Origin of the sequence: Nocardia albiluteola, assembly GCF_018860155.1 — a bacterium.
Lineage (GTDB): Bacteria > Actinomycetota > Actinomycetes > Mycobacteriales > Mycobacteriaceae > Nocardia > Nocardia albiluteola.
This window is the reverse complement of record NZ_JAHKNI010000023.1, coordinates 1-105,998: the sequence shown is the minus strand read 5'-3', so window position 1 is coordinate 105,998 and position 105,998 is coordinate 1. Positions and strand designations below refer to the sequence as shown.

The 105,998-nt window shown below is 68.3% G+C and carries 105 protein-coding genes, 1 other RNA gene and 2 pseudogenes; 57 read left to right on the top strand and 51 right to left on the bottom strand.

Annotated features, from left to right (window positions below):
* Positions 1-296: 296 nt before the first annotated feature.
* Positions 297-506 carry a KOW domain-containing RNA-binding protein gene (locus KO481_RS39820; protein ID WP_215923728.1) on the bottom strand — a complete coding sequence of 70 codons (210 nt, stop codon included), beginning with the start codon at positions 504-506 and terminating at the stop codon, positions 297-299.
* Between the two features lie 241 nt (positions 507-747).
* Here KO481_RS39820 and KO481_RS39815 point away from each other — a divergent pair, with 241 nt between their 5' ends.
* Complete coding sequence (locus KO481_RS39815; protein ID WP_215923727.1) at positions 748-1,212, top strand: DUF6228 family protein; 465 nt, start codon at positions 748-750, stop codon at positions 1,210-1,212.
* Between the two features lie 237 nt (positions 1,213-1,449).
* Here KO481_RS39815 and KO481_RS39810 read toward each other — a convergent pair whose 3' ends face one another.
* Positions 1,450-2,475: an NADP-dependent oxidoreductase gene (locus KO481_RS39810; protein ID WP_308166961.1), complete on the bottom strand. Its 1,026-nt coding sequence runs from the start codon at positions 2,473-2,475 to the stop codon at positions 1,450-1,452.
* A 517-nt stretch (positions 2,476-2,992) separates the two neighbouring features.
* Here KO481_RS39810 and KO481_RS39805 point away from each other — a divergent pair.
* The 8 genes and pseudogenes from KO481_RS39805 (at position 2,993) to KO481_RS39775 (ending at position 8,340) form a co-directional block, all read left to right on the top strand.
* Positions 2,993-3,373 carry a hypothetical protein gene (locus tag KO481_RS39805; RefSeq protein WP_215923725.1) on the top strand — a complete coding sequence of 127 codons (381 nt, stop codon included), beginning with the start codon at positions 2,993-2,995 and terminating at the stop codon, positions 3,371-3,373.
* Between the two features lie 100 nt (positions 3,374-3,473).
* Positions 3,474-4,109 (top strand): cation diffusion facilitator family transporter, encoded by a 636-nt coding sequence (locus tag KO481_RS39800; RefSeq protein ID WP_215923724.1) that lies wholly within the window; start codon positions 3,474-3,476, stop codon positions 4,107-4,109.
* Positions 4,110-4,243: 134 nt separating this feature from the next.
* Positions 4,244-4,370: pseudogene (locus tag KO481_RS44970) on the top strand (MerR family transcriptional regulator); the annotation flags it as partial.
* On the top strand, positions 4,356-4,508 hold the full coding sequence (locus tag KO481_RS43740) for a MerR family DNA-binding protein (RefSeq protein WP_245402182.1): 153 nt from the start codon (positions 4,356-4,358) through the stop codon (positions 4,506-4,508). The pseudogene KO481_RS44970 and the gene KO481_RS43740, both read left to right, overlap by 15 nt.
* A 311-nt stretch (positions 4,509-4,819) precedes the next feature.
* The gene (locus KO481_RS39790; protein ID WP_215923723.1) at positions 4,820-5,155 is read left to right on the top strand and encodes a YnfA family protein; all 336 of its coding nucleotides are present in this window, start codon (positions 4,820-4,822) and stop codon (positions 5,153-5,155) included.
* Between the two features lie 222 nt (positions 5,156-5,377).
* Positions 5,378-5,992 carry a cob(I)yrinic acid a,c-diamide adenosyltransferase gene (cobO, locus tag KO481_RS39785; RefSeq protein WP_215923722.1) on the top strand — a complete coding sequence of 205 codons (615 nt, stop codon included), beginning with the start codon at positions 5,378-5,380 and terminating at the stop codon, positions 5,990-5,992.
* A gap of 121 nt (positions 5,993-6,113) precedes the next feature.
* Positions 6,114-7,673 (top strand): cobyrinic acid a,c-diamide synthase CobB, encoded by a 1,560-nt coding sequence (locus tag KO481_RS39780; protein ID WP_215923743.1) that lies wholly within the window; start codon positions 6,114-6,116, stop codon positions 7,671-7,673.
* Positions 7,666-8,340 carry a cobalamin biosynthesis protein gene (locus tag KO481_RS39775; RefSeq protein ID WP_215923721.1) on the top strand — a complete coding sequence of 225 codons (675 nt, stop codon included), beginning with the start codon at positions 7,666-7,668 and terminating at the stop codon, positions 8,338-8,340. Before KO481_RS39780 ends, KO481_RS39775 begins: the two co-directional genes overlap by 8 nt.
* A 1-nt stretch (position 8,341) precedes the next feature.
* Here the strand turns inward: KO481_RS39775 and KO481_RS39770 are convergent, their stop codons facing one another.
* The 4 genes from KO481_RS39770 to KO481_RS39755 all read right to left on the bottom strand — a co-directional run bounded on the left by KO481_RS39770 (position 8,342) and on the right by KO481_RS39755 (position 12,293).
* Positions 8,342-9,373 carry a DUF2293 domain-containing protein gene (locus KO481_RS39770; protein WP_215923720.1) on the bottom strand — a complete coding sequence of 344 codons (1,032 nt, stop codon included), beginning with the start codon at positions 9,371-9,373 and terminating at the stop codon, positions 8,342-8,344.
* 82 nt (positions 9,374-9,455) lie between these two features.
* Complete coding sequence (locus KO481_RS39765) at positions 9,456-9,896, bottom strand: hypothetical protein (protein WP_215923719.1); 441 nt, start codon at positions 9,894-9,896, stop codon at positions 9,456-9,458.
* Between the two features lie 129 nt (positions 9,897-10,025).
* Positions 10,026-11,144, bottom strand: a complete 1,119-nt coding sequence (locus KO481_RS39760; RefSeq protein WP_215923718.1) for an Rv3169 family protein — start codon at positions 11,142-11,144, stop codon at positions 10,026-10,028.
* Positions 11,145-11,150: 6 nt separating this feature from the next.
* Positions 11,151-12,293, bottom strand: coding sequence for a phosphotransferase family protein (locus tag KO481_RS39755; protein ID WP_215923717.1), 1,143 nt, complete (start codon positions 12,291-12,293; stop codon positions 11,151-11,153).
* 315 nt (positions 12,294-12,608) lie between these two features.
* Between KO481_RS39755 and KO481_RS39750 the strand changes: the two genes are divergently transcribed.
* Entirely contained in the window at positions 12,609-13,991 is a 1,383-nt protein-coding gene (locus tag KO481_RS39750) for a DoxX family protein (protein ID WP_245402181.1), read from the top strand.
* On the opposite strand, the gene KO481_RS39745 is transcribed toward KO481_RS39750, so the two are convergent.
* Positions 13,992-14,951 (bottom strand): poly(ethylene terephthalate) hydrolase family protein, encoded by a 960-nt coding sequence (locus tag KO481_RS39745; RefSeq protein WP_215923716.1) that lies wholly within the window; start codon positions 14,949-14,951, stop codon positions 13,992-13,994. It abuts the gene before it with no gap.
* Positions 14,952-15,038: 87 nt separating this feature from the next.
* Between KO481_RS39745 and KO481_RS39740 the strand changes: the two genes are divergently transcribed.
* From KO481_RS39740 to KO481_RS39725, 4 genes are all read left to right on the top strand, one after another.
* Positions 15,039-15,446, top strand: a complete 408-nt coding sequence (locus KO481_RS39740) for a PPOX class F420-dependent oxidoreductase (protein WP_215923715.1) — start codon at positions 15,039-15,041, stop codon at positions 15,444-15,446.
* A gap of 49 nt (positions 15,447-15,495) precedes the next feature.
* Positions 15,496-16,761: a uroporphyrinogen-III C-methyltransferase gene (cobA, locus tag KO481_RS39735; RefSeq protein ID WP_215923714.1), complete on the top strand. Its 1,266-nt coding sequence runs from the start codon at positions 15,496-15,498 to the stop codon at positions 16,759-16,761.
* Positions 16,762-16,920: 159 nt separating this feature from the next.
* A complete protein-coding gene (locus tag KO481_RS39730) occupies positions 16,921-18,387 on the top strand; it encodes an MFS transporter (protein WP_215923741.1) in 1,467 nt (488 codons plus the stop codon).
* 133 nt (positions 18,388-18,520) lie between these two features.
* On the top strand, positions 18,521-19,195 hold the full coding sequence (locus KO481_RS39725) for a Uma2 family endonuclease (protein WP_215923713.1): 675 nt from the start codon (positions 18,521-18,523) through the stop codon (positions 19,193-19,195).
* A 44-nt stretch (positions 19,196-19,239) separates the two neighbouring features.
* Here the strand turns inward: KO481_RS39725 and KO481_RS39720 are convergent, their stop codons facing one another.
* A complete protein-coding gene (locus KO481_RS39720) occupies positions 19,240-20,034 on the bottom strand; it encodes an SDR family NAD(P)-dependent oxidoreductase (RefSeq protein ID WP_215923712.1) in 795 nt (264 codons plus the stop codon).
* A gap of 210 nt (positions 20,035-20,244) precedes the next feature.
* Here KO481_RS39720 and KO481_RS39715 point away from each other — a divergent pair, with 210 nt between their 5' ends.
* Positions 20,245-21,636 (top strand): AMP-binding protein, encoded by a 1,392-nt coding sequence (locus KO481_RS39715; protein ID WP_215923711.1) that lies wholly within the window; start codon positions 20,245-20,247, stop codon positions 21,634-21,636.
* 129 nt (positions 21,637-21,765) lie between these two features.
* On the opposite strand, the gene KO481_RS39710 is transcribed toward KO481_RS39715, so the two are convergent.
* Positions 21,766-22,218, bottom strand: coding sequence for an Lrp/AsnC family transcriptional regulator (locus KO481_RS39710; RefSeq protein WP_215923710.1), 453 nt, complete (start codon positions 22,216-22,218; stop codon positions 21,766-21,768).
* A gap of 119 nt (positions 22,219-22,337) precedes the next feature.
* Between KO481_RS39710 and KO481_RS39705 the strand changes: the two genes are divergently transcribed.
* A complete protein-coding gene (locus KO481_RS39705) occupies positions 22,338-23,174 on the top strand; it encodes a hypothetical protein (protein ID WP_215923709.1) in 837 nt (278 codons plus the stop codon).
* 138 nt (positions 23,175-23,312) lie between these two features.
* On the opposite strand, the gene KO481_RS39700 is transcribed toward KO481_RS39705, so the two are convergent.
* Both KO481_RS39700 and KO481_RS39695 read right to left on the bottom strand, forming a co-directional pair.
* Positions 23,313-24,272 (bottom strand): alpha/beta hydrolase family protein, encoded by a 960-nt coding sequence (locus KO481_RS39700; protein WP_215923708.1) that lies wholly within the window; start codon positions 24,270-24,272, stop codon positions 23,313-23,315.
* A complete protein-coding gene (locus KO481_RS39695; RefSeq protein ID WP_215923707.1) occupies positions 24,269-24,760 on the bottom strand; it encodes a Rossmann-fold NAD(P)-binding domain-containing protein in 492 nt (163 codons plus the stop codon). Before KO481_RS39695 ends, KO481_RS39700 begins: the two co-directional genes overlap by 4 nt.
* A gap of 14 nt (positions 24,761-24,774) precedes the next feature.
* Between KO481_RS39695 and KO481_RS39690 the strand changes: the two genes are divergently transcribed.
* Both KO481_RS39690 and KO481_RS39685 read left to right on the top strand, forming a co-directional pair.
* On the top strand, positions 24,775-26,385 hold the full coding sequence (locus KO481_RS39690) for a dolichyl-phosphate-mannose--protein mannosyltransferase (RefSeq protein WP_308166960.1): 1,611 nt from the start codon (positions 24,775-24,777) through the stop codon (positions 26,383-26,385).
* A gap of 57 nt (positions 26,386-26,442) precedes the next feature.
* Positions 26,443-27,102 carry a class I SAM-dependent methyltransferase gene (locus KO481_RS39685; protein ID WP_215923706.1) on the top strand — a complete coding sequence of 220 codons (660 nt, stop codon included), beginning with the start codon at positions 26,443-26,445 and terminating at the stop codon, positions 27,100-27,102.
* A 44-nt stretch (positions 27,103-27,146) separates the two neighbouring features.
* On the opposite strand, the gene KO481_RS39680 is transcribed toward KO481_RS39685, so the two are convergent.
* Complete coding sequence (locus tag KO481_RS39680; RefSeq protein WP_215923705.1) at positions 27,147-27,566, bottom strand: DUF6010 family protein; 420 nt, start codon at positions 27,564-27,566, stop codon at positions 27,147-27,149.
* Positions 27,567-27,707: 141 nt separating this feature from the next.
* On the opposite strand from KO481_RS39680, the gene KO481_RS39675 reads away from it, so the two are divergent.
* Positions 27,708-28,646 carry a GlxA family transcriptional regulator gene (locus KO481_RS39675; protein ID WP_215923704.1) on the top strand — a complete coding sequence of 313 codons (939 nt, stop codon included), beginning with the start codon at positions 27,708-27,710 and terminating at the stop codon, positions 28,644-28,646.
* A 4-nt stretch (positions 28,647-28,650) separates the two neighbouring features.
* On the opposite strand, the gene KO481_RS39670 is transcribed toward KO481_RS39675, so the two are convergent.
* Complete coding sequence (locus KO481_RS39670) at positions 28,651-29,358, bottom strand: SanA/YdcF family protein (RefSeq protein WP_215923703.1); 708 nt, start codon at positions 29,356-29,358, stop codon at positions 28,651-28,653.
* 125 nt (positions 29,359-29,483) lie between these two features.
* Here KO481_RS39670 and KO481_RS39665 point away from each other — a divergent pair, with 125 nt between their 5' ends.
* From KO481_RS39665 to KO481_RS39655, 3 genes are all read left to right on the top strand, one after another.
* Complete coding sequence (locus KO481_RS39665) at positions 29,484-30,287, top strand: nuclear transport factor 2 family protein (protein WP_215923702.1); 804 nt, start codon at positions 29,484-29,486, stop codon at positions 30,285-30,287.
* A gap of 225 nt (positions 30,288-30,512) precedes the next feature.
* Complete coding sequence (locus tag KO481_RS39660) at positions 30,513-31,118, top strand: MspA family porin (RefSeq protein WP_215923701.1); 606 nt, start codon at positions 30,513-30,515, stop codon at positions 31,116-31,118.
* A gap of 74 nt (positions 31,119-31,192) precedes the next feature.
* The gene (locus KO481_RS39655) at positions 31,193-31,996 is read left to right on the top strand and encodes an MspA family porin (RefSeq protein WP_215923700.1); all 804 of its coding nucleotides are present in this window, start codon (positions 31,193-31,195) and stop codon (positions 31,994-31,996) included.
* Here the strand turns inward: KO481_RS39655 and KO481_RS39650 are convergent.
* Positions 31,983-32,825 carry a glycosyltransferase family protein gene (locus tag KO481_RS39650; protein ID WP_215923699.1) on the bottom strand — a complete coding sequence of 281 codons (843 nt, stop codon included), beginning with the start codon at positions 32,823-32,825 and terminating at the stop codon, positions 31,983-31,985. The genes KO481_RS39655 and KO481_RS39650 overlap by 14 nt on opposite strands.
* A gap of 189 nt (positions 32,826-33,014) precedes the next feature.
* Here KO481_RS39650 and KO481_RS39645 point away from each other — a divergent pair, with 189 nt between their 5' ends.
* Positions 33,015-34,757 (top strand): Eco57I restriction-modification methylase domain-containing protein, encoded by a 1,743-nt coding sequence (locus tag KO481_RS39645; RefSeq protein WP_215923698.1) that lies wholly within the window; start codon positions 33,015-33,017, stop codon positions 34,755-34,757.
* Here the strand turns inward: KO481_RS39645 and KO481_RS39640 are convergent.
* From KO481_RS39640 to KO481_RS39630, 3 genes are all read right to left on the bottom strand, one after another.
* The gene (locus tag KO481_RS39640; protein WP_215923697.1) at positions 34,754-35,374 is read right to left on the bottom strand and encodes a TetR/AcrR family transcriptional regulator; all 621 of its coding nucleotides are present in this window, start codon (positions 35,372-35,374) and stop codon (positions 34,754-34,756) included. The two genes, KO481_RS39645 and KO481_RS39640, sit on opposite strands and share 4 nt — an antisense overlap.
* A 107-nt stretch (positions 35,375-35,481) precedes the next feature.
* Positions 35,482-35,613, bottom strand: a complete 132-nt coding sequence (locus KO481_RS44175) for a hypothetical protein (RefSeq protein ID WP_281066288.1) — start codon at positions 35,611-35,613, stop codon at positions 35,482-35,484.
* 200 nt (positions 35,614-35,813) lie between these two features.
* Positions 35,814-36,329: a gamma carbonic anhydrase family protein gene (locus tag KO481_RS39630; RefSeq protein WP_215923695.1), complete on the bottom strand. Its 516-nt coding sequence runs from the start codon at positions 36,327-36,329 to the stop codon at positions 35,814-35,816.
* Positions 36,330-36,491: 162 nt separating this feature from the next.
* Between KO481_RS39630 and ald the strand changes: the two genes are divergently transcribed.
* Positions 36,492-37,604, top strand: a complete 1,113-nt coding sequence (gene ald, locus KO481_RS39625) for an alanine dehydrogenase (RefSeq protein ID WP_215923694.1) — start codon at positions 36,492-36,494, stop codon at positions 37,602-37,604.
* Between the two features lie 24 nt (positions 37,605-37,628).
* Here the strand turns inward: ald and sigJ are convergent, their stop codons facing one another.
* Positions 37,629-38,564, bottom strand: coding sequence for an RNA polymerase sigma factor SigJ (gene sigJ, locus KO481_RS39620; RefSeq protein ID WP_308166959.1), 936 nt, complete (start codon positions 38,562-38,564; stop codon positions 37,629-37,631).
* A 548-nt stretch (positions 38,565-39,112) separates the two neighbouring features.
* Here sigJ and KO481_RS39615 point away from each other — a divergent pair.
* On the top strand, positions 39,113-40,012 hold the full coding sequence (locus KO481_RS39615; RefSeq protein ID WP_245402194.1) for a cobalamin biosynthesis protein: 900 nt from the start codon (positions 39,113-39,115) through the stop codon (positions 40,010-40,012).
* A gap of 384 nt (positions 40,013-40,396) precedes the next feature.
* A complete protein-coding gene (locus KO481_RS39610) occupies positions 40,397-40,624 on the top strand; it encodes a hypothetical protein (RefSeq protein ID WP_215923691.1) in 228 nt (75 codons plus the stop codon).
* Here the strand turns inward: KO481_RS39610 and KO481_RS39605 are convergent.
* The 5 genes from KO481_RS39605 to KO481_RS39585 form a co-directional block, all read right to left on the bottom strand.
* Positions 40,601-42,274, bottom strand: a complete 1,674-nt coding sequence (locus KO481_RS39605; RefSeq protein WP_245402180.1) for a cation:proton antiporter domain-containing protein — start codon at positions 42,272-42,274, stop codon at positions 40,601-40,603. The genes KO481_RS39610 and KO481_RS39605 overlap by 24 nt on opposite strands.
* Positions 42,275-42,728: 454 nt before the next feature.
* Complete coding sequence (locus tag KO481_RS39600; RefSeq protein WP_215923738.1) at positions 42,729-43,673, bottom strand: SURF1 family cytochrome oxidase biogenesis protein; 945 nt, start codon at positions 43,671-43,673, stop codon at positions 42,729-42,731.
* A gap of 5 nt (positions 43,674-43,678) precedes the next feature.
* Positions 43,679-44,224, bottom strand: coding sequence for a low molecular weight protein-tyrosine-phosphatase (locus KO481_RS39595; RefSeq protein WP_308166958.1), 546 nt, complete (start codon positions 44,222-44,224; stop codon positions 43,679-43,681).
* Positions 44,225-44,252: 28 nt separating this feature from the next.
* Positions 44,253-45,014 carry a tyrosine-type recombinase/integrase gene (locus KO481_RS39590; RefSeq protein WP_215923689.1) on the bottom strand — a complete coding sequence of 254 codons (762 nt, stop codon included), beginning with the start codon at positions 45,012-45,014 and terminating at the stop codon, positions 44,253-44,255.
* A 288-nt stretch (positions 45,015-45,302) separates the two neighbouring features.
* Positions 45,303-46,760 (bottom strand): catalase, encoded by a 1,458-nt coding sequence (locus KO481_RS39585; RefSeq protein ID WP_215923737.1) that lies wholly within the window; start codon positions 46,758-46,760, stop codon positions 45,303-45,305.
* Between the two features lie 660 nt (positions 46,761-47,420).
* Between KO481_RS39585 and KO481_RS39580 the strand changes: the two genes are divergently transcribed.
* Positions 47,421-47,633: a TOBE domain-containing protein gene (locus KO481_RS39580; RefSeq protein WP_215923736.1), complete on the top strand. Its 213-nt coding sequence runs from the start codon at positions 47,421-47,423 to the stop codon at positions 47,631-47,633.
* Positions 47,634-48,041: 408 nt separating this feature from the next.
* Here the strand turns inward: KO481_RS39580 and KO481_RS39575 are convergent, their stop codons facing one another.
* Both KO481_RS39575 and KO481_RS39570 read right to left on the bottom strand, forming a co-directional pair.
* A complete protein-coding gene (locus KO481_RS39575) occupies positions 48,042-48,467 on the bottom strand; it encodes a TOBE domain-containing protein (protein ID WP_215923688.1) in 426 nt (141 codons plus the stop codon).
* Positions 48,468-48,520: 53 nt separating this feature from the next.
* The gene (locus KO481_RS39570) at positions 48,521-48,763 is read right to left on the bottom strand and encodes a MoaD/ThiS family protein (protein WP_215923687.1); all 243 of its coding nucleotides are present in this window, start codon (positions 48,761-48,763) and stop codon (positions 48,521-48,523) included.
* 301 nt (positions 48,764-49,064) lie between these two features.
* On the opposite strand from KO481_RS39570, the gene KO481_RS39565 reads away from it, so the two are divergent.
* Positions 49,065-49,274: a hypothetical protein gene (locus tag KO481_RS39565; RefSeq protein WP_245402178.1), complete on the top strand. Its 210-nt coding sequence runs from the start codon at positions 49,065-49,067 to the stop codon at positions 49,272-49,274.
* 162 nt (positions 49,275-49,436) lie between these two features.
* Here KO481_RS39565 and moaA read toward each other — a convergent pair whose 3' ends face one another.
* The 3 genes from moaA to KO481_RS39550 all read right to left on the bottom strand — a co-directional run bounded on the left by moaA (position 49,437) and on the right by KO481_RS39550 (position 52,134).
* A complete protein-coding gene (gene moaA / locus KO481_RS39560) occupies positions 49,437-50,513 on the bottom strand; it encodes a GTP 3',8-cyclase MoaA (protein WP_215923686.1) in 1,077 nt (358 codons plus the stop codon).
* On the bottom strand, positions 50,510-50,755 hold the full coding sequence (locus tag KO481_RS39555) for a hypothetical protein (protein WP_215923685.1): 246 nt from the start codon (positions 50,753-50,755) through the stop codon (positions 50,510-50,512). The genes moaA and KO481_RS39555 overlap by 4 nt, the downstream gene beginning before the upstream one ends.
* A gap of 131 nt (positions 50,756-50,886) precedes the next feature.
* Positions 50,887-52,134 carry a molybdopterin-dependent oxidoreductase gene (locus tag KO481_RS39550; protein ID WP_215923684.1) on the bottom strand — a complete coding sequence of 416 codons (1,248 nt, stop codon included), beginning with the start codon at positions 52,132-52,134 and terminating at the stop codon, positions 50,887-50,889.
* Positions 52,135-52,998: 864 nt separating this feature from the next.
* Here KO481_RS39550 and cobC point away from each other — a divergent pair.
* Together cobC and KO481_RS39540 are read left to right on the top strand one after the other, a co-directional pair.
* The gene (gene cobC / locus KO481_RS39545) at positions 52,999-54,249 is read left to right on the top strand and encodes an Rv2231c family histidinol phosphate aminotransferase CobC (RefSeq protein ID WP_308166957.1); all 1,251 of its coding nucleotides are present in this window, start codon (positions 52,999-53,001) and stop codon (positions 54,247-54,249) included.
* A gap of 165 nt (positions 54,250-54,414) precedes the next feature.
* Positions 54,415-55,545, top strand: coding sequence for a Nif3-like dinuclear metal center hexameric protein (locus KO481_RS39540; RefSeq protein ID WP_215923683.1), 1,131 nt, complete (start codon positions 54,415-54,417; stop codon positions 55,543-55,545).
* A 21-nt stretch (positions 55,546-55,566) separates the two neighbouring features.
* Here KO481_RS39540 and KO481_RS39535 read toward each other — a convergent pair whose 3' ends face one another.
* Complete coding sequence (locus tag KO481_RS39535) at positions 55,567-56,010, bottom strand: OsmC family protein (protein WP_215923682.1); 444 nt, start codon at positions 56,008-56,010, stop codon at positions 55,567-55,569.
* Positions 56,011-56,186: 176 nt separating this feature from the next.
* Between KO481_RS39535 and KO481_RS39530 the strand changes: the two genes are divergently transcribed.
* Entirely contained in the window at positions 56,187-56,924 is a 738-nt protein-coding gene (locus KO481_RS39530; RefSeq protein WP_215923681.1) for a zinc ribbon domain-containing protein, read from the top strand.
* 81 nt (positions 56,925-57,005) lie between these two features.
* A complete protein-coding gene (locus tag KO481_RS39525; protein WP_215923680.1) occupies positions 57,006-58,184 on the top strand; it encodes a bifunctional RNase H/acid phosphatase in 1,179 nt (392 codons plus the stop codon).
* A gap of 30 nt (positions 58,185-58,214) precedes the next feature.
* On the opposite strand, the gene KO481_RS39520 is transcribed toward KO481_RS39525, so the two are convergent.
* Both KO481_RS39520 and KO481_RS39515 read right to left on the bottom strand, forming a co-directional pair.
* Positions 58,215-58,688: a GNAT family N-acetyltransferase gene (locus KO481_RS39520; RefSeq protein WP_215923679.1), complete on the bottom strand. Its 474-nt coding sequence runs from the start codon at positions 58,686-58,688 to the stop codon at positions 58,215-58,217.
* A gap of 48 nt (positions 58,689-58,736) precedes the next feature.
* A complete protein-coding gene (locus tag KO481_RS39515) occupies positions 58,737-59,624 on the bottom strand; it encodes an alpha/beta hydrolase (RefSeq protein WP_215923678.1) in 888 nt (295 codons plus the stop codon).
* Between the two features lie 126 nt (positions 59,625-59,750).
* On the opposite strand from KO481_RS39515, the gene rnpB reads away from it, so the two are divergent.
* From rnpB to KO481_RS39500, 3 genes are all read left to right on the top strand, one after another.
* Positions 59,751-60,159, top strand: an RNA gene (gene rnpB / locus KO481_RS39510) — RNase P RNA component class A.
* A 91-nt stretch (positions 60,160-60,250) separates the two neighbouring features.
* Positions 60,251-61,243: an SPFH domain-containing protein gene (locus tag KO481_RS39505; protein WP_245402177.1), complete on the top strand. Its 993-nt coding sequence runs from the start codon at positions 60,251-60,253 to the stop codon at positions 61,241-61,243.
* Positions 61,244-62,001: 758 nt separating this feature from the next.
* Positions 62,002-62,334: a hypothetical protein gene (locus KO481_RS39500; RefSeq protein ID WP_215923677.1), complete on the top strand. Its 333-nt coding sequence runs from the start codon at positions 62,002-62,004 to the stop codon at positions 62,332-62,334.
* 128 nt (positions 62,335-62,462) lie between these two features.
* Here the strand turns inward: KO481_RS39500 and KO481_RS39495 are convergent, their stop codons facing one another.
* From KO481_RS39495 to panB, 6 genes are all read right to left on the bottom strand, one after another.
* Positions 62,463-63,413: an ADP-ribosylglycohydrolase family protein gene (locus KO481_RS39495; RefSeq protein WP_245402176.1), complete on the bottom strand. Its 951-nt coding sequence runs from the start codon at positions 63,411-63,413 to the stop codon at positions 62,463-62,465.
* A gap of 51 nt (positions 63,414-63,464) precedes the next feature.
* Positions 63,465-64,364, bottom strand: a complete 900-nt coding sequence (locus KO481_RS39490) for a CHAD domain-containing protein (RefSeq protein ID WP_215923676.1) — start codon at positions 64,362-64,364, stop codon at positions 63,465-63,467.
* Positions 64,364-65,323: a prolyl aminopeptidase gene (gene pip / locus KO481_RS39485; RefSeq protein ID WP_215923675.1), complete on the bottom strand. Its 960-nt coding sequence runs from the start codon at positions 65,321-65,323 to the stop codon at positions 64,364-64,366. Before pip ends, KO481_RS39490 begins: the two co-directional genes overlap by 1 nt.
* Complete coding sequence (locus tag KO481_RS39480; protein WP_245402175.1) at positions 65,323-65,739, bottom strand: hypothetical protein; 417 nt, start codon at positions 65,737-65,739, stop codon at positions 65,323-65,325. Before KO481_RS39480 ends, pip begins: the two co-directional genes overlap by 1 nt.
* 151 nt (positions 65,740-65,890) lie before the next feature.
* Positions 65,891-66,973 carry a DUF4185 domain-containing protein gene (locus KO481_RS39475; protein ID WP_215923674.1) on the bottom strand — a complete coding sequence of 361 codons (1,083 nt, stop codon included), beginning with the start codon at positions 66,971-66,973 and terminating at the stop codon, positions 65,891-65,893.
* Between the two features lie 176 nt (positions 66,974-67,149).
* Positions 67,150-67,998, bottom strand: coding sequence for a 3-methyl-2-oxobutanoate hydroxymethyltransferase (gene panB / locus KO481_RS39470; protein ID WP_215923673.1), 849 nt, complete (start codon positions 67,996-67,998; stop codon positions 67,150-67,152).
* Between the two features lie 223 nt (positions 67,999-68,221).
* Here panB and KO481_RS39465 point away from each other — a divergent pair, with 223 nt between their 5' ends.
* From KO481_RS39465 to KO481_RS39455, 3 genes are all read left to right on the top strand, one after another.
* Positions 68,222-69,712 (top strand): alpha/beta hydrolase, encoded by a 1,491-nt coding sequence (locus tag KO481_RS39465; RefSeq protein WP_215923732.1) that lies wholly within the window; start codon positions 68,222-68,224, stop codon positions 69,710-69,712.
* 85 nt (positions 69,713-69,797) lie between these two features.
* Positions 69,798-71,138, top strand: coding sequence for a type I glutamate--ammonia ligase (gene glnA / locus KO481_RS39460; protein WP_215923672.1), 1,341 nt, complete (start codon positions 69,798-69,800; stop codon positions 71,136-71,138).
* A 99-nt stretch (positions 71,139-71,237) separates the two neighbouring features.
* A complete protein-coding gene (locus tag KO481_RS39455; protein ID WP_215923671.1) occupies positions 71,238-74,252 on the top strand; it encodes a bifunctional [glutamine synthetase] adenylyltransferase/[glutamine synthetase]-adenylyl-L-tyrosine phosphorylase in 3,015 nt (1,004 codons plus the stop codon).
* 231 nt (positions 74,253-74,483) lie between these two features.
* Here the strand turns inward: KO481_RS39455 and KO481_RS39450 are convergent, their stop codons facing one another.
* Entirely contained in the window at positions 74,484-74,900 is a 417-nt protein-coding gene (locus tag KO481_RS39450) for a nuclear transport factor 2 family protein (protein WP_215923670.1), read from the bottom strand.
* A 560-nt stretch (positions 74,901-75,460) separates the two neighbouring features.
* Between KO481_RS39450 and KO481_RS39445 the strand changes: the two genes are divergently transcribed.
* The 4 genes from KO481_RS39445 to KO481_RS39430 all read left to right on the top strand — a co-directional run bounded on the left by KO481_RS39445 (position 75,461) and on the right by KO481_RS39430 (position 79,889).
* Positions 75,461-76,834, top strand: a complete 1,374-nt coding sequence (locus tag KO481_RS39445; protein WP_215923669.1) for a bifunctional lysylphosphatidylglycerol flippase/synthetase MprF — start codon at positions 75,461-75,463, stop codon at positions 76,832-76,834.
* Positions 76,835-76,857: 23 nt separating this feature from the next.
* A complete protein-coding gene (locus KO481_RS39440; RefSeq protein WP_215923668.1) occupies positions 76,858-77,253 on the top strand; it encodes a VOC family protein in 396 nt (131 codons plus the stop codon).
* A 46-nt stretch (positions 77,254-77,299) separates the two neighbouring features.
* The gene (locus KO481_RS39435; protein ID WP_215923667.1) at positions 77,300-78,598 is read left to right on the top strand and encodes an MFS transporter; all 1,299 of its coding nucleotides are present in this window, start codon (positions 77,300-77,302) and stop codon (positions 78,596-78,598) included.
* Positions 78,599-78,674: 76 nt separating this feature from the next.
* A complete protein-coding gene (locus KO481_RS39430) occupies positions 78,675-79,889 on the top strand; it encodes a serine hydrolase domain-containing protein (RefSeq protein WP_215923666.1) in 1,215 nt (404 codons plus the stop codon).
* 62 nt (positions 79,890-79,951) lie between these two features.
* Here KO481_RS39430 and KO481_RS39425 read toward each other — a convergent pair whose 3' ends face one another.
* The 3 genes from KO481_RS39425 to KO481_RS39415 form a co-directional block, all read right to left on the bottom strand.
* Positions 79,952-80,413 (bottom strand): 6,7-dimethyl-8-ribityllumazine synthase, encoded by a 462-nt coding sequence (locus KO481_RS39425; RefSeq protein WP_215923665.1) that lies wholly within the window; start codon positions 80,411-80,413, stop codon positions 79,952-79,954.
* 83 nt (positions 80,414-80,496) lie between these two features.
* On the bottom strand, positions 80,497-81,336 hold the full coding sequence (locus KO481_RS39420) for an alpha/beta hydrolase (RefSeq protein WP_215923664.1): 840 nt from the start codon (positions 81,334-81,336) through the stop codon (positions 80,497-80,499).
* Positions 81,337-81,462: 126 nt separating this feature from the next.
* A complete protein-coding gene (locus tag KO481_RS39415; RefSeq protein WP_215923663.1) occupies positions 81,463-82,209 on the bottom strand; it encodes a PucR family transcriptional regulator in 747 nt (248 codons plus the stop codon).
* A gap of 128 nt (positions 82,210-82,337) precedes the next feature.
* Between KO481_RS39415 and KO481_RS39410 the strand changes: the two genes are divergently transcribed.
* Positions 82,338-82,835, top strand: coding sequence for a nucleoside deaminase (locus tag KO481_RS39410; protein WP_215923662.1), 498 nt, complete (start codon positions 82,338-82,340; stop codon positions 82,833-82,835).
* Between the two features lie 46 nt (positions 82,836-82,881).
* Here the strand turns inward: KO481_RS39410 and KO481_RS39405 are convergent, their stop codons facing one another.
* On the bottom strand, positions 82,882-83,793 hold the full coding sequence (locus KO481_RS39405; RefSeq protein ID WP_215923661.1) for an oxygenase MpaB family protein: 912 nt from the start codon (positions 83,791-83,793) through the stop codon (positions 82,882-82,884).
* A gap of 406 nt (positions 83,794-84,199) precedes the next feature.
* On the opposite strand from KO481_RS39405, the gene KO481_RS39400 reads away from it, so the two are divergent.
* From KO481_RS39400 to KO481_RS39390, 4 genes are all read left to right on the top strand, one after another.
* Entirely contained in the window at positions 84,200-85,054 is an 855-nt protein-coding gene (locus KO481_RS39400) for a sigma-70 family RNA polymerase sigma factor (RefSeq protein ID WP_215923660.1), read from the top strand.
* Positions 85,055-85,163: 109 nt separating this feature from the next.
* Complete coding sequence (locus KO481_RS39395; protein WP_215923659.1) at positions 85,164-85,307, top strand: hypothetical protein; 144 nt, start codon at positions 85,164-85,166, stop codon at positions 85,305-85,307.
* Positions 85,308-85,646: 339 nt separating this feature from the next.
* Positions 85,647-85,721: a 50S ribosomal protein bL37 gene (locus KO481_RS44965; RefSeq protein ID WP_372452185.1), complete on the top strand. Its 75-nt coding sequence runs from the start codon at positions 85,647-85,649 to the stop codon at positions 85,719-85,721.
* A 453-nt stretch (positions 85,722-86,174) separates the two neighbouring features.
* The gene (locus tag KO481_RS39390) at positions 86,175-86,354 is read left to right on the top strand and encodes a hypothetical protein (protein ID WP_215923744.1); all 180 of its coding nucleotides are present in this window, start codon (positions 86,175-86,177) and stop codon (positions 86,352-86,354) included.
* Positions 86,355-86,861: 507 nt separating this feature from the next.
* Here KO481_RS39390 and KO481_RS39385 read toward each other — a convergent pair.
* Positions 86,862-87,848, bottom strand: coding sequence for an AraC family transcriptional regulator (locus KO481_RS39385; RefSeq protein WP_215923658.1), 987 nt, complete (start codon positions 87,846-87,848; stop codon positions 86,862-86,864).
* A 169-nt stretch (positions 87,849-88,017) separates the two neighbouring features.
* Here KO481_RS39385 and KO481_RS39380 point away from each other — a divergent pair, with 169 nt between their 5' ends.
* The 9 genes and pseudogenes from KO481_RS39380 to KO481_RS45040 all read left to right on the top strand — a co-directional run.
* Positions 88,018-88,368, top strand: a complete 351-nt coding sequence (locus KO481_RS39380; protein ID WP_215923731.1) for a carboxymuconolactone decarboxylase family protein — start codon at positions 88,018-88,020, stop codon at positions 88,366-88,368.
* A gap of 45 nt (positions 88,369-88,413) precedes the next feature.
* A complete protein-coding gene (locus tag KO481_RS39375) occupies positions 88,414-89,463 on the top strand; it encodes a beta-keto acid cleavage family enzyme (RefSeq protein ID WP_215923657.1) in 1,050 nt (349 codons plus the stop codon).
* A 121-nt stretch (positions 89,464-89,584) separates the two neighbouring features.
* Entirely contained in the window at positions 89,585-90,910 is a 1,326-nt protein-coding gene (locus KO481_RS39370; protein WP_215923656.1) for an MFS transporter, read from the top strand.
* A gap of 66 nt (positions 90,911-90,976) precedes the next feature.
* Positions 90,977-92,536, top strand: coding sequence for a long-chain-fatty-acid--CoA ligase (locus KO481_RS39365; RefSeq protein WP_215923655.1), 1,560 nt, complete (start codon positions 90,977-90,979; stop codon positions 92,534-92,536).
* Between the two features lie 76 nt (positions 92,537-92,612).
* The gene (locus tag KO481_RS39360) at positions 92,613-93,437 is read left to right on the top strand and encodes an SDR family NAD(P)-dependent oxidoreductase (protein ID WP_215923654.1); all 825 of its coding nucleotides are present in this window, start codon (positions 92,613-92,615) and stop codon (positions 93,435-93,437) included.
* 43 nt (positions 93,438-93,480) lie between these two features.
* Positions 93,481-94,059: an RBBP9/YdeN family alpha/beta hydrolase gene (locus KO481_RS39355; RefSeq protein ID WP_215923653.1), complete on the top strand. Its 579-nt coding sequence runs from the start codon at positions 93,481-93,483 to the stop codon at positions 94,057-94,059.
* 69 nt (positions 94,060-94,128) lie between these two features.
* Positions 94,129-94,893: a DUF8020 domain-containing protein gene (locus KO481_RS39350; protein ID WP_215923652.1), complete on the top strand. Its 765-nt coding sequence runs from the start codon at positions 94,129-94,131 to the stop codon at positions 94,891-94,893.
* A 275-nt stretch (positions 94,894-95,168) separates the two neighbouring features.
* Complete coding sequence (locus KO481_RS39345; protein WP_215923651.1) at positions 95,169-95,465, top strand: YciI family protein; 297 nt, start codon at positions 95,169-95,171, stop codon at positions 95,463-95,465.
* 141 nt (positions 95,466-95,606) lie between these two features.
* Positions 95,607-95,744 (top strand): annotated as a pseudogene (locus tag KO481_RS45040) (IS982 family transposase); the annotation flags it as partial.
* A gap of 180 nt (positions 95,745-95,924) precedes the next feature.
* On the opposite strand, the gene glnA (KO481_RS39335) reads toward KO481_RS45040, so the two are convergent.
* On the bottom strand, positions 95,925-97,361 hold the full coding sequence (gene glnA, locus KO481_RS39335; protein ID WP_215923649.1) for a type I glutamate--ammonia ligase: 1,437 nt from the start codon (positions 97,359-97,361) through the stop codon (positions 95,925-95,927).
* A gap of 375 nt (positions 97,362-97,736) precedes the next feature.
* On the opposite strand from glnA (KO481_RS39335), the gene KO481_RS39330 reads away from it, so the two are divergent.
* The gene (locus tag KO481_RS39330) at positions 97,737-98,261 is read left to right on the top strand and encodes an RDD family protein (protein WP_215923648.1); all 525 of its coding nucleotides are present in this window, start codon (positions 97,737-97,739) and stop codon (positions 98,259-98,261) included.
* A 50-nt stretch (positions 98,262-98,311) separates the two neighbouring features.
* On the opposite strand, the gene KO481_RS39325 is transcribed toward KO481_RS39330, so the two are convergent.
* The 7 genes from KO481_RS39325 to sucB form a co-directional block, all read right to left on the bottom strand.
* On the bottom strand, positions 98,312-99,061 hold the full coding sequence (locus tag KO481_RS39325) for a DUF4191 domain-containing protein (RefSeq protein WP_215923647.1): 750 nt from the start codon (positions 99,059-99,061) through the stop codon (positions 98,312-98,314).
* A 43-nt stretch (positions 99,062-99,104) separates the two neighbouring features.
* Entirely contained in the window at positions 99,105-101,321 is a 2,217-nt protein-coding gene (locus tag KO481_RS39320) for an elongation factor G-like protein EF-G2 (RefSeq protein ID WP_215923646.1), read from the bottom strand.
* A 117-nt stretch (positions 101,322-101,438) separates the two neighbouring features.
* Positions 101,439-102,488, bottom strand: a complete 1,050-nt coding sequence (gene lipA, locus KO481_RS39315; protein WP_215923645.1) for a lipoyl synthase — start codon at positions 102,486-102,488, stop codon at positions 101,439-101,441.
* Between the two features lie 24 nt (positions 102,489-102,512).
* Positions 102,513-103,247, bottom strand: coding sequence for a lipoyl(octanoyl) transferase LipB (gene lipB / locus KO481_RS39310; RefSeq protein WP_215923730.1), 735 nt, complete (start codon positions 103,245-103,247; stop codon positions 102,513-102,515).
* Positions 103,248-103,318: 71 nt separating this feature from the next.
* Positions 103,319-103,858, bottom strand: coding sequence for a GNAT family N-acetyltransferase (locus KO481_RS39305; RefSeq protein ID WP_215923729.1), 540 nt, complete (start codon positions 103,856-103,858; stop codon positions 103,319-103,321).
* Between the two features lie 118 nt (positions 103,859-103,976).
* Positions 103,977-104,870: a TIGR01777 family oxidoreductase gene (locus KO481_RS39300; RefSeq protein WP_215923644.1), complete on the bottom strand. Its 894-nt coding sequence runs from the start codon at positions 104,868-104,870 to the stop codon at positions 103,977-103,979.
* A gap of 31 nt (positions 104,871-104,901) precedes the next feature.
* A partial coding sequence (sucB, locus tag KO481_RS39295; RefSeq protein WP_215923643.1) for a 2-oxoglutarate dehydrogenase, E2 component, dihydrolipoamide succinyltransferase occupies positions 104,902-105,998 on the bottom strand: 1,097 nt, incomplete at its 5' end.

Here is a 105,998-nt window from a genome sequence, read left to right as displayed (position 1 = left end):
GGACGCACGCCATGAGAGAGCCACACCAAACCCACTGGTGGGCAGCCGATGTGAGAGCGACCTCGCCGGGTACCTGGACCCGATCCTGGCCGGGAACGAGCCCTACCGCCAGTATTAAGTAGCCGATTTCCGTACGTTCCGGGCATACACCGGCCACTGGGCTGGAGGCGAGAACGACACCGACCACGCGGGACGCTCGTTCACGCCGCTCCCGGTGTGGTGGGTCGAGTACCGGGGGCAATCGTTTCGCGAGCAAGCGGTCTGGTAGGCATCCAGCTGTCGGCAGATGAGGTTTTCTAGGCCAACTCGACCTCGTCGAATTCCACAGTCAGCCTGTGGCGCCGTTCCCGCAGCACGTTACCTTCGCGGTGGACAAGACCCTCGCCGAAGTCGATGCGCAGCTTGGCGTTACGGGTGTCGACTTCCCGTACAACCCCGCAGATACCGCTGAACGGCCCCTCCGGGAAGTAGACGACATCACCTGGCCAAAAGTCGGTAAACCCCACGACGCCACAGTAGTCCAACGATCTTCGGCTGCAGATGAGCATCGAGCGAACCTCACACTCATCTGCCGCATTGGGCGCGGATGGAGTCAACGCTCAGTGCCCGCAGGGGATTCAACGTCCTGAGGCCGTCTCCGCCGCGGCACGCACTGAACAGGGGCCGCGCTGGCCGCGCATCGAGCTGGTGTGGACGCCGTGCCCCGAGCTCTGATATGGCCGACAGCCGGGTAGCTAGTCTCGAACGGTGATCTGCGAATTCGACAGTGAGATGGTCGATCGAGATGAAGCGGTCGAGGTCATGGACCGTTCCGTCGGCACGCGGGTGCGGCTGTGGCATCGCACGGTTCCATACGATGATGACTTCGTGGCGGTGTGTGTGGAGTTGTCTGCCGGTGGAATGGTGGCCTCGACGCGCGGACTCCTCCTCGATTACGTCTCCGGTCGTTCGCTACCGGGATTTCTCGGCACGTTGGAGCGGGATTTCGCCGGCTGGCAGGGGATTCGGGTGTGGGACAGTATGGACCACGAGTTTCGGGTCGAGGCGCGGCACCTGGCCTTGGGACATGTTCGGCTCGACTGGAGCCTGCGCCGTCAGTCGAGTGAATCCCTTTCCTGGGCGGCGACGGCCGTGACCTATCTGGAAGCGGGTGAGCAGTTGCGACAGTTGGCAGCAGCCATCCATCGGTTCCTGCTACCCGACGAGCACTAGGCAGTAGTCACGCATCCGCTAATGCCGCATTACGCGCTGACCGGACCGGCCAGCGCGGATGCGTGGAAGATCAACGGGCAGGAGTCATCTGAGCCCGCCGATCGGACGTCGTCAGTGCACGGTCGTGCCGATTACCGTGCGTACAGAAGGCGTGGAGTGATGAGATCATCGCCGCCCATATGGTTTTCGGCGGTCGTGTCGGCGAGCAGCCGAGACTGTGGGTCAGTTCAAGCAAGGTCAGGGCTTCGACAGTGGGTCGGGTGCGATGCGGAGTAGTTGTTTGCCGAGGTTGCGCCCTTCGAAGAGGCCGCGCAGCATGGCTGGCGCGAGTTCGAGGCCCTCCTGGATATCTTCGGCGTACACGATGTGGCCTTGGGTCATCCATTCGTGTAGCCGACCGAATGCCTCCGGGAATCGGTCGAGGTAGTCCAGAAAGATGAATCCCTCCATCCGTGCCCGCTTGAGTCCGAGCTGCATGTAGTTGCGTGGTCCAGGAGGTGGTTCGCCCGCCTCGTAGCCGGAAGAGATGCTGCCGCAGACCACGATTCGGGCTCGCTCGGCGATATTCGCCAGTCCAGCGTCCAAGATGGCGCCGCCGACGTTGTCGAAGAATACGTGGACACCATCGGGAGCCAATTCGTGCAACCGCGCCTCGACGTCGTCGGCCTTATAGTCGATGCACGCATCGAACCGGGCGATTTCGGTGACCCAGGTGCACTTGGCGGTTCCGCCCGCGATTCCGATCACCCTGCATCCCAGCGCTTTTGCGATCTGGCCTGCGATGGACCCGGTCGCGCCGGCGGCTCCGGACACCAGCACGGTATCCCCGGCCGAGGGTCTGCCGATATCGATCATGCCGAAGTAAGCGGTAAGTCCGGTCGCGCCGAAGATGCCGAGCATCGCCTTGGGCTCGATGCCTGGCGGAACGACATTCAGTCCCAGCAGCCCCTGACCCGAGGCGATCGTGTAGTCCTGCCATCCGACCATCCCGAAAACCCAGTCTCCCACTGCGTAGTCGGCGTTGCGGGATGCCACCACCTGCCCGACGCCACCGGCGCGCATCACCGCACCGAGTGGCACTGGATCCATGTAGTTCGGGCCGTCATTGAGCCAGCCCCGCTGAGTCGGATCGAAAGCCAGCCAGACCACCCTGACAAGTGCCTCATCCGGGCCGGGGGTCGGTACAGAGCCGCTCCTGAGCTCGAAGCTACTGTCGTCAACCATGCCTACCGGTCGTTTGACAAGAAACCATTGGCGATTCACCCGGCGAAGCTAACCCGCCTATCCGATCACTGTCATCCGGATTTCCTGGTCTCGCACCTGCCGCGGGCACCGCAACGGAGCCGCACACATCCTATGCCGCATACCGAGCGAACGACCCGAGCTGACGCTTGGGGGTGTGCGCGGTGGTCTCCGATGTGCCCGCGGAGCGCCGATCGCCGACAACTTGGTGGAATCGGTAGGTCAAGCCATGGTCTTCACCCGCCGAACGCCTACCGGCGCGATCCGAATCGCTGGGCCTTCGACCGTTAAAGTGTTCGGGTTGTGGAGCGTTAGGTGGAGACCTGCTCCCAGCTTCGCCCTACCCGGCCTCCGCCTCCGTCGGATGCACAATCGACAAGATCGTTGATAATGTCGCCACTGTCCGAACTCGCTGGCAAACCAACTATTTCGGCGGCTACCCATTCATCTTCGAGGTCGAGTTGGCCAGGCTCGGGCCGGCCGAACCCTGAGCCTCATCGGTTCCGGATGGCGAAGTCCGGTAGGGCATCCTGTACAGGTGGAGGGCGACGGGCTGATTGCAATCGAACTATCGAGTGATGAGCGGCGGGTGCTGGTCCAGGGCCTGGTCCAGTGGTTCGGCCCATCCAAATGCACTGACGCGCTCGCGCTCGCGATGGACTTCGAGAGTGCCGAAGACATGTCACAGCAGTCGAAGCGCCTGATTGCAGAGCTCAGCTCGAACGAGCCGCTGAGTGCCAAGGACTGGCGGCGGACACTGGTAGCCACCGAAATCGTTTTCAGCAGTGATGTATTCGGGGCCGGCGTGGAGTGGTCGATCTGCACCGGGATCCAGGACGGCGAGACCGCCCAGATCCTCCGCGGCCTGCAGAGGAAAGTGGCACGGGCGTTGCCTCGCGGGACATACCGCTTCCGCTGACACACAAACTGGGTCCCGACTTCCCACCCGAAGCCGTGTAAGCCCCTCCCTGTCGGCTGGCCCTTGCACAGCGTTGGCAGGCGGGCGGGGTTTGAACAGGATGAGCAATGTGGTGCGTTCGTGTGAGACTGCCGTGGTGACTGAGATTGATGGCGCGACTCGTGGGAGCCTGCTTCGGCGAGGGTTCTTCCTCGAGTACATCACTCTGGCCTGGAACGTGGTTGGCATCGTGATTCTCGCCGTCGCTGCGATCTCGGCGAAGTCGGTGGCGCTGGCCGGATTCGGGCTGGACTCTCTGATCGAGATCGGAGCCTCCGCCGTCGTGATCTGGGAGTTGTCGGGCACCGGCGAGGCACGTCAACGGCTTGCGTTGCGGCTGATCGGCGGCGGCTTCGCCGCGTTGGCGGTCTATCTCCTGGTCCAGTCGACCGTGGTCTTGGCTACCGGGTTTCATCCTCGGCATTCCCCGCTGGGGATCACCTGGACAGCGATCACGGCGCTGGTCATGTTCGGCCTGGCCGCAGGCAAAGCGCGCACGGGGATCGCGCTGGGAAATCCGGTCCTGACCACCGAAGGCCGGGTCACCCTGATCGACGGTCTGCTCGCTGCGGCGGTGCTGCTCGGGCTCGTGCTCAACAGCTTGGTCGGCTGGTGGTGGGCCGATCCGCTGGCCGGGTACGTGCTTGTTATCTATGCGCTGCGCGAAGTGAGAGAGACCTTCCTCGGCGATCACTAACCAGAACCGAACGTACGGAACTGTCGCTTCCCCCGTCTGGCCGAACCGGCCGGCGCGACGAGCCGAAGATCAACGGGCAGAGACGATCCGAGGCCGGATGAACGCACGCGACTGCGTTCGGGCGTACCGGTGAGGTCGCCGCGGCGGCGGGGGTGAACATCCAGACCCTGCGCTATTACGAGCGTCGTGGCCTGCTCGCCGAACCGGTCCCTGGGCGGGCACCGGCTCTATCCCGAGCAAGCGGTGATGACGTTGCGGATCATCAAGGCCGCCCAGCGACTCGGGTTCACCCTGGAGGAAGTCGCCGACCTGCTGGAAGCCACGGCCGCCCCGACGCGGGCCTGCACGCGCGGGCGCTCACCGAACTCGCCGAGGTCGACGCCGAGCTTGCGGAGCTGACGGCCGTGCGTGACACCTTACGGGCAGCACTGGCCGCGGGCTGCGATGACCTGCTTGCGTGCAGCGAAAGCCCCTGTTGCCCACTGCCGTTCGCTGCAGACATCACCCCGCGCCCGCGAAGGGCATCGACTGTGGCTGCTGAACCCAGACACGACTCGACGACGGTGGTGGGCGCCGATCGGGCTCGGCGCGGTGCTGGTACGCGCTGCGGCGGGGACGACGCATGGAGGCCGAACACTGGCGATACCGGTGCAGGATGTGGATGCGCCCGCACGGCTGCCCGCTGATCATGATCTTCTAGGGTCACGGTCATGACCGTGCTGCGTTCCATCGTGTTGTTCGCTGTGGCCGCTGTCGCCGAAATCGGCGGGGCATGGCTGATCTGGCAGGGCGTGCGCGAACACCGGGGCTCGGCCTGGATCGGGGCCGGAATCGTCGCGCTGGGCTTGTATGGGTTCGTCGCCACCCTGCAACCCGATGCCAACTTCGGGCGCATACTCGCAGCCTACGGTGGCGTGTTTGTCGCCGGTTCGCTGCTGTGGGGTATGGCCCTCGACGGGTTCCGCCCCGACCGCTGGGACATCACCGGTGCCGCCATCTGCCTGATCGGCGTCGCGATCATCATGTACGCCCCGCGCGGTACATAGTCCGCCTTCCGCCGCGCAACAGCGTCCACTCATGCCGCCGGTATTGATCCGGCCGGTTGTTCCGAGGGCTCGGCATGCCGGATGTCGAGCTGGGCCCTGTCATCGGCCATGACGCGGGCCCTCGTGACCGGTCGACGCCGTGCCCACGCGGGGCGGGGATGGTGGTCCGGCGGTGATGTGGCAACGTGGGTCGGCAGTTCATATGCGGAAGGAGCGGAGTCGATGCCCAAGGGTGTTCCCGAGGCGGTTCCCGAGGACGGGCTGACCACCCGGCAGCGGCGCAATCAGCCGGTGCTCGCGGTGCACACCGGGCCGGGCAAGGGCAAGTCGACCGCGGCGTTCGGGATGGCGCTGCGGGCCTGGAATCAGGGGTTCGACGTCGCGGTGTTCCAATTCGTGAAGAGCGCCAAGTGGAAAGTGGGGGAGGAGGCGGCCTTTCGCGCGCTCGGGCGGCTGCACGCCGAGACCGGCGAGGGCGGCGCGGTCGAATGGCACAAGATGGGGGAGGGCTGGTCCTGGACGCGCAAACAGGGCAGCGAGGAGGATCACGCGGCCGCGGCGCTGTCCGGCTGGCGCGAGATCGCGCGACGCCTGGCCGCGGAGCAGCACCGCTTCTACGTGCTCGACGAATTCACTTATCCGCTGAAGTGGGGCTGGGTCGATCTGGACGAGGTGGTCGAGACACTGCGCACCCGCCCCGGCAATCAGCACGTGGTGATCACCGGCCGCGACGCGCCGCAGGCGCTGATCGACGCCGCCGACCTGGTCACCGAGATGACCAAGACCAAGCATCCGATGGACGCGGGCCGCAAGGGGCAGCGCGGTATCGAATGGTGAACCGCACGAACCACTCCCGCGCGAACGTCCGCACCGGACTCGCCGTGATCGCCAGGACGCGGCGGTCCCCGGCCGGAGTGGCCGAGCGGCGGTCGTGTGAGCCGCGCGAATCGAGCGCGTGGTGAACACCCCCGCGGTGGTGATCGCGGCCCCCGCATCGGGCAGCGGAAAGACCACGCTCGCAACGGGTTTGATCGGAGCGCTGCGTCGGGCAGGGCACGCGGTGGCCCCCTTCAAGGTGGGTCCGGACTACATCGATCCCGGATACCACGGCCTGGCGGCCGGGCGACCGGGCCGGAACCTGGATCCGGTCCTGGTGGGTGCCGAACGGATACTGCCGCTGTACCGGTACGGGACGCAGGGCTGCGATCTGGCGGTGGTCGAGGGGGTGATGGGCCTGTTCGACGGCCGCATCGACGAGCACCAGGCCGCACCCGTGGCGGAGGGCTCGACCGCGCAGATCGCCGCGCTGCTGGGCGCGCCCGTCGTCCTGGTCGTGGACGCCCGCGGGCACAGCCAGAGCCTGGCCGCTCTGCTGCACGGATTCGCCACCTACGACAGCGAGATCCGGCTGGGCGGGGTGATTCTCAATCGGGTCGGCAGCGAACGGCACGAGCAGGTGCTGCGCGCGGCCTGCGACCGGGTGGGCCTGCCGGTGCTGGGTGCGCTGCCGCGCATGAGCGAATTGGCAGTCCCCTCACGGCATCTGGGGCTGATACCGGCTGTCGAGCACGGATCGGCGGCCAGTTCGGCGGTGGAGGCGATGATCGAACTCGTTGCCGCGCACGTGGATCTGGCGGCGATAGCGCGCCTGGCCGATGCCCGGGACAGCGGCCCGATCTGGGATCCGGTCGCGGAGCTGACGGCGGCCCATGAGCTTTCGAACGTCGATCCCTCAGCCGCAGGTGAGCCTGCCCTCGAAGCGGCGGCTACATCCGGTCGCACCGCTGGAGGCCGGTCCGGCGCAGGAACATTCGGTGCCCGGCTCGGCCGGTCGATTGCCGCTGGGAGTGTCGTGCCTGCGACCGCCGGCGAGGTTCGGGTCGCTGATCCCGCGCCCGCGATCGCGATGGCGGGTGGGGCGGCGTTCACGTTCGGTTATGCCGAGCACCGCGAACTGCTGGCGGCGGCGGGCGCTCGGGTGGTGGTCTTCGATCCGCTCCGTGACGAGTTGCCCACCGGCGCCGCCGGTCTGGTGTTGCCGGGCGGCTTCCCGGAGGAGCACGCGGCCGAATTGGCCGCGAACGAGCGACTGCTCGACGCCGTGCGCCGGGCGTGCCTGGCCGGTATGCCGGTGCACGCCGAATGCGCGGGGCTGCTGTACCTGGCCAAGAGCCTCGACGGTCATCGGATGGCCGGAGTCGTGGACGCCACGGCAGAATTCGGTCCCCGCCTGACCCTCGGCTACCGGGATGCGGTGGCGCTGAGCAATTCTCCGCTGTGGACGTCCGGAGAACGCGTGCGCGGCCACGAATTCCACCGCACTCGCCTGACCGCCGCCGGTCCCGAAACCCCCGCATGGGCCTGGCGTGCACCCATCGGTGAGACGATCCGCGAGGGGGCTGTGGTCCACCGGGTGCACGCGTCCTACCTGCATACTCACCCCGCCGGGAATCCCTCGGCGGTCGCACGATTCGTCGCTGCGGCCGCCGAGTTCGCCGCGGACCCGACCGATGTATGAGCCCCCCGGGCCGGAGTCGGCGCTCCTGGGCCCCGTTGCAGACCACGCCCGGACACGGGTTGTGGTGCTCGGGCCCGGCCTCGTGAACCGACGGGTGGCGCCGACCCGGCCCGCGGTGATCGACGAGCGCACTCCGGTGGGTTCCGGCGGCGAACTTCGCTCGGACGACGGTGTCGCTGCCGAGGAATGCGGGCCAGGCAGCGGCGGTGACGTCCGGACCGGCGAGGGGCCAGACGGCGGTACGTGGGCCGAGAGTGTGCGGGCCGGGCTTGCAGGGGATCGGTCCGCCATATCGGGTCCGGTGGTGGGCGTCGGATGCCGCCCGGGCACGGCGGGGGAGACAATCGTGCACGCCGTGCGGGAAATCGTGGGGGACAGCGGCGTTCGATGTCTCGCCACTGTCGATCGGCGCGCGCGCGAGCCGGGGTTCCAACGCGCGGCACACGAATTGCGAGCGTCGACAGTGGCTTTCTCACCGGCGGAGCTTGCCGAGGTCGAGGTGCCGAATCCGGCCCAGCGCACGGCCGCGGCGTTGGCCACCGCCAGCGTCGCCGAGGCAGCCGCACTGCTGGCCTGCGTAAAGTGCTATGGCACAGGGCATCTTGTCGTTACGAAGACCGTGATCGATGCCGTCACGATCGCGGTCGCGCGTCCCGGCTCGGCCTAGCTCACCCGCGCCACGCTTCGAGTACCCGATCCAGGGTCGGCCGGATCTTCGCGCGCGCCTCGCGGCGCGGGACGCCCTGCATGAGCAGGTGGTCGTAGTCCGTGTCGAGATGGCGAATCGAGGCGACCACCGCCAGCGTGACGGCCTCCCGGTCGAGTACCTTCGCCGCGGCGCTGCGGCCTACCCGGCCGCTGCCGCGCAGGGCCGCATGGTCGGCGATCAGGGTCGCGCGTTCGGCGGGGCAGTGCGGGAACAGCGTCCGGATCTCCGCGGTCATCCGCGCCTGGAATTCGACGTCCTGATCGGCCCGCCGCACCGCATCGCGCTCGCGGCGGCGCAGCCGCGCCTCCTCGTCGGCCAGGCACTGCTCCTCGGCTCGGGAAAGGGCCTGCTCCTCGACCAGAATTCCCTTGCGCTCGTGGCGTTTACGGCGGGGATTGAATCTGACCACGACCGCTGCCAGGGTGCTCTCCTTCTTGGCGCGGCGGCTCAGCGCCGCGTCCCCGGCGGGCAGGAATTCGAGATGATCGAGGTCGGCGCAGGTCAGGCACAACGCTCCGGCGTCGGACATGATGAGATACGGTCCGGTGCCCGAACATTCGGCGCAGCTCCACTCCGAGGCGGCCTCCACCACCATGAGATCGGGGGCCTTGTTCTGGCGCTTGACGAGCTGCTCGCGCCGGGCCGGGCTCAGATTCGGTGAGAGCCAATGGATGCGGAACTCCGCGTCGTCCCCGCCGGTGACGAAGGACAGCGGCGCCTGGTCGCGGGTTCCGGCGATATAGGCGGTGTCGCTGGGGGTGAGGCCGCCCGCGCGGGCCCACTCGCCGAGCAGCGCCACCGCCTCGCGCATGCGGCCCGCGTCGACCGCGGCCAGCTGCTGCAGCGATGTCGCCCGGCCCTGCCGCCACTGCTCGACGTGCGCCGACCGCAACCAGCCCAGTCCGACCAGCACGTCCACCGGGGAGACGTACTTGCGCTGGGCCAGTGCCGCTTCCGCGGCCGCGATCACTCTTGTCCGGAGCTTGGGCATGGACCCGACGATAGGGCACGGCGGTAGCCGGCAGGTGTGCCGCGGGCGGGCTACCGCGCGCCCGCCCGCGACCGGGTGCCGGCTACACGCAGACGCCGGGGAACGGGAGCACCCTGATCACCGCGGAGCCGGCGACCGGCTGCACCCCGGCGCCGTCGTTGTAGTAGATGGCGCTGATGACGTGCTCGCCCGCGCGGTCCGGGGCCCACACGACGCTGGCGGTGCCCTTGGAAATCCGTGCCGTGCCGACCAGGTTGCCGCTCAGTCCCGCGAGATGGCTGAAGAAGTCGACGTTGCCCTGGGACACCGGGCTCCCGTCCGGATTCTTCACCGTGGCCACGGCCGTCTGCCGGCACCCGATGGTGCCGGTGTTGACCGGGCTGAGGGCCGATCCCGCCATCGACACCGAGATGGCCGATTCCGGTGCGGCGGATGCCGCCGGTGTCAGCAGTGCCGGTGCGGTCACCGTGGCCGCCGCGAGCACGGCTCCGGCCGCGACACGCGAGATTACCGATGCTCTCATGGTGCTTCGCCTTTCGCTGTGCCGTCCCGGACGCGAGCGGTCCGGGCTTGTAATCGCTGGCAGGCTACCCGAGAGCCGGGTCACATCGGCGCAGGCGCGGCGGGACGCGGTGGCGGCGGGTGCGCGCGCTCAGGGTGCGACCGAGGTCCAGTCGGCGAATCCGGTCGGATCGTGGCGGCCCAGGCTGGCGTGCTCGAACAGGCCCCAGCCCTCGGCGTCGTCGCAGCGGGCCTGCGCGACGTGGTCGATGACGCCCCAGGGAATGCGCCCCGCGACAGCGGGGTCGGTGAGGTCGTAGCGCACCGAAGAAGACCAATCGGTTCCTTTCCAGGTGCCGTGCTGCCAGTCGGGATCGCCGCCGTAGCCGCAGCCGACGTGCAGCGGTACGAAGGTCTGCGGACTCACCTCCACCTCGACCGGTTTGCCGTCCGGCGCGGTCATTTCCAGCCGCGCCGCGACGGGAATCCTGGTGCCCGACCGGTATTCGATGTGCACCCGGGGCCAGCCGAGCTGCTCCACCCGTCCGTCGGCCCAGATGCGGGTGGCGTCGTTGAGTGTCCGAAAGCCGTCCGGATTCTCCTGCACGATCACGATGATCGAGAAGTCGTCGAACCGCAGCGGCACGTACAGCCACCAGAATCCGCCCGCTCCCTGCGCGGCCGCGCGGCCCGCCGGTTCGGTCTCGCCGACCGGCCGGATGCCCCAGGAGCGGTCCCGGCTGCCCATCCAGACCTGCGGGTCCACGGCGAGGTCGACGCCCTCGACACTGAGGGTGCCCTCCCACGAACCCAGCTGGGCGAAGCGGGAGGCGTCGATGATCGGGCGATTGTGCGCCAGGATCAGATGCGGCTGCTCCATCACGGCGGGGGACGAACCGGTCCAGGTCAGATCGAAGCCGAGATCGTCGTGCTCGCAGATGATTCGCAGGCGGCGCAGCGGTTCGATCACCTCGACCCGGTAGCCGCCGACCCGCTGCTCCAGCGCGCGATCGCCCAGTTCGGTCGAAAAGCGCACGGCGCGTTGGATATTGCCGCGGCGAACACAGGCATAGGCGTCGGTGACGCCGAGATTCGGATAGACGCCCATGCCCGTCACCAGGAAGGTGCCTCCTGTCCGGTCGTGGGCGTTGAAATAGCTGCGGTCGTAGAAGTTCCGGTCGCTGCTGGCGACGCGGGCCAGCGACAGCGGGGTCTGGTGGATCGGGTACTCGTCGAGCGGAACGGGTACGGGGCCGGTGGATTCGGGCACGATCTCTCACTCCCAGTCGTAGGTGCCGTCGAGCAACTGCTCGAGACAGGTGCGGTGCATGACGTAGTCGTCGCGGTCCGGGGTGTCGGTGTCCTCGCCGAAGTGGATCATCCGGCGCTTGACCCGGGCCATGATCACCCCGTGCCGCAGTGCGGCGTAGACGAGGTAGAAGTCCAGGTCCCGCAGGCGGTATCCGGTGATCGCCTCGTAGTGTTCGACCACGTCCGCGCGGCGCAGGTAGTCCGGCAGGCCCGGCTGGCCGAATCGGGTGGCGATGTCCTGGAAGAAGCGGTGGATGAAGATGACCCACGCGACGTCGAGCTCGCGCGGTCCCAGCGCCGCCATCTCCCAGTCCAGCACCGCGATCGGATCGAACTCGCGGTAGATGATGTTGCCCGGGCGCGAATCACCCCAGCTGAGCACGTCGGGACCGGGATCCTCGGGCCAGTGCTGCTCGAGCCACTCGAAGGCCCGCTCCAGCAATGGAATCGGATAGCCGTCGTCGGCCAGGGCCCAGTGGTACCAGGCACGGGCGGCGTCCACGTGCGCGCGCAGCGCCGACTCGGCGCCGGGCGTGGTCAGCATCGGGAACTTCGCGACCGGCTCGGCGATGTCGTGGATCTTGGCGATGATCTCGATGGTGTTGTGGGTCAGTTGCATTCGCTCCTGTGGGGTGGCATCGTGCAGCCACCCGACGAAGACGTACGGCGGGTTGTCCTCCGGAATCCTGCCGTCCACCCGGCGCATCACGAAAAATGGTGCGCCCAGGACGGATTCGTCCTCCTCGAGCCAGCAGAGTCCCGGTATGGGCACATCGGCCTGCGCGGCGACCGTCTGCATAATGGTGAATTGCCGTGTCAGGTCGTAGGTTTCGAATGCCGGAAACGACTGCGGCTCCGGCGCCATCCGGGCGACGAACGATCCGCCGCCGGGCTCGCCGCCGGCCTCCCAGCTCGCATCGAACAATATCGTCGTGGACGACATGCCCCCGGCCTGCGGGCGGGTCAGGCCGGTGACCTTCGCCGTCCCCGCGCAGTCCACCTTCGTGCCCAGCCAGCTCGCCAGGCGGGCGGCGGTTTCGTTCAGGTCGCGGGTGCTGACGGTCAGGTGCCAGGCCTGTTCGGGATCATGATCGGATTCGGTCGCCATGTGGGACCTCCTGAGCGTGAGAAGTGCCTGCGTGCCACCGGTCGCCGACGGGTGCGGCGCCGTCGTGACCGGAGGGTGCGATGGAGGGAATGTAACGCGTTCTAGTCATGGCCGGTGGTGAATCCGGTGCCGATTTCGCGCAGTTCCGCTCACCGGGATCCGCGATTGCCCCGGGGATCGAGGCGTCGGCGCGGTTCGTGCGGATATGCGGCGGTGATGTCGGTGGCGTGGTGTATCAAGGATGGCATCGTCCGGATGGCCGGGGCGGTGCGGTCTTGTGAAATCGTCAGCGGCTTCATCGGATAGGGGGTGCACATGACAACAACTACGGCGGAGGAGAATCGGCCCGGGGCGCAGGAGAGTGCCGACGGGGGCGGTGGGGTGGGGGTACGCGTGGACACAGATGGGCCGGAGGCGGGGTGGAATCCGCTCACTCGTATAGCGTTCCGCTTCTGCTTCGTCTATTTCGGGCTGTTCTGCCTGACGATCTCGCAGATCACGCTGATGGGTGCGGGATGGTTCCTCGGCTCACTGTCGCCCCGGTCGGGCATGTGGATGCAGCGGCTGTTCGAACCCGCGCTCGGGTGGGTGGGGCGCGTGGTCTTCGGCGTCGGCGCGCGGGCATATTTCAGCGGCAGCGGCGATCAGGCCATCTTCTGGGTGCAGCTGTGCTGCCTGCTCGTGATCGCGCTGGTTGCCACGGCTGTGTGGACGCTCCTGGATCGCCGCCGCACCTCCTACCGGCGCCTGGCGGGCTGGTTTCTGCTGGTCGTCCGGCTGCTGCTGGCCGGGCAGATGCTGTCCTACGGTTTCGCGAAGCTGATTCCGACCCAGATGCCCAGGCCCGCGCTGACCACCCTGCTCACACCGTACGGAGATCTCACCCCGATCGGGGTGCTGTGGAATCAGGTCGGCTCCTCTCCGCCGTACGAGATGCTGCTCGGCGCCGCCGAGATGGCCGCCGGTGTGCTGCTGTTCATTCCCCGCACCGCCCTGCTCGGGGCGATGCTGGCGCTGGTGGACATGGCGCAGGTCTTCGTGCTGAACATGACCTTCGACGTGCCGGTCAAGATTCTGTCGTTTCACCTGATGCTGCTGAGCCTGCTGCTGCTGGCGCCCGAGGTGCGCCGGCTGGCCTCGGTGTTACTGGGACGCGCGGCGGGGCCCTCGAGGGCTCCATACCCCTTCCGCGGGGTCCGGGCGCGGCGCATCGCCGCGCTGGTGCAGGTGATCATCGGCGTGTGGGTGGGGGCCGGGCTGGTGCACGTCGGCCTGCGGGGTTATCAGGAGATCGGCCCCGATCACATCAAGCCGCCGCTGTACGGCATCTGGACGGTGTCGGAGTTCACCCGTGACGGGCAGGTCGTGCCGCCGCTGGTCACCGACCAGACCCGCTGGCGCCGAATGGTGTTCGAGTATCCGGGTGTCGTGGCCTATCAGCGTATGGACGACACGATCGAGTACGTGCGGGCGACCGTCGCTCCGGGCAGCCGGCGGATCGTCCTGGCGACGATCGCCGAGCGGCCCGAGCCGCTGGGGGCGCTGACCTTCTCCCAGCCCGCGCCGGACCGCGCGGCGCTGACCGGCGAGGTGGGCGGGCATGCGGTGACCATCGCGCTGCAGCGGTTCGATGCCGACGCGTTTCCCGTGCGACACGGTGGATTTCACTGGGTGCAGAACGCTCCGCAGGAACGGTAGTCAGCGCGCGACCGTGCCGATCTGGTTGGTCCAGTTCAGGTTCGGCCGGAAGAACTCGCCCGAGCCCGGGGTGAATGCCGCGCACGCCGCCATGTCGCCCCACAGCTGTCCCATCATCCAGGCGGTGGGGTAGCCGAGATAGCCGTAGACGCCCGTCGTGCATCCGGATGAGGCGCCCGAACAGTCGGTCCGGCCCTGAACATCGTTGTGGTTGGGGCCGATCAGCGTGCCCCAGCTCTTGGTTACCGTGCGGGAGGTCGCGTCGTAGTACTGACGGTTCGATTGCAGCCCGGGCAGCGGCAGCCACGGCGTCGAGGGCGAGATGAATCCGTCGCCCGATCCGTTGACGAAGAAGACAGATCCGGAGCGGAGTTTCGCCGGGTCGGCACACGATCCGGCGAAACACAGTGCCTGCATGGGCAATTCGATCGGAATCGCCGTCTTGATCAGGCCGCCGGACAGAGCCATCGCGTTCAGTACACCGGTTGCGCCCTGGGAATGTCCCATCGCGCCGACCGCGTCGGGGTCCAGCCGGTTGTGGAAGATGCTGGCCGGGTCGGCCGCGCGATCGATGAGATACCGTGCGGCCCTGGCGATGTCGACGCCCGACCCGGTGCTCTGATTCTCGGTCGCGATCACCACGAAGCCCCAGGACGCTAGGTGCGCAAGCAGGTAGTCGTACTGGCGCGGTACCGCGACCGTCCCGTTGCCCCAGGTGATGATGGGATGGCGAGCCGTGCCGAGATCGGCCGGGTACCAGATGTCGTACTTCGCGCCGGTGCTGTCGCAGCAGCCGAAACCGAACCGCGAGCTCACCGCGAACGGCCCGGGCTGGAAGAATTTCGCCTCGATGGCGCCCGCAGGGTGATAGGGAGTGTCGGCGTGGGCTGCGGCGGCGGGTACCAGCGCGTACATCAGGGCGGTGAGCACCGTCACGAGTCGTACCGCGTACGTTCGCATGCCCGCAGCTTAGGTGACGAGCCGGAATATCCCGCGCGGGTTCGAATTTCGGGAATGCCGGGGTGGCGGGCCAGGTTCGCATCCGATATGACAGTGGAATTCTCCGATGGCCTGAAGAAGCACATCGACAACACCCCGGTGTACGCGACACTCGCCACGCTGAGCCGCGACGGGCAGCCGCATCTCACCGTGATCTGGATCGAACGCGACGGGGACGAGCTGGTGTACTCCACCACCGTCGGCCGCCAGCAGTACCGCGACATCGCGCGCGATCCGCGCGTCACGGTGATGATCGTGCCGCCCGAGAGCCCGTTCACCTACGCGGAGATCCGTGGCACCGTGACGATCACGCCGGATCCGGACAAGGAACTGCCGGATCGCCTGTCGCTGAAGTACACCGGCAAGCCGTATCTCGAGTTCAACCCGAACTCGGTGAACGACGCCGACCGGGTGATCGTGCGGATCACCCCCGACAAGGTCCGCGGGCAGCTCTGAGTCCGGGCGGTTGCGGATCGGGCCTGCGCAGCCCGTAGGCTCGAAAATTGTGCCGAACACGCAGGACGATCAGCAAACAGGTGACCCGAACTATCTGGTCGGGCTCGATCTGGCCCATCGCCGAGTCGTGGTCGTCGGCGGGGGCACGGTCGCACAGCGCCGGCTCGGCCTGCTCATCGCCTCGGGTGCCGACGTGCGCGTGATCAGCCGCACCGTGACCCCGGCCGTCGAGGCAATGGCGGCATCCGGGCAGATCGCCGTCGAGCTGCGCGAGTATGTCGGCGGCGACCTCGACGGTGCCTGGTACGCGATCGCGTGCACCGACGAGCCGGACACCAACGCCGCCGTGGTGGCCGAGGCCGAAACTCGCCGCATCTTCTGCGTGCGCGCGGACAACGCCCGGCGCGGCACCGCCGTCACCCCGGCGACCGCGCGCTACGGCGGCATGACCCTCGGGGTGCTCGCCGGGGGACGGCACCGCCGCTCGGCCGCCGTGCGCAACGCTCTGCTCGAGGCGCTGCAGTCGGGGATGGTCACCGGCGATTCCGAACCCGCCGCGCCCGGCGTGGCGCTCGTCGGCGGCGGGCCCGGTGATCCGGATCTGATCACCGTGCGCGGGCGGCGGTTGCTGGCGCGCGCGAATCTCGTTGTCGCCGATCGTCTCGCGCCGCCCGAGCTGCTCGCCGAGCTCTCGCCCGAGGTGGAGGTCGTCGACGCCGCGAAGATTCCGTACGGCCGCGCGATGGCGCAGGAGGCCATCAATACCGCGCTGATCGAGGGCGCGAAGGCGGGCAAGTTCGTGGTCCGGCTCAAGGGCGGTGACCCCTATGTCTTCGGCCGCGGCTACGAGGAACTCGAGGCGTGCGTGGCCGCGGGTGTTCCGGTCACGGTGGTGCCCGGCGTGACCAGCGCCATCTCGGTGCCCGCGCTGGCCGGGATTCCGGTCACGCATCGCGGCGTGACCCATGAATTCGTCGTGGTCAGCGGCCATATCGCACCCGATCATCCGGACTCCCTGGTGGATTGGCCCGCGCTGGCTCGCCTGCGCGGCACGCTGGTGCTGCTCATGGCGGTCGAGCGAATCGACAAGTTCGCCGCCGCCCTGCTCGAGGGCGGCCGTCCCGCCGACACCCCCGTCACCGTCGTACAGGAGGGCAGCCTGCGCACCCAGCGCGTGCTGCGCGCCGACCTCGCGACGGTCGCCGAGCGCGTGCGCGGTGAGGGCATTCGTCCACCGGCGATCATTGTGATCGGGCCCACGGCCGGTTTCGCCACCGGCGCCCCCGCTCCTGTCGAATCCGCGTCCGGGCAGTGATTCGGCCGAGGTCGAGGCCGGAGTGCAACAGGGCGCGATGCGGATCGAACGCGGTGCGCAGCCGAGGAGAATGGACAGCATGGCCGGGAGCGGGCGCATTCTTGGTACGGAAGGTATCGGTTACAGTGGCACACTGTGCCCGATAATCCCGCTGTGACGATGGAATATCCGGTGACCCAGCGGGCCTTCGGGCTGCCGATCCTGGTGCTCAGCGGTTTGAACCTGATGGTGGTGCTGGACGGGACCATCGTGATCCTCGCGTTACCGCGGCTGCAGGATCCGCATCAGATGGGGCTGTCGAGCTCCGGCAGCGCATGGACGGTCACGGCGTACGGCCTGACCTTCGCGGGGCTGATGCTGCTCGGCGGCCGGATCGGGGACATGTTCGGCCGCAAGCGAATGCTGATCATCGGTGTTTCCGTGTTCACGCTGGCCTCGCTGTTCTGCGGACTGGCGCAGGACGAGGCGATGCTCATTGCCGCGCGCGCCGTTCAGGGCGCCGGCGCCGCCATGGCCGCACCGACGGCGATGGCGCTGGTCGTCAGCACCTATGCGCCCGGGAAGGCGCGAACCCAGGCGATCGCCATCTTCGGGTCGATGGTCGCGGTCGGGTCGGTCGGTGGTCTCGTGATCGGCGGGGCGCTGACCCAGTTGAGCTGGCGGTTCATCTTCCTGATCAACGTGCCGATCGGCGTGCTCATCGTGCTCGGTGCCGTCTTCGCGCTCCGCGACACCGACCATCATCGGATTCCGCTCGACGTGCGCGGCTCGGTACTGGGCACGCTCGGATGCACGAGCCTGGTCTTCGGCGCGACCGAGGGGCCCGAGATGGGCTGGACCAGCCCGGCAATCGTGGGCTCCCTGATCGCCGGGTTCGTGCTGCTGGCCGCGTTCGTCGCCGCGGAACGATTTGCCGAGAACCCGGTGCTGCCGCTGGGCCTGTTCCGCGACCCCCAGCGTGCGGTGACCTTTGTCGCCCTGCTGCTCGGCTCGGGTGTGCTCGGCGCGATGACCTACTTCGTGGCCCAGTTCCTGCAGAACGTCGTCGGGTTCAGCCCGCTGGAGGCCGGCCTCGCGTCCATTCCGTTCACCCTCGGCGCCGGGGCGGGAAGCGCCGTCACCTCCATGGCCGCGCAGCGGGTCAAACCGCGGTGGCTGCTGGGCACCGCGGCGGTACTGCTCGCGGCGGCCGGACTGTACGGTTCGACCCTGGACGGCTCGGTGCACTATTTTCCGACGCTGCTGATCCTGTTGCTGGTGGCCGGATTCGGCGTCGGCATCGTTATCGTCGTTGCGCCACAATGCCTTCTCGTCGGTGTGCCGGTGTCCGAGGTCGGGCCGCTGTCGGCAATCGGCCAGATGATCTTCGCGTTCGGTACTCCACTCGCGGTGGGGCTGCTGAGCCCCGTCGCGGCCTCGCGCACCCTGGCCATGGGCGGTCGAACGGGTAAGGCAGCCGATATGACCCCCCACGAAATCACCGCCCTCAGTAGCGGTTACACGCTGGTGCTACTCCTATGTGGCCTCGCTTCGATCGTCGTCGGCATGATCGGTATCTCGCTGCGGTACACGCCCGAACAGCTGGCTCAGGCGCAGCATGCCGAGAAGGAAGCTCAGCAGTCCTGAAGCCTCGCCAGGCGATGGCTATGGATGTCCGGGGTGCGGATGTCGGGATGAGCTGGGGTTTCGGGCCGCGGAGGGCTAGCGTGGGGGCGGATCGGGGGTTGGGGATGCCTCCGCGGTGGGGAAGGTGGGGTCGATGGGTACCAGGCCGGTCGAGCGGGCGCGGGGTGCTCGCGGAGGGTTTACCTATGAGCAGGTCAGTAGGCGGGATTTGCCGTTCGACTGGGAGTTGATCGCCGGGCGGATCGTTGCGCGGGGGCGAATCGGGTACTGGCACAGGGTTACTCGTGAGACGTTGGCAGGCGGGCTGCAGCGGGCGCGCCGCGCGCCGTATGCGGTATTCGCCGATCGGCGCCTGCTGGCCGATGAATTCACTGTCGCCAGGCCGGATATCGTGGTCGTCGACGAGTCACGGGTACCGGCCGGCTGCGCGCCGGAGTATGTGCCCGCCGAGTCGGTGGCCCTCGTGGTGGAGATCGTGTCGACCATCTCCTACAGCGACGAGTGGTTCCGAAAACCACAGCTCTATGCCGCGGCGGGAATCGCCAACTTCTGGCGCGTCGAGCGCGGACAGGACGATCGCCCGATCGTCTACCAGTACTGGCTCGACGACGAGTCCGGTGCGTACGACCCGGCGCCGGCCGGCGTTCACGCCGAAACCCTCACCACCGCGGTCCCGTACCCGGTGCACGTCGACCTGTCCGGGATCCGCGCCTGCGCCCCGGGTTCCGCCCGGGCGGCCTACCGGGTCGGCGATGGCGCCCGCTTCATGCGATCCGGTCCCCGCTGCCCCGAGCGTGGCCGCGGATGAGTGCATACGTTGGCCGCGGCCGCCATCGTGGCCGGACGCGCGGTTTACCGCATGTCGCGGACGCGGTGGCCCTCGGCGAGTTGGCCCATGATCTCCGTGCCCATCCGGCGGGAGAGGCGGACGGAAAGTTTCGGCAGGGCCAGGCCGATGGCGGCGCCCAGCCGCAGGGGTGCCGGCGCGACATCGAGTTCGGCGATGTTGTTTTCCACCGCTTTCACCACCGCATCGGCGACGTCCTTGGGCGTGCGGGTCCCGAGGCCCCGCGGCAGGCTCGCGCCGGACTTCGCGAACATGCCCGCATCCCGGATGAAGCCCGGATAGATGCTGGACACTCCGACGCCCCGGTCGTGCAGGTCCTCGCGCAATGCCAGCGTGAATCCGCGGAGGCCGAACTTCGTCGCGTTGTAGATCGAGGCGCCGCCCGAGGCGGTTTTGCCGGACAGCGAGTTGATGAACACCAGATGCCCCCGGCCGCGGGCGATCATCTGCTCACCTGCCAAGCGCGTCAACAACATCGGCACACGCAGATTCACCGTGATCGCCCGATCGATCTGTTCGGGGGTGTAGTCGAACAGATCGCCCGAGCCCGGTAGGGCCGCATTGGCGATCACGACATCCACCTCGCCCGCCTCGGCGAGCAGGGACTGGACCGCGCCGTCCGCGGCGAGGTCCGCGACGACCGCCTTCCCGCCGACCTGCGCGGCCGCCTTCGCCACGGCCTCGGCCCGCCGCCCCGAGACGATCACGCTCGCGCCCGCCGCGGCACACGCGGCGGCGATCGCCTCGCCGATGCCGCCGGTGGCCCCGGTGACCAGCACCCGTGAACCGTTCAGTTTCATACCCGAAGTCTGCATGGACTACGTCTAGCAGCCAATGTGAGCGTCGTCGACATACCTGGGTAGGAATTCGCGCCTCCAGCCCGGAATTACTAGGCCCACGGCGACTCGGTGCGAGGGTGGTCGGCGCGGTGTGGAACATGGCTTCGTTCGCGGGTGAGCTTCGATGGCCCGGTTCTGTCCGGCAGCGACGCCGTCGGTAGGCTTGAGCGGATGACCGAGCTACTGGCCGCGCGCATCGCCCGGCGGGTCGCCGCGCATCCGGAGGCGGCCGCGGTGGTGTCGCGGCACGGCGAGATCGGATATCGCGAATTCTGGGGGCGCGTCACCCGCGCCGCCGCCGGACTGCTGGGCATGAATCGTGTTGCGGTGCTGCCGACCTCGGATATCGACTCGCTTGTCGCGGTGGTGGCGGCCATGCGCGCCGGGGTGAGCGTGGTGCTGCTGCATCGGCATCTGCCGCCGGATCAGCTGGCCCGGATGCTCAGGATTACCGCGCCCGGCGTGGTGATCGCGCAGGCGCGCCAGCATCCGCGACTGCGGCGCATGGGGCTCGAGGGACCGATACACACCGCCGCGGACCTCGAATCAGAAGGCAGGTTCGGCGTTGCGCAACCCGGTGGCGAGTTACTGGTCGGCATCACCTCCGGTACCACCGGTGAACCGAAATTGTTTGTGCGCAACCAGAAATCGTGGGCCGCGACCCTGGATCGCTCCGACGCTACCTTCGGCATCGGCGTGGGAGACCGGGTCGCGGTGCCCGGCGTGCTCGACCACACGCACTTCCTCTACGGCGCCCTGCATGCCCTGACCCGGGGCGCGACCGTCGACCTGCGGTCGGTCGAGATATCGCTGAACGGCGGTGCGACACACCTGTATTCGGTGCCGACGCTGGCCTGGGACGCCGTGCGATCGGTGCCGGGGCCGATCGGAAGCGTGCGCGAGGTGCTCTCGTCCGCGGCCCGCTGGCCCCGCTCGGGCCGGGAGGCGCTGCGGGCCCTGCTGCCGAACGCCTCGCTCGTGCACTTCTACGGCGCCTCGGAGCTGAGTTTCGTCTCGTTCGACCGCGGGCTCGGCTCCGAACTGGAGAATTCGGCGGGGCAGCTGTTCGCCGGGGTCGAGGCGCAGGTCCGCGACGGGCTGGTCTTCGTCCGCAGCGACATGCTGTTCGACGGGTACCTCACCGCCGCGGGCGTCGTGGGCGGTCCGGTCGACGGCTGGATGTCGGTGGGGGACCGGGGGCTGGTGCGCGGCAACGAACTACAGCTCTTCGGCCGCGCCGGGGACATGCTGATCCGGGCCGGGTTCAATGTGGACCTCACCGCCGTGGAGACCGCCCTGGCCGCGATCCCCGGCGTCGCGGAGGCGGCCTGCGTCGCGGTGCCGGACGCGCGCATGGGCGAGGTGCCCGCCGCCGCGATCGTCGCGAGCGCCGATGCTCCGACCGTCCCGGAAATTCGGCGGCTGCTCCGGGGCACACTGCCCGGGCCGAGCATGCCCGTCCGGATCCTGAGCCTCGACAGCCTGCCGCGCACACCGCGCGGGAAACTCGATCGGCCCGCCCTTACCGCCGCGCTGAGCGGGAACGAGGGCGGACACCGGTAACGCCACGGCCCCCACGTGCCTGCCGCCGGAGCGGTCGCCGACGGGCCGGAAGCGCTCGGCATCCACTCCGGTGATTCGCATGGTCCGGTGGCACCCATCAGTGCGGAAAGTGCATGGGGCGCAGGGTGATCAGTCCAAATCGAGGAGATTGCCCGCATCGATGTCCATGTCGTGCAACACGAGCCGGCTGCGGATCTCCCGGACGCCGTGCTGGCGCTTGAGCTGATCCACCACGGTCTCGTACTCCGCCGGGTCGATGCAGGCCAGGCGCAGCTGGTAGTCGTACTCCCCGGTCATTCGAGCCCCCGAAACCACCTGGCGGACAGAGCGAACCGCGATCTCGAAGCTCAGGCGGTCGATATCGTCGCGCAGGCGGACGTCGGCGACCATGCTCAAACCGCGCCCCAGTGCGGCGGGATCCAACTCGGCCCGGAAGCGGCCGATGACGCCCGAGGCGTGCAGGCGGCGCACCCTGTCGGCGACGGTGTTCGCCGAGAGCCGCACATCCTTGCTGAGTTCGTTGTAGGTGCGTCGGGCGTCCCGCATCAGCAGCCGGACCAGTGAGCGGTCGATATCGTCCATGCATTGATTGTGAATAACTCGGCCTATCGAGGCAAGTGTCGAGTTTTGATCGGTGAGATGCACCTGTATCAACGGATTTACGATCCATATTCGGAAGATGTCATGGAAACGTGAACCGCATGGATGTTCTGATTCTGCGCGTGGCCTTGCCGGTGATGACGATCCTTGTGATAACTGCGCTCCAGCGACGGCTCGGTCACCGACTCGGGGGCCGGGTGGCCGGTCTGCCCCTCTACTCCTTCCCCTTTCTCGCGATCATTCTGATCACCGACGGCAGAACCGCTGCCGCGCAGGCCGCCGCGGGCGTGGCCTCCGGTCTGCTGGTGGTGGTTGTGTTCGGCGTCGGATACGGCCGTCTCGGCCATCGGCTTCGGAGCCCGCTGGCGGCGGTCGTGGTCACGCTCGGAATCATCGGCGCCGCACTGGTACTCGTGGCCGCGATCGGATCCGCACCCGTTATGGCGGTCCTTGTCGTCGTCGCGACGGCGGCCGGTCTGCTGATGTGGCCGCCGGTGGCCGCGCCCGCCTCGACGGCGAAGCCCGCGCGCTGGGAGCTGCCTGTGCGGATGCTGGTCATCGCCTCGATCATGGTGTGCCTCACCGAATTCGAGCCGGTGCTGGGCGCGCATCTGGCGGGCCTGCTGGCCTGCGCACCCGTGGGCCTGTGGATCATCACCCTCACCACCCACCGCAGGGCGGGATTCCCCGCGGCCGAGAACCTGCTGAACGGCGCCCTGCATTCGTGCCCGGGCACTCTGGCCTTCGCCCTGACGCTCGCCTACGGCCTGCGCCCGTGGGGCGCTGCGGCATTCGGTATCGCCCTGATCGGACTGTTTGCTATGGATCACCTGTTTCGCCGACTGGTCGGCTGGGGACGAAATACGTTGCAGGCCGGAGTATCCGGTCATCGGAGTGCGGTTCTCGAGAGTGCCGCAGCCGGTGGTCTCAGGCGGTGAGTCGATGAATGGGCGGCCCGGCAGGTGGAGTCGCGGTGTGGGGGCGCACCTGGTGCACGATGCGCCCGACCCGATCGTCGGGACGGCCCTGCTGTCGCGCCGAGGGTGATGGCCGGTCCCGCCCGCACCGCGCGGGTCCTACTTGGATTCGATGCGCCCCAAGGGTTCTGGCATATCGCGAAGCGCGGCGATCGCATCGGCCCAGGCGGAGTCGCCGGGGTAGAGCGTGCTGCGCAGGTAGGCCCAGGTGAGCGCCCGGAGCGCGGCGACACGCTCGGGGTTCTCGTCGGTTGTCTCCTTCGCGTCGTACCCGGACACCCCGCCCAGGCCATGCTCCGCGCCGAACAGCGTCAGCAGGCTCTTGGGGCCCGGGCTGTGGAAGTACGCGTCGCTGCGCCAGTCCTTCCGCTCGGAGAAGCGCGGGCTCCAATCGTTGTCGCCGACGATCACCAGGGCGGGAGTCGTCATCGTCGCAAAGCTGGTGGCGCGCAGGACCGGATAGTGCTCCGCGGCGAAGGCGGATACGTCCTGACCGCCGCCCGCCGGTGCCATCAGCACACCCGCCTTGACCCGGGCGTCGGCCAGATCCACCGGAGTTCCCTCGACCGTGACCTGCTGGCCGCACAGCAGCCCGACCGTGTGCCCGCCCATGGAATGCCCGACCGCCGCGATCCGGTCGTGGTTCAGGCGCCCGCTCAGTCCGGGAACGGCGGCCTCTATCAGATCGAGGTGGTCGAGGATGTGGTGCATGTCCCGCGCCCGCGAGCGCCAGTACAGCGGCGCATCGGGGTCGTCGGCTTCGCGCAGGCCCAGCATCATCGCATCCAGGTGGGTCGGCTGGATGACGACGAAGCCGTGCGCCGCCCAGAAGTCCGCGACCGGCCCGTAGCCGTGCAGGGACGATACGAAGTTCGACGGTCCGTGGCCGTGTGACAGCAGCATCACCGGCAAATCGCTCCCCGTGGCGGGTGCGGAGACCTTGACCCGCAGGTCCACTGTCCGGCCCGGCACCGGCAGGACCACCGGCGCGAAGGCGATGACGGGGGTGGATGCGGTAGCGATCGGGAATCCGGCGGCTTCGGTGAACGGTGTGCTCATAACGCCTCTTTCATCGAGTTCCGCGCGCACGGTCGGCGTCGCGGGAGTGTCCGCGCCCGGCATGAAAACGGAGCGCTGTTCCGAAACAATATGGAACAGCGCTCCGCTTTGTCAATGGATGCGCGGTAGACCTCGTGGCCGCCGTTCACGTTGTTGGTCACGCTGCCCTGGCCCGAGGACATCACCGCGATGGTGCCCGTGAACTCCTCGGTCGAGGTCTCGGCCACCGTGCCTTCGGGTTCGTTGGTGACCCCGGCGTTGACGAACAGCAGATCGAACCGCCGCCCTGCCAGCCGGTCGCGCAGCGCCGCGATCTGCGCGGGCTCGGTGATGTCGACCGTCTCGATCTCGAGTCGTTCGCCGTGGGTGCCGGTGAGCTCATGCAGCGGGGTCCGCCCGGAGCCGCGCACGGTGGCGGTGACATGCCGGCCGCCGGAAACCGCGCGACTCGGCGCGCAACGCCGAGGATCGGTGGTGAGGGCGACCACATACCATCACTACTGTGGCCCAGGTGATCGATGTGCGACCGAGCTCCTCCAGTCCGGCGCCGCGACGCCCGTCCCCGGATTTCGGGCCCGCGGATCGGTTGCGCGGGTGGGTGGTCACGCTCGTGATCACCGCGTTCGCCGCGATCACCCGGCTGCTGAATCTGCAGTACCCGACCGATGGCGGCACGCCGACCTTCGATGAGAAGTACTACGCCCATCAGGGCTGGGAAATGCTCAACGGCGGTGGGGTGGAGGACAACGCGGCCTACGGCTACATCGTGCACCCGCCCGTCGGGAAGCAGATGATCGCACTGGGGGAGGCGATCTTCGGCTACACCCCGTGGGGCTGGCGGTTTTCCGCGGCGATCGTCGGAATCGTGCTGGTGCTGCTCGTCGTTCGGATCGCGCGCCGGATGACCCGCTCGACGATGCTCGGCGCGATCGCGGGAATTCTGCTTATCTGCGACGGCGTCACGTTCGTCACCTCGCGCATCGGCATGCTCGACATCTTCCAGGCGCTGTTCGTGGTGGCGGCGTTCGGCTGCCTGATCGTGGACCGCGACGTGGTGCGCGAACGGCTGGCCCGCGCGGATGCGCAGGGGCGTATCGCGGTGAGCGCGTGGGGCCCCCGGCTGGGCGTGCGGTGGTGGCGGTTCGGTGCCGGTGTGCTGCTGGGACTTTCGACCGGCGTGAAGTGGTCCGGGCTGTACTACATCGTGGCGTTCGGGCTGCTGTCGGTGCTGTTCGATGTGGCCGCCCGGCGGGCGTACGGGGTGCCGCGGCCGTGGCTGGGCACGATCGTGCGCGACGTCGTGCCCGCGCTCGCCACGCTGGTCCTCGTGCCGATCCTGGTCTATCTGGGCAGCTGGAGCCTGTGGTTCGCCAGCGAGGACGGCTACGACCGGTACTCGGTGGGCAATGCGATCGGCGCCGGGGGCACCTGGTCCTGGATCCCGGACGCGCTGCGCTCGCTGTGGCACAACCAGGGCGAATCACTGAAATTCCATGAGAGCCTGACCAATTCGGCCGGTTACCACCACCCGTGGGAGTCCAAGCCGTGGTCGTGGCCGATGGGGTTGCGGCCGATGCTGTACCACTACGCCGACACCGGGGTCACCGGCTGCGGGCAGGCGTCGTGCGTGTCGGCGGTGATGCTGATCGGCACGCCCGCGATGTGGTGGGTGTCGCTGCCGATGCTGGGGTGGGGGATCTGGCGGACGGTGACCCGTTTCGACTGGCGGTACGCCGCGATGCTGGTGGGGTACCTGGCCGGTCTGCTGCCGTGGTTCATGGATCTGGACCGGCAGATGTACTTCTTCTACGCGGTGCCGATGGCTCCGTTCCTGGTGATCGGCATCGCGCTGGTGCTCGGCGACATCCTCGGCCCCGCCCCGTTCGCGCGCGCCGCGGCGTATCCGGGCGGCTCCGGGCCCGGCCTGTATCCGGCTGCGGTCGCGTCCCGGTTCCTGGCCGGCGGCGAACGGCAAACACTGAGCCTGATGCTGGTGTGCCTGTACGTGGGGCTGGTCGTGGCGAACTTCGCCTGGCTATGGCCGATCATGACGGGCTGGCCGGTCACGGTCGGCAACTGGCAGGCCCACCTCTGGCTGCCCAGCTGGCGCTGACTGCGGCGCGGGCACCCGGTGTCCGGGCCGCGGGTGCCCGTCGGTCAGGATGAGGGCATGCGGGACGCCGAGCGGGACCCGGCCGACACCCAGCGAGAACACTGGCAGCAGACCTATCGGGCACATCCGGAGATGTACGGCGACCAGCCCTCGCAGGCCGCGATCGAGGCGGGCGCGGTATTCCGGGACGCCGGTGCGCGCGACGTGCTCGAGCTGGGCGCGGGGCACGGCCGGGACGCGCTGTATCTGGCCCGCCTCGGATTTCACGTGCGGGCAACCGATTTCAGCTCCACCGGGCTCGGCCAATTACAGGACCGGGCGCGGGTCGACGGGCTGTCCGTCGAGACGGCGGTCGCCGACGTGCGCGAACCGCTTCCGCTGGCCGATGCGTCGGTCGACGCCGTGTTCGCCCACATGCTGCTGTGTATGGCGTTGTCCACCAAGGAAATCCTCGCCCTGGGCGCGGAGGTCCGGCGGGTGCTGCGGCCCGGCGGGACGCTGGTGTACACGGTGCGGCACACCGGCGACGCGCACTACGGGGCCGGAATCGCCCGCGGCGACGATATTTTCGAGCACGGCGGATTCGCGGTGCACTTCTTCTCCCGAGAGCTGGTCGACACCCTCGCCGACGGGTGGACCCTGCAGCGAGTGGAGAGCTTCGAGGAAGGGGAGTTGCCCCGCCGGCTGTGGCTGGTGATGCAGAGCCTGCCCGGGTGAGATCGCAGTGGCGGTCCGGGCCGTCGCCGAGAGATGCCAGGTGATCAGGCGGTTTCCGGCTGCGCCCGGCGGGACCACCGGCGCGGGAAACCATCACCACGCAGGCCCGGTCCGCCGCGGATCGCCCACACCGCGATGACGGGATCGCAGATCGCGCATCCCAGCGAGGAATTGTGTGCGAAAGGCAGAATCGGATGTCCCTTCAGATAGTGCAGGAGATCCCACCCACTGTGCAGTAGCCAGGCGACGCCGATCCAGCGCCACGATTCCAGGCCGCGGTAGGCGCAGTAGGTGATGACGGCGGCGAACGGAAGCTCCCAGACGCCGAACCCGCCGCCGCTGAGATAGGCGGCGCCGGCTCCGGCCACCATGACGGCATTGAACCGGCGCCGGTGCGGCTCGCGAATGAGGGAGTTCAGCAGCGCGTAGAGCATGCCGATCACGATCGGCGCGACGTAGGACATGGACGAAATCTCCTCGGGCAGTGGGTGTCCGGGCTCCGGGGCGAACCCACCGACGACGCTAGGTGCGCCGCTGACCACCGCCCAGTGGCATTTTCGACAACCCCCAACGGAAAAGCGCCAACCCGGGGCTAGGCTCGGACCATGCACACCGTGGCCGTCCTCGCGCTCGACGGGGTGATCCCGTTCGACCTGTCCACCCCGATCGAGGTGTTCTCCCGCACCCGGCTGGCCGACGGCCGTCCGGGGTATCGAATCCGGATCTGCGCGCGGCGTCCGGAGGTCGACGCCGGGCTGTTCACCCTGCGCGCGCCGTGGGGCCTGGACGGGCTGCGCGGCGCGGATACGGTCGTCGTTCCCGGCACCGCCGAGCCCGTGACCGCGCTGCCCGAGTCGGTGCGCGCGGCGCTGCTGGAGGCTGCCGCGGACGGTGCGAGGATCGCCTCGATCTGCTCGGGCACCTTCGCGCTGGCGGCCACCGGACTGCTGCACGGCCTGCGCGCCACCACGCACTGGGCCGCCGCGGATCTGCTGGCGGCGATGCATCCGGACATCGATGTCGATCCTGATGTGCTGTACGTCGACAACGGCCGGATCCTGACCTCCGCGGGCGCGGCGGCGGGACTCGACCTGTGCCTGCACATGATTCGCCGCGACTACGGTTCCGCGGTGGCGGCCGATGCGGCACGCCTGTCGGTGATGCCGCTGGAACGCGAAGGGGGACAGGCGCAATTCATCGTGCAGCCGCATCCGCCGACCCCGCGGGGCGGGACGCTGGAGCCGACAATTCAATGGCTGCAGGACAATCTGGCACAGGAGCTGACCGTCGGGATCATCGCCGCCCGGGCCGGGACCAGCCCGCGCACCCTCATCCGGCACTTTCGCGAGCAGACCGGTTCCACTCCGCTGCAGTGGGTGCGGCGGGCCCGCGTCCGGCGGGCTCAGCACCTGCTGGAGACGACCGATCACACCGTCGACCGCATCGCCGCCGTGGTGGGATTCGGTTCCCCCACCGCGTTCCGCGACCGCTTCAAGCGCACCACCGGCGTCAGCCCGCACGCCTATCGGCGCACCTTCCGCTGACGGGTTACCGATTCGCGGCCATCGCGTCGCGGACCGTGGTCTCCTGGCGGCCCAGGATCGGATCGGGTTGCACCACAATCGAATAGATCGCCTTGGTGGCCGCGAGCTGGTCGCGCACCCAGCATTTGTCGTAGGTCAGGTTGTGCGCCTGGGTGTGGTCGCCGACCGCGGTGGTCTCGAGGCCGACCGAGCGGCACAGTGCGACGGTGCGCGGGACGCTGAAGTCCTGGGTGACAACGATCGCCCGGCGTACACCGAAGATGCGGTATGCCCGCGAACAGGAGTCGTAGGTGTCGAAGCCGGCGTAGTCGACGGCGAGCTTGTCGGCGGGCACTCCTTTGCCGACGAGGTACTTGCGCATGGCATCGGGCTCGTCGTAGTCCCGGTGGCCGTAGTCGCCGGACAGCAGCAGCGCCTTCACCTTGCCCGCCCGCAGCAGGTCCGCGCCAAGGTCGAGCCGGGCGGCGACATAGGGGGAGGGCCGCCCGTCCGGGTAGATCTCCGCGCCCAGCACCAGTGCCACGTCCGAGGACGGCACGGTCGCCGTGGAGTACTCCAGGCCGTGCGCGCGATATCGGATCCATCCGATCGAGGCGCCGGCCACCACCACCGCGGCGAGCGCGGCCACCGCCGCGATGCTCAGCAGTCGTCTCGGCCGCAGCCATGACTTCGTGCGAGTTCCCGCCCCCGCCGGCGCTGTACGCAGACCCATGGCCGCCAGTCTGCCCGATTGCCGGGCCCGAGAGGTAATGAATTTACACTCGTTCACCCCACACGAAATAGAACAGGTTATAGGTTGGTTCGTGGGCCTGTCGCCCCACGTCACGAAGGGAAATGATGTCCGCCAACGCATCCGCCGCCGAACTCCTGGCCACCGTCGAGGCGTCGCCTCGGGCCGTGGCCGCACACGACCGCGCCGCCTGGGTGGGATTGTTCGCGCCCGGCGCCACTGTCGAGGATCCGGTCGGATCGCGCCCGCATACCGGGCGGGCGGCGATCGAGCGCTTCTACGACACGTTCATCGGGCCCAACGGCATCGCATTCTTCGTCGAGAACGATGTGGTGTGCGGGATGACCGTCTACCGGGATCTGGATATCGAGACCACCATGTCCACCGGCGTCACGCTGCGGGTGCCGATGCATCTGCGGTACGACGTCGAGCGGGTGGGGGGCGAGCTGAAAATCGTTACGTTGCACGCGCATTGGGAGCTTCCGACGATGATCGCGCAGCTGCTCGGCGCCGGCCCGCGGGGATTGGCCGCGGGGGCGAAGCTGACCCCGCAGCTGCTGGGCAATCAGGGAGTGGGCGGCGCCCTGGGTTTCGCGCGCGGATTCGTGCGGGTCGGCCCGGCGGGGCGGCGGAAGGCGACCGAGCTGCTGCAGCAGGCCGCGCGCGGCAATGCCCGGGCCGTGCGCGCGGCGCTGGCGCCGGGGGCGGTGCTGGAATGGCCCGCGGGAACGGTGGTGGACGCGGAGGAGTTCGTCGCGCGGGCCGCCGGGGCCGAGGCCGGCAAGACCCTTGTCGCCGGGCGCTACGTGACAATCTCGGTGGAGGCGGGCCAGGCGCGCCGCGGCATCGTGGAAATCATGATGGCGCGCGGCGGGCAGATCGCGGCCGCGCGCGCATTTCTCGCCGAATAGCGGACCGGAGGGTCGGCTATTCTCACCGGTTGGAACGGAGTACTCTCCGGTCAATTCTGTACACGGCTATGACCTGGCATCCTGTTCCGGAAAGCCATCGATCCGACCCCGCTCACCGCGAATTCCCGGCTGATTCACAGCTGATGCTTACCTAGATCAACAAGCGTAGGCTGCGTTTGCCCTGGCATATGGATTTTTGCCAGTCGTCCGACTGATGAAGGAAATATGAATCTGGTTACCGGAGCCGGTCGTTGGCTCACGCGCGGAGGGGCGGGGCTGGCCGTCGTGCTGCTCGGATGTGGCGCAGCGCATGCGGATACCGTGGTACCGCTACCCAACGGCAGACAAGCCCTGACGACCGCGACCGGCATTCGGGTCGATTTCAGCCGCACCGGCGAACAGGCCGTCATCTCCCCATCGATCGCCTTCAACGGACTCTCGCGCACCGCCAGCATGTCCGCCACCGTCTTCGCCACTGTTCCGGGTGCCACCGGCGGTCAGCTGGTCACCGGATATCTGGTGGGCTGCCAGGTCGACCTGTCCGGCGGGCTCTCGCTCGGCGGCGATATGTATGTGAGCCCCAGCAGCGCGACGCCGGAGATCGTGCCCAGCATCAACCTGGTGCCCGGCGCCGTGGCACAGGTCAAGTTCGACACCAAGAAGATCGACCCCAAGGCGGGCGCGATCGGCGTCGAATATCACGACCGCGGCGTGCAGGTCGGCGGGTGTGCGGGATATGCGCAGGCACGTGCGTACAGCACGCTGACCGTCACCAACGACCGCGGCACCGCCGAGGTGACCCTCTACGGCCAGCCGTTCAGTATCGGGTGATCGCGATGGGGACGAGATTTGCTATGAACGCCGGCGCCGCAAAGATTTTCGGCCCGCAGGAGAGGAACCGTGCCGTGCGAGGTGCGCTGGGGAGTGCGATCGTGGCGGGCGCGTGCGTGCCGCTGCTGCTCGTCGCGGGGACGGCCGACGCGGACACGCGCGTGCCGCTGCCCGACGGCCATGCCGGGTACACCACCCACGACGGGGTGCAGGTGCACGTCGACCGAACCGGGGAGAGCGCGACGATCTCCGGATCGATGGCCGCGAGCCCGCTCTCGCGCAATGCGTGGGTCTCGGCGGTGTCGACGGTGAATGCCAAGGCGCCGGCGAACATCAAGGTCACCGGCGGGCACATCGAGACCGGCTACCTCGTCGGTTGCCAGATCGATCTCGGGTCCGGCGTGCACGCCAACGCCAGCGGGGATTCCTCCGGGCAGAACAACAACTCGCAGAACGGCAACGGCGACGGCGGCGGGGATCAGGGCGGCGGCAACGACGCCGCCGGCAACGGCAACGGCGGTGGGGGCGGCGGAGGCGGGGGTGGCAACGGCAACGGCGGTGGGGGCGGCGGCGGCGGTGGTGGCGGACTGACGGTCGGCACCGGGTACAGCGGTGTGACCTTCAATGGTTCGACCCCGACGCCGTACATGGACCCGTCGATGTCGATCACGCTCAAGCCGGGCCAGGTGGCCACCAAGCAGATCCAGGTCTACAACTTCACCGGGACCTCCGGCACCAATCAGTTTGTCGACCACACGATCTCGATCGATGGCTGCGCCGGATACGCCGAGGCCCGCTCGTACACCACGATCGTCATCCAGGACAACGTCATGGACTCCACGCAGACGCTCTGGGGCAAGCCCTTCAGCCTCGGCTGAGCCGTGGCGCCTCGGCCGGGTCGACGGCCCGGTCGAGGCGAGGGCCGTCCGGTGCGGCGCGGAGCCCCAGGACGGCGTCGTGCAGGTACCGCGCGGCCGGCCTGCGCCGCATGATCTCCCGGCCCGCGGCGCCACGGACGGCTCGCGCCGTGGGATCGGCGAGATAGCGCAGACAGGTCTCGACGATCCGGTCGTATCCGGTGAAGACGACCGCATCGGAGAATTCCGTGGTCTCGTCGTCGTTCACGCAGTCCTCGGACACCACGAAGATGCCGTTGGCCAGCAGGTACGAGACCCGGACGATTTCGAAGACCCGCAGGTCGTAGTGGATGTTCAGGACTATTTTCGCCCGCGCGTACAGCGCGTCGCGGGATGCGCCGTAGACGTTGCTGACCGCCCGGGCGTTTACCCCGGCCTCGCGCAGTCGCTCGATCGGCGCGCGCCGTCTGTCGTTGGGCTCGCCGACGAACAGCACATCGATGTCCTGCACCGGGGCCGCCGGGATTCGCTCCAACTCCGGCACGCTGCCGATCGGCACATGCTGGACGTTCCGCACGCCCGCCGCCGCGAGCGCCGCGACGTTGTACCGGCTGTAATCCCAGACGGTGTGGCGGCGGAACAGCGCCAGCAATTCGTCCTGCGCCCACTTCGATCCCGGCACGATCTGCTCGAGGTTGTAGAGAATGGCGTCGTCCGGAACCTCCAGGTCCCACCACGACAGCGTGTTGCTGCCGAATACGATGTGCCGCCGGTTGGGGATTCGCAGGTCGTCGGACAGGATGCTGACGTGGCCCAGGCGCAGCAGCGCGGCATGAACGGTCTCAGCCACCTCGCGAAATGCCTCCCGGTACCGGTACGACGCCGGCGGCGCGATCGTGACGACGAACCTCATCCGGTCGGTGGGCGGCGGCAATTCGGGCTCGCTTTCGGCTGACGTGCCAGCATCTGTGGCTCCACTCGGCAGCGTATCGGCTCGTCACCCGGACTTCGCGGGCTGTCCCGGGCAGAATGTGCCGGTATGGACGGCCGGGGCGGGCGCGCGGCGGACCGGCGGGTGAGTGCGGCCGCCGGGGCAGGGGTGCGCAAGCGGCACGGCAGGCATTACACCCCGGTCCGGCTCGCCGAGTTCCTCGCCGAGCGGATGCTGGAACACGTTGTGCCGCACGGACGGCTGCGGATCCTGGATCCCGCGTGTGGCGACGGTGAACTGCTGCTGGCGGTGCATCGGGCCGCCGCGCAGCGATTTCCCGGGATTGCGCTGTGCCTGACCGGATACGACCTCGATCCCGAGGCGGTGGCCGTGGCGCGCGAGCGCTCGGCCGGGCTGTCCGTCGACTGGCGCGTCGGAGACTTCCTCTATGCGGCATCGGAACTGGAGAAGCACTCCTTCGATGCGGTCATCACCAATCCGCCCTATGTCCGTACCCAGCAGCTGGGCGCGGCGACCGCCCGGATGCTCAGCACCCGGTTCGGCCTGCGGGGGCGGATCGACCTGACCCACCCCTTCGTGGCCAGTGTTCCCCGGCTGCTGCGGCCGGGCGGCGTACTGGGCCTGTTGTGTGCCAACCGCTTTCTGACCACGAGGGCGGGTGCCAATCTGCGCGCCCTGCTGCGCGCCGAGCTGGCCCCGGTCGAACTCTACGATCTCGGTGACACCAAGCTGTTCGAGGCGGCGGTGCTGCCCGCGGTCACCGTCGCGGTGCGGGCCCCGCTGCGCGTCCCCTGTCGCTACGTCTCCGCCTACGAGGCCGACGGCGAACCCGGCTGCGGGACGGATCTTTTCGCGGCGCTGTCGGCGGCGCGGGACTGCTCGGTGCGGCACGACGGCCGCCACATCGTGATCGAGACGGGCCTGCTCGACCCCGGTGAGTTCCCCGGGCCGGGCGGATCTTCCGGTGACGCGGGGGGTTCCGTGCCGGGCGGCGAATCGGTGGTGGATCCCGCGACTCCGTGGCGGATGTCCCGGCCCGGGATCGACGCCTGGCTGCGCCAGGTTCGCGCGGGCACCTGGCGGACGTTCGGCGAGGTGGCGCGAATCCGCGTGGGCATCAAGACGACCGCGGACCGGGTGTTCATCTCCGACGACTGGGAGCGGCGGCGGCCGCGGCCGGAATCGGAGCTGCTGTTCGATCTGCTGACCCACCACGACCTCGCGCCGTGGCGGATCACGCGGGCGCATCCGACCCGGGTGCTGTACCCCTACGACGTGAACCGGCAGCGCCGCACCCCGGTGGACCTGGCCGAATTCCCCGCGGCCGCAGCCTATCTCGCCGAGCACAAGGACGTGCTGGCCGCCCGCGACTACGTGACCACGGGCGGGCGGGAATGGTTCGAGATCTGGGTGCCGCAGCGACCGCATCTGTGGCGGCATCCCAAGCTGGTCTTTCCCGATATCAGTGTCGCGCCGCGCTTTGCGCTGGATCGGAGCGGAGCGATCGTCAATGGCGACTGCTATTGGATGTCGCTTCCCGACATCGGCAGCGATGCGCTCGCCTATCTGCTGATGGGGGTGGCGAATTCGGCGCTGGGGCTGCGCTTCTACGACGCGGTGTGCGGCAACCGGCTCTATGCGGGGCGGCGGCGGTGGATCACGCAATACGTTGCGCGGCTACCGGTTCCGGATCCTTCGTCCTCGTCCGCGGTCGCCTTGGCGGCGTGGGTGCGCGCCTGCGTGGACGCCGGTGTCGATCCGGACCCGCGGGTCCTCGACGAGCGGGTGAATGCGGCATTCGGCGTCGGCGCGGACCTGCCGGCGCCCTAGCGCCGGTGCCCGCCCAGCATTGGTAGCAGTGTGCTGCGGGCGAATTCGCGCGCGGCGTGCTCGTCGCCGAGTGGGATCAGGCCGTCGGGGGTCAGCGCCAGGGATTGCGCCAGCCGCGCCATGACCTCCGCGACCAGGTCGGCGTCGAAGTCCAACTCGTCGTTGACCTTCTGCAGGCCGCGCAGCTTGTCGGCCAGATAGGCGCGACCGACCGCCAGCACCGGCCCCGCCTCGATGGTCAGCCGCGGCAGGATCAGCTCGGGTTCGGTGCGCAGCAGCCGCTGCAACAGCTCGTTGCGCGCCAGCGCGGTGATGAAGACGACGAAAATCTCGACCAGCTGATCCTCGTTGTCGGCGATGTCCTGTACCCGCCGGTCGATATCGGCGATGAACTGCTGAGCCTCCCGCACGCCGACCGCCTCGACCAGCTCGTTCTTCGACTCGAAGCGCCGGTACAGGGTGGCCGGGCTGATGCCCGCGCGCCGGGCGATCTCGCCCATGCTGGTGCGTTTGATGCCGAAGTCCAGGAATGCGGACAGGGCGCTCTCGAGCAGCTGCTCGCCGTCGGCCCGCGGCTTCTCCAGGATCCGCGCCAGGATGGGGGGTACAGACGGCATCGGGACTCCAGTCGATCGGTGGGGCTGCGTTCGATGGGGGACGGCGGAACGGATGGAGAGTCATTGTCTCACCGGCCGCGCACCGCCGCGGCGACCGTCCCGCCCACTCAGCGCAGGTTCAGCGCCGCCATCTCTCGCTCGATCGCATTGGCAGCGAAATCTATTCCACTGGAGCGCAATTCGTGAACACGGCGCTGCAGCGCCTCGATGCCCCCCGGTTGTGCGGCAATATCGGCCACACTGATTCGCCCCGTGGGTCGGTGCATACCGTTCTGCTCGTACGACACCGTGAAACCTCCTTGCCCAACACTCGCGTGCCGCCCCCGGAACGGAATTGCCGTGTCCCGCCTGCCGACTCGGCTCCGCGGGCCGGACCACGGGCACGCTGGGACGATGCTAGCAAGAGTTCTCTGCGCGGTCCCGGCGTGTGTGTGATGTGTCACATCAGGATGCCGTCGCGGTGCACGGCCAGATTGTTCAGATAGACCGCGGCATTGAGGCGAATCCGGTCCAGCTCGGCCTCGCCCAGCTCGCGCCGGACCTTGCCGGGCACGCCGGCGACCAGCGAGCCAGGCGGAATCTGGGCGTTCTCGGGGATCAGGGCGTTGGCCGCGATCAGGCTGCCGGCGCCGATCACCGCGCCGTTCAGGACGGTGGCGCCCATACCGACGAGCACGTCGTCGCCGACCGTGCAGCCGTGCAGGATCGCGTTGTGCCCCACCGAGGCTCCGGCACCGACCGTGAGCGGGAAGCCGGGGTCGGCGTGCAGTACGCAGCCGTCTTGAATGTTGGTCCGCGCGCCGATCGTGATGTCCTCCAGGTCGCCGCGCAGCACCGCCGAGTACCAGATGCCGACCTGCTCACCGAGGCGCACCCGCCCGATCACCGTCGCGTTCGGCGCGATCCACGCCGACTCGTCGACCTGCGGACTGTGCTCACCCAGTTGGATCATCATGATCGTCAACCTACCCGCGCCCCGGTCGTACGCCGTACGGACGCCTCGGGAAGCTGTCCACTGTGGTGAGGATGCGGTCGCGCAGTTGCCTTCTGGTAGCCAATCTGCGAATCGCGGGCGTGGATCGTGGCGTGTGGGTGGGTGGTGGACGACGATGGCGGTATGAGAATCGGGGTGCCGCGCGAGATCAAACCGCAGGAGCGCCGGGTCGCACTGACTCCGGCGGGTGCGGGCGAGCTGAACAGGTACGGGCACAAGGTGCTCGTCGAGACCGGCGCGGGGGAGGGATCCGGATTCCCGGACGCCGAATATCTCGCCGCCGGTGCACGGATCGTGCCCTCGGCCGACGAGGCCTGGCGCGAGGGCGAACTGGTGCTGAAGGTGAAAGAGCCCATCGCACCGGAATATTCGCGGATGCGGGCAGGACAGGTACTGTTCACCTTTCTGCACCTGGCCGCCTCCCGGGAGTGCACCGAGGCGGTCCTGCGCTCGGGGATCACCGCGGTCGCCTACGAGACCGTGCGCGGTCCCGCCGGATCGCTGCCGCTGCTGGCGCCGATGAGCGAGGTCGCGGGCAAGCTCGGCGTCCAGGCCGGCGCGCATCATCTGATGTCCCCGAACGGTGGCTCCGGGGTGCTGCTCGGCGGTGTGCCGGGAGTTCGCCCGGCCGAGGTGGTGGTGCTCGGCGGCGGCGTCGCGGGCTCCAACGCCGCGGCCGTCGCGGTCGGGATGGGTGCGCACGTCACGGTGCTCGACACCAATCTGGTGCGGCTGCGCGAGCTCGATGCTCGCTTCGGCGGCCGGCTGACCACCGTCGGATCCAATACCGCCGAGGTCGAACGGGCGGTGCTCGCCGCGGATCTGGTGATTGGATCCGTACTGGTGCCGGGCGCACGGGCGCCGCAACTGGTGCCCGACAGCCTGGTGGCCCGGATGCGACCCGGCTCGGTGCTGGTCGATATCGCCATCGACCAGGGCGGATGCTTTCAGAGCTCGCATCCCACCACGCACGACAACCCCACCTTCCGCGTGGCCGACGTGCTGTTCTACTGTGTGGCCAATATGCCCGGCGCGGTGCCGCACACGGCGACCGTGGCGCTCACCAACGCCACCCTGCCGTACGTCCGCGCGATCGCCGATCACGGCTGGCGCGCGGCGTGCCGCTCCCACCCGGGCCTGGGCCACGGGCTGACTGCCGATGCAGGACACCTGTTGTCGGCCGAGGTCGCGCAGGCACACGGGCTCGTCGCGATCGGCGGGCCGTCCGGGGTGTGAGGAAGCCGGGGCCCGGCCCAGCCGTCACAGGTACCAGTCCGGCTCACCCTCGGTCGGCAGATTGCGCAGCTTGTCGGGATTACGGACGGCGTTGATCGCGGTGATGCTGCCGTTGTCGATGGTGAACGAGAACACCCCGGTATGCGTGCCGTCGAAGACCAGCAGCCCGGGGGCGCCGTTGACCTCCACCATGCGGCCCCACGCGCCCGCACCGGCGCGGTACCAGCCCAGGAACATCTTGGCGATGAGCTCGGCGCCGCGCACCGGCTGGCGGATGGCGGGCACCTTGCCGCCGCCGTCGGCGGTGAGCAGCACGTTCTCGTCCAGGACGCCGAGCAGGGCGCTCAGGTCGCCCGAGCGCCACGCCAGCGCGAACGCCGAGACCACCTTCTTCTGCTCGTCGTGGCTGGCCGGGAAGCGCGGGGTGCCCTGCTCGACGTGTTTGCGGGCGCGCGAGGCCAGCTGGCGCACCGCCGCCGGGGTGCGGCCCACCACCTCGGCCACCTCGGGTCCGGACATGCCGAAGACGTCCTGCAGGACGAAGGCCGTGCGTTCGGCCGGGGTCAGCGATTCCAGCACCACCAGCAGGGCGGTCGTCACCCGCTCGTCCTGGGTGATGCGGTCGGCGGGATCGTCGATGGTGGTTACCTCCGGCTCGGGCAGCCATTCGCCGACGTACTGCTCGCGGCGGGCGCGCGCCGAACCCAGCTGATCCAGGGCCAGCCGGCCCGTCACGGTGGACAGCCAGGCGCGCAGATTGTCGATTCGCTCACCGGGGGAACGATTTTCGTGCCATCGCTGCAGCCGCAGCCACGCGTCCTGCACCACGTCGTCGGCATCGGTGAGACTGCCCAGCGTGCTGTATGCCAGCCGTCGCAGATACGGCCGATGCTCCTCGAACCGGCGCGCCAGCTCCGCGCGGTCGATCCCATCGACATCGTCGGGGTTATCGGTAGTCACTGCCAGCATCCCTAACGTCCGTCGCACACCCGTGGTGAGCCTATCGGCCTACTCCGACAGAAACTCACCGCGGCCGGTGCTCGCGCGTTCGACCCGCTGGATTCGACCCGCTGGATTCGACCCGCTGGATTCGACCCGCCGGACTCGGCTCGCTCGGCTCGCCGGATCCGGCGGACTCGACTCGCCGGACTCGACTCGCCGGACCCGTCCCGCCGGACCCGTCCCGCCGGGACGGGCTTGCCGGGACGGGATTGCCGGGACGGGATTGCCGGGACGGGATTGCCGGGACGGGCCCGCCGGACTCGGCCCGCTGGATTCGACCAACTGGGCCCGAACTGTCGGACCCGGCCGCCGAGCCGGGCCCGCTGCACGTGTCGAGCATGGCCTGCTGGGTCCGGTCCGGCGGACTGGGCCCGGCCGGACCGGACCGGCGGTGATTGCGGCGGACAGGGAGTGCCGGTGGAGTCGGTCGGCCGGGTTACCCTCGCTCGGTGAGTACGCGGTGGTCGACGGCAGTGGGGCTGGTGCTGGGGTTTGCGCTGGACCGGATGCTCGGGGATCCGCGGCGGTGGCATCCGGTGGCCGGATTCGGTTCGGCCGCTGCGGCGTTGGAGTCGAGGACGTATCGCGCGCGCCGGGGTGCGGGAGTGATGCACGAGGCGGTGCTTGTCGGCGGAACGGTCCTGGTCGGCGTCGTGGCGCAGCGGGCGGGCTCCGCGCGGGGTGGCGATGCGGCGGCGCGGTTCGTCGCCTCGGCCGCGCTGACCGCGCTGGCCACCTGGACGGTGCTCGGCGGGACGACGCTGGCGCGGACCGGACGGGAGATGGCGGATCGGCTCGAGGTGGGCGATGTGGACGGGGCGCGGGCGCTGCTGCCGTCGCTGTGCGGGCGCGATCCCGAGGTTCTCGATGCGGACGGATTGGCCCGTGCCGCAGTCGAATCCATCGCCGAGAACACCTCCGACGCGACCGTGGCGCCGCTGGTGTGGGGTGCGATCGCGGGCATTCCGGGCCTGCTGGGCTACCGCGCGGTGAACACGCTGGACGCGATGATCGGCTACCGCAACGAGCGCTACCGCGACTTCGGCTGGGCCGCCGCCCGGACCGACGACCTGGCCAATCTGCTCCCGGCCCGGCTCAGTGGCGCACTGACCGCGGCGCTGGCCCCGCTCGCCGGTGGCAGCCCCGCGGCCTCGCTGCGCGCCTGGCGCCGCGATGCCGGAAAGCATCCGAGTCCCAATGCGGGCGTGGCGGAGTCGGCGATGGCCGGTGCGCTCGGCATCACCCTGGGCGGACGCACGGAGTACCGGCACGGCATCGAGATCCGCCCCACCCTCGGCGACGGTCCCGCGCCCCACGTCGCCGATCTGCGCCGCGCCGTGCGCCTGTCCGCGGCCGTTCAATGCGCCGCGGCGTGTACAGCGGCCGCCGCAGCCCTCGCCTTCTGACAGCGGCGTCGCATCGGCCGACGCGAGTACGCCGGTGTCATGCCCGACAGGTACCTGGCCGGACCACCGCCGCAATGTCGCGCGGGCGCTGCGTCCGAGGTTCGGTGATCGAGGGGATCGGAATGCCCAGCCGCGGCCCTCACATCGACCGCCGCCGGAACGTCGTGCGGCGCTGCGACATTCGACCGCTGCCGGAACATCGTGCGGCGCTGCGCCGGCGCTCGCGGCTCGCTGGTCGAGGCGGACCGAAATGTATCGCCGCCATTGCGCTCACCGGCGGCAGATATGCGTATTGATTCCGTCTGGATGTAAACCCGGCCGTGTTACATCGGCATAAACTCCCAGTTGTCGGCGGTATTTCGCCGCCGGGGAAGTGGGGATGCGATGGGGAAAGTTCTCGATGCGGTACTGCTGGTGGTGTGGGCGGCCATATTCCTCGGGCTGTGCATCGGCGCCCCCGGGGTGGGTGTGTTTCTCACCGCGTGGGGCGGCATCGTGATCCTGGGGTTCTACAACTCCTATGTCCGCCACGATCGGGGCGCCGACCGGCAGGGACCGATCCTGGGGCGGCCGATGAATCACACGCAGTCACTGCGAGCCGCCTGGCGCTAGCCGCTCGAACCAGAGCGATGCGGACCGGAAGTAGCGGCGGCCGGTGGCGCTCGGACCGCGCGAAAGAGCCTGTGGCCCAAGCGGATCGGTCCGGAACAGCGCGGCGACGACGGGCGTGGCCGCGGGCTCGGCCAGCACCAGCACCTCATCGCCGCTGCGCAGCCGGGTCTCCGGGGTGACGGTCACCAACCGGCCGCGCCGGATGATCACGCTCACCCAGAGATCCTCCGAGGACAGTCCCGCGACCGTGGCGCCGTCGGCGGTCGAACCCGCCGCGACGGTGAACCGGTGCAGGCTCTCGGGCTCTTCTTCGAATCGCGCATTCATGGTCCAGGGCCGCGGATTCACCGTCCGCAGCGGCAGCCCGAGCCGCTGCGCGAGGATCGGTACGGCACTGCCCTGCACGATGACCGAGAAGGCCACCACCACGAAGATGATCTCGTAGGCGCGCCGGGCGTCCGGCACCCCCGCGTGCACGATGAAGCTGCCCAGCAGGATCGGCACCGCGCCCTTGAGCCCGGTCAACAGCACGAACAGCCGTTCGCCACGCTCGAGCCGGATGCGCCAGGTCAGCGCGCCGACCAGCAGGGGGCGAATCGCCACGGTCAGCAGTATCGCCAGGCCCAGCCCGATCCACCAGGCGCCGCCCTGCACGACCCCGTGCGGTCCGGTCACCTGAATGGTGAAGCCCAGCATGACGAATGCGACGATCTCGCCCAGATTGGCCAGCGCCGAATGGAATCGCTCGATCTCCGCGCGATAGGGCGCGCGCTGCCCCCCGATCACCACGCCCGCGACCAGCACGGCGAGAAATCCGGAGCCGTGCGCGAGGGTGGTGGCGGCGTAGATTGCCATGGCGCACATCAGAACTCGGAGCGAATACATCCCGGCCGCGGGCAGCGGTACCCGCCGCATGAACCACAGCAGCCCGAGCCCGCCCACCAGGCCCACCACCGCGCCGACCACGATCTGCACGGCGAACCCGGTGGCCACCGCCCCGACCGACCGCATATCGACCCGCGTCGCGGTGAGCAGCACGACCAGCAGCGCGATCCCGACGGGGTCGTTGGCCCCGGACTCGCCCTGCAGCAAAATCCCACTGCGGCCGCCGATCTCGCGGCGGCCCAGCACCGAGAACACCACCGCCGGATCCGTCGGCGACAGTGCCGTGCCCAGCAGCAGCGCGATCCGCCAGCCCAGCCCGAACAGGGTGTGCGCGGCCAGCGCCAGCGCCGCGGCCGTCGCCAGCGTTCCGGCCACGCCGATCCACGCGATGGCGCCGGCGTTCGCCCGGAACTGCCGCCAGCCGATCTGCATGCCGCCGTCGAACAGGATCACCACCAGGGCGACCGTGACCACCTGCTCGACGGCATCGAACGGAATGGTCTCGAGGCGGGGCCAGACATCGGAGGCCAGCGCCGCGCCCACCAGGAACAGTGCCGACACGGGTACCGGAACCCATCGCCCCAGCCGATTGGACAGCACGGCCGCCAGGCCCACGAGGGCGGCGATGAGGACGGCGGCGGCGAACGGCGATACCGCGCTCATCGCGACCGCGCCAATGCGGCGGGTACCGGACCCGAACGAGATCCGATGGCGGAGAACGGAATCGATCGAGGTGGTGGGGATAAGGGCATGGAAAAACCTCATGACATGGACGATGAAATCGTCGACCAGACTTCCCGACCCGCCTGGTACAACTTTAATGGTTCATTGACGTTTGGCTGATCATTTTTCGGGAACGAGCGGTGCGGACTCGATGCCGAGTGTTTGCTAGCGCTGAACAGCCCTGGCGTAGTGGTTATCCCGGTCCGGATAACCGCGATCGCCCGACTCGAGGCGGCGGTCTTACGCATCACCCGCCGGCTCTCGCCGATTATGGTCTGCCCGTGAGACTTTCGCGTCGGTGCCGGGATCCCTGAGGTCGAGGCAGCGGGCTACACTCCCTCACACACGGCCTGAGCCACGACGCCGACTCCAAGGCGCGAGGGCGCCGATCGGCTCGACGGCCGGCCGACTGCGAATGCCGGTGCGGGCCATGCGATGTCGGGTTCGACCCGTCGGCCGGCGAAGGAGCCGCTGTTCCGGCCGAGGTTCCGCCGGATCAGCGACGGGCCCCGCCGTAACGATCGGCGAGGCGGTCGGCGTTGGTCCGAGGCGGTGGCGTCGGGGTCGCCGCGGCGGGTTCCGGGGGCTGGTCCGTGGGGGCCGGTTCGGGGACGCCGTCGGTGGAATCGGTTGGGGTGTGGGGAGGTCCGGCCGGGACCGGAGTCGAGGGCGTCTCGCCCGTCCCGCGTTCGCGTCGGCGCTCGCGAATCTCGGCGTAGACGAAGTAGCCGAGGCCGAGCGGGGCCATGACGCCGAATGCGATCCACTGCAGGCCATACGACAGGTACGGTCCGGCGTCGAGTTGCGGTAGCGCCTCGGGGGTGAACGCGCCCGGCTGGCCGTCGCCCAGCTGCACGTAACCGCCCGGGCCGCCGGTCGGAATGCCGGTCAGCGGGGTGCCGAGCACGGTCGAGAGCTGGGTGGTGTCGATGGAATACACCTGCCGGTAGCCGTTCTCGGTCATCGGCTCCTTGCCGGGAATCGTGCCCTCGGACTTGCGCACGCGGCCCTCGATCCGCACCGCGCCCGGCGGCGCAGCGGCGACCACCGGCAGATGTGCGCCGTCGGGGGCCCCGAGCAGGCCGCGATCGACCAGCAGGGTGCGGCCGTCGGGCAGCCGGAACTCCGTCAGGACGCCGTATGCGGGTTTGTCGTCGAGGCGCTGCAGCCGCTGCAGCACCGTCGAGCCGGGCACGTAGCTGCCCTCGGCGGTGACGCGCCGCCACTCGGTGTCCTTGGCGTTCGGGGTGTTCAGCAGCGTGGTGACCTCGACGGGCGCGGCGCGGACCGAATCGGCGATCAGGTTGTTGCGGTGCGAGGTCGAGATGTTCTTGCCCAGCTGCCATGGCGCGAGCACCGTGAAGCAGAGGTACGCGAAGGCGGCCACGACGATGGCCAGAATCGCCCAGCTGGGTCGCAGCAGGAAGGTCAGCCGGCGCAGCACGCTCATTGCGGTTCGCCCTGTCGCCGTGGCGCCTCGCGCGGTTCACCGAGCTGGTCGTGCACCCAGTCGAGCAGTCCCGGGACGGCGGCCTCGATCTCCTCGCGGACCCGCTCGAAGTCCCGATCGTCGCCGTAGTACGGATCCTCGACGTCGGTGGTCGAGGCGTCCGGGTCGAAGCTGCGCAGCAGGCGGCGGCGCGCGGCCGGTACGCCGTTGCGGGTCAGGTAGCGGTCGTGCCCGCGATCGAGGCCGACGACCATATCGGCCCGGAGGTGGTCGGGCCCGACGACCGCCGCCACATGCCCGGTCGGATAGCCGTGCCGCGCCAGGACCGCGGTGGTGCGCGGATCCGCATCCTCGCCGGCATGCCAGGGCGTGGTTCCGGCGCTACTCACGCGCACCCGATCCGAGAGCCCGGCCCGCTCGACGGACGCGGCGAAGATCTTCTCGGCCATCGGCGACCGGCAGATGTTCCCGGTGCAGATGAATGTCACGTTCAGCTGGCGCTGATTAAATGAACCCCGTGACCAGGATGTTTGCGTGGTCACGGGGTCCATCCTACGAATCTCCTACGATTTATGCCGCATGCGTGTTCCAGCCCGCAGCGGCCACCGCTCTTCGGCCCCGCTGCGCCTCCGCACCAAGTGTATCGGCGTCGAGCCGCTTTCCAGCATTCACCAGGTGTGTGTAGACCTTCAAGGTGGTAACCGGCGACTTGTGGCGGACCTTCATAGTCACGGTCGCGATGGTCTCGCCGACCGCTAACAGCGTCGACGCGTAGTAGTGGCGCAGACCGTGAGAGGTAAATCGGCGCTCGGGATAGCGTCGCCCGAGAGTCACTCGTTCGGCCATCGGGCCGCCTATCTTGTCTACGGCCGCCGCGATTGCCCTGGAGATCTGATGTGAGGCGACGCGCTCGCCGTTCACGATGACCATGTAACCGCTGGTGCGCCCGTCCAACAGTTGCCGCAGCAGATCTGCAGCCCAGGGGTCGACAGGGAACGGTTTTGTGGAGGCGGGGCGTTTGAGGCTGTCATCCGGGGCGTCGAGTCGGTCTGGTTCACGGCAACTCGGTTTCCGGTACTGAAGCCCCGGAGTGTAGATCAGGGTGGACCAGTTCAAATCTTCGATGTCTGCCCCGGCGATCTCGCTGAGCCGCAGCCCGAAGAACGCACCGAGCACGACCGCGATCCGGAACTGGGGGTCGATGGCGTCGTAGACCTGCCAGATCTGTTCGGTCGCAGCGTAAAACCTGCTGTCGGCATCGATGCCTTGTGCGGCCGGGGGTAGCGCGGGTGACACCCACACCCGGATCGCGGCACCGGTCTCGGGGGTCACGGTGCGGTCGGTGCCGACCGAGAGCAGGCCGCTGCTCTGGGCGGCGGCGAGCCCCCGACTTGTAACGGACGGCGGTGGTGACCCCCACAGCCCGCAGCGCCACTGCCTCTCCTCAGGGTGGTATCGCCGATAGCGCGCTCGTTCGCGCCCCGACGGCCTCAGCAGGCCAAAGGGGCGCGCACGTTCGCCGAGGGACCGTGAGTAGCACAACCTGCCACATTCCATGCCATCAGAGAGGCGGGGCTGAACGACACCTAACCAAGCCGGTCATCCCGCTGAGGTAGGTACTCAGGAGCCGGTTCGGGCGCGGAACTCCTGTTCGACCTGGGCGCCGATGTCCGGGTCGATGTTGCGCCAATACTCGAAGACACGCGACAGCACTGGCTCCTTCACCCCTGAACCATCACACATGTGGTCGATGATGTTGCTCACCAATCGCTTTCGCTGAGGTTCATCCATCACGCGACGCACCAGGTCTCCGGCTTGGCTCCAGTCGTCGTCGTCGCGGCGCAGGGTGTAAGCGGTGCGTACAAAATCTCCGTCGGTGTGCCAGACGATTTCGGAGGCGCGTGCCGGATCAGCCACCGGTCCACCTGCGGAGTTGGGCACGTACACAGGGTCGGAGACAGGTAGTACCCGCATGGCGCCGTCTTTGGCGTAGCTGCGCACCTCGACCTTGGGAGCGTTGACCGGGATTTGCTTGTGGTTGATGCCGATCCGAGCGCGCTGCGCGTCGGCGTAGGCGAAACTCCGGCCGAGGAGGAGCTTGTCCGGGCTCAACCCGGTGCCGGGTACTAGGGCGCCGGGGTCGAATGCCGCCTGCTCCACGTCGGTGTGGTGATCGCGGACGTGACGGTCCAACGTCATCGTGCCGACATCAATCAGCGGATAGTCGTTGTGCGGCCACACCTTTGTCACGTCGAACGGGTTGAGCCGGTAGGTCTTGGCCTCCTCGAACGGCATGATCTGCACCTTCAGCGACCAACTGGGGAAGTCCCCGCGCTCGATCGCGTCGAACAGGTCGCGCTGGTTGCAGTCCGGGTCGACGCCGGCGAGCCGGTCGGCCTCGGCCTGGGTCAGGCACTCGATGCCCTGATCGGTCTTGAAGTGGTATTTCACCCAGAAGATCTCGCCATCGGCGTTGATCCAGCTGAACGTGTGCAACCCGTACCCGTTCATGTGCCGCAACGTCTTCGGAATGCCGCGGTCGCCCATGACCAGCGTGACCAGGTGCGCGGACTCCGGCGAGAGTGTCCAGAAATCCCACGTCATGTTGTGGTCGTGAATATTATTGTCCGCCCGGCGTTTCGCCGCTCGGATCAGATTCGGAAACTTGATGGGGTCGCGGAGGAAGAACATCGGGACGTTGTTTCCGACGATGTCGAAGTTCCCATCGGTGGTGTAGAACTTGACCGAGAATCCGCGGGTGTCGCGCAGGGTGTCGGCGCTGCCGCGCTCGCCGGCGTTGCCCGCGAGCCGCACGAACACCTCGGTTTTCGTGCCCGGGGCGAAGACCTTCGCCTTCGTATAGGCGCTCACATCGTTGGTGACCTCGAAACGCCCGAAAGCTCCAGCGCCCTTGGCATGCGGCTGCCGCTCGGGGACTCGCTCTCGGTTGAAGTGGGCCATGGTTTCGATCAGCTGGTGGTCTTGAAGCAGAATCGGACCGTTAGGGCCGACGGTCAGTGAATGAGTATCGGTCGGCGACGGCGCGCCCACCTCGTTGGTGCGGTAGTTTCCGGCCATTTTCGTACCCATCTCCTCGCTACTGCGGTATGATGCGCGAGCCTTCTCGGCAGACTTATGGCGACACTGTGCAAATGCGCAGCACCCGAAAACTCTGGGTTTCACCTGCGATTCAACACGAATGCAGGGAGTACGGCAATCTTTCGGCTATGGTTTTGGGCTCGGAGGGTCGGGAGCCATGGGCACAGCGCCCCTGGCACCCTCAGCTAGTTCGGCCTTCGTCCGCACTCCGACGTTGACGTATTGCGGCTTGGGTACGCCCATCGCGGAGTAGCCGCGCGGCGTTGTCGTCTTCTCGACATCGCCTTGGCGTCGGTTGCTCGGCGCCTCAGCACGTACTGACCACGCTTGACGTTGGGCGACCTGTATTTCCACCCGACCTACGCATACTTGCCGATGGGAGCTTCGAATTCAGCATCCTCTGAGGTGTTTTTGTTATTGGTGCTGACTTCAATCTTGCCAGGCGGCGAACCCAATCTCGACGAGCTCGCCGAGGACCGGAGTGGCCGCCGCAGGCTAAGCAACCAATTAGCACCGTACGGCGCGCTTAGTAGACGCTCGAGCAGACTCCGAGTGAAGCGCCGCGCGGCGCGGCGTACCGACGGCGTGCAACGAGCGTGCCTACACTCCTCGCAAACCACCGAAGATTGGGAGACAGGTATGCGAATATCGGCCCAGAATCAGCTCAGCGGAACCATCGCCGAAGTCGACCTCGGCGCTGTCATGGCAATTGTGAAGATTCGGCTCGATGGTGGCGGCCAGGTCGTCACATCCTCGGTGACCAGGAACGCCGCGCTCGATTTGGGCCTGCAGGTGGGCCAGCCCGCAAAGGTACTCATCAAGTCAACAGCGGTAACCATCGGCGTGGAGTGAGGCCTCGGCCACCGGGAGGGTGCGACGGATTGGCTTCAATCCGTGCGTAGCAGAGGACGGGCTGTTGGGTGAGGAAGGCGAACCAGCGTTCGGCGGGTAGCGAGGGCGTGTTGCCACGCCCTCGCTACTAAGAACCGGCCGTGCCCGCTTTCCAGGCCACCGGCTCGAGCAAGCCCTGAAGGCTCACAGGTCGGCTAGAAGTGCGATGCACGCCAACGTGTTTGGTGTGACTGCGGTGGCAGTGGGCGTGGACCAGACGCGTTGCGGTCCGGTCGTCCGTTGGGTGAGCGCCCGTAGTGACGATCGCCTGTCGGCGGATCGCGGACGCGGTGGGCGCCCGCCGGAGTGGGCGGCGTCGTTCCGGCCCAGCAGCCTAGTCCGCGTCGCAGGAAGCCGTTACCGCTACGTCTATGTCGGCAAATGCGCTTGAGGTCGGCGCACGGGTGTCTCGACGACGACGTTCGTGGCCTTCACCGAGGCGACCACCAGGCTGCCCGGCTCGAGCCCCATTTCGTCTGCAGCTTCCCGGCTCATCAGTGAAACCAGCCGGAACGGTCCGGCCTGAATATCAACCTGTGCCATCACAGTGTCCCGCACTACATTGGTGACCAGACCGGCCAAGCGGTTACGAGCCGACTCACCTGAAACAGGCTGCGCGGACGGCGACGCACCGACTGCGCGCTGCTGGGCAAGCGCAGCGAGCGCTGCGCCATCGACCATGCGAGGACCGACGCCGTCAGTTGTCAGGAGCCGCCCAGCGTCGACCCATCTGCGGACAGTGTCGTCGCTGACGCCCAAAAGTTCGGCGGCTTCGGATATTCGAAATTGGGGCACGAGACCAGTTTAGCTATCTATTGGCAAATGATGTTGCCAGCCGAGCTCAAGCGCTAACCTCCAGCGAACGGGGGGAGGACATCGACCCGAGGCGTGAGGCGCGCCGCGTCGTCACGGGTGAGTTCGTCTCCGACCAGAAACGCACACACCTTCAGCATCGGAGCGAGGCGGGACCCATGGGTCGTGACGAGTATCCGCCGCAGGTCTGCGATAGTCGCGTCGGCAGGCACGGCCAGATGCTCACTGGCAGTGCCTACAGCGTCGGCCATCGCAGCGAAGTAACGGATCTCAACCATCGATAGCTCCCATCATGCGTTGCGGGCATACGAATCCAACCGCGCCGATATCGCGTGTCCGACTGGTGTGTGCCACATCGCGGTACGCCACTGCACAGATGCCACTCGATGCCGACCGCAAGTGGGCCCAATCGACCGTGGTTGCCGCCACCGAACTCCTCGGCACTATGCCGTCGGCGGTGAGTCGGGTGCGGTCGGAACATTGACGCGATCGAGACTCCGCCGGCGAGTCTGTTAGAGCGGCGACTGGCCGCGGATATGTTGTCGCCGGTGGATCTGCCGGTTTTTCCGCAACTCCGGGATGGACGGGTATGCGGTACGGGCGGAGTCGGTGACCGTTGTTCACTCTGCGGCTGGCCGGTGTGGTGGCGGCCGGGCAGGCGCCGTTGCCGTGGGGGCGGTGAAAGTGATGACCAGAGCACCGGTTCCTCCGTGCGCCGATTGTGTAGTGCCGGTGGGGTATCCAATGAGGTTGGCGGTGTTATCACAATCGAGAAGAGTTGCAGCGTAGAAGATGTGGCCGCAGATACCAGGAACGCCAGCAGCAGATCTGTCTGCGTGCCCGCGACCATCACGGGCCGTGCCCTGCTAGGAATCGGAGCCCCCAGCGGCGCGGGCAGCCGTGGAACACCTGACGGTGATGTGAATCGATCTGTACGACTCAGTGGTCACGTCAGCCGCCGATCGCGCTCATCGGTCGTGTGGGCTGAATGAAGTTCGGGTCGTTTATGCCATGGCCAGCAGGCTTGGACCACATCGCCGCACGCCAGGCCGCCTCGATTGCGTCGTCGTCGGCTCCGCTGCGCAGCAGCCCTCGCAGGTCGGTCTCCTCGGTGGCGAACAGGCAACTGCGGATCTGTCCGTCGGCGGTCAGCCGAGTGCGGTCACAGGTCGAGCAGAAGGGTTGCGATACCGATGCGATGACGCCGACCTTTCCGGTGCGGCCCGTCGCGGGATCGGTGACGCACCACACCTCGGCTGGAGCCGAACCCCGCGGCACCGGATCCGGCTGCAATGTGAAATAGTGCCTTAGCACTGCTAGCACCCGCTCCGCGGTCACCGCGGCCTCACGACGCCACTGGTGTCCGGCGTCCAGCGGCATCTGCTCGATGATCCGTAGTTGGTAGTCATGTTCCAGGCAGAAGCGTGCCAGCGGTACCGCATCGTCGAGGCCCGTTTCGGGATCGAGTACCGCGTTCACCTTCACCGGTCGCAAACCCGCCGCGCCTGCAGCGGCCAAGCCGGCCAGCACATCGGACAGCCGGTCGCGGCGGGTGATCGCCGCGAAGTGCGTCTTATCGATGCTGTCGAGCGACACGTTGACCCGGTCCAAACCGGCTAGCGCCAAGGTCTCCGCCCGCTCGGCCAACCGCACTCCGTTGGTGGTCAGCGCGATCTGTGGGCGGGGACGGAGCAATGCGGTCGCGGCGATGATCTCCTCGAGATGCTTGGCCAGCAATGGTTCTCCACCGGTGAACCGCACCCTGGTCACACCCATTTGGGTCACGCCGATGCGTACTAGCCGGACAATCTCGTCGGGTTGCAGCAGTTGCCTGGCGGGTAACCACGACACGCCCTCGGCTGGCATGCAGTAGGTACACCGCAGGTTGCAACGGTCGGTCAACGACACTCGCAGATCGGTCGCGACGCGCCCGTAGGTGTCGATCAACGGACCCGTCGACGGGGGTGCGGTTGCTGAGCCCTCGGCTAGGGGCGGCACCACAGGAACACCGAGCTCCGTGGCCGTCATGGCGCTACTCCTCCGAAGTCGTGCCGCAATTCCTCGTGCAGCCGCGGCGGTGTTGCATGACGGTAGCTCGGCAGCTCGTCGTTCATGTTGTAACCCAGCCACCGCCACAACCGAACACCACGAATCCGATCAGCCACAAAAGGAGCAACCAACTGCCGCGCCCTACTCACAGCCGCGGTCAACGACCGATCATCACTGTGCGCCGGGGCGCCCGCACCGGTCGTGGTGTACTTTTCCGTCATTTCTTCTCCATCGTTGCTGCGGTGGGACGGCGTTCACAGTTACGCCGCCGAGACCCCGACGATGGCCTCGGCTCAGTCGCCGCTGACGCCGGACACGGCTTGTTCCCGCCCACTTGCGCACTGCCCGTTTTTCAAAGTGACGGGAACTGCACTGGCAATGGGATTTTGTTGAGTGGAGCCAGAGTGCCCTTGGGATACACGTTCACATCGACATACTGCGGCTTGGTGATGTCCATCGCGTAGTAGTCGTGCACCGAGTCGTCGTCCTTCGACATGTTGCCCCGTTCGTCCTTGGCGCGGCACCGCAGTGTGTACTGACCAGGAGTGACGCCCTTCCAGATGAACGACCAGCCAACCCAGGCCCACTTGCCGAAGGGGGCGTCGAGCTTTGCCGGCGACCAGGTTTTTCCGCCGTCGATGCTGACATCCACTTCCTCGATGCGAAGTCCGCCAGCCCAGGCACGGCCACGTAGCTCGACGGCCGACGTTTCTTCCAGGTGGCGGAACCGGCATAGGAAGTCGGGGATGCCGGGAGGGATCATCATCGCTCGAGTCTGCTGGAAGGTGCAGGGAATGCGGTTAGGGTCGTTGTCATTTTCGGCGTAGCTGTACCACTTCATCTGGCGCTCGGTGAGCCTGGTAGAGGTCGCCTCGATCGAGTCGATCCATTTGACGTTGGTCGCCCCCAACCAGCCGGGAACCAGGAGCCGCAGCGGGAATCCGTGCTGCGGCGGCAGTGGCTGGCCGTTGATCTCATAGCACAGCAAGACATCGTTGTCGCTGTTCATCACGTAGTCGACGGACAGGCTGCGCTGGAAGTACTGCACTTCCGCCCCATCCGGAGGGCCTTGGATGCCCTTGTCGCGCCCGGTGAAGAGGACCTCTACCGCGTCGTCTCGGAGTCCGGCGTCCTCGAGCACCCCGCGCAGGGGCGTACCCGTCCACTCGGCGGTCCCTATCGCGTCGTGATTCCACGGGACGTGTGCCCACAGCCGCCACCGCTGGCTCGCTCGACCGTTGCCGCAGCATTCCATCGTGGCCGGCATGGTGACCTTCGGCCGGCTGCGGATGTTGTCCATATCCAGGGTCAGTTTGTTGTTCACCAGGCCGTCGACCTTGAGTTGATAGGCCTTCTCGTCGATCTCGGGGACGTCGTAGTGAATCAGCAGATAGTGCATCCCGATCGGTGTGATCGGGTAGGTCAGCCCTTCGAGGTGCATTCCGTGACAGCGGCTTTTGCCGACGACCTCCATCACGGTGAAGTTGTCGAGATGGTCGGTGTGCTGATAGTCCTCGTACGGGGGCACGTCGGCGTTCATATCAACGTCCAGAGTGAAGCGCTCGCCGTTCGCGGTCGGATAGGTGGCTCCCGAGGTCATGGTCCCTCCGTATGCTGGTTCGAGTATGTTGTGGCTCGCCCTGATCGGCAAAAGTTGGCGTGCAACTGTGATCGCTCAGCCCGCCAGAGACGGGGACGTTTTCATTATTTCCTCGAACGCCTCCGTATATCTACCCCAACCGGGAAAATTGCACGTAATTGAAATGGCAATTGTATATCGAGCGGACGATATGAAGTCGGCGGCATTTGCGGTTGAATAATGGGGCGCGGTGCCGCAAGTGCGGGAATATCTCTGATATGTGGGCTGTTTTTGTCAAGTGTCAGGTCGATCCTCGACGGTCTTTTGGGCGAGGCAGGGCGATATCGGCGGTAATCCGTTCGCAGACCGTTTGCGTTGCCAACCCCAGCCGTCATATCTGCTCCGCACATCCTGGAAGGTCCGGACCGTCCCACCGCATCATCGGGTCGCCGTAGGCTCGCGTGCTCGTGCCAGCATCGAGGGCATATTTCTCGGCGAGGCGCTCCCCGAGGACACCCTCGAGTTGGTCGCAGATCGACTTGCACTTTTCGGCGACGGGCCAGCACTCCTGCGGGGACCGGCATGTGCTGTTCGTACAGCACCATGCTGGCCAGCCCGATGGCGGCGAACCCGTGGTAGCAGCGGCACAGCCACACCAGAGCGCTGACCGGTCCGCTACGATTTTTCTACGAATTCTGCCCTGAACACCCTAGAGGCCGTGAACGCTTGCCAACGCTCAAAAACCGGCCTACCAGGGCGTTCCCAATCTCATCGCACCCACCCAACGCCACCAACGCGCATCCTGTACGAATGTCACGTGCAGCTCGCCCACAACAGCCATTGTGTCGGTTCGCTGCCTGCGGTGGCCACGTAGGGTGGACGGCTGTGCCCGAGGACACCATGGCCACACCCGAGCCGCAGTCGCCGACGAGCCCCTCACCAGGGCTTCTGTCGGCGCGCGCCGCAGCATGGGACGCCGGGAGCGAGGGGCCGCACGTGCCCTCGGGAACCGGTGCCGGTCCCGCGCGCTCGACGGTCGCCGGATCGGGCGCTGGCGCCGAGACCGCCGAAGGAGGGCGCGGAGCGCTCGGCGGTGCGGGTGATCCGGGTGAGGTGGATCCGGCGAAGCTTCGGCATCACGGAGACGTGGACGCGCGCCCCGGGATGCTGGACTTCGCGGTCAACGTGCAGGGCAGCGGGCCGCCCGGATGGTTGCGCGCGCGGCTGGCGGCGAGGCTGGGGGAGCTGGGGCGCTATCCGGGGCAGGAGCAGGAGGCCGCCGCCCGGTCGGCGGTCGCGGCGCGTCATGGACGCACCCCGCAGGAGGTGCTGCTGCTGGCCGGGGCCGCCGAGGGGTTCGCGATGCTGCCGCGGCTGGCCGCGGGGCTTGCCGCGGTCGTCCATCCTTCGTTCACCGAACCGGAGCTGGCGCTTCGCGAGGCCGGGGTGGCGGTAACCCGGGTGGTGTTGCCCGAGCCGTACGAACTCGATCCCGCGTTGATTCCCGAGGCGGCGGACCTGGTGGTGCTGGGCAATCCGACGAATCCGACGTCGGTGCTGCACCCCGCGCGGACGATTCGCGCGCTGCGGCGGCCCGGGCGCCTCGTCGTGGTCGACGAGGCATTCGCCGACGCCGTGCCCGGCGAGCCCGAATCGCTTGCGGCACAGCCGTTCGAGGACGTGCTGGTGCTGCGCAGCCTCACCAAGACCTGGGCACTGGCCGGACTGCGCTGCGGATACTTCCTCGGACCGCCGGCGCTGCTGGCCCGGCTGGGGCACGGCCGCGCGCACTGGCCGCTGGGCACCCTGCAGCTGGAGGCGATCGCGGCGACGGCGCATCCGGACGCGGTCGCCGAATCACACGCTCGCGCACGGGATATCGCCGCCGACCGGGCCGCGATGATCCCGCGCCTGCGTGCGCTGGGCATCGCGGTGCACGAACCCGCCCGCGCCCCGTTCGTCCTGATCCGCGTCCCGGACGCCGAACTGCTCCGCAAGCGCCTCGCCGAGACCGGCATCGCGGTCCGCCGCGGCGACACCTTCCCCGGATTGGGCCCCGGCCACCTGCGCCTGGCGGTCCGCCCCCCGGCCGAGGTCGACCGGCTCATCGCTGCCCTGCGCGAAGTCGGGCTGTGATCCGGGCGTGGGCCCGAAACCCCTTGCGGCAGTGGGCGAGCAGGCGTGGATGCCGAGACGATATCAGGCAGTCGGGCGGTACGGGACGATGGATGATGAGCGCCCGGCGAGGCCGTGTTGGATGGGCGATGAGTCGGGGATGACCGGAGTCGAGGAGGTATCGCGGTGACGCAGGTGCGGTTGGGAGAGCTGATCGGGGTGCTGGACGGCGCCTATCCGCCGCGGCTGGCCGAGAAGTGGGATTCGGTGGGGCTGGTGTGCGGCGATCCGGGGGAGACGGTGACGCGGGTGCTGTTCGCGGTCGACGCGACGGCCGCGGTCGTGGACGAGGCGATCGACTGGGGCGCACAGGCTTTGGTGGTGCACCATCCGCTGCTGTTGCGCGGGGTCGACACCGTCGCCGCCGATACGCCGAAGGGTGCACTGCTGCACCGGCTCATCCGCAACGGGTGCGCGCTGTTCACCGCGCATACCAACGCGGACTCCGCGGATCCCGGCGTCTCCGATGCCCTCGCGCAGGCGCTGGGGCTGCGCGTCACCGGCCCGCTCGAGTCGAAATCCGCCGCGGCCGTGGATCTCTGGTCCGTCAACGTGCCGCCCGCGGACGCGGACGCGGTGCTGGCGGCCCTGTTCGCGGCCGGGGCGGGCGCTAGCGGCGACTATCGCGAATGCGGCTGGCGGATGCCGGGCGTCGAGCAGTTCCGCCCGCTGCCGGGCGCCGAACCGGCGATCGGGACGATCGGTGCGCTCGAGCGAGTGAGCGAGGAGCGGATCGAGGTCGTGGCGCCGCCGTCGGCCCGGGCCGCGATGCTCGCGGCGTTGCGGTCCGCGCATCCGTTCGAGGAACCGGCTTATCACGTCACCGAGCGGGCGAGCCTGCCGACCGGTCTGGGCCTGGGCCGGGTCGGCGAGCTGCCGGAGCCGGAAACGCTGCGCCGCTTCACCGCTCGCGTGCGCGCCGCGCTGCCCGCCACCGCCTGGGGGGTGCGCGCGGCGGGCGATCCCGACCGGCGGATCGCCTCGGTCGCGGTCTGCGGCGGCGCGGGAGATTCCTTTCTGGGCACCGTATCCCGGCTCGGTGTGGACGCCTACGTGACCGCGGATCTGCGCCACCACCCCGCCGACGAACATCTGCGTGCGGGCGGCCCGGCGCTGATAGACGCGGCCCACTGGGCCACCGAGTACCCGTGGTGCGCTCAGGCCGCGGGTGTGGTGAAGGCGGCGCTGCCGGGGCTCGAGACTCGGGTCAGCGCGTTGCGCACCGACCCCTGGACCGTGGGCGCCGCGGACGACTGAACGGGCGCCCCGGCCCCGGCGTCAGGCTCCGGTCACGATCTGCGGCTCGTGCGTCACCGGGAAATTCATCGAGTTGGCCACGAAGCAGCGCTTGTGCGCCTCGGTGTGCAGCTCGCGGGCCGCGTCAGCGCGCGCGGCGTCGGTGATCGTCACCCGCGGGCGAAGGGTCACCGATCGGAAGCTGACGTTGTCCATCACGCCCGCGGCGGCATCGTGATAGTCGGTGACCACGATGCCGGCCTCGGCGCACAGATGCAGATACCAGAGCATGTGGCATTCGGACAGCGACGCGACCAGCAGCTGTTCCGGATTCCACCGGGACTCGTCGCCGCGGAACTTGGGGTCGGCGGTGCTCGGAATCGGCGGTCGTCCCGGGACCCGGGCCTCATGGTTGCGGGAGTACGAGCGGTAATCGGTGGTCGCGCCGCTCCAGCGGACCTCGACTTCGTAATGATGGACACTCACGGGTCGAGCGTGTCACATGATCGCTTCGGCCTCCGCCGAATTATCTGCTGCCATCCGGGCGAAACGGGTGGCGGGGAGGTGTGTGCGGGTGCACGCGGAGTACCGTGGGACCTTCGGTGTCGGCCCACCCGGGCCCGCGCCGCACCAGTCCACAGTGTCGAGGAGTACATCCCGCGTTGAATGTCGAACCATCGATCCAGGCCAAGCTGCTCGACCTCGCCGCGGTCGACGCCGAAGTGACGCGGATCGAGCATCGCCGCAAGGTGCTGCCCGAGGAGCAGGAGGTGCAGCGGCTCGAGGCCGAACGCATCACCCGCAAGGACGCGGCGGTGAAGGTCGAGATCCAGCTCGACGACCTCGATCGCGATATCCGCAAGCTGGAGAACGAGATCGACGGCGTCAGCAAGCGCGAGCAACGGGACCGGGACATGCTCGAGGGCGGCGCCGTCGGCGCCAAACAGCTCTCCGAGCTGCAGCACGAGCTGGGCAGCCTGGAGCGCCGCCGCGGTGTACTCGAGGACGACCTGCTCGAGGTGATGGAGCGGCGCGAGGCCGCCGTCGCCGACCACGAGCACACCGGCGCCAACCTGACCAAGGCCGAGGAGGATCTCGGCGAGGCGCAGCGCCGCCGCGACGAGGCCCTGGCCGACCTCGACGTGGCCGCACAGCGCTGCGCCGCCGACCGCGAGAAGCTGGTCAGCGCCTTCCCGGACGAACTGCTGTCGGTCTACGACCGCCAGCGCGTCCAGCACGGCGTCGGCGCGGCCCTGCTGCAGGCCCGCCGCTGCGGCGCGTGCCGCATCGAACTGGACCGCGGCGAGATCGCCCGGATCGCCAAGGCCGCACCGGACGAGGTGATCCGCTGCCCCGAGTGCGGCGCGATCATGGTGCGCACCAAGCAATCCGGGCTGTGAGGCGGCCGCGGTGAAGATCGCCGCAACTGTCCCGAGCCGCTCCGATGCGAGAGTCGCTGCCGGGCCGGACCGACGAGACCGATGTGGAGGTGCACCGCGGTGACGACCAACGTGATCATCGAGGCCGACGGCGGTTCGCGGGGTAATCCCGGACCGGCGGGGTACGGCGCGGTGGTGTGGGATGCCGATCACGCGCGGGTGCTGGCCGAGCGCAAAGAATTCCTCGGAGTCGTCACCAACAACGTCGCCGAATACCGCGGGCTGATAGCGGGTTTGGAGGCCGCGAGCGAACTGGGCGCGCGCGTGGTCGAGGTCCGGATGGACTCCAAACTGGTTGTCGAGCAGATGTCGGGCCGCTGGAAGGTCAAGCACGCGGCCATGATTCCGCTCGCTGACCGGGCCCGCCGGCTTGTCGCGGGATTCGACCGGGTCGAGTTCGCGTGGATCCCACGCGCGCAGAACGCACATGCCGATCGGCTCGCCAACGAGGCGATGGACGACGGGTCCGTCGTCGAGGAGGTGCGTGAGGCCGAGGAGACTCCCGGCGCCGCGCTACGCCCGCTCAGCGAGCCCGAGGGGCCGGCCGATGCCGGTGCGGCGCAGGCGAAGCCGGAGCAGCTTGCGAGCCCCGGCTGGACCGGCGCGCAGGGCCGTCCCACCCGGCTGCTGCTGCTGCGGCACGGTCAGACGGAACTATCTGTGCAGCGGCGGTATTCGGGCCGGGGTAATCCGCCGTTGACCGCGCTCGGCCGCGAGCAGGCGGCCAGGGCGGCGAAATACCTTGCGGCCAAGGGAGATATCGCCGCGGTGGTGACCTCGCCGCTGGGGCGCGCGCGGGAGACCGCCGACGCGGTCGCGCAGGCCCTGGACGCCCCGGTGCGGGTGCTGGACCGGCTTATCGAGACGGACTTCGGTGAGTGGGAGGGGCTCACGTTCACCGAAGCGGCACAGCGCGACCCGGAGCTGCACGCGCGCTGGCTCGCCGATCCGTCCGTGCCCGCCCCGGGCGGGGAGAGCTTCGGCGCGGTGCGTGAGCGGATCGAGGCCGTGCGCGCCGATCTGATCGGGCTCTACCCGGGCCGTAACGTCGTCGTGGTCAGTCACGTGACCCCGATCAAGACGCTGCTGCAGCTGGCCCTCGCCGTGGGCCCCTCGCTGCTGTACCGGCTGCATCTGGACCTGGCCTCGCTGTCGATCGCCGAGTTCTACCCCGACGGCGGCGCGTCGGTCCGCCTGGTCAACGACACGTCCTATCTGTAGCGGCACTCAGCGCAGCGCGAGATCCATAATTCAGCGAAGCGAGAGAGCCATCTGGTATTCGCGGTCCGGGGCGTGGACCCGGGTCTCGCGGTAGTGGCCGGTGGGCACGAAACCCAGCCTCCGGTACAGCTTTTCGGCCGGAGTATTACCCTCCACCACCCACAGCCGCAGCTCGGCGTGCCCGCCCGCGCGCGCCCAACTGGTGACCGCCTCGATCAGCAGGTCCGAGGTGCCGGTGCCGCGGGCCTCGGCCGCGACGAACATCGACACCATGACCGCTACCTCGCCCTCGGAAGTCCCTGCGACGCACCCGATCACGCCCGCGTCGGATTCGGCGACGAACATGGTGCGCCGGGCGGCCCAGTCGCGCCAGTGCTGCTCGTCCCAATCCTGCGCCTCCTCGAGCAGGGTGGCGAATGTTCCGGGCGGAGAGCCGGCCAGCGCCGCCAGCCGCGCGGTCCGCACGGTCTCCCAGTCCTGCGTCCCGACCTGTCGCACGATCATGGTCCGATAGTGCCCCCGGGACAGGGCACGGGGCAATGGAATTGCGGATCAGGGGCGCAGCACCGAGACCAGGAAATCGGTCTGGTCGTAGACGGCCTTCTCGAACCAGTCGTCGAAGTAGATGTCGAAATGCCCGATCTCATACCGCTTGACGATCGCGTGCTTGGTGCGCTGCGCGGCCTTGAGCGAGGTGCGGATCGGTGCCACCGAATCCTCGTCGCATAGCGAGTACAGCACCGGTACCTTGATGCCCTTGGTGCGCCGCCACGGCGAGTCGAACAGCACCCGCAATCCGATGCGGGCGGCGACCTTCGGCTGATACGTCGCACTCTCCTCGGCCAGGCGGCCGAACCCCTCCGGCACGTCCGAGGCGCCCATCAGCGCCGCGGATCGCTTGCGCCCGGCCAGTCGCGCCTTGATCGGCCTGCGGAAGATCGGGCCGAGCAGTTGATCGAGCAGCGCGATGGTGCCCACGCGCAGGGTGCCGATCGGCCCCCTGGCCGTCATCGAGGCCCAGCCACTGGTGAACGGGCACTGGGCGACCACCGCGGCGAGGTAGTCGTCCTCGTGCGCGATCGACAGCACGTGGCCGCCGCCGAACGAGGTGCCCCACAGGGCGATTCGGGTAGCGTCGAACCCCTTGACGGTGCGCGCGTACTTGATCGCCGAGCGCCAGTCCTCGCGCTGGCGGCGGATGCTGATCAGCTGGCGCGGGTTACCCTCGCTGTCCCCGAAATGGCGATAGTCGAAGACCAGCGCGCCCATTCCGGCCGCCACGAATCGTCGTGCATAGCGGTCCAGACCCATCTCCCGGTTGGCCCCCAGGCCGTGCGCCATGATCACCAGGGGTCGAGGTTTCGGCGGGCCGTCCGGCCGATAGAGCCACGCTGCACATTGCTCGCTTCCCGACGGGAACCCCACCTCGACACGCTCCATGGCGGAATACGGTACTTGCTCCGGAACCGACGTGCTGCGCTGGATCCCCGGTCGCGGGCCTGAAACGGGCCGGGGCGGGCATCGGAATCGCCACGCGCGGGTCCGATGCGGCATAATTCCCGCAGACGAGTCGGTCGGGCGACCGCGGCGACGGGAACGGGCACGCATGTGCCGCCGCCCGGTGCCGAGGAAAGTCCGGACTTCACAGAGCAGGGCGGTTGTTAACGGCAACCCGGGGTGACCCGCGGGACAGTGCCACAGAAAACAAACCGCCGATGCGCAAGCATCGGTAAGGGTGAAACGGTGCGGTAAGAGCGCACCAGCGCCCCGGGTGACCGGGGCGGCTAGGTAAACCCCGCCCGGAGCAAGGTCGAAGGCCGCATTCTCGCGAGTGCGGCTGCGCGGGTGTTCGAGGGCTGCTCGCCCGAGCCCGCGGGTGGACCGCTCGAGGTGCCCGGCGACGGTGCACCCAGATGGATGGTCGCCCCCCGGCGCAGGCCGGGGACAGGATCCGGCTTACAGACCGACTCGTCTCAAGTCCCCATGCCGGTGAGCGCATTCAGTGCCATCATCGATGTAGGGCCCGGTTTCTTTGGTGTGCCGGGCAACTCGCGTGGCGGTGCGATATGGACATCTTGGGCATCATCGGCACGGTGGTGGCGATCGGCGCCGTGTTCGGAGCGATCGGGGCCGGGGCCGGTTTCCGGATCGTGGAACAGTACGAGCGGGGGCTGGTGTTCCGGTTCGGGCGCGTGCGGGACGTGCGCGATCCCGGCCTGCGGATGCTGATCCCGTTCGTGGACCGGATGCGCAAGGTGCCGATGCGGATCGTCACCATGCCGGTGCCCGGGCAGGAGGGCATCACCCACGACAACGTGACAGTGCGGGTGGATGCGGTCGTGTACTTCCGGGTGATCGATCCGGTGCAGGCCGTGGTGGAGGTGCAGGACTATCTGTTCGCCATCGGTCAGGTGGCGCAGACCTCGCTGCGCAACATCATCGGCAAGAGCGATCTGGACGACCTGCTGTCCAACCGCGAGCACCTGAACCAGAGCCTGGAGCTGATGATCGACAGCCCGGCGCTGTCCTGGGGCGTGCACATCGACCGGGTGGAGATCAAGGATGTGGCGCTGCCGGAGTCGATGAAGCGCTCGATGTCGCGGCAGGCCGAGGCCGAGCGCGAGCGCCGGGCCCGCGTCATCACCGCCGAGGGCGAGCTGCAGGCCTCGCAGAAGCTGGCCGACGCGGGTGCGACGATGGCGGCCGCACCGGCCGCGCTGCAGCTGCGCCTGCTGCAGACGGTGGTCGAGGTGGCGGCGGAAAAGAATTCGACGCTGGTGCTGCCGTTCCCCGTGGAGCTGTTGCGATTTCTGGAGCGGTCCACTCCGGGGGCGAACAACGCGGGGCAGGATGGTGCCGACGCGGCCGGCACCGACGGGACGACATATGGGCCTGGGGCGGTCGGCGCCGAGGACACGACGGTCAGTATCTGGGCGGCCGACCATGAAGAGGCAACGGACAATGTCGGGGCGGCCGCCGGCGACGAGACCGTCGTTCACGGCCAGGCACCCGGCAGTGTCGAAGACGCCGACAGCGCCGAAGGCGTCGGCAGGGACTGAAACGCGAAAAACGGCGGCCCCTGAAAATGGGGACCGCCGTTGTGTCGGTGCGGAAAAACCGTGCTGTCGGTTAGCCCGCGGGGGCGATCACCAGGATCTGGGCCCAGTGCGTGGCCTGTTCGGGTCCCAGAATAGGCAGCAGGTAGTCGTAGACGATGGACGACATTCGGTGCGAAACTCCCTCAGGTGTTGTTGATGCGTGCGGGTTCAGCGAGGCGGGTCGACCGTCCCCGGTGAACTTCCGGCCACATTAACAGCGGCCCGGCCGTGGCGCAGAAACTGCTGAATACGCATCCGCGTCGTCCCACTTCGGGGCGCGCCGCGGACCCACCGGACCGGACGCGACCGGAGGCGGAAGTTATGCTGACCCGCTCTGAATCATGTCGATCGGCGCGCTGGGTCACCGTCGCGCCACGCCGATGATGACAACGGGCACGCCATGGCGCGCCGCCCGATCGCCGCAATCCCGGCGGCCGCGGTCGATCCGGCGGTCCGATCCGCACGGGCACACGAAAACGCAGGCACCGCATGCCTCGCCGGATTCCGGAGTCTCCAATGCGCCATTCGCCGTGACCGGAATCCGGCCAATTCGGCCGACATCCGATTGTTATCGGCGTGTCGCGCGCGGCGATTCGCGTCGAAGTGGCCGGAACAGTGATTGCCGTCATAAGGTATTGCGCGTTGGATGACTTCGCCGTCGGGGGTGGCGGCTGAGGTCTATGGGTGTCAACGAATGTCGGAAAGCAGGTTCTGTCTATATGCGAGCAGTTCGCAAGTTGGCCGCCGGTGCGCTGATCGCCGGTGCCGCTTCGGTTTTGGCTGTGCTGGGGGCCGGCTCGGCCTCCGCGGTCGCGGTCACGCCGCTGGACGGCGGGGTCCGGATCGATCTCAGCCCGGGTGACACCCAATGGGTGCACCAGACCCACATCGGTCAGACCATCGGGGTGATCCCGCACCCGTCCGCGGCGTCGTTCGGGCAGGCGCTCGATTCGGCGGCGGATCTGTCGTCGCACTACCCGGACGGACGTGTCGTGTTCACCGTCTTCGGGCCGTTCGATCAGCTGAGCGGCACCATGCTGGCGCTGCAGTAGTTCGCGCCCGCGCCCGGAACCGCTGCGCGGGCGGTGGTTCCCGTGCGGCGCGAACCGAATCAAGCCGACTCCGGACCGGGTCCGAGGTCGGCCTTTTTCGTGCCCCGCTCAGCCGCGCAGCGCCGCGGTCAGCGCGAGAACCATTGCCGGACGCGGTCGAACCCGGATTTTCCGCCGCGCCGCACGCGAGGGTCCCGGGTCAACCAGTCGGGCAGCGGTTCTCGCGCGGCGAGCCAGCCGGGCGGAATCCCGGCCGTGCCGGTGTAGGTGGCGACGATCCCGCCGGTGATGGCGCCGGTGGTGTCGATGTCACCGTCCGCGGCAAGGCAGGTCGCGATCGCGGCGGGATAGTCGTGCAGGTGGGTGGCCGCCACCCAGAGCGTGAGGGGCACCGTGTTCTGGGCGGTCACCATGCTGCCGTTGCCGAGCTCGCTCACCACCCGGTCCAGGGGCGCACCGAGCAGCGTGCGGGCGTGGCGGATCAGCCCGGTCGTCTCGCCGCCGTCGAGGTGTTCCAGGACGGCGGTGAGGAATTCGGCCGGTCCGGGCCGGGTGTCGCGCAGCCGGGCCTGCGCGGCGATCGCCGCCGCGACGGCGACCGCGGCCGCGCCGAGGACGCCCTCGGAATGCATGTGTGTCACCTGTGCGGACAGGATCGCTTCGGCCGCGGCCCTTTCCGGCTTTCCGGCGAAGTAGGCGCCGAGCGGGGCGACCCGCATGGCCCCGCCGTTACCGCAGGAGCCGCGGTGATCGAAGGCGGCGGCGGACAGCTTGCGCCACGGATGGCCGAGGCGAACCTTGCGCAGCAGGTGCTGCGCCCCCCACCCGTAGCTACGGGCCGGATCGAACCGTTTCGCGAACGACATCGCGAGCCGGTCCTGGTCGATCGCGCGGTGACCGGCGAGTTCGGCGACCACCGAGCAGGCCATTTCGGTGTCGTCGGTCCATTCCCACGGGCCGGGTGGAACCTCGCCCGCCAGCAGTTCCGGAATGGATCGGCGCATGACCGGGAATTGCTGGCCCACCGCATCCCCCACCGACAGTCCCTCGAGAGAATCGAGCATCAAGTCGACATACATTGCGTCCGATGATAACCGGGCCCGCCGGGCGGTCGGGATGTGCCGGGCGGCTCAGAGGGAGTCGTAGCGCAGGCGGATGAATTCCGTAGCCGGAGCGTATTGTTCGAGGGCCTTGCGGGCGGCGTCGGCCTCGGACTGGTAGATGCGGTCGAAGGGGGAGGTGTCGGCGGTGCGGGTGCGGGCGGCGGTGGTGCGGATGGTCTCCATCGCCTCGATGGCGTCGCGATGATCGCCCAGTACCGTCTGCAGGTTCTTGGCGCGCTCGGCCAGTTCGGTCGCCGGATCGCCCAGCACTCGCGCGGCGGCCTCGGCGCTGTAGCGTAATCGCTTGGCGGACTTTCGAATATCGTGCAGGTGCTCGATCCGCTGAGCCGCGGTGACCGCGGGGTTCGCACGCAGCGCGACCTCGTCGCCGACCAGGCCGCTCAGTTCGCGGAAGTCGTTGCGCAGCACCGAACCGAAGGCTCGGGTGGCCTCCGCCTCGGCGCGCCGCCGGCGCAGTGGGGGGCGGCGGCGCAGCTCCCGCAGCGTCTCGACCAGTTGCGCGTAACGGGGGGCGTCGAGCTCGCGCAGCAGCACCCGGTGCGCGGCCGAATAATGGACGCGCTCGGTGCGCACCAGCCGCCGGATCGTGCGGCGCTGCGCGGCGGCACCTTCGGCGTCGGGCACGTCCGCGAGCAGTGCCTCGAAGCGGTCGGCGCGCACCTCCGCATCGCGTGCCGTTCCGAGAAGTGCTGCGAGCCAGCGTAATTCGTCGCGAATCTCGCCCACCGGCCCCGGCTCGAGCAGGCGGCGATAGGAGCGCAGCAGGCTGCGCAGCCGCCGGGTCGCCACGCGCATGGCGTGCACGGAATCGGGGCGATCCTCGCGCACCTCGGGCTCGGCCCGCAGCAGCCGGTCCACATCGTCGCCCAGGGCGTCGATGAGCGCCGAACCGGCTGCCGCGACCATCAGATGTCCCGGAACTTGTCGGTTGCCTCGATCAGATGATGGGCGATGCCCGGTTCGCTGGCGGAATGTCCGGCATCGGGCACGATGTGCAGCTGCGATTCGGGCCACGCCCGGTGCAGATCCCAGGCGCTCACGGCCGGGCAGACGATGTCGTGCCGGCCCTGCACGATGACGCCGGGAATGTGCGCGATGCGGTCGATATCGCGCAGCAGCTGGCCGTCGTCCAGGAAACCGCCGTGCACGAAGTAGTGGTTCTCGATCTGGGCGAAGGCCAGCGCGAAACGCGCCTGGCCCATCTCCGCGACGCGATCGGGCTGGGGGAGCAGTGCGCTGGTTGCGGCCTCCCACGTGGACCACGCCATGGCGGCCGCCGTGGCGACCTGCTCATCGGGGGAATGCAGCAGCCGGTGATAGACGCTGACGAGATCTCCTCGGCGCTCGGCCTCCGGCACCGGCGCCAGGAATTTCTCCCATTCGTCAGGGTATACATATCCGGCGGCGCCGTTGTAGTACCAGTCGATCTCCTTGCGGCGCAACAGGAATATCCCGCGCAGCACCAGCTCGGTGACGCGGCCGGGGTGGGTCTGCGCATAGGCCAGCGCCAGCGTGGAACCCCACGAGCCGCCGAACACCTGCCAGCGCTCGATGCCCAGATGCGTTCGGAGCCTTTCGATATCGGCGACCAGATGCCAGGTGGTGTTGACCTCCAGGCTCGCTCCGTCGGCGATGTGCGGGGTGGAGCGCCCGCAGCCGCGCTGATCGAACAGCACGATCCGGTACGCCTTCGGATCGAAGAACTGCCGGTGGAACGGCGATGTCGCGCCGCCCGGGCCGCCGTGCAGGAAGACCACGGGCTTGCCGTCCGGGTTGCCGCTCTCCTCCCAGTACAGCTGCTGGCCGTCCCCGACATCGAGCATGCCGTGGCGGTTCACTTCCAGGGGCGGATACAGGGTGCGCATCAGAACAGGATGCCCGAGGCCAGATCCGGCAGATTCAGTGCCTGGATCGCCTGCGTGCGGATATCGGGACAATTCTTGATGGTGATGCGGTCGACCATCGCCTTGTCGGTCAGCACCCGGGCGCTCATGGCCAGCCCGCCGTTGCCCAGCGCCCACTGGTGCACGGTGATGTTCAGCGCGGTGCCGCCCAGCGTCGGCCCCTGCACCCGCCAGTCCGACAGTTGCGGTTTGATCTGGTCGCACAGTTGCTGGGCGACCGTATCGGACGGGTCGGGGATGACCTGGCCCTTGGTGGGCGCCGCGGCGGCCGTCGTGGTGGCCGTGCTCGACAGCGATCCACCGGATCCCGCGGGCGAGCCACCGCTCCCGCACCCGGCGATCAGCGCGACGGCCACCGCGACCCCCGTCACCCCCATCGCCCCGCGAGTCGCCCGTCGGCTCCGCTTCGTTTTCGCCTGGGCCAGTACCATCTGTTCCCTTTGCTCGAATCCTGATCCGTTGGCACCGAGTTTGCCACCGTTCGCGAGTACCGCACCACCTCCGGCGGTGACGGGGGCGCTCACCTCCTCAGGCGGACAATCCCGTCCACTGGGTGGCGGTGTATGGGCGATCGCCGTGGTTGCCGTCCCAGGCGCTGATGATCAGCGTCAGATTCGACGGATCGGGGCTGCCGGGGTGGATGTAGCCGCCGTAGAGGTTCTTCAGCACCGGCCGGAACCACCGCGAGAACACCAGGTCCCGGTTGCCCACCACCTGGGTCTTCGGATCGGTCCAGATCCGGTCCGGGCGCGGGGCGGTGCGGGTGCGAATGCTGTAGTCGGTGACGTCGAAATAGCTCATGACGTAGGTGCCGCCGATGTTCTTGACCGAGAATTCACCGATGCTGTTGCCCGGCGTGAACAGCGGTGTCGCGCCGGCCTGTGCGGCGGGCAGCCATTGCCAGGAGCCCTCATGGAATGCCCAGTTCTCGCGCGCGGCAAAGTTTCCGGCGAAGAAGTCCGCGGGCTGATACCGGAACAGCTGGATGAGCCCCTTGTCGCCGGTGTAGTTGTGGCTCCCGTTCCAGGCCTTGCTGAAGATGTAGAGATAGCCGTCGGGATCCACGCCGGCGAAGGTCCACATCAATTCGAGGCTGCCGTTGCTGCCCTGCGCGTCGCCCGGCCAGTGCTGGTCGAAATCCTTCCAGGTCACGCCGCCGTCCTCGGAGTACGCGACACCGCCCATCAGCGATCCGTCGTTCGCGCTGCCCGGTGGTACCCAGGCGTTGACCGACGTGTACTGGATGAAGATCCGGGTGCTGCCGTTCTGGCTCAGCGTGATCGCGTCGTTGGGGATCCGGCTGACCTCGGTGCCGAATCCGTTGTCGGCGTTGTGCTTGTAGTTGAACACCTGCGCGACCTTGGGGCTCGGCTGGGACGCGGTGAAGGCGATCGGGGTCCGTCCGGAGGCGTCGAAGGTGCTCTGGTACAGCACGACCGGGCTCCCGATATACGGATCGGTCGCCTCCTGGCCGGTGAAGCTGTCACCGAAGACGTAGCCCCACGTACCGTCGGGGCGCTGGTAGGGGATGCCGAGATCCGCTGAGCCGAGGCCGAAGCCGGCTGCCGAATCGCCGGTGTTGTCGCACAGATAGGTACCGCTTTGAGCCATGGGTGTCCTTCATCGGGTGGTGCGGTCGGGGAGCCCGCCGGCCGCGCACCGCTGTGAAAGCCGGTGCGGTAGCCCGACATTCCCCCGTGATCACGACGAGGAACCCTACCCGTCCGCGACGTCGCGGTCAGCCCAATAGCCGACCGCGCGCCGCGCCAACGGATTCAAGCGTGGAATCAGAAGCTGTGCTCCGGGGCGGGGAACACCCCGCGCCGCACCTCATCGGCGTAGTTCGCCGCGGCACTGCGCAACTGATCGCCCAGCTGCGCGAAATGCTTGACGAACTTGGCGGTCTTGCCGCTGGTGTAGGCGGCCATGTCCTGCCAGACCAGCACCTGCGCATCGCAATCCGCGCCGGCGCCGATGCCGACGGTGGGGATGGTGAGCTTGCGGGTGACCTGCCCGGCCAGCTCCGCGGGCACCATCTCCATCACGACCGAGAACGCCCCGGCCTCCTGCACCGCGATCGCGTCGGCGATCAGCTGATCGGCGCCGTCGCCGCGGCCCTGCACCCGGAATCCGCCGAGGGTGTTGACGCTCTGCGGGGTGAACCCGACATGCGCCATCACCGGGATGCCCGCCGCGACGAGCGTGGCGATGGTGTCGGAGACTCGTTCGCCGCCTTCGAGTTTCACCGCGTGTGCGCCGCCCTCCTTCATGAAGCGGATGGCACTGGCCAGGGCCTGCTGCGGGGAGCCCTCGTAGCTGCCGAACGGCAGGTCGGCGACCACCAGCGCATGCGGTGCGCCGCGTACGACCCCGCGCACCAGCGGAATCAGCTCGTCGACGGTGATCGGCACGGTGGTGTCGTATCCGTAGACGACGTTGGCGGCCGAATCGCCGACCAACAGGACAGGGATTTCGGCCTCTTCGAACAGTTTCGCCGTGGAGTAGTCGTAGGCGGTGAGCATCGCCCATTTCTCTCCCGCGGCCTTCATCTGCTGCAGGTGCTGCACTCGCGTCTTTCGCCGGGAAGTGCGCGTCGTAGCACCGTAAGCAGGGGTTTCCGCATCGGATGTGGACATCGATGTCCCTTTCGTCGTTTCCTCGAGGCCCATCCGGGTCCCCGGGTTGATATGACGTGTTCAGCATGCCACCGGCCCGGTACCGGAGTGAACGCCCCGAGACCATGGACTTCATCACACGCGCCGGGATGCGAGGATCTTTCGCATGCCGTGTCCCTGCGTACCCCCGCCCCACCGCCCCGGTCTGTTGCGATCCGGTCGGGTCGCTGTCGTCGTGGCCCTCATGTGTGTGGCCGCCGCCTGCTCCACGACGTCCAAGGAACAGTCCGCGACGTCCACGCCGAACACCGCCGCGCTGGACAAGTTCTACAAGCAGACCCCGCAGTGGGGTACGTGCGACGGCTTCGGCGCTGCGGACAACAAGCTGCCGGTGAACGCGCAGTGCACGCACATCACCGTGCCGATCGACTACGCGAAGCCCGACGGCCCGACCGCCCGGATCGCGGTGTCCCGGCTGAAGGCGACCGGCCAGAAGATCGGCTCGCTGCTGTTCAACCCCGGCGGCCCGGGGCAGTCCGGCGTCTGGATGGTCCAGCAGGGCCAGGACACCCAGCTCGCGCAGCGGTTCGACCGCATCGGGTTCGATCCGCGCGGCACCGGCAGCTCCACCCCGCTGATCAAGTGCCTGACCGCCAAGGAATGGGACGCCGAGCGCGCCGAGCCGTCCAAATCCAACGACGCCGCCGGCATCGCCGCACAGGAGAACGAGGACAAGCAGTTCGCCGGTCACTGCACCGACCGCACCGGTAACGACTTCCTGGCCCACGTCGGCACCCGCGAGGTGGTGCAGGACATGGACGTCATCCGGGGGGTGCTGGGCGATGCGAAGATGAACTACGTCGGCTACTCCTACGGCACCCGCCTGGGCTACACGTACGCGGAGAAGTTCCCGGACAAGGTCCGCGCGATGGTGCTGGACGGCGCGGTGGATCCCGACCAGCAGCCCACGCAGGAGTCCGTCGAGCAGGCCGCGGGCTTCCAGAAGGCCTTCGACATGTACTCCAAGGACTGCGCCACCAAGCCGGACTGCCCGCTGGGCTCGGATCCGGCGCAGGCGACCGCGCTGTTCCAGAAACTGGTCGACCCGCTGTGGGGTCGCCCGGTGCCCACCAGGGACGGCCGCGGGCTGACCTACGGTGACGCGATCACCGGCGTGCAGAACACGTTGTACGCCAGCGACAACTGGGACGTGCTGTCCAAGGGCCTGACCGAGTTGCAGCACGGCACCGGCAACATCCTGCTGGAGCTGGCCGACCTGTACGACGGCCGCACCAAGAACGGCACCTACGACAACTCCCAGGACTCGTTCCTGGCCATCCACTGCGTCGACGATCCGGCGATCAAGGACCGCGCGGTGGCCGCCCAGCAGGACGCCGCCTACCGCAAGGCCGCGCCGTTCCTGGACGATGGCCACGGGACCAACGCCGCGCCGCTGGACACCTGCGCGTTCTGGCCGGTGCCCAGTACAGAGAACCCGCACAAGCTCTCGATTCCGGGCCTGGCCAAGACGGTCGTCATCTCGACCACCAACGATCCGGCGACGCCGTATCAGGCGGGTGTGGACCTGGCCCAGCAGCTGGGTGCGGACCTGATCACCAACCGCGGCACCCGGCACACCGTGTTCCTGTCCGGCGGCGTGCAGTGCGTCGACGACGCGGTCATGAGCTACCTGATCGACCTGAAGGAACCGGCGAAGGGGCTCACCTGCGGATAGCGGTTGGGGCACCGCACGATATCTCTAGCGCGTCGGGAGCCGGGATGTAACACGGATTTAACGAGCCATGCTTACGCTCGCGCGTATGGATCGCCAGAAGGAATTCGTGCTACGCACGCTGGAGGAGCGGGACATCCGTTTCGTGCGACTCTGGTTCACCGATGTGCTGGGGTATCTGAAGTCGGTGGCGATCGCTCCGGCGGAGCTGGAGGGCGCCTTCGAGGAGGGCATCGGCTTCGACGGTTCGGCCATCGAGGGCTTCGCCCGGGTCTCGGAGGCCGACATGGTCGCCAAGCCGGACCCGTCGACGTTCCAGGTGCTGCCGTGGTCGACCAGCAAGGGCCATCAGCACTCGGCGCGCATGTTCTGCGATATCGCGATGCCGGACGGCTCGCCGTCGTGGGCCGATCCGCGCCACGTGCTGCGCCGCCAGCTGAACAAGGCCGGTGATCTCGGCTTCAGTTGCTACGTGCATCCGGAGATCGAGTTCTTCCTGCTGCAGGACACCCCGCAGGACGGCAGGCCGCCGATTCCGGCCGATACCGGTGGCTTCTTCGATCAGGTCGTGCACGAGTCGGCACCGAACTTCCGCCGCCATGCCATCGATTCGCTCGAATCCATGGGTATCTCGGTGGAATTCAGCCATCACGAGGGTGCGCCGGGCCAGCAGGAGATCGATCTGCGCTACGCCGACGCGCTGTCCATGGCCGACAACGTGATGACCTTCCGCTACCTCATCAAGGAGGTGGCGATCGACGAGGGCGTGCGCGCGACGTTCATGCCCAAGCCGTTCCCCGAATACCCGGGCTCGGCGATGCACACGCACATGAGCCTGTTCGAGGGGGAGGCCAACGCCTTCGCCGATCCGGACGATCCGAACAACCTGTCCGAGACCGCGCGGGCATTCATCGCGGGCATTCTCGAGCACGCCCCGGAGATCAGCGCGGTCACCAACCAGTGGGTGAACTCCTACAAGCGCCTGGTGCACGGCGGCGAGGCGCCCACGGCGGCGTCCTGGGGCCGGTCGAATCGCTCTGCGCTGGTTCGGGTTCCGATGTACACCCCGAACAAGTCCTCCTCCCGCCGGGTGGAGATCCGCAGCCCCGATTCGGCCTGCAACCCGTACCTGACCTTCGCGGTGCTGCTGGCCGCGGGCCTGCGCGGTATCGAGAAGGGGTACACGCTGCCGCCGGAGGCGGAGGACGACGTGTGGTCGCTGACCCCCGCCGAGCGCCGCGCGATGGGCTTCAAGGAGCTCCCGGCCAGCCTGGACGACGCGCTCAAGGCGATGGAGCGCTCGGAGTTGGTCGCGGAGACCCTCGGGGAGCACGTGTTCGACTTCTTCCTGCGCAACAAGCGCCTGGAATGGGCGGGCTACCGCGCGCAGGTGACGCCGTGGGAGCTCAAGGAGTACCTGGGCCTGTAGCCACGCCTGCGGCACCGCTGCGCCACGAACCGGGAACAATCTCTCGGGACGGGGGTATGTGGTGCCGTGGGCGCGGTCCGACCGTGTAATTTTGGCTGCATGGTACGGCCACCGACAGCCCGTTCCGTGGTGCCCGGTGTGGGTCGGCTCGGACTGCTCGAGCCGACCGCAGCCGAGTCATTGCGAGAGTTGGCGTGGGACAACATCGACAGCGTTCCCCTGCTGTGGGCGCTGTCCCGATCGCCCGACGCGGATCTGGCGCTGCTGACCCTGGTCCGGCTGCGTGAGCAGCTCGGAACGCGGTGGGCGGCACTGGATTCGGCGCTGCGCACCGACACTTCGCTGCGGGGCCGGCTCTTCGCGCTCCTCGGCTCCTCCAGCGCGTTCGCCGATCATCTGGTGGCCGATTCCGACGGTTGGCAGCTGCTACGGCGTCCGGCGCTGCCCACGCGCGAGGAGCTGATCGCCGATCTGCTCGACGCGGTGCACGCCACCCCCGAGACCGGCGAGCATGCCGGGCCCATGCTGTACCGGGCCGGGATCTCCGGGCCCGAGGCGGTCGCGCTGCTGCGCAAGCGGTATCGCGATCAGCTGATGCTGCTGGCGGCGATCGATCTGGCCGCGACCGTGGAGAACGAGCCGGTGCTGCCGTATCAGACGGTCGGCTGGCAGCTGACCGATCTGGCCGATGCCGCGCTGACCGCCGCGCTGGCTGTCGCCGTGGCGCGGATCTGCGGGGACCAGCCCGTTTCGGTGCGCCTCGCGGTGGTGGCGATGGGCAAATGCGGTGCGCGCGAACTCAATTACGTCTCCGATGTGGACGTGGTGTTCGTCGCCGAACCGGCCGACACCACCGCCACCCGGCTGGCCGCGGAGATGATGTCGGTGGCCTCGAGCGCCTTCTTCGAGGTCGACGCAGCGTTGCGGCCCGAGGGCAAGGCCGGTGCGCTGGTGCGTACGCTGGAATCCCATGTGACGTACTACAAACGGTGGGCGCGCACCTGGGAGTTCCAGGCGCTGTTGAAGAATCGGCCCGCCACCGGCGATCTCGAACTGGGCGAGGAGTACCGCCAGGCGTTGATGCCGATGGTCTGGAATGCCTCGGAGCGGCCCGATTTCGTCGCCGACGTGCAGGCGATGCGCCGGCGTGTGGAGGATCTCGTGCCCGCCGATCTGCGTGAGCGCGAGCTCAAGCTCGGGCACGGCAGCCTGCGCGATGTCGAATTCGCCGTGCAGCTACTGCAATTGGTGCACGGCAAGGCCGACGAGTCGTTGCACGTGCAGGGCACGGTGGAGGCGCTCACGGCGCTGGCCGACCGCGGTTACGTGGGTCGCGACGATTCGGCCAATCTCACCGCCTCCTACGAGTTCCTGCGCCTGCTCGAGCACCGGCTGCAGCTGCAGCGGCTCAAGCGCACCCACACCCTGCCCGCCGCCGACGACGAGGAGGGGATGCGCTGGCTCGCCCGGGCCGCGCACATGCGCCCCGACGGCCGGCAGGACGCGGTGGGCGTGCTGCAGAGCGAGATCAAGCGCAACGCGATGCGGGTGCGCCGCCTGCACGCCAAGCTGTTCTACCGCCCGCTGCTCGATTCGGTGGCCCGCCTGGATGCCGACGCGCTGCGGCTGAGCCCCGCCGCGGCCGTGCGTCAGCTCGCGGCCCTGGGCTACGCGGCCCCGGAGAACGCGCTGGGTCACCTCAAGGCGCTGACCGGCGAGGTGGGCCGCAAGGGCCGCATCCAGGCGCTGCTGCTGCCCACGTTGCTCGAATGGCTCGGCGAGACACCGAATCCCGATCAGGGACTGCTGGCCTATCGCCGGGTGTCCGAGGGCCTGGACGATCAGACGTGGTTCCTACGCGAGCTGCGCGACGAGGGCGCGATCGCGCAGCGGTTGATGATCGTGCTGGGCTCCTCGGCCTATTTGCCGGATCTGCTGATCAATGCGCCCGAGACGATCCGCATGTTCGCCGACGGCCCCGGTGGTCCGCTGCTGCTGAGCCCGAAGGCCGACGATGTGCGCGGGGGCATCATGTCCGGCGCCCGGCGGTACGACGATCCGCGCCGCGCGGTCGCCACGGCCCGGTCGCTGCGCCGCCACGAGCTGGCCCGGGTCGCCTCGGCCGACGTGCTGGGCATGCTCGAGGTGCCGCAGGTGTGCTCGGCGCTGTCCTCGGTGTGGGTGGCGGTGCTCGAGGCCTCGCTGCAGGCGGTGGTCCGGGCCAGCGAGGCGGAGCTGGGCCGGCGCGCGCCCGCGGATATCGCGGTGATCGGGATGGGCCGTCTCGGCGGTCTGGAGCTCGGGTACGGGTCGGATGCGGATGTGCTGTTCGTCTGCGATCCGCGGGCTGGTGAGGACGAGACGGTCGCGGTGAAGTGGTCCATCGGCATCGCCGAACAGGTACAGCGTCTGCTGGGTGCGCCGAGTACCGATCCGCCGTTGCAGGTCGACGCGGGGTTGCGCCCGGAGGGTCGCAACGGAGCCCTGGTGCGAACGCTCGCGGCCTACGACGCGTACTACCGCCAGTGGGCGCAGCCCTGGGAGGTGCAGGCACTGCTGCGCGCCCATCAGGTCGCCGGCGCCCAGGACCTTGGCGTCCGATTCCTCCACCTGATCGACAAGGTCCGCTATCCCGCGGGCGGCGTCTCGGCCGACTCGGTGCGCGAGATCCGCCGCATCAAGGCCCGGGTCGACTCCGAGCGCCTGCCGCGGGGCGCCAACCCGGCCACCCACACCAAGCTCGGCCGCGGCGGCCTCGCCGACATCGAGTGGACGGTCCAGCTGATGCAGCTGCGCTACGCCCACGAGGTCCAGTCCCTGCACAACACCTCCACCCTGCAGTCCCTGGAGGCAATAGAGCAGGCCGACCTCCTCGATCCCGAAGACGTAGATCTCCTCCGCACCGCCTGGCTGACCGCGACCAAGGCCCGCAACGCCCTGGTGCTGGTGCGCGGCAAACCCGCCGACCAACTCCCCGGCCCGGGCCGCCTACTATCCGCCGTAGCCCGCGTAGCCGGCTGGCCCAACGACGACGGCAGCGAATTCCTCGACCACTACATGCGCGTGACGCGACGGGCGAAGACGGTGGTGGAGCGCGTGTTCGGCGGGGATTGAGAATCGCCGCGCGTGGGAGAAATGCGGTGCGCGCGTGGCACGCGGGACGCCTGAGCGCCGTACCGGCCGTGCCGTGGGGTGCACTCGATCCGACCGAGGTTTACGCTCCGCTGGTTGCGGCCGCGCGGTTGCGGAGTTTCCGCCGCGCGAGCAGGACACCGTCTCCGCCGCGCAGGAACGGATGGGCGAGTGAGTTCGTTGACCTGAGGGCCCGGTGTGCCCGGTCGACGGTTACGCCCCGGCCGCCTCGCGCTGGAGCTGGGCCGTGGCCTCGGCCTGGATGCGCTCGAACTGTTCGCCCATGCGCGCCGCGAGCGCCTGAGCCCCGGAGAGGGGGCGAACCATCACCGTGAAGTCGTCGATCTTGCCGTTCTCGTCGAAGTGCAGGAAGTCGCAGCCGGTGATCTGCTTGCCGTCCACCTTCGCCTCGAAGACGAGGGCGTGGTCGCGGCCGCCGGCGTCGGCTATCTCGCGGACGTAGTGGAAGTCCTCGAAGACCCGCAGCACCGCGCGCAGAATGGCGGCGGTGATCGCCTTGCCGGGGTAGGGCTTGAAGGCGACCGGGCTGGTAAAGACCACGTTGTCGGCCAGCAGTGCCTCGACGGCGGTCTCGTCGCGGGCCTCGACGGCGGCTCGGAAGGGATGCATACCCCCGCCTCTCCTGATGAGTTCGGTGTGTCGTCTCCGAACGATAGTCCCCGGACGACGGTGGGATCCGGCGTGCGGAAGGAGCGGGATCGTTCATGTTTCTGTTCGGTATCAATAGGCGCTGCCTGAGAGATAGCTGTGATGGGTTTGGGTACTCGTAGGCGCTTCGCCTCGAGGCTCGGCGGGCCGGGCTATGCTGGCGTAGAGGTTGCTACGAGTTTGCTCATTTAATATCCCGAGTGGATTGCGGTGTGGGGCAACACATAAACCCGTTGCGGGGAACATGTTTCACGCGATATCGGTTAGTACAGACGCGCATGCACTGCGGCGCCGAGTCTGGGCAGATCGGCGAAGTGGATGCCGAGACGAGGGGACACCGGATTCGGCCGGATGACGCGGAATTACCGCGCGGTCTTTCCCGGGGTCCATCGACCCGGAACCTGCGTTCCGCATAGTGTGTCGTGAGGACGCGACCGTCGGGAGGACCAAGATGTCGAGGATGTTAGTGGACGTGCCGCACGCCCACCACCGGCCGTTCCCGTCGCGGCGGGGGTTGTGACGTGGCGGAACTGAACTCTGCGGTCTCCGGCTATCGCACCTACCGGCAGGTGGCGCTGCAGCCGGCCCGGGCCGTGCGGCTGCCGCTGATACTGGTGCTGCTGCTGGTCGGCGTGGTGCTGGTGTACGCGGCCGACCGGGCCTCGCGCGAGGGTGTGGACCGCGGCTGGTTCGTCGCCGCCTCGATCTCGGGCCTGTTCATCGCGCGCGGGCTGCATCTGCGCCGGCCGATCACGCTGCCGCACGTCACGATCGCGGTGATCGTGCTGGGCCTGTCGAACATGGCGTACCGCAGCGCGCATCCGCTGATCGGCTTCGTCTTCCTGGCCGCCACCGGTTGCATCGCGATGCTGCCGGTGGGCTCGCGCCCGCAGCCCGAGCAGCGGTACCGGGTGCAGGCGCTGGTCGATCAGACGGTCGGCGATCCGCTGGCGCCGTTCGCGATGCACTCGTCCAAGACCTACTTCTTCAACGCCGGCTCGACCGCGGCCATCGGCTACCGCACCCGGTTCGGGATCGCGGTGGTGGCAGGGGATCCGATCGGTGATCGCGCCGCCTTCGGCGGTCTTGTCGCGGAGTTCTCCGATTTCGCGATGGATCATGGCTGGCGCATCGCGGTGCTGGGCGCGAGTCCGGAGGTCACCGAGCTGTGGCGCACCCGCGCGGCCGAGCACCACGGGCTGCACGCGATCCCGATCGGGCGCGACGTGGTCGTCGAGGTGGGCGGCTTCGACATGGTCGGCCGCAAGTTCCGCAACCTGCGCCAGGCCGTGAGCCGCACCCATAACTTCGGCGTCAAGACCGAGATCGTGTCCGAGCGCGAGCTCACCCCGGAGCTGCGCGACACCTTGTACGAGATCGTCGACCAGTGGCATCACGGCCGGCAGACCCGCGGCTTCTCGATGATCCTGGACCACCTGCTCGACGGCCGGAACCCGGGCATGCTGGTGGTCTTCGCCCGCGACGGCGAGGGGCGCGTTGTCGGCTTCCAGCGCTACGGCGCCGCCGGGCACGGCACCGAGCTGAGCCTGGATGTTCCGTGGCGGCGCAAGGACGCCCCGAACGGCCTGGACGAGCGCATGATCGTGGACCTGGTCGACTACGGCCGCGAGCACGGGGTCGAGCGCATCTCGCTGGCCTTCGCGGCCTTCCCCGAGCTGTACAGCGACAAGCAACGCTCGCGATCGAAGCAGGCCCTGTACATGCTGGCCCGCGCCCTGGACCCGATGATCCGGCTGGAGTCGCTGTACCGATTCCTGCGCAAGTTCAACTCGTTCGGAAACCAGCGCTTCGTGCTGATCCGCTGGCGCGAGATCGTCTTCACCGCCGCGGCGCTGCTGACCCTCGAGTTCGTCCCGCACCGCAAGCAGGTTTAGCTCCGCGGAGTACGCTGCGGCGCATGGGTTTCGGCGTGGAACGTTTCGATCACATCGTGCTGAACTGTCGCGACGTGGCCGCCACCGCGGCCTGGTACAAGCGGGTGCTGGGCATGCGGGTGGAGACCTTCGGTCCCGCCGGGCGCACGGCGTTGGTCTTCGGCAACCAGAAGATCAACCTGCGACCGGTCGACACGGACGAAGCCGTCTGGGAGACAGGGGCGGTGGCGTCGGCGGGATCCGAGGATCTGTGCTTCGTCGCGACCTGCACCCCCGAGGAGGTGCACGGCCAGCTCACCGCCGCCGGGGTAAGGATCACGAACGGCCCGGTGACCAAGATCGGCGCGCTCGGCGAGATGATCTCGCACTACTGCCGCGACCTGGACGGCAACCTGATCGAAATCGCCGTGTACCCATAGCCCTGCGCTACTTGACATCCGGCAATCCGGACATGAAGGTACGCAGGTGTTCGAAGCCACTGATGTCTCCCGGACCACGCTGCGCAAGGTCGGCGTGCGGCTGGTGCCCTTTCTCGGGCTGCTGTACTTCGTGAACTACCTGGACCGGGTGAACATCGGGTTCGCCGGTCCCAGCGGCATGAAACACGATCTCGGACTGTCGGAGACGATATTCGGGTTCGCCTCGGGCATCTTCTTTCTCGGCTATTTGGTGCTCGAGGTGCCCAGCAATCTCGCCCTGCACCGCTTCGGCGCGCGGCGTTGGATGGCGCGGATCATGCTCAGCTGGGGCGTAATCGCGACCGCGATGGTGTTCGTGCCCAACGCGACCGTGCTGATCGTGCTGCGGTTCGCGCTGGGCGTGGCCGAGGCCGGATTCTTCCCCGGCATCCTGCTGTACCTGACCTACTGGTTCCCGCAGCGCTACCGGGCGCGGATCGTGGCGATGTTCATGGTGGCGGTGCCGATCTCGACCGCGCTCGGGTCGACGCTGTCGAGTCTGGTCATCCGGTATGGCGGCGGCGTCTTCGGCCTGGCCGGATGGCGATTCATGTTCCTGGTCGAGGGCGTTCCCGCGCTGATACTCGCGGTGCTGACATGGTTCTACCTCACCGATCGGCCCGAGCAGGCGACGTGGCTGAGCGCGGCCGAGCGGGACTGGCTGGCCACCGAACTCGCGCGCGAGGAGGCCGAACTCGAGCACGCCGAGCACTGGACGCTGCGCAAGGCGCTCACCCATCCGCGGATCCTGGGCCTGGCCGCGATCTACGGCGGCATCGCGTACGGGCTGTACGCGCTCGGGTTCTTCCTGCCCACCATCATCGCCGGATTCCAGCAGCAGTACGGCACGCACTATTCGGTGGTGCAGCGCGGGCTGATCACCGCGGTGCCCTACGTTATCGGCGCCTTCGCGATGGTGTGGTGGGGCCGCCACGGCGACCGGACGGGGGAGCGGCGATGGCATGTCGCGCTGCCGTCCGTCATCGGCGGCGTCGCCATACCGATCGCGCTGTACCTGGGCAATCCGTTCGCGGCGATGACCGCGGTGACGATCTGCGCGGTCGGCGTCCTGGCCGCGCTGCCGACCTTCTGGGCGCTGCCCAGCACCTTCCTGTCCGGCGCGGCCGCGGCCGGCGGAATCGCGTTGATCAATTCGCTGGGCAATATCAGCGGTTTCGCGGCGCCGTACATCACCGGCTGGCTCGAGGACTTTACCGGCACCGCGCGCGCGGGGCTGTGGGTGGTCGGGGTGTACATGGTGCTCGCGGGGGTGGGCGCGTTGGCATTACGTCCGCGCCGGGAATGAGGTCCAGCGCAGGTCGCGGGAATATCTAAGCCGAGGGCCGGTTGTCCTGGGCGTTGTGTAGCGAAGGGAACGGGTTGTGGCGAGCGGGTTTTCGGCGGACGGGCTGAAGCGGCTGAGCGAGGTCCTCGCGGGGTACACCGAGCGCGGAGAGATCACCGGGCTGGTCGGCGCGATCTATCGGCACGGTGAGCTCGTCCAGGTGGACACCGCGGGATGGCGCGATCGCGAGGCGGGAGCGCCGATGGAACGCGACACCGTCTTCCGGCTCGCGTCGATGACGAAACCGATTGTCGCGGTGGCCATGCTGCAGCTGGTCGAGCAGGGCCTGATCGGGCTGTCGGATCCGGTCGATCCCTGGCTGCCCGAACTCGCGAACCGCATGGTCATGCGTGATCCGTTCGGCTCGCCCGAGGATGTCGTGCCCGCCGACCGGCCGATCACCCTGGAGGACCTGCTCACCTACCGGTTCGGGCTGGGTTGGGGGCGCTCCGGCCTCGGTCCGCAACTGATGTCGCTGACCGCCGACCCGGTCGCCTCGGCCCTGGGCATCCCCGACGCCGAGCGGCTGGCGCCCGATGCCTGGATGCGCCGGGTCGGGGAGTTCCCGCTGCTCGCCCAGCCCGGCGCCCTGTGGCGCTATCACACGGCCTCGGACGTTCTGGGCGTGCTGATCGCCCGGATCACCGGACAGCCGCTCGAAACGGTGCTGGCCGAGCGTATTTTCGCGCCGCTCGGCATGGTGGACACCGGATTCGTTGTGCCGCAGGAGAAACGCGAGCGGCTCGCGGTCCTGTACGCCCGCGACGGATCGGTGCTGGACCATCCGGATTCCACGGCCTGGGCCGCGGAGCCGTTGTTCGCCTCGGGTGGGGCGGGCCTGGTATCGACCGTCGAGGACTACGCCCGGTTCGCGCGAATGCTGCTGGGGCACGGGGAATTCGACGGCGCGCGCATCCTGTCGCGCGGCACCGTCGAGGCCATGTCGAGCGATTACCTCACCCCCGAACAGCACGCCGCCCCGCCGTTCAACCCGCCGCTCGGTCAAACCATGTGGGACGAGCAAGGTTTCGGTTACGGGGTCCAGGTTCGTACCCGTCAACCGGGTGGTGGCCCGGCCGTCGGCACCGTGTCCTGGCCGGGTGGCCTGGGTACCAGCTGGATCGCGGATCCGGTCAATGATCTCGTCGCGCTGCTGTTCGTCCAGACCAACGGCGTCATCGTGGCCGGCGAGTGGCTCATCCCGCTGGGCGACGAGTTCCTCGACCTGACCTACCGCGCCCTCGAGGACTGAGCAAGCCCCGGACCGCGAACGATCAGGCCACCATCAACGTGCTGGTGGACAAGCGATAGCTTTCAGTGCACCGGCAGTGCGCGCAGCGAGCTGAGCGTGGTCGCCAGGGCGCGAGCCGCCTCGGCGCCCTTGGTCACGAAATGCCGGGTGAAGTACTCGACATGCTCGCTGTGCTCGTGGAAGTTGTGCGGGGTCAGCACCACCGAGAACACCGGGACGTCGGTGTCGAGCTGCACTCGCATCAGACCGTCGATCACCGCCGTGGCGACGAAGTCGTGCCGGTAGATGCCGCCGTCGACGACCAGCGCCGAGGCGACGATCGCGTCGTAGCGGCCGCTGCGGGCCAGGCGCTGTGCGTGCAGCGGGATCTCGAAGGCGCCGGGCACGTCGAACACCTCGACGGCCGCGGGATCGTTGCCGAGGTCGCGGTACTCGGCCAGGAAACCCTCGTACGCCTGCGTCACGATGGGCCGGTGCCAGCTGGCGCGAATGAAGGCGATCCTGCCGTCGGTGGGAGTACTCATTCCCGGATCCTACCGAGACGGGGGCGGCGGGCCCGGTCGCGCCTGCCGCTGGGCGGGACTTGGTTCCCGCCGAGGTCGGTTCGTCAGCTCGCGGTCAGGTGTTTGTCGAGCCAGTCCGTGAGGTCGGTGAGCACCCTGTCCTGCTCGGGCTCGTTGAAGACCTCATGGTAGAGGCCGGGATAGCGGATGACGGTCAGATCTTTCGCGCCCGCGCGCTCCTCGACGGTGTCCGCGCTGGACGGGGCGGCCAGGGCGTCCGCGGTGCCGTGCAGGACCAGCGTCGGCACGGTGAGGCGATCCAGGCGCGTCCGGACGATCTCGGTGGCCCGCAGGATCTCGGCGCCGGTGCGCGCGGGGAGCTTGCCGCGGTAGGTCAGCGGGTCGGAGTCATAGGCGCGGATCACCTCGGGATCCCGGCTGATCATCGACGAGTCCAGTTGCAGCACACCCAGATTCGGGGTCCAGCGGCTCAGCAGCGGGGCGAACAGGCGTTGCGCGGCCGGGACGGCGGGAATGTCCAGGGGCGGTGCGGAGATCGCGACCCCGGCGACGTCCAGCGGGGCGCGGGTGGCCAGGTACAGGGTGATCAGGCTGCCCATGCTGTGCCCGAGCACGAAGCGCGGCACGTCCGGGTGCCGCGCCGAGGCGAGGTCGAGCAGCGTCGCGAGATTGTCGGCAGCCGCGTCGATCGAGCCGATGTTCGCCTTGCCGCCCGCCGACTGCCCGTGCCCGATGTGGTCGAGGGCATATACCGCGAAACCGTTGCCGGCCAAGCGTTGTCCGACATGCTCGTAGCGCCCGGAGTGTTCGGCGACGCCGTGCGAGAGCGCGATCACCCCGCGCACGGTCTCCTCCGGCACCCAGGCGCGCCAGAACACGCGCCCGCCCTGCCCGTCGAACTCGCCCGTCTCACTCCGGACCATCACCGCTCCCTTCGCCAGCACCGCGCCCTGTCGCGGTCATTGTCTCTCGCGGCCGCCGCACCGGTCGGATGATTGTCCGATTCGATCCCGCCGTGTCGGGGATTGCCGGCCTCCGGCGGCGTCATCTCAAATCTCGTCGATCGTGCAGGCGAGATAGAGATCGACGCGGTCCCGGGCCGTCCCCAGATCCCGGCCGGTGAGCGCTTCGATGCGCCCGATCCGGTAGTGCAGCGTGCTGACGTGGATATGCAGCTCCTGGGCGGTCGCGCGCCGGGATCCGTTGGCGTCCAGGAAGATTCGCAGCGCATGCGCCAGTTCGGAACGATGCTCGGCATCGTAGGCGTGCAGCGGGCCCAGCAGCCGGTCGCGGAACGCGCCGCGCACGTCGGCGGGGACATCGGCCAGCAGGAGACGGTGTGAGTCGAGGTCGGCGGTCGTGATCATCGCCAGGCGGGCGGGCTGTGCGCTCGCCAGCCGGGCGGCGTGCCGGGCCTGCTCCAGGGCCGCGGTCAGCGTGGCGGCGTCGCGGGCCGTGCTGCGGCCGAATGCGATTCGGCCGCCCTCCGCGGCGGGCTCGAGCGCGTCCAGGTGCCGGCGCAGCAGGGCGGCGATGCCGTCGTGGTCCAGATGTCGGCGGCCAGATCCCAGGGATCGGCCCCATCCTGCTCGCCGTGGGCGGTCCCGGCGACGACGAGGTAACCCGATCCGGCGCTGCGCCGGGCTGGCGTTCACCGGCGCCCTGCTCGGCTCGGTCTGGATCGCGAGCCTCGGTGCGGCCATCGGTACGCTCGTGTTCATCGGCACGCCCACCGACCTCGTCACCCACGTCCTGCCGCCCGCGCTGGCGACCGTGACGATGCTCGCCCTCGGCATTTCGACGATCGCCTCGAGCTGCCTGGACTGCTACTCCGGCGCGCTGGCCTGGCTGACCGCCGGTGTCCGTATGACCCGATGGCAGGCCGTGGCGCGGCATCCACCCCGCACACCAAGGAGATCTCCGCATGAGCACCGCACCGATCACGGCACCGACCGGCCGGGACATCGACCACCTGCACACCGCGGTCGCGATCGCGCGCCGCGCCCGGACCAACGGCAACCATCCGTTCGGCGCGCTGCTGGCCGGGCCGGACGGCGCCGTGCTGCTGGAGGCCGAGAACACGGTCACCACCGGGCGAGACGCCACCGGCCACGCCGAAACGAACCTGGTCAGGATGGCAACCGCGCGATACGAGCCCGGTTTCCTGCGCACCTGCAGCCTGTACACCAGCACCGAACCGTGCGCCATGTGCTCGGGGGCGATCTACTGGGGCGGCATCGGCCGCGTGGTCTATGCCCTGGGCGAGGACGAACTGCTCGCCCTGACGGGCGCCAGCCCGGAGAACCCGACGATGGCGCTGCCGTGCCGGACCGTCTTCGCCGCCGGGCAGCGGGAACTGCCGGTTGTCGGCCCGGTCGAGCTGCCCGAGGCTCGCACGGTGCACGAGGGCTTCTGGAACTGAGATCAACGGTAGTGCGGGACCACGTGAATCGTGGTCCCGCACAGTGCTATACCGGCCGCAGGTCGATCATGCGGCGCAGGCGGGCGCGGTCGCGTTCGAGGCGGCGGGCCTCGTAGGCGATGGGGAAGTAGCGGAGGCGTTCGGGGAGGCGGGGGACAGTGCGGCCGATGATCCAGCCGAGGGCGCGCAGGGTGGCCTCGTCGGTGGCGGTCCAGGTCAGGCCGAGTTTCTCGCGGGCGGACGGGGGTGTGGTGCCGACAGTGAAGAAGTACTGCATGCGGCTCACCGGTGCGGTGGCGATCCGCCAGGCCGGGCGCAGCGGGCGCGGCAGGAAGGCCGGGGCGCCCACGCGGCGGCTCACCCGCAGGAAGTCGTCGGCGACAGTGGTTGCCACCAAATGGTTTTCGACCTTGTCGTGGAAGTAGTCGAGCCACTCGGCGTAGGTTTCGGGAATTTCCTTGGGCGCCACCGAGAAATTGCGCATCAGCTGGACGACCTCGCGGTAGTACTCCTCCTTGTCCGCCTCGGTCAGCGGCGTGCGAGTGAAGGGCCGGTTGCCCTCGGTATACGCGTAGACCGCGGTGTGCAGCACCCAGGCCCACGGCCCGGACGACAGCGCGGTGTGCCGAACACCCTGCACATCAACGGAATTGAGGGAGGCGTGCATCGTGCGCAGCCGATCGGCCTCGGCCAGGGCCTCGTCGCCGCCGTAGATCCACATCATGACCGAGGCGATGCTGCGCATGGCACGGCCCATCGGGTCGGTGCGGAAGGTCGAATGCTCGTCGACCACCGCGGCGATCGAGGGCTCCATCGTCTGCAGCAGGAAGGCCGATCCGGCGGTGAACGGAAAGGTGATCAGGCCGACCTCGTCCCACATCCGGCTCTCGGGCGTGAAGGGCGTCCGGGCCGGGCGGTCGCGGTCGGGCCGCTCGGTCGGGGTCGTGGACGCGGTCATGCGGATCTCCCTTGATCACTCTGCTGCGTGAGGCCACCTCATCGACATGATGAGAGTATTACTACATAAGTCTCTCATCATGTCGCTATGAGGGCAAGGATGGCCCTGGGGATCCCCGCCGTGGATGCGCGGCGGCCGATCCGTCCGCCTCGTCGAGGATCGGACCGGTAGCGGATGGAGCTCCGTTGCTCCGCCCGGGCGATGTACCCGCCGCGCCGTCTGTGTCGTGTACCTATACGACGGATGAGGAGCGCCGAATGTGACATCCGAGGCGGATTATTTGTCCAGGAGCTGGATCGGCGACATCGGTCGAGTTCGCACTTGTTCGCGGACGTGTCACAGCTGGGACGTGCCGGCGGTCATCGGAGGTGAGAAGATCAACCGAACGCGGAGGAGACCGACGACCATGACCAACGATGCCGACCTGCTGGCACGCCACTTCGAGCAGCAGCGCGACCGGCTGCGCGCGCTGGCCTTCCGGATCCTCGGTTCCACAGCCGAGGCCGAGGACGCGGTGCAGGAAGCGTGGCTGCGCCTGAGCCGCACCGATGCCGCCGAGGTGGAGAATCTGGCCGGCTGGCTGACCACCGTCACCGGACGGATCTGCCTGAACATGCTGTCCTCCCGCAAGACCCGGCGCGAGGATCCGCTGATCGATCACGAGCCGCCCGCGGTCGCCGGGCCCGAAAACGATGTGCTGCTGGGCGATTCGATCGGAGCGGCGCTGCTGGTGGTGCTCGATACGCTCACGCCGCCGGAGCGGCTGGCCTTTGTGCTGCACGACCTGTTCGGCATGCCGTTCGACGAGATCGCCCCGATTCTGGGCAAGTCCACGGCCGCCACCCGCCAGCTCGCGAGCCGGGCGCGGCGGCGCGTGCGCGGTGTCGAGGAGGTCGAGGTGGATCGCGACCGGCAGCGGCAGGTCGTGGAGGCATTCCTGAACGCCTCTCGCGCCGGCGAATTCGCCGAGCTGCTGGCGCTGCTGGATCCCGACGTCGTGCTACGCGCGGACGGCGCGGCGGCGCTGATGGGCGCCACCGCCGAGGTGCGCGGCGCCGGCGACGTGGCCGAGACCTTCTGCGGCCGCGCCAAGGCCGCCCTGCTCACGCTCATCGACGGCAATGCCGGGGCGGTGTGGTCGGCGGGCGGCGCGCCGAGGATGGTGTTCGACTTCACCGTCACCGACGGGCGCATCACCGCCATCGACATGCTCGCCGACCCGGATTTGCTCGCCGACCTGGACCTACAGCCCCTGTCCTAGCGGGTACGGGCCGGTCCGGTCGAGGGGCGGTCCGGAAATTTTTCGTCAATACGGGCCGGGGGACTTGCCCGGCGATATCGTCGGCGGGTCTGATGGTGGCATGGCCGACATGCGCACGAACACTCGTGCCCCGCACCGGATCCCGGGTACGCCCGGGATCCTCGGGTTGTCGCCGTGCCGCCGCGAGCCCGCGCCGACCATGGTGGAGCGCTTCGGCTTCGGTGGCGAGGACGAGCCGCCATCGTGCGGCTGACGTCCGTTCCATCGGCCTGAATTCATGGCGCGAGAACCCCGAAGGGGCTGGGCTCCGCCTGTATCGGCGTTGACCTGCTCGTACCCGCGTCTCGACTGCGCTTCTGCATGAGCGGGCCCGGCTGAAGATCTACGGCCGGGTCGGCCGCCCGGCCGCCGAGGTGGCCGCCGAGATCGCCCGGCTCTGTGTCCGGGAGCTGCCCGTGCGGGACGGCGGCTACTCGTCCGGATGGAACCGGCGAAACCCGCTGCGCTGGTGGACAACCTGAGCATGCGTGCACGCCTGGCCCGGCTCACCGCCCAGCTGACCGAAATTCACTGAGACAGATCGGGGTTTGCGATGTCCAGGCGTGCCGACAAGAAGCGCGCCCGTCGCAGGAAGAAGGCCAACCACGGTAAACGGCCGGGCGCCTAGGTATTTCGCCCGGCTGTCGGGATCTATCCGATCGCCGGGAACCACACGCGGGCCCGCCGGTGCACGTCACCGGCGGGCCCGGTTGGTGAACCGGACGCCGATTCGCCGGCGGGTCCGTGTGTGCCACGGTGAGCGTCCGCGTGCAGGTTACGAGTTGGATACGGCGGAAATCCTTGCCGCTCACCGATTTCACGAAAAATTGATGCACGACCTGCGCGATTTGATGGCAGAATGGAATTCTCGCAAGGTGAAGGGAAGGTGAATGAGGTCTAAACAATCAGTGCGGAGCGCTCGGTCTCATCGCCGCGCCCGCTCCGGAATACTGTCCTCGATACCTTGACGCCGACGCGGCGGGCCCGCCCGATCGCACCACGCGCCGATATCAGTCCACCTCCGCGAGCCCTCCGGTGACACGTTTCCCGGACCGCCGCGCATCATCGAGGAGTTCACGCCATGCTCCACACCCGCCCGCACCGCGCCGAGCACCGTCCCCTGTTTCCGGCCCTGCGCGACTACGCACGCCGCTCCCTGGCCCGCCACTTCCTCACCCGTGAGGAACGCGCCAACCTGGCCGCGAGCCGCGGCCGCCCGGCCGTCTACAGCGCCTCGCTCGGCTGCCACCCGCACTTCTGATCCGACACTCCAGGCCGCGGCACCGTATGGATGCCGCGGCCGTTTCGTGCGCGGGCTGTTTCACCGGGCATCCGGACTCGGACGGCAGCCCGATTGTCTCGTGGCGGCGGACTTCCGGGCCGCGTCGTCGAGTCGGTGGACGGGCGATGAGCAACCGTACCGTGTGGAAACGGGCTGAGCCCCAGCCGAATCGGCCGGGGCTCAGTCGTAAGAGTTTGTGCTGCAGACGATTTACACGTCGTAGTGCGACTTCCTGCCCGGCCACCACGTGCGCGCCCTCCAGGGCCGGGTACGACGCATGTTCGCTGGATCGGCACTGGAATTCTTCCATTGGGTCGACCGCATGGCAGTTCGTTGTCCGCCATCGCTTCCCGCCCAGGACCCGGCGCGCGGGACTGAGATCGCCGCCGCCCAGCAAGGGGCGGTCCAGGTTCGGTTCTGCAACCGAGGGCGTACAGAACCGGACGAAGGCGGAAGGCCCATCGATCGGCTGCCTCTGATCGATTCTCATCGGGCTCGGGCGCGACCGGGACTGTGGCCGGTCTGCTGACGGAACCAGCGGGAGAAGGCGCTCAGTTCGGAGAAGCCGAGTTCGGCGGCGATGTCACTGAGGCTGCGGTCGCGGTGGGTGAGGTAGCGATGAGCCAGGTCCAGGCGGGCGGCGTTGAGGACGGTGGTGAAGGTCTCCCCGTGGCGTGCCAGGCGCCGGTGCAGGGTGCGGCGGTCCATGCCGAGACGGTCGGCAACCATGGCCGCGGTGCACTGCTGGGTGGGGAGCATGGTTTCGATGATGGCGCGGACCTGGTCAGTGATGGATTCCCCGGCCGGGGCCAGGGAGCGCAGATATTCGCGAGCGTAGGGACGGAGCAGGGGATCGGCGAGCGGGTTGGCGGCGTCGAGGTCGTGGGTGTAACACACGATTCCGTCGAAGGTCTGCTCGAATTCGACTGAGGGGCCGAGGATTTGGTAGGCACGGCCGCGAAGTGCCGGTTCGCTGTGCCTGAAGCAGACGGTCAGGGGGCGCCAATCCTGCCCGAGGAACTCGCCCAGGATACGGCAGGCGGCGCCGACGGCGAGTTCGGCGGACTGCCGGCCGAGGGAGGCGTCGGGTGCTGCCTGGACGTGGATGGTGGTAAGGCTGCCGGTCTGGGTGAGTCGCGTGCGTAACGCCTCGTTGTGCAGGGAGATGTGGCGCAGCACGATATGCAGCGCGCTGCGGATATCGGGTTCCTCGCGGGCGACGAGAGCGACCGGCCCCAGGTTGGACAGGCCGCGTCGCGCGGCCATGAGTAGCCCGAATTCTTCGCAGTTCGTTTCGCGCGCAGTGTATTCCAGTAACCGGTCCACCGCGGTTACGGGCATCCAGACGTCGCTGGCGGTGAGCATTGCGGCGCTGATGCCCACCGATCGCAACAGCAGCATCGGGTCGACACCCAGCGACAGTGTCAGATCGACGTAGCCGGTCAGGACGGCACTTCGGACCATCGGAGCCATCGCGATTCCTTTCATGCAATGTCTCAAATTGTCAAACTACTTGCCCCAAGCAGTCAAGCTATCGGGACACTTTTCGCATATCGTGACGCCAATCACGTTTCACCGCATCGCAGGAGGTGCCCTCATTACCGCCGAACCGGAATCCGTGCCCACCCCCGTCGTGGACGCCATGCGCGTTCAGGGCGCGTGGAATCCGTTGTGGGACACCCTCTTCGACTGGGACCCCGAATGGACCGAGCAATTCATGTCCATGGGCTCGCTGCCGATCCGCCGTGGCGTGCTGTCCCCGCAGTTCGTGGAGTTGCTGAGCATCGCGGTCGACGCCGCGTGCACGCACATGTACTCGCCGGGGGTGCGCCGCCACATTCGCGCCGCCCTGGAACTGGGCGTGTCTCGCGAGGAGATCCTCGCCGTTCTCGAGCTGACCAGCGTGCTGGGCATTCACGCCTGCAACCTCGGTGTCCCGGTACTCGCTGAAGAACTCGACGCATTCGAGCGTCGCCGCGCGGCGCAGCGGTGATCCCGTTCCGCACCGCGCAACTCACAACGATCAGGAAGGACGATCATGCACTACCTCGATGATTCACTGTTGCCGGAGAACCAGGAGAAACTGGTTATCCAGGTAGCCCCGTACGGCCCGGAGTTCCTGCCCGGCGATTCCGACGACATTCCGGTCACCATGGACGAGCAGATCCAGAAGGCGGTGGACTGCTACAACGCGGGCGCGCAGGTGCTGCACGTGCACGTGCGCGAGCTCGACGGGCACGGATCGAAACGGTTGGAGATGTTCAACGAGATGCTGGGCCGGCTCCGGGAAGCAGTGCCGGAGATGATCCTGCAGGTCGGCGGGTCGATCTCGTTCGCGCCGCCGGAGGGTGGCGACCAGGCGAAGTGGCTCGATTACGACACCCGCCACATGCTGGCCGAGCTCGATCCCAAGCCCGATCAGGTCACCATCGCCATCAATACCAGCCAGATGAACGTTATGGAGCTGCTTTCCGACGACGACATCGCGGGCACTTCTCTGTTGAACCCGGTGCTGCAGAAGGCATATCGCGACATGGTGGTCGAGGCCGGGCCGGAGTTCTACCTCGAGCATCTGCGCCGGCTGACCGCGGCCGGCATCCAGCCGCAGTTCATGCTCGGCAATCTGCCTCAGCTGGAGACGGTGGAGCGGTTGATTCGGCGCGGCTTCTACACCGGCCCGCTGGTGCTGAACTACGTGGCGATCGGCGGCGGCGCGGCGGGACTGCATCCCGCGGACCTGCTCGAGTTCATCCGCCGCACGCCGGACGGGGCGGTGCTGACCATCGAGACGATCATGCGCAATGTCACCCCGATGTGCACTATCGCGATCGCGTTGGGTCAGCATGTGCGGGTCGGCATCGAGGACAACCTGTGGGGCCGTAAGGGCGAGCGGCGCACCTCGGTGCAGCAGGTCGAGCAGATGGTCCGCATCGCCGACGAACTGGGCCGCAACGTGGCTTCCTGCAAGGAGGCGCGCGAGATCTACCTGTTCGACGAGGTCTACTCCGACACCGACGACGCGCTGGCCAAGATCGGGTTCGCGCCCAACCGGCAGCCCGGCCAGGTCGGATTCCTGCACCACGCTTGACCTTTCACAGGCGAGTGGGTCGGCCGGGCACATCGCGGCCGACCCAACCCGCCCTGTTCGTTCGCCGACGGACCGGCCGTGCGCGGCGGTTCCGCCGGTCCACCAGGCTCGAGGAAGCGCCATGGACATCTCCACCACCCCCACCGACTCGTCGGCGAGGACCGCAGGCACATCGCCGAGGCGCTCACGGATCTTTCCGTGGGTCGTGTTCGCTCTGATTTTCGGGCTGCTGCTGTCGGACTACATGTCCCGGCAGGTCCTGCCGGGGGTGTTCCCGTATCTGAAAACGCAATGGGGACTGTCGGATTCGCGGCTGGGCGCGCTCACCAGCGTGGTCGCGTTGATGGTTGCGTTGGGCACGGTGCCGCTGTCGCTGCTTGCCGACCGCTGGGGGCGGGTGCGCAGCTTGTTGATCATGGCGACCTTCTGGAGCGTCGCCACCCTGCTGTGCGCATGCGCTGGCAACTTCGGCCAGATGCTGGGCGCTCGTTTCCTGCTCGGGGTCGGTGAGGCCGCCTATGGCAGCGTCGGTGCTGCCGTGGTGGTCAGCGTCTTCGCCCCGCGGCTGCGCGCCTCGGTCAGCGGGACATTCCTCGCCGGCGGTTCCTTCGGCTCGGTTCTGGGAATCGCCTTGGGCGGGGTGATCGCCCGCCACATCGGATGGCGCTGGACCTTCGCTGCGATGGCGGTCTTCGGTCTGCTGCTAGTGGTGGCGTTCCGGCTGCTCGTGTCCGAACGTGGCCTGCAACGCCACTACATCGCTGACAACGCCGTTGCTCAGCAAGACCCGGGGCCAAGCGTGCGGGCGCCGTTGTCGAGCCTGTTCTCCACGGTGCCGGTGTGGTGCGTCTATCTGGCCGGGGGTCTGCAGCTGTTCGTGTCGGCGGTGCTGATGGCCTGGCTGCCCAGCTTCTTCAACCGCTCTTACGGGATGGCCCCCGATCGCGCTGGTCTCACCGCTGCGGTGTATGCGCTGTTGATCGGCGTCGGCATGATCGGCTGCGGCATGGTGAGCGACCGGGTCGCCCGCACCGAGCCCGTTCGCCTGTGGAGCACGGTGGTGGTGTATTGCGCGGTGTCTCTCGTCGTGCTCATGGTCGCCTTCGGTCTGCCCACCGGACCTGCCCAGCTGATCGTGCTCGGTATCGGGGCGCCGTTCGTCGCCGGTTCGACCGGTGCGGTGTCTTCCCTGGTCGTCGGTCTCACCCCCGCGAGCCTGCGCGCTACCGCGTTCGGGACGGCCGTGTTGTTCAACAACGTTTTCGGGTTGGCGGCCGGTCCGCTGGTCGTCGGTTTTCTCGCCGACCACTACGGGCTGGCCACCGCGCTGCGGCTGGTTCCGCTGGTCTACCTCGTCGTCCTGGCCGTCGCGATTGTCGGCAAGCGTGCCCACCCGGCCGACCTGCACGCGCTGGCTCGGTTGCAGGCCGTATCGCCATCGGCTTGACCGGTCCCATTCGCCGATCCTTGCCGCCTGGTCACCGTTCACGAATCCTGTCAATGAAGGTTTGTCATGCTCAATTTGTCTGTGTTGCTGGAAGATTCAGCTCGCATCACCCCGGGGCGGGAGGCGCTCGTCGCCGCCGGTGATCGCCTCACCTACGCCGAGGTGGACGCTACGGCCAACCAGGTCGCCAACCTGCTGGTCGCCCGTGGCATCGAGCCCGGTCACAAAGTCGCGCTGTCGTGCCCCAACCTGGCGTGGTTTCCGATCATCTACTACGGCATCCTCAAAGCAGGCGCGGTCGTGGTCCCGCTCAACATCCTGCTCAAGGACCGCGAAATCGCCTACCACCTCGACGATTCCGACGCCAAAGCCTACTTCTGCCACGACGGTACAACCGACCTGCCGATCGGCGACTACGGCCGCGCCGGCTTCGACCAGGCACCCGGATGTGAACATCTGTTCCGCATCGACACACCTGCCCCGCAGCACGACGGCACCGCCGACGGCCTGTCCGCGCAATTGCGGCCCCAGCCCACCGAGTTCGCCACCCGAGTCCGGGAAGCGACCGATACCGCGGTGATCCTCTACACCTCGGGCACCACAGGCAAACCCAAAGGCGCCGAACTGACCCACGCCAACATGCTGCTCAACGCGTTCACCGCGAACCGGCAGTTCGACAACCATCCGGCCCGTCACGACCGGCATCTGCTGGTACTGCCGCTGTTCCACTCCTTCGGTCAGACGGTGAACATGAACGCCGGATTCTCCGTCGCCGCAACCCTGGTGCTACACCCCCGCTTTGATGCCGCCGCCGCGCTGGCGCTGATGCAGACCGAGCAAATCACCGTGTTCGCTGGCGTTCCCACCATGTATTGGGGCCTGCTCAACGCCCTCGACGACACCGAAACCATCGACATCGACGCGATCGCCGGGTGCATGCGGCTGGCCCTCTCCGGCGGCGCCGCATTACCGGTGGAGATCCTCACCCGATTCCGTCAGCAGTTCGGCATCGACATCTTCGAAGGCTACGGCCTGTCGGAAACCTCCCCGATGGCCTTGTTCGGCAGCCTCGAGCACGGTCCGCGCCCCGGCTCGGTCGGGACACCGGTGTGGGGAGTGCAGGCGCGGCTGGTCGACGACGACTGGAACACCCTCACCGGCAGCCATGTCGTCGGCGAGATCGTCATCCGCGGCCACAACGTCATGAAGGGCTATTACAACCGGCCCGATGCCACCGCCGAGGTCATGCGCGAGGGCTGGTTCCGCACCGGCGATCTGGCCCGCCGCGACTCCGACGGCTTCTACCACATCGTCGATCGTGCCAAGGACCTGATCGTGCGCGGCGGTCTCAACGTCTATCCCCGCGAGATCGAAGAAGTCCTCATGACCCACGAGGCGGTGTCCCTGGCCGCGGTCGTCGGCATCCCGCACGAGAGCCACGGTGAGGAAATCAAGGCCTACATCATCCCCGCTCCCGGCGCCCAGCCGACCGAAGACGACCTCATCGCCTGGGCCAAAGATCAGATGGCCGCCTACAAATACCCCCGCCACATCGAATTCGTCCAAGCGCTGCCGATGACCGCCACCGGCAAGATCCTCAAACGCGAACTCCGCACCCACAGCTGAAACCAGCCACCCCACACCACCACCTCCCACGCCGTTGCCGGCAGCGGCAACACGTAAGGAAGACGGGAAAATGCCCATGACATTGACCGACAAAACCGCCGTCGTCACCGGCGCCGGCCAGGGACTCGGAAAGGCCATCGCGCTGGCGATGGCGCGCGCTGGAGCCGACATCGTCGCCTGCGACATCCAGGACGACAAACTGGCCGAACTCACACAAGAGATCGATGCGCTGGGCCGGTACTGCCTGCCGGTGCGCTGCGATGTCTCCGATCGGGCCGCAGTGGACCGGATGTTCGCCGATGCCGCCGACCGCTTCGGCACGGTGGACATCCTGGTCAACAACGCCGCACTCGTGCCGTCCTCACCCGCCGACACCGAGCGCCGCAACCTGCACTACGCCTACATGACCACTCCGATGGAACGCCGCTCGCTCGGCATCACCAGCAGTCTCACAGACCAGGACTGGCTCAAATGGTGGGAGGTCAACGTCCACGGCGTGTTCTATTGCACCCGCGCCGCCCTGCGCCACATGGAGCCACAACGCCACGGCCGCATCGTCAATATCAGCTCCGTCGCCGGCATCTCCGCCGCCAGCACCCACAGCCCCGGGTACTCGGCCTCCAAGGCCGCCGTGGCCAGCCTCACCAAAACCGTCGCACTCGACGTTGCCGGAGCGAACATCCTCGTCAACGCCATCGCCTGCGGCGGCGTGCTGACCCCGCCGTTCCAGGCGTATCTCGACACCGCCGCCCCCGAACAGCTGGGCAGCCTCTATCAGATGATCCCCGTCGGCCGCCTCGGCACCCCCGAGGAGTACGCCTCCCTCGCCGTATACCTCGCCGGCGACAACCACTACCTCACCGGTCAGATCATCAGCCCCAACGGCGGACTCGTCATCTGACACCCCGCCCGAAGCAGGCCCGCGAGTTTCCTGGAGCAGCACCGTGAACCACACCCCCGCACCGGTCGTCGTGATCGTCCCCGGCCTCGGAGATCACGGCGACGACCACTGGCAGAACCAGCTCGCCGCAACACTTCCCAGCACCCGCACCGTGCGCCGGCCACCGGGCGACGCGCGACTGAACCGCGACGCCTGGGTTACCGCACTGGAGACCACCCTGCGGGAAGTCCCGCAGCCGGTCGTGCTGGTCGCGCACAGCGCCGGCGTGCTCACCACCGTGCACTGGGCGCAGCACCCCACCCGCGACATCCACGCAGCCCTGCTGGTCACACCACCGGATTTCGACACCCCGCTGCCGGACGGCTACCCGACCACCGACCAGCTCACCCGCCATGGTTGGAACCCCCTCCCACGCCGGCAATTGCCGTTCCCCAGCATCCTCGCCGCCAGCAGCAACGACCCACTCGCCACCCGCCGCCGCGTCGCTGGCCTGGCCGAAGCCTGGGGCAGCCGCCTGGTCGACCTCGGCCCCGTCGGGCACCTCGACCCCGCCTCCGGCTACGGGCCATGGCCCCGGGCCGAACAACTACTCCACGAAATGACCGCCACCGCCGACACGTAACCCCACCTCCCCACAGGCACAGACCACCAACCGGCTGCGCCGATCTCACCGATGAAGTTGAGGAACACCATGAAGATGAGGAAAACCGCCGCGACCGCCATTCTCGCGGCAACAGCCATTGCCATCACCACCGCCACCGCGACTGCCGCGCCGCAACCCAGCGAACAACCACCGAACGCCGTGCACTACGAGGTACACCGCGACGGCAGCTCCGCCGTCCTCACCACCACCGACGGCAAACTGAAAATCATCGACGACCAACTGGTCCTCACCGACCACAACGGGCAACCGGTCGCCGCCCTCCCACTCACCTACCAGATCGACAACACCGCGCACCCCATCGATGCGCGCGTCGACGGCACCACGGCCACCCTGACCCCGTCCAAAGACAACCCTCGCCCCGTCCAGGCCGTCAGCCCCGACCAGATCATCCCCGTAGGCAAAGCCGCGCAGATCGCCGAATCGGTCAACCCGCGAGACGCACAGGCCCTCGGCACCTTCACCCAGCGAGTCACCATCGGCGCCGCCGTGAGCGCCATCCTCGGCGCGGTACTCGGAGGCGGAATCGGCTGTCTTGTCGGCGCCGCGGCCGGTGCCGTACTGAGCAGCCCGGTCATCGTCTTGCTGGCGCCTTTCGTTGGCGCCGCGATCGCAGGCTGTGTCCTCGGCGCGGCAACCCTCGGCGCGGTCGGCTCGATGACCGGCCTCATCCTCGCAGGCGGGCCCATCACCCTGTTCGCCGCCATCCAATACTTCTCCACCATCCTCGCACCCTGCCCGCCCAACGTCCCCGCTTGCAAAGACCCCCTCCAGCCCGCGGCACCCGCGAAATAGGATCCGCTCACACTCCTTCAGACCCTCCGCAACGATCACCGGGAGCGGCTCGACACCGAAAGCGACCCAGCTCACCAGCACACGCCTCGCCGCAGATGGACGGAGGGCCGCTCCCGCGATCAGAAGAAACCGTGTCGTTTGCCACCGTCGTGGGACCACCGACAGCAGGTAGTCCGTGGAGAGAACATGTTCCAAACCCACTAGACGAGTAAGTCCCAACTCGTTTCTGCGGTGGTGTCGAGGTCCAGAGTTTGGCGGTGGGGGAGGATGAGCTGATGTTTGTCGTGATACTCACCTACACCGCCGACCTGGAAACCATCGACTCGTTGATCCCTGAGCACGGTGCGTGGCTGGACGCCAACTATGCTGCGGGCGTTTTCGTCGCGTCGGGGCGTCGGGTGCCGCGTACGGGCGGTGTGATCTTGGCCGATGTCGGCTCCCGTGCCCAGCTCGACGCGGTCCTGAAACAAGATCCGTTCGGCGTGGCTGGCGCGGCAACGTACGAGGTGGTCGAGTTCGTTCCGACCAAGACCGCTCCCGCGCTGGCCTACCTCGCTCGGGAGAATGCCTGACCGGCAGGGCTTTCGGCTATCTGTGTTCGGACACGTTGAACCGCGTGTAAAGGTGCAAGTGGCTCGACGGGTGGGTTTGTGGCCCGGTTCGCGGCGTGGGGGCTCGAGTTTTCTTGCGGGGAAGGGTATCGACGTCGGCTTGTGAGTTCTGACCTCGATACCCTTCTGACCGCGCTGTACGTCAAGATCGACGACGAGTTGACCGGACCGCGCTGGACGGGCCGGCCCCCGATACTGACCGATTCGGAACTGATCTGCCTGGCAGTGGCCCAGTCGCTGCCGTGGCAGATCGAGCGCGCGCTTCGCGACGTGCGATATACGGCCACCTGTGGCCGGATACAGACGAGTCCACCCGCCGAGTGATCGCGGGAGTGATCACCGAACGGATGGACTCGACTTTCTACTGCGTACCCGCTGCGTACCGAGAGCCCGAATCGGGCCTAAACACGCAGGTCAGGATTACACGTCGTAGTACAGCTCGAACTCGTAGGGGTGCGGGCGCAGGTTGATCGGGGCGATCTCCTGGGTGCGCTTGATGTCGATCCAGGTCTCGATGAGGTCCTCGGTGAAGACGTTGCCCTCGGTGAGGTAGTCGTGATCCTGCTCGAGCTTGTCGATGACCGACGCCAGGTTGGTGGGGGCCTGGGCGATGTTCTTGGCCTCCTCCGGCGGGAGCTCGTAGAGGTCCTTGTCGACCGGGGCGGCGGGCTCGAGCTTGCGCTTGATGCCGTCCAGGCCGGCCATCATCATGGCGGCGAAGGCCAGGTACGGGTTGCCCGAGGAGTCCGGCGCGCGGAACTCGAGGCGCTTGGCCTTCGGGTTGTTGCCGGTGACCGGGATGCGGACCGCGGCGGAGCGGTTGCGCTGCGAGTACACCAGGTTGATCGGGGCCTCGAAGCCCGGGACCAGGCGGTGGTACGAGTTCACGGTCGGGTTGGTGAACGCCAGCAGCGACGGGGCGTGGTGCAGGATGCCGCCGATGTAGTGGCGCGCCAGGTCCGACAGGCCCGCGTAACCGGCCTCGTCGTGGAACAGCGGCTTGCCGTCCTTCCACAGCGACTGGTGCACGTGCATACCCGAGCCGTTGTCACCGAACAGCGGCTTGGGCATGAAGGTGACGGTCTTGCCCTCCTGCCACGCGGTGTTCTTGACGATGTACTTGAACAGCTGCAGATCGTCGGCCGCGGACAGCAGGGTGTTGAACTTGTAGTTGATCTCGGCCTGGCCGGCGGTGCCGACCTCGTGGTGGCCGCGCTCCAGCTCGAAACCGGCGTCCTGCAGGTTGGTCGAGATCTTGTCGCGCAGATCCACGTAGTGGTCGTACGGCGCGACCGGGAAGTAGCCGCCCTTGTTACGAACCTTGTAGCCGCGGTTCGGCGTGCCGTCCGGGTTGAACTCCGCGCCGGTGTTCCAGGAGCCCGAGATCGAGTCGATCTCGTAGAAGGCGCCGTTCATGGCCGAGTCGTAGCGGATCGAGTCGAAGATGTAGAACTCCGCCTCGGCGCCGAAGTAGGCGGTGTCCGCGATGCCGGTCGAGCGCAGGTACTCCTCCGCCTTGCGGGCGACGTTGCGCGGGTCGCGGCTGTAGGCCTCGCGGGTGAACGGGTCGTGCACGAAGAAGTTCAGGTTCAGCGTCTTCGCCGCGCGGAACGGGTCGATCCGAGCCGTGCTGAAGTCGGGCAGCAGCAGCATGTCGGACTCGTCGATCGACTGGAAGCCGCGAACCGAGGAGCCGTCGAAAGCCAGACCCTCTTCGGCCAGGTCGGCGGTGAAGGCCTTGGCCGGAATCGAGAAGTGCTGCGTCACGCCGGGAAGGTCGGTGAACCGAATATCGACGTACTCGGCCTCCTCTTCCTTGATGTACTTGATGACCTCGTCGGCCGTGCTGAACGCCACTTAGTACTCCTTACGGATCGTTTCCCAGCTCGTACCGATCGCTGGGCATCGCTGCTGAACGTTATGGATGCGGTGTTTCCCGACAATCAAGGTTGTGTTTCGCTGGTGTTACACGTCGTGCCGGCCGCGGATGCCCGTGGGCCCCGGCCGTCAGTGTCGACCGGGCAATCCGCGAGCATGCTCGACCAGCAGGCATATCCTGCCACCGCCCAGTATCGACCGGATGTAAAGGTCCCGAAAAATGTGGCCGGGGACACTCCGCGCGCGGTCCCGGGTCGCCGTCGGCTTCCTTGCGGCAAATCCCGTGGGTATCGCGGCGGATCCGGCCGAGCCACCGGGGTGAATCGCGGGTTCGGCCGTGGTTACGCTGGATGCATGGCACGTATTACCGGTTCCTGGCTGTCCGGACCCGACGCGGGAGATCCGCAAGCGGACGAGTACCCGGGCCAGCTGCTGGGACTGCCGAAATCCGGTGCCGGATCGCTGGTTTCGATGTCTCGGCGCACCGTGGGGCTGTTCGTCGACTGGATTATCGCGACGGGTGTCGCGGCGCTGATCGTCCGGCCCGATCCCGTGCGGATCATTGCGAAGATGCACGTCGCGGCCGGGCAGCAGCCGCCGTCCAATTTCGAGGCGGTCACCAGCGCACTGTCCACGCCGACCTTCCTGGTCTGGTTCGTGATCGGCGTCGCCACCGTGACGCTGTTCGGTTTCACCCCCGGCCAGTTCTTCCTGCGCATGCGGGTCGTGCGGGTGGATGCCGACGCGTCGGTCGGGTTCGTGCGCGCGCTGGTTCGCCAGGTGCTTCTGGTGTTCGTGGTGCCCGCGCTGTTTGCCGATTCCGACGGCCGGGGCATGCACGACCGCGCCACCGGAACGGCGCTGGCCCGCTCCCGCTGACGCACGAAGGCCCGCCTCGGGTGAGGCGGGCCTTCGGCATGTGCGGATTCTCAGCTGCGGCGGCGCACCGTGCGCTGCATGCCGCGCATCTTCGCCCCGCCCGGCAGCGGACCCTTGGGCAGCGCGGGCCCGCCGCGGGTGGCCAGCGCGGACAGCCGGCCCTCGATCAGATCCATGCGCTTGGCGTCGATGTTGCGGGGGAGTTTGGTCATGTAGCGCTGCAACTCCTTCAGTGGCACCTGACCCTCCTCGTTGCCGACGACGACCTCGTAGATCGGGGTGTCACCGACGAGGCGGGCGGTCTTCTTCTTTTCCTGCGCCAGCAGCGATTTGACCCGATGCGGGGAGCCCTCGGCGACCAGGACGACGCCCGGCAGGCCGATCACCCGGTGCACCGCGTCGAGCTGTGCGGTGGCGGCGATGGCCTGGGTAGGCCGCCACTTGCCCTGCAGATTGTCCAGCACCCACCACGCGGCGCCGGCCTGATTGTCCATGCGGGCATACGCGTTCTTCTGCGCGCGGCGGCCGAAGATGATGAATGCGACCAGGCCGCCCAGCACCAGGCCGATCGGCAGCATGTACCACTGCATGTGCAGGAACAGGCCGATGATCACCAGGATCGCGGTGATGCCGACGACGGCGCCGATCATCATCGGCAGCAGCAGCTTGTCTTCCTTGCGCTGCATCTGGAACACCTGCCAGAGCTGCTGGCGCCGTTCCTTGGACGCCTTCCTGCGCGCGGCCTTCGCTGCGGCCTTCGCTTCCTTCGACGCCGCGGCGCCGCCCTTACCTGCTGCCATGTCACTCAGGATAGTGCCAGCGATCGGCTTCGACGCGCCCGGTTCACACCGTTGCCTCGGCCTGGGATCGGATACTGTCCGCCAGCTGCGGCGGCATCGAATCGTGCCGCGAGTATGCCCGCGTGAACCGCCCGGACCCGTGCGAGATCGAGCGCAGATCTATGGCGTAGCGGCTCAGCTCCAGCTCCGGGACCTCGGCCCGGATCACGGTGCGCCCCGCGGTCGCGGGTTCGGTGCCCAGTACCCGGCCGCGGCGGCTGGACAGGTCCGACAGCACCGCACCGACGTAGTCGTCGCTGACCGTGACCGCCACCTCGGCGATCGGTTCGAGCAGGCTGACGCGTGCGGCCGCGGCGGCCTCGCGCAGCGCCAGGGCCCCGGCGGTCTGGAATGCGGCATCGGAGGAATCGACTGAATGGGCCTTGCCGTCGAACAGCGTCACCCGCACGTCCACCAGTGGGTATCCGCCGGCGATGCCGCGCGCGGCCAGGGCGCGCACGCCCTTCTCCACGGACGGAATGAATTGCCGCGGAACGACTCCGCCCACCACCTTGTCGACGAATTCGATTCCCGAACCCTCCGGCAGCGGATCCACCTCGATCTCGCAGATCGCGTACTGCCCGTGCCCGCCGGACTGCTTGACGTGCCGGCCGCGGCCCGACGCGGTGGAGGCGAACGTCTCCCGCAGCGCCACCCGATGCTCGATCGTGTCGACCTGCACCCCGAAGCGGGAGCGCAATCGCTCCAGTGCGACGTCGCGATGTGCCTCACCGAGGCACCACAGCACCAGCTGGTGGGTCTGGCTGTTCTGTTCCAGGTGCACCGAGGGGTCCTCCGCGACCAGCCGGGACAGCCCCTGGGACAGCTTGTCCTCGTCGGCCTTGCTGTGCGCCCGCACCGCCACCGGCAGTAGCGGTTCGGGCATCGGCCACGGCTCGATCAGCAGCGGGGTTTCCCGGGCGGACAGGGTATCACCGGTCTCGGCGTGACCGAGCTTTCCGACGCAGGCGATATCGCCGGCGATGGCCTCGCCGATCGGGCGCTGCTGCTTGCCGAACGGCGCGGACAACGCGCCGACCCGCTCGTCGGCGTCGTGGTCATGCCCGGCGCCGTCCGGCCCGTGCCCGTCGACGCCGTGGCCGCAGACGTGCACGGTCTCGTCCGGGCGCAGCGTTCCGGAGAACACCCGCACCAGCGACAGCCGTCCGACGTACGGATCCGACGTCGTCCGGATCACCTCGGCGGCCAGCGGCGCGGCCGGATCGCAGGCCAGCGGGGCGGGCCGGGAGCCGCGCGCCGGATCGGCCGCGGAGACGGGATGCTCCGCGGGCGTGGGAAATCCGCGGGCGATCAGGTCCAGCACCTCCACCATGCCCAGCCCCTCGCGCGCGCCCTCGGGCGGCGGCGCCGCGATCAGGATCGGATGGAAGGTGCCGCGCGCCACCGCGCGCTCCAGATCGGTGACCACCGTCGCGAGATCGATCTGCTCGCCCTCGAGGTAGCGCTCCATGAGGGTCTCGTCCTCGCTCTCGGCGATGATGCCCTCGATGAGCCGCCCGCGTGCCTGCTCGAGCAGCGCCGACTGTTCGGGTGTCGCCGTGGTCTGGGTGTGCGCCCCCGCGGAATAGTCGAAGACGCGCTCGGTGAGCAGATCGACCAGCCCGATCACCGGCCGGTGCCCGTCGGCACCGAGCTTGCCGTACACCGGAAGATGCAGCGGCAGTACGCGTTCGGCCGCGCCGCCGCCCAGGACGTCGCGGCAGGTGGCGGCCATGTCGTCGAAGTCGGCGCGGGCGGCGTCCAGATGGGTGATCACCAGCGCTCGCGGCATGCCTACCGCGGCGCACTCCTCCCACAGCGCGAGCGTCTGCCCGCCGACGCCATCCGCGCCCGCGGCGGCCGAGATGACGAACAGGGCCGCGTCCGCGGCACGCAGACCGGCCCTCAGCTCGCCGACGAAATCGACATATCCCGGCGTATCGATGAGATTGATCTTGATCCCGTCCCAGCCGACCGGCACCACCGACAGCTGCACCGATCGGTGCTGGCGTTGCTCGATATCGTCGTAGTCCGAGACGCAGGTGCCGTCCTCGACCCGTCCGGCCCTGGTCAGCGCGCCGGTGGCCATTGCCAGCGCCTCGACCAGCGTGGTCTTGCCCGAACCGGAGTGCCCGACCAGCACCACATTGCGGATATCCTCCGGTCGCTGCGCCGTCAGCGCCTTGCCGTTGACGCCCGGCGTACTCGCTCTCTCGACCATCTGTGCTCCCGAGGTAGACACGTGTGGTTAATCCGAGCTTCCCACCGGCGACCTTCGTGTGTCACCGATTCGAAAGATCCGCAGCTACACCGCGAGCGATGGCGAGGGGGCTCTGCGCTAGGCGTTTCCGGAACCGAAGCGGGCCAGCACCGAGGTCGCCTCCTGCGAGGCGGTGCCCTCCTGGCCCAAATGCGCCATCTCCGGGGCGATTTCGCGGCCATGATGCGTCATGGCCTGGGCATACAGCCGACCCGCGCGATACGAGGAGCGCACCAGCGGTCCGGCCATCACACCGGCGAAGCCGAGCTCGGTGGCGACGTTGGAGTGCTCGACGAATTCCTCCGGCTTCACCCAGCGATCCACCGGATGGTGCCGCGGCGAGGGCCGCAGGTACTGGGTGATGGTGAGGATGTCGCAGCCCGCTTCGTGCAGATCGCGCATGGCCTGGGTGACCTCCTCGGGGGTCTCGCCCATGCCCAGGATCAGGTTCGACTTGGTCACCAGACCGGCCTCGCGGGCCGCGGTCAGCACCGCCAGCGACCGCTCGTAGCGGAAGGCCGGGCGGATGCGCTTGAACACGCGCGGAACCGTCTCGAGGTTGTGTGCCAGCACCTCTGGACGGGAGGCGAACACCTCGGCCAGCTGCTCGGGCACGGCGTTGAAGTCGGGGATGAGCAGCTCCACGCCGGTGTGCGGGTTGAGCCGCTTGATCGCGCGCACGGTCTCGGCGTAGAGCCAGGCGCCGCCGTCCTCGAGGTCGTCACGGGCCACGCCGGTGATCGTCGAGTAGCGCAGTCCCATGGCCTGCACGCTCTCGGCCACCCGGCGCGGCTCGTCGCGGTCGAGCGCGGCGGGTTTGCCGGTGTCGATCTGGCAGAAGTCGCAGCGGCGGGTGCACTGCTCGCCGCCGATCAGGAACGTGGCCTCCCGGTCCTCCCAGCATTCGAAGATGTTGGGACAGCCCGCCTCCTCGCAGACCGTGTGCAGCCCTTCGCGTTTCACCAGGCCCTTGAGCTCGGTGTACTCCGGGCCCATGGTGGCACGGGTGCGGATCCACGAGGGTTTGCGTTCGATCGGAGTCTCGGCGTTGCGAGCTTCGATGCGCAGCAGCTTCCGGCCGTTGGGTGAAACCGGATTGCTGGGTGTCGGGGTATCGACGGAAGTCACCCGAACGATGCTACGCCCGCCGCGTCAGGCGCCGGTTCCGGCTCCGACCGGTGTGACGTGCGCAATATCGTGATTGCAAATCGGCAGGTCGCCGTCGAGGGCCCGCACGATCGCGTCGGCCACGAGTGGCAGCACCTCGGATACGTGGACCTCGCGGCCCAGTTCCCGGCTCAGCGTCGTCACCCCGGCGTCGCGAATGCCGCACGGCACGATCGCGTCGAAGCCGCTCATCGGGCAGTCGCAGTTGAGCGAGATGCCGTGCAGCGCAACGCCGCGCTCGACGCGCACACCGATCGCCGCCACCTTGCGCTCGGGTTGCAGGGAGTTCGCGGGGATCCATACTCCGGACCGGCCCGGCACGCGTCCGGTGTCCAGTCCGAGCCCGGTGCACACCGCGATCAGCGCCTCCTCGAGCCGGCGCACGTAGTCGACGACGTCGACCGGTTCGGCCAGGCGCACGATCGGATAGCCGACCAGCTGGCCCGCACCGTGCCAGGTGATCTTGCCGCCGCGGTCGACGTGGACCACGGGGCTGCCGTCGATTGGCATGTCCTGCGGTTCGGTGCGGCGGCCCGCGGTGTAGACCGACGGATGCTCCAGCAGGAGCAGTCGATCCCGGCCGTGGCCCTGGGCGCGCTCGGCGGCGATGCGGCGCTGCAGCTCCCAGGCACTGTGGTACTCGACCAGGCCGAGATAGTCGACGTCGACCGGGGTCTGGTCGAAGCGGGCGGTTTCGGTGAGCCGGCGGGCGGGAGGAATCACCGGGAGCGCGGTGGTTTCGGTCAACAGGGGCTCGCCGGTTGCTGCGGGGATGTTCACGGGCTCACTCACTATCGGGACGTTACGCTATCGTTACCTGATTCCGCGAGATCCACGGTGACAAATGTGAGTTGCATCAATGTCAGATCCATCCATCTGCCGAACTTGTGACCCACTTCAGGAAGTACCCCAACGGTCCCGAATCCGAACTTCTCGTGTAGCGCGATCGAGGTGATGTTCGAGGATTCGATCGCGGCGATCATCGCGTGCACCCGGCCGCCGCGCTCGGCCCGGGCCAGCAGCTCGGTCAGCAGCGCGGTCGCGATCCCGCGGCGATGGAACCGATCGGCGACGTACACCGAGTTCTCGACGCTGAAGCGGTAGCCCGACTTGGGCCGGAACCGGCCGTAGCTGGCATATCCGGCCACGGCGCCGTCGATGTCGGCGACCAGTACCGGGAACCCGGCCGCCTCGCGGTCCCGCAGCCAGGCGCGGCGCTCGTCGAGGTCCGCGGGCTCGGTATCCCAGATCGCGGTCGTCTCGGCGATCGCGTTGTTGTGGATCGCCAGAATCTCCGGCAGGTCCGTCGGCCGCGCGTCACGAATCGGCACCCGATGCCCGTTGTCACTCACAATCCCACGGTAACCGCCGATTCGCCCACGCTATGAACCGCCGAGTCCGATAGTGACCGACCTCATCCCGTGCTGGGGCCGGGCCCGACAGCGCCCGTCAGGCGGCGAAGAGTGCGGACAGGGCCTGCCCGATGGTGTTGTGCCGGAAGGAATACCCCGCCTCCTCGAGGGCGGCCGGGATGGCCCGGGGGCCGTGCAGGATCGCCTCCTCGGCGAACTCGCCGATCAGCACCCGCAACGCGACCGCAGGGACGACCAGTGGGGCGGGCCGGTGCAGGGTGCGGGCCAGCGCGCGGGTGAACTCCGCGTTGGTGACCGGTGCGGGTCCGGCCATGTTCACCGGGCCGCGCACGCTCTCGTGGGTGAGGGCGAAGACCAGGGCACCGATCTCGTCGTCGAGCGAGATCCACGGCATGTATTGGCGGCCGCTGCCCAGTCGCCCGCCCAGTCCGAGGGAATACAGCGGCTCCAGCATGGTCAGCATGCCGCCGCGCCGCGAGAGCACCAGTGCGCTGCGCAGCAGCACGACGCGCACCCCGGCGTCGGCGGCCGGTTGTGCCGCGGCCTCCCAATCGCGGCACAGGCTGCCCAGGAAACCCGTTCCGGTGGGGGAGGTTTCGGTGACGACGCGATCACCGGTGTCGCCGCCGTAGTAGTGCACCCCGCTGGCGTTGACCAGCGTCGGCACCCCCGCGGCGGCGACCGCGGTGGCCAGCACATCGGTGGGTGTGATTCGGCTGTCGCGCAGCTCCTGCTTGTAGGTGCCGTTCCAGCGGCGTCGTCCCACGCCGGCGCCGCAGAGGTTGACCACCGCATCCGCGCCACGCAGGGCCCGCTCGGGCACCTGCGCCCGGGCCGGATCCCAGGCGAATTCGTCGCGGGCCGCGGCGGGGCGCCGCACCAGACGGGACACCTCGTGCCCGTCCCGGCGCAGCGCCACCACCAGTGCCGTTCCGATCAGACCGGACGAGCCGGCGATCACAACCCTCATGCTGCGTTACCGAATTTCCTTACCAGGAGAACTACAGGCCGAGATCGGCCTCGAACGCGGCCTCCTCCAGCCGGTGCCGGATGGTGGTGAGGAAACGTCCGGCGTCGGCGCCGTCGATCAGCCGGTGATCGTAGGTCAGCGGCAGATAGCACATCGAGCGGATGCCGATGAACTCGTCGCCGTTGCCGGAGATCACCATGGGGCGCTTGACGATCGCACCCGTGCCCAGCATCGCCGACTGCGGCGGAACCAGGATCGGGGTGTCGAACAGCGCGCCCTGGCTGCCGATGTTGGTGATCGTGAAGGTGCCGCCAGCCAGCTCGTCCGGCTTGAGACCGCCGGTGCGGGCGCGGTTGGCGATGTCGGCGATCGCGCGGGCCAGACCGGCCAGCGACAGGTCGCTGGCGTTGTGGATGATCGGGGAGAGCAGGCCCTGCTCGGTGTCCACCGCGATACCGAGGTGCACGGCCGAGTGGTAGGTGATCTCCTTGGTGTCCTCGTTGTAGGAGGCGTTGATGTTGGGGTGCACGCCCAGCGCCTCCACGGCCGCCTTCGCGAAGAACGGCAGGAAGGTCAGGTTGACACCCTCCCGTTCGGCGAAGGCGCCCTTGGCCTTTGCCCGCAGCGCGGCGATCTTGGTGAGATCGGCCTCGTGCGTCTGCGTCAGCTGCGCGGTGGTCTGCAGCGACTCGCGGGTCTTGGTCGCGGTGATCTGGCGGATGCGGCTGGCCTTCTGGACCGTGCCGCGCAGGGCCTGCAACTCGGGGCGCACGCCCACGGGCGCGGCCGGAGCCTTCGTTGCGGTGGCAGCCGGTGCCGGTGCCGGTGCCGCGGGAGTTGCGGCGGCGGGGGCCTTGGCCTCCGCGGCGGCCAGCACATCCTGCTTGCGGATGCGTCCGCCGACGCCCGAGCCCTTCAGTGCGGCCAGGTCGACGTTGTTCTCGGCGGCCAGCTTGCGAACCAGCGGGGTCACGTAGGGGATCTCGCCGTTCCCGTTGCTCGGGGCGGCCGCATGCGCGGGGGCTACCGCCGGGGCGGGGGCCGGCGCGGGAGCAGCCGGAGCCGGTGCCGGAGCGGGAGCCGCGGCGACAGGCGCCGGGGCCGGTGCGGGGGCGGGCGCGGGGGCCG

Bases quoted from the DNA above. Each gene is read 5' to 3' on its own strand.
- KO481_RS39800 (WP_215923724.1), top strand. From the start codon at position 3,474: ATGAGCAATGTGGTGCGTTCGTGTGAGACTGCCGTGGTGACTGAGATT.
- KO481_RS43740 (WP_245402182.1), top strand. From the start codon at position 4,356: ATGACGTTGCGGATCATCAAGGCCGCCCAGCGACTCGGGTTCACCCTG.
- KO481_RS39790 (WP_215923723.1), top strand. From the start codon at position 4,820: ATGACCGTGCTGCGTTCCATCGTGTTGTTCGCTGTGGCCGCTGTCGCC.
- cobO (WP_215923722.1), top strand. From the start codon at position 5,378: ATGCCCAAGGGTGTTCCCGAGGCGGTTCCCGAGGACGGGCTGACCACC.
- KO481_RS39775 (WP_215923721.1), top strand. From the start codon at position 7,666: ATGTATGAGCCCCCCGGGCCGGAGTCGGCGCTCCTGGGCCCCGTTGCA.
- KO481_RS39770 (WP_215923720.1), bottom strand. From the start codon at position 9,373: ATGCCCAAGCTCCGGACAAGAGTGATCGCGGCCGCGGAAGCGGCACTG.
- KO481_RS39765 (WP_215923719.1), bottom strand. From the start codon at position 9,896: ATGAGAGCATCGGTAATCTCGCGTGTCGCGGCCGGAGCCGTGCTCGCG.
- KO481_RS39755 (WP_215923717.1), bottom strand. From the start codon at position 12,293: ATGGCGACCGAATCCGATCATGATCCCGAACAGGCCTGGCACCTGACC.
- KO481_RS39750 (WP_245402181.1), top strand. From the start codon at position 12,609: ATGACAACAACTACGGCGGAGGAGAATCGGCCCGGGGCGCAGGAGAGT.
- KO481_RS39745 (WP_215923716.1), bottom strand. From the start codon at position 14,951: ATGCGAACGTACGCGGTACGACTCGTGACGGTGCTCACCGCCCTGATG.
- KO481_RS39740 (WP_215923715.1), top strand. From the start codon at position 15,039: ATGACAGTGGAATTCTCCGATGGCCTGAAGAAGCACATCGACAACACC.
- KO481_RS39730 (WP_215923741.1), top strand. From the start codon at position 16,921: ATGGAATATCCGGTGACCCAGCGGGCCTTCGGGCTGCCGATCCTGGTG.
- KO481_RS39725 (WP_215923713.1), top strand. From the start codon at position 18,521: ATGGGTACCAGGCCGGTCGAGCGGGCGCGGGGTGCTCGCGGAGGGTTT.
- KO481_RS39720 (WP_215923712.1), bottom strand. From the start codon at position 20,034: ATGAAACTGAACGGTTCACGGGTGCTGGTCACCGGGGCCACCGGCGGC.
- KO481_RS39715 (WP_215923711.1), top strand. From the start codon at position 20,245: ATGACCGAGCTACTGGCCGCGCGCATCGCCCGGCGGGTCGCCGCGCAT.
- KO481_RS39710 (WP_215923710.1), bottom strand. From the start codon at position 22,218: ATGGACGATATCGACCGCTCACTGGTCCGGCTGCTGATGCGGGACGCC.
- KO481_RS39705 (WP_215923709.1), top strand. From the start codon at position 22,338: ATGGATGTTCTGATTCTGCGCGTGGCCTTGCCGGTGATGACGATCCTT.
- KO481_RS39700 (WP_215923708.1), bottom strand. From the start codon at position 24,272: ATGAGCACACCGTTCACCGAAGCCGCCGGATTCCCGATCGCTACCGCA.
- KO481_RS39685 (WP_215923706.1), top strand. From the start codon at position 26,443: ATGCGGGACGCCGAGCGGGACCCGGCCGACACCCAGCGAGAACACTGG.
- KO481_RS39680 (WP_215923705.1), bottom strand. From the start codon at position 27,566: ATGTCCTACGTCGCGCCGATCGTGATCGGCATGCTCTACGCGCTGCTG.
- KO481_RS39675 (WP_215923704.1), top strand. From the start codon at position 27,708: ATGCACACCGTGGCCGTCCTCGCGCTCGACGGGGTGATCCCGTTCGAC.
- KO481_RS39670 (WP_215923703.1), bottom strand. From the start codon at position 29,358: ATGGGTCTGCGTACAGCGCCGGCGGGGGCGGGAACTCGCACGAAGTCA.
- KO481_RS39665 (WP_215923702.1), top strand. From the start codon at position 29,484: ATGTCCGCCAACGCATCCGCCGCCGAACTCCTGGCCACCGTCGAGGCG.
- KO481_RS39660 (WP_215923701.1), top strand. From the start codon at position 30,513: ATGAATCTGGTTACCGGAGCCGGTCGTTGGCTCACGCGCGGAGGGGCG.
- KO481_RS39645 (WP_215923698.1), top strand. From the start codon at position 33,015: ATGGACGGCCGGGGCGGGCGCGCGGCGGACCGGCGGGTGAGTGCGGCC.
- KO481_RS39640 (WP_215923697.1), bottom strand. From the start codon at position 35,374: ATGCCGTCTGTACCCCCCATCCTGGCGCGGATCCTGGAGAAGCCGCGG.
- KO481_RS39630 (WP_215923695.1), bottom strand. From the start codon at position 36,329: ATGATGATCCAACTGGGTGAGCACAGTCCGCAGGTCGACGAGTCGGCG.
- ald (WP_215923694.1), top strand. From the start codon at position 36,492: ATGAGAATCGGGGTGCCGCGCGAGATCAAACCGCAGGAGCGCCGGGTC.
- KO481_RS39615 (WP_245402194.1), top strand. From the start codon at position 39,113: ATGCTCGGGGATCCGCGGCGGTGGCATCCGGTGGCCGGATTCGGTTCG.
- KO481_RS39610 (WP_215923691.1), top strand. From the start codon at position 40,397: ATGGGGAAAGTTCTCGATGCGGTACTGCTGGTGGTGTGGGCGGCCATA.
- KO481_RS39605 (WP_245402180.1), bottom strand. From the start codon at position 42,274: ATGAGGTTTTTCCATGCCCTTATCCCCACCACCTCGATCGATTCCGTT.
- KO481_RS39585 (WP_215923737.1), bottom strand. From the start codon at position 46,760: ATGGCCGGAAACTACCGCACCAACGAGGTGGGCGCGCCGTCGCCGACC.
- KO481_RS39580 (WP_215923736.1), top strand. From the start codon at position 47,421: ATGCGAATATCGGCCCAGAATCAGCTCAGCGGAACCATCGCCGAAGTC.
- KO481_RS39570 (WP_215923687.1), bottom strand. From the start codon at position 48,763: ATGGTTGAGATCCGTTACTTCGCTGCGATGGCCGACGCTGTAGGCACT.
- KO481_RS39565 (WP_245402178.1), top strand. From the start codon at position 49,065: ATGGACGGGTATGCGGTACGGGCGGAGTCGGTGACCGTTGTTCACTCT.
- moaA (WP_215923686.1), bottom strand. From the start codon at position 50,513: ATGACGGCCACGGAGCTCGGTGTTCCTGTGGTGCCGCCCCTAGCCGAG.
- KO481_RS39555 (WP_215923685.1), bottom strand. From the start codon at position 50,755: ATGACGGAAAAGTACACCACGACCGGTGCGGGCGCCCCGGCGCACAGT.
- KO481_RS39550 (WP_215923684.1), bottom strand. From the start codon at position 52,134: ATGACCTCGGGAGCCACCTATCCGACCGCGAACGGCGAGCGCTTCACT.
- KO481_RS39525 (WP_215923680.1), top strand. From the start codon at position 57,006: ATGTGGAGGTGCACCGCGGTGACGACCAACGTGATCATCGAGGCCGAC.
- KO481_RS39520 (WP_215923679.1), bottom strand. From the start codon at position 58,688: ATGATCGTGCGACAGGTCGGGACGCAGGACTGGGAGACCGTGCGGACC.
- KO481_RS39515 (WP_215923678.1), bottom strand. From the start codon at position 59,624: ATGGAGCGTGTCGAGGTGGGGTTCCCGTCGGGAAGCGAGCAATGTGCA.
- KO481_RS39505 (WP_245402177.1), top strand. From the start codon at position 60,251: ATGGACATCTTGGGCATCATCGGCACGGTGGTGGCGATCGGCGCCGTG.
- KO481_RS39500 (WP_215923677.1), top strand. From the start codon at position 62,002: ATGCGAGCAGTTCGCAAGTTGGCCGCCGGTGCGCTGATCGCCGGTGCC.
- KO481_RS39495 (WP_245402176.1), bottom strand. From the start codon at position 63,413: ATGTATGTCGACTTGATGCTCGATTCTCTCGAGGGACTGTCGGTGGGG.
- KO481_RS39490 (WP_215923676.1), bottom strand. From the start codon at position 64,364: ATGGTCGCGGCAGCCGGTTCGGCGCTCATCGACGCCCTGGGCGACGAT.
- pip (WP_215923675.1), bottom strand. From the start codon at position 65,323: ATGCGCACCCTGTATCCGCCCCTGGAAGTGAACCGCCACGGCATGCTC.
- KO481_RS39480 (WP_245402175.1), bottom strand. From the start codon at position 65,739: ATGGGGGTGACGGGGGTCGCGGTGGCCGTCGCGCTGATCGCCGGGTGC.
- KO481_RS39475 (WP_215923674.1), bottom strand. From the start codon at position 66,973: ATGGCTCAAAGCGGTACCTATCTGTGCGACAACACCGGCGATTCGGCA.
- panB (WP_215923673.1), bottom strand. From the start codon at position 67,998: ATGTCCACATCCGATGCGGAAACCCCTGCTTACGGTGCTACGACGCGC.
- KO481_RS39465 (WP_215923732.1), top strand. From the start codon at position 68,222: ATGTGTGTGGCCGCCGCCTGCTCCACGACGTCCAAGGAACAGTCCGCG.
- glnA (WP_215923672.1), top strand. From the start codon at position 69,798: ATGGATCGCCAGAAGGAATTCGTGCTACGCACGCTGGAGGAGCGGGAC.
- KO481_RS39455 (WP_215923671.1), top strand. From the start codon at position 71,238: ATGGTACGGCCACCGACAGCCCGTTCCGTGGTGCCCGGTGTGGGTCGG.
- KO481_RS39450 (WP_215923670.1), bottom strand. From the start codon at position 74,900: ATGCATCCCTTCCGAGCCGCCGTCGAGGCCCGCGACGAGACCGCCGTC.
- KO481_RS39440 (WP_215923668.1), top strand. From the start codon at position 76,858: ATGGGTTTCGGCGTGGAACGTTTCGATCACATCGTGCTGAACTGTCGC.
- KO481_RS39425 (WP_215923665.1), bottom strand. From the start codon at position 80,413: ATGAGTACTCCCACCGACGGCAGGATCGCCTTCATTCGCGCCAGCTGG.
- KO481_RS39420 (WP_215923664.1), bottom strand. From the start codon at position 81,336: ATGGTCCGGAGTGAGACGGGCGAGTTCGACGGGCAGGGCGGGCGCGTG.
- KO481_RS39415 (WP_215923663.1), bottom strand. From the start codon at position 82,209: ATGCCGAGGGCGAGCATCGTCACGGTCGCCAGCGCGGGCGGCAGGACG.
- KO481_RS39410 (WP_215923662.1), top strand. From the start codon at position 82,338: ATGAGCACCGCACCGATCACGGCACCGACCGGCCGGGACATCGACCAC.
- KO481_RS39405 (WP_215923661.1), bottom strand. From the start codon at position 83,793: ATGACCGCGTCCACGACCCCGACCGAGCGGCCCGACCGCGACCGCCCG.
- KO481_RS39400 (WP_215923660.1), top strand. From the start codon at position 84,200: ATGACCAACGATGCCGACCTGCTGGCACGCCACTTCGAGCAGCAGCGC.
- KO481_RS39395 (WP_215923659.1), top strand. From the start codon at position 85,164: ATGCGCACGAACACTCGTGCCCCGCACCGGATCCCGGGTACGCCCGGG.
- KO481_RS39390 (WP_215923744.1), top strand. From the start codon at position 86,175: ATGCTCCACACCCGCCCGCACCGCGCCGAGCACCGTCCCCTGTTTCCG.
- KO481_RS39385 (WP_215923658.1), bottom strand. From the start codon at position 87,848: ATGGCTCCGATGGTCCGAAGTGCCGTCCTGACCGGCTACGTCGATCTG.
- KO481_RS39380 (WP_215923731.1), top strand. From the start codon at position 88,018: ATGCGCGTTCAGGGCGCGTGGAATCCGTTGTGGGACACCCTCTTCGAC.
- KO481_RS39375 (WP_215923657.1), top strand. From the start codon at position 88,414: ATGCACTACCTCGATGATTCACTGTTGCCGGAGAACCAGGAGAAACTG.
- KO481_RS39370 (WP_215923656.1), top strand. From the start codon at position 89,585: ATGGACATCTCCACCACCCCCACCGACTCGTCGGCGAGGACCGCAGGC.
- KO481_RS39365 (WP_215923655.1), top strand. From the start codon at position 90,977: ATGCTCAATTTGTCTGTGTTGCTGGAAGATTCAGCTCGCATCACCCCG.
- KO481_RS39360 (WP_215923654.1), top strand. From the start codon at position 92,613: ATGACATTGACCGACAAAACCGCCGTCGTCACCGGCGCCGGCCAGGGA.
- KO481_RS39350 (WP_215923652.1), top strand. From the start codon at position 94,129: ATGAAGATGAGGAAAACCGCCGCGACCGCCATTCTCGCGGCAACAGCC.
- KO481_RS39345 (WP_215923651.1), top strand. From the start codon at position 95,169: ATGTTTGTCGTGATACTCACCTACACCGCCGACCTGGAAACCATCGAC.
- KO481_RS39330 (WP_215923648.1), top strand. From the start codon at position 97,737: ATGGCACGTATTACCGGTTCCTGGCTGTCCGGACCCGACGCGGGAGAT.
- KO481_RS39325 (WP_215923647.1), bottom strand. From the start codon at position 99,061: ATGGCAGCAGGTAAGGGCGGCGCCGCGGCGTCGAAGGAAGCGAAGGCC.
- KO481_RS39320 (WP_215923646.1), bottom strand. From the start codon at position 101,321: ATGGTCGAGAGAGCGAGTACGCCGGGCGTCAACGGCAAGGCGCTGACG.
- KO481_RS39300 (WP_215923644.1), bottom strand. From the start codon at position 104,870: ATGAGGGTTGTGATCGCCGGCTCGTCCGGTCTGATCGGAACGGCACTG.